We start from the raw sequence: 82519 nt of genomic DNA on the forward strand, positions 1-82519 counted from the left end.
CGCTCATCAGTAGTCATTGAACGAAAAGCCCGGTAGCGCTGCCGGGCTTTTTTTCGTCGGCGGTTCGCAACATTTCACCTACCATGGCCATCTTCCGATGACAAAAAAGGATCAGGCGTCATGTCCAACACAGCCGAGCGGGTCAACATCGTCGATACCCAGGTGTTGTCCCACGACTGGTATCTGCTGAAGAAAATCACCTTCGACTATCACCGCAACAACGGGGACTGGCAGCGCCAGACGCGCGAGGTCTACGACCGTGGCAATGGCGCGGCGATCCTGCTGTTCAACCGCGAGCAGCGCACCGTGGTGCTGACCCGGCAGTTCCGCCTGCCGGTGTTCGTCAACGGTCATGACGGTTTGCTGATTGAAGTGGCGGCCGGACTGCTTGAAGGCGCGGCGCCGGAGCAGCGCATCCGCGACGAGGCCGAGGAAGAAACCGGTTACCGCGTGCATGACGTGAAGAAGGTGTTCGAGGCCTACATGAGCCCCGGCTCGGTGACCGAGAAATTGCACTTTTTCATCGCCGAGTACGATGCCTCGTCAAAGGTCAGTGAAGGGGGCGGTCTGGAAGAGGAAACGGAAGAACTTGAAGTGCTGGAGTGGCGTTTCGACGACGCGCTGGCGGCATTCCAGCGAGGTGAGATCTGCGATGCCAAGACCATCATGCTGCTGCAATACGCGGCGATGAATAACCTGTTTGGCAGTTAAAACAAGTCACCGGTTTTACCAATGTTCGACCACTGGCCACCCTCCAGGGTCAGCAGACGCTCCTTGGCTTCCAGGCCTCCGGCAAAACCGGTCAGTTTTCCTGAGGCACCGATGACTCGATGGCACGGCGCAATGATCGAAATCGGATTGCGCCCGTTCGCCGCGCCGACGGCACGCACCGCACTCGGGTGGCCGATCTGTTCGGCAATCTGGCTGTAGGTGCGGGTTTCGCCAAACGGAATGGTCAGCAACGCGGCCCAGACCTTTTTCTGGAATTCGGTGCCGGCAAAGTCCAGCTCCAGATCGAACGCGTTTCGCGTTCCTGCAAAATATTCTTCCAGCTGTCGCGCGGTTTTCATCAACAGCGGATTGTCCGGTGCCTCGCTCATCGGCCCCAGGCGCACCCGGTTCGGTTTGTCGTTTTCCCAGAGGATGGCGGCCAGACGTGATCCGTTCGCGACCAGCTTCAACTCGCCGACAGGCGAGGGCAGGGTGATGAACGTGTAGGCCATGGGCAAAACTCCGGGACGGGGCGGAAACTGCGCCCAGCATACTGCCGGATCGGGGAGGCGCAAACCGCAATCGCGACCATACTGGCTGATGCTCTTGAAGCGCTTTCCTACCTTATAAAAAGAAGAGACCGACTCATGAAGTACGAACGTTTTGCCAAATCACTGATTGCGACCTCATTGGCGCTCAGCTGCCTCATGGCCCATGCGGCTTCGGTTGCCCCGGTGGCCGCCGAAAACGGCATGGTGGTCACCGCCCAGCACCTGGCCACTCACGTGGGTGTCGACGTGCTGAAAAGTGGTGGCAACGCGGTGGATGCGGCGGTCGCCGTGGGTTATGCACTGGCAGTGGTTTACCCGGCGGCGGGCAACCTCGGTGGCGGTGGTTTCATGACCATTCAACTGGCGGACGGACGCAAGACCTTCCTCGACTTCCGGGAAAAAGCCCCGCTGGCCGCGACGGCCAACATGTACCTCGACAAGGACGGCAACGTCATCCCTGATCTGAGCACCCGTGGCCACCTCGCGGTCGGCGTTCCGGGCACCGTGTCCGGCATGGAGCTGGCGCTGAGCAAGTACGGCACCAAACCGCGCAAGGAAATGATCGCTCCCGCCATCAAACTGGCCGAAGACGGGTTTGAACTGGAACAGGGCGACGTCGAGCTTTTGGAGTACGCCACGGACGTGTTCAAGAAAGACATCAAGGATTCCGGCGCGATCTTTCTGAGCAACGGCGAGCCGATGCAGGTCGGGCAGAAACTGGTGCAGAAGGACCTGGGCAAAACCCTGCGCACCATTTCCGAAAAAGGCGCCGACGGCTTCTACAAAGGCTGGGTGGCTGACGCCATCGTCACCTCCAGTCAGGCCAACAAGGGCATCATCACCCAGGCCGACCTCGACAAATACAAGACCCGTGAACTGGCCCCGGTGGAGTGCGACTATCGCGGTTATCACGTTGTCTCGGCTCCGCCGCCAAGCTCCGGTGGCGTCGTGATCTGCCAGATCATGAACATCCTCGAAGGCTATCCGATGAAGGATCTGGGCTTTCATTCGGCCCAGGGCATGCACTATCAGATCGAGGCGATGCGCCACGCATACGTGGATCGCAACAGTTATCTGGGCGACCCGGATTTCGTGAAGAACCCGATAGAGCACCTGCTGGACAAGAACTACGCGACCAAACTGCGCAACGCGATCCAGCCGCAGAAGGCCGGTGTTTCGGCGGAACTCAAACCCGGTGTCGCGCCCCATGAAGGCAGCAACACCACGCACTATTCGATCGTCGACAAATGGGGCAACGCGGTCTCGGTCACCTACACCCTCAACGACTGGTTCGGCGCAGGCGTGATGGCGAGCAAGACCGGGGTGATCCTCAACGATGAAATGGACGACTTCACTTCCAAGGTCGGCGTACCGAACATGTACGGCCTGGTGCAGGGTGAGGCCAACGCCATTGCTCCGGGCAAGGCGCCGCTGTCCTCGATGAGCCCGACTATCGTCACCAAGGACGGCAAAGTGGTGATGGTGGTCGGTACGCCGGGCGGCAGTCGCATCATTACCGCGACGTTGCTGACCATGCTCAACGTCATCGACTACGGCATGGGCCTGCAGGAAGCGGTCGATGCGCCACGTTTCCACCAGCAGTGGATGCCGGAGGAAACCAACCTCGAAGACTTCGCCGCCAGCCCCGACACGAAGAAGATTCTCGAGAGCTGGGGCCACAAGTTCGCGGGTCCGCAGGACGCCAACCACATCGCTGCGATTCTGGTCGGCGCACCGTCGCTGGGTGGCAAACCGGTCGGCAAGAACCGCTTCTACGGCGCCAACGATCCACGGCGCAACACCGGGTTGTCATTGGGTTACTGAGCGGAGTAAAAAGGGGGCGGGCACAGGTCCGCCCCTATCCAAGGACCGATCAAGGAAGGCTCACCATGACCACCGCATTGCTGATCATCGATGTCCAGCGCGCCCTGTGCGCGGGCGAATACGAGTGCCACGACGCCAAACGGGTAATCGACACCATCAACGACCTCTCCGCCCGCGCGCGCCAGTCGGGTGTGCCGGTGGTGCTGATCCAGCACAACGAAAAGGACAGCCCGTTCGCCCACGGTGCCGAAGGCTGGCAATTGGCTGAAGGCCTGAGCACTGCACCTGGCGATCTGCGCGTCGACAAGACTGCCAACGACTCGTTCTACCAGACCAATCTGCAGAAACTGATCCCCCGGGAAGACTTCGACCGCCTGGTGATCTGCGGCATGCAAACCGATTACTGCGTCAACGCCACCGTGCGTCAGGCCCACCAGTTGGGCTACGACGTGGAGCTGGCGGCCGACGCCCATACGACGGTCGACAACGGCAACATGAGCGCCGAAGACGTCATCGCCGAACACAACAAGGACTGGGCGCACCTGACCGGTTCAGTGGCGCGGATCGATGTGAAGCCGGCGGCCGGGATCACATTCTGATGCTTGCTTGCACAAGAGCGCGGTTGCTCGCGAGCAACCAGTGAAAAAACCAGAGCATCGATAGCCCGGGCCCGGCATACTGCCGCCGCCTCAGGAATGGAATCTGTCGATGCTCGCTTTCAATCTCCGTCACGCCTTGCTGCTGACGTGTCTCGTATTTGCTACCACGTCCCACGCTGCCAGTTTTGACTGCGCCGGCGCTTCCAGCCCCGTTGAAAAAGCCGTTTGTGCGGATCCGTATACCTCGAGTCTCGATGAGAAACTCGGGGCGCTCTGGCGGACAACGTTGGCGCAGGTGGCTGACCCGCAAGCGCTCAAGGCTGATCAGCGTTCATGGTTGAAACAGCGCAATCAATGCGCTGCCAATAGCTCCTGCCTGCGCCGTGAATATTTGATGCGTCTGAAAGCGCTTGAATACGTGGCCAAGCCTTTCAGCTGGGATGCCACCTGGCAGATGATTCCGTGGGGCGTTTCATCGGCGGCAGAAGTCATAACCAAGCGTGTGGACGCCACGCATATTGCCTTTGATGTTTCTGCGTCAAATGGTGGCAACTCTGGTGACATGGACGGTGTGGCCACAATTGACGGTGCCGTAGCGCATTTCGCTGAAGGCAACTGCACCCTGAAATTCAGCGCCCTCAACGGTTTGCTGGATGTTGATTCCGATGGCGGTGAGGGGGCTTGTGGTGGCGGGATGGGCGTTTACTACGATGGAAGGTATGTGGCATCTGACCAACCGATCGCGATTGAATACGACTTGCTGAGCCTTGGCGTCGTGCGTACGCAGCAAGAAGATCAGGCATTACGCACGTTGCTCAAAAATGACTATCAGACGCTGCTGCAAAATAGCGGCTCAATGGCAGCCGGCGAGACCTCTGGTGATGTGCCGGAGGGTGAGGTCAATGAGTTCTGGCTGCGAGGTCTGGCTTCCAGCAACGCGGCGATTCTGATGAGCGCGCCGGGCGGCCGAGTTTGGCTGGTGTTATTGGTTTTCGATGAGCAACGCAAAGTCAGGGCGCGGTATTACACCAACGTTCCCAAATGGAAAAAGCGGGTGCCTGATGTGCTGTTGGCATGGCGTGAACGCTTGTCGGGGGATGCGACACTGCCTCTGGACCTGATGCCCTGAATCTCCCGTTCAGGTCGCAAACATCAACCTGCGAACATCACTCACCGGCTCGGACACCGCACCGCTCAACACCAGCCGCGTAATCGTCTGCGCCGCCACCGCATAATCCTCATCCTGCGGCACCTCCCGCCCTGTGATGCGCCCCATCTGCCAGCCAATGTTGGTGTAGGTGCGCGTCGCCGACCAGATGAACAACATCAAATGCTCGGGATCGACCGGCGCCAGCAGACCGCGGTCGATCCAGCTGCGCAGACACTCGACATTGCGCCGGGCTTCGCCGCGCAACAGGTCGCGGCATTCATCGGGCAACTGGCGGCCGCCAAGCAGCAACTCACCGCTGAACACTTTGGCGATCGCCGGGTGCTCGCGGGCGATGCGGATGCGGGCGGCGACGTAGGCGCGCAGGCCGATCAGCGGATCGTCGCTTTCGCGCAGCACCGCCGAAGCTTCCAGCAACGGTTCGACGAAGCCGAGCAGCACTTTGCCGTAGAGGTTTTCTTTGCTCTGGAAGTAGTAATAGAGATTGGCCTTGGGCACACCGGCGCGGGCGGCGATGTCGCGGGTCTGGGTCGCGTCGAAGCCGTTTGCGGCGAATTCTTCACTGGCGGCGGCCAGGATCAGTTGCTGGTTGCGTGCGCGGATGCTGCTCATGGACGGCATGGAGGGTCTGGCCATTTCGGGTTCGCAATATACAAAACTATATAGCGATTAAGCCAGCGAACTCGCTCCTCAGCGCTATGCTGGTTTCAATTTCAGTGACATCAGGAAAATCACAATGACCCTTCAGGCACTGCGCGCCACGACGATTCACCTTGACGCAGTGGCGAAGCTGTTTGACGCCTATCGCGGCTTTTACGGCCAGCCATCGAATCTCGAGCAATCACGGACCTTCATCGCCGAGCGTATGGTCGGCAATGAATCGGCGATTTTTCTGGTTGAGGATGAAGACGGTGAGGCGCTGGGATTTGTGCAGCTGTACCCGACGTTTTCCTCGATTGATGCCCATCGCACCTGGCTGCTCAGCGACCTGTTCACCACGCCGGCCGCCCGTGGCTGTGGAGTGGGGCGGCTATTAATGAACACCGCCCGCGACTTCGCCGTCGAAACCGGTGCCAAGGGACTGGTGCTGGAAACCGCCACCGATAATTTCAGCGCCCAGGGTTTGTACGAATCACTCGGTTGGGTGCGCGATATGAGCTATTACACGTACACCCTCGATTTGCGCCAAAGCTGAGCCGGCGCACTCTTTTTCAGGGTTTTCCCGAATCAGGTCTTTCCCCGAACGTAGACGATCACTAGAATCCGCCCCCGGCGCTCCGCAATGGAGGCTCTTTGATATCACTTTTAGGGAAGACATCATGCAATTCGGGAAAATCCTGGCGCTGGGTCTGGTGCTCGCGCTGGGCGGCTGTGCCAGTTTCACCCAGGACGAAGTGGCTCCGGTCACGCTGCCATCGATGGCCAGCTATGCCAACAAGCCAAACGTCTATGTCGATTTCGACTTTTACCAGGGCGAGCCGAAAAGCGCTTCCGCCGTGGAAATGCCACAAGCTCGGGACATGCTCAAACCGCAATTGCAAACCGTCCTGAAGGATTCCGGTTTGTTCGGTCGTGTGACCTTCGACCAGTTCGAGAAGCAGCCAGGTGACTACAGCCTGCGCCTGAAAATGTACAACCATCCGCCGAATGGCGGTCAGCTGGTGCTGGCGTTCATCAGTGGTCTGAGCATGACGATCATTCCAGCCTATGCCACCGACCAGTACACCATGAGCCTGGAAACCCTCGATCAGCAAGGCCAGCCGTTGTCTACCGCCAGCAACCATGACGCGGTCGGCACCTGGATGGGCATCTGGTTCCTCCCGCTGGCGTTCAATACGCCGAAAGCGGCGGTGACCGATACATTCACTCGGCAGGTCAATGCGCTGCTCAAGGAATGGGCCGACAGCAACCGTCCGAAGTATTCGGGCATCTGACTCACTCCAGCGAGTGGGCAAAAAAAGAGCCGCAATCGCGGCTCTTTTTTTTGCCCTTACTTCAGGGCCTGAATGAACTGTGGATCGCTGTACAGATTTTTCAGCAAGTCCTGCAGCATCGGGTTGTAGGCGTTAGTCGCGTTGGGAATCGCGATAAAGCCGAAAAAGCTGCTGCTCCATTGATGACTGACGTCTTTGGTGGCGTCGTACACCACATCGTTGCCGTTGCGCAGAGTGAAGCGCGCGGCGATGGTGCCATCACCGGTACCCATGCCGGCGTTCAATTGGTTCTTTACAACCAGCACTTGCAGATGACGGGGCGACTGCGGATCGAGCAGACCGGCCTTGCGCAGTTCTTCGGTGATCGCGTCCTGGATATGCGCCGGGATGCTGCCGGTCGGCGACTTGATCGGGTTGGCGCGGACCATCAACGAGCCTTCGCCCGATTCAGCGGTGACCTGTGGATTGCTGATCGCGTGCAGCGGCGGGGTCTGCTTGAGCTTCTGAACATTGTCGAAGCTTGGCTCGTAACGGGCCATGGTCATGCCACAGCCTTGCAGGAGCAGAGCAAACAACGGGATCAACAACAGCGATTTTTTCACGGCAGTTCCTTGCGCGTAGAAGAGGGGGGCGAATTATGGGCAGAGTGCCATCATTGAGCAACTCTGAATGCCATCCCTCATTCACGTTGCCGCAACAAGCCCTCGATCTGCGCCAGTTCCCAGGTACTCAACAGACTGACCGGATCGGTGCCAAAGCGCTGCCGGGTGTCGAGCGTCCATTCGCGACCGTTCGGGCACAGACAATCAGCGCAGTGATGCAGACGCTGGCCGTCGAAGTCCAGCTGCAAGCGCCAGCCTTCAATGTCGACCGCAACCCGATCCGATCGCGCGTCCATCACTCGCAAACCACACACGCCCAGCGCGGCATCGCGCAAGCGCTGGCACACTTCGCGGCTGGTCAATTCGCTCGGCATTCGGGGCTCCACTGGCAAAAACTGCGCGCCAGCATAGAGCGCGCGCCGGCGGTTGTCAGCGATAACTGGCCCACGCCGGTGCATTTGCGTAACATCCGCAACCCTCTTTTTCCTCGGCGCTCTTTTGCGCCAATGCATGCGGCCGCGCCCGTCGGCCACTCTGTCAGGTAAGCCATGAAACCGATTCGTCTGCGCGCCGATGTCCTGGCCGGACTCACCACCTCGTTTGCCCTGTTGCCCGAATGCATTGCATTTGCGCTGGTGGCTCACCTCAATCCGCTGATGGGCCTGTACGGCGCCTTCATCATTTGCACGCTGACCGCGCTGTTCGGTGGCCGGCCGGGCATGGTCTCCGGGGCGGCGGGTTCGATGGCGGTGGTGATCGTCGCGTTGGTGGTGCAGCACGGCGTGCAGTACCTGTTGGCGACGGTGTTGCTCGGCGGCTTGATCATGATGGCGTTCGGGCTGTTGCGGCTGGGCAAACTGGTGCGCATGGTGCCGCACCCGGTGATGCTGGGGTTCGTCAACGGCCTGGCGATCATCATCGCGCTGGCGCAACTGGAGCATTTCAAGAGCGGTGAACAGTGGCTCAGCGGCACGCCGTTGTACCTGATGACCGGGCTGGTGCTGCTGACCATGGCCATCGTCTACATCCTGCCGCGCCTGACCCGCGCGGTGCCGCCGGCGCTGGTGGCGATCCTCGGCGTAGGCTTGCTGGTTTATCTGCTTGGCCTGCCGACCCGCACCCTCGGCGACATGGCGCACATCGCCGGCGGCCTGCCGAAATTTGCGCTGCCGGACATCCCGTGGAATCTCGACACACTGCGCATCATCGCGCCCTACGCGATTCTGATGGCGCTGGTCGGTTTGCTGGAAACCCTGCTGACCCTCAACCTCACCGACGAAATCACCGAAACCCGTGGCTACCCGGATCGCGAATGCGTGGCGCTGGGGGCGGCAAACGTGGTCTCCGGTGCATTCGGCGGTATGGGCGGTTGCGCGATGATCGGCCAGACCGTGATCAACCTCAGTTCCGGCGGGCGCGGGCGTTTGTCCGGCGTGGTGGCGGGTGTGTTGATTCTGCTGTTCATTCTGTTTCTGTCGCCGCTGATCGAGCGGATTCCGCTGGCGGCGCTGGTGGGCGTGATGTTCGTGGTGTCGCAGCAGACGTTTGCCTGGGCTTCGTTGCGGGTGCTGAACAAAGTGCCGCTCAACGATGTACTGGTGATCATCGCGGTAACCACCATCACCGTGTTCACCGATCTGGCCACGGCGGTGCTGTGCGGGATTATCATCGCCGCGCTGAATTTTGCCTGGCAACAAGCGCGCGAGCTGTACGCCGATGAGCATCTGGAAGCTGACGGCAGCAAACTCTATCGCCTGCACGGCACGCTGTTTTTTGCCTCGACCACGCCGTTCCTCAATCAATTCGACCCGGCCAGCGATCCGCAACGGGTGACGCTGGATTGCCGGCACCTGAGCTTTGTCGATTACTCGGCCATCGCTGCGCTGAAAACCCTGCGCGAACGCTACGCCAAGGCGGGCAAGCAGTTGCAGGTGTTTCACCTGTCCGAGCGCTGCAAGAAATTGCTGAAACGCGCCGGGGTCGATCACGACTGAACAATTGTGGGAGCCAGCAGGCTGGCTCCCACAGGTTTTGTGTTTGATCAGGCATCGATAGCAGGGAAGTCGATGTCGGTCAGCGCCGCGTTGTTCAGGTAGTTAGTGAGGGTTTGCACAGCGACGAGGGCGATCACTTCGATGATCTTCTTGTCGTCGATGCCGGCAGCGCGGGCGGCGGCGATCTGCTCATCGCTCAATTGGCCACGGGTTTCGGTCAGTTGTTGGGCGAGGGTGGCGAAGGCATTGAGCCGGCCATGACGCGCTTCGATGATTTCTTCTGCTGCCAGCCCGGCCTTGCTGGCGAAAAGGGTGTGCGCTGCCAGGCAATAGTCGCAACCGTTGACCTGCGAGGTGGCCAGGTACACCGCCTCTTTTTCCTTGGCACTCAGGGATGTCTTGCCCAGGGTTGCCGAGATTTGCACGTAGGCATCCAGCGCGACAGGTGCGACGGCCAGGGTCTTGAACAGGTTGGGCAGGAAGCCGATTTTTTTCTGCACGCCTTCAAGCACTGGGCGAGTGGCGTCGGTGGCGGTTTCGAGGCTGAGAGGGGCGATGCGGCTCATGGTGATTCTCCGAAAGTCCGGTGCGAAGTGCGCCGGGGATGGATGTCATGTTATTGAGCGCGGCTGGTGCTTTGGGTGCAAATCGTCGAGGATATGCGACAGATCGTCCAAACCTGTCTTTGCGAGAATCAGTCATGGATCGCCTTTCTACGTTGCTCAGCCATTTCGGCGTCAATGCCGGTACGTTTCACAGCGGCACGTTCTGCGGGGTGAGCGCCTACGGCGGCGATCAGGTGTGCGGGCATGTGCACCTGTTGCAGGCGGGGGAGTTGTTGCTCAAGCCGGGCAATGATCCTGAAGTCTCGCTCAATGAACCGACCCTGATCTTTTTCCCTCGCCCCATGGCCCATCGCTTGTTCGCCAACGAAGCCATGGGCACGCAACTGGTGTGTGCTTCGCTGACCTTCGACGGCGGCGCTGGCAATGCTTTGGCAGCAGCGCTGCCGGATTATCTGGTGCTGAAACTCGCCGACCTTCCGGAAATGGCCAACACCCTGGAGTGGCTGTTCAAGGAAGCTTTCGACGGCCACTGCGGGCGCGAAGCGGTGATGGATCGGTTGTTCGAGTTGCTGGTAATCCTGTTGCTGCGCCACCTCATCAGCAGTCGCAACCAGCAGCCCGGCATGATGGCGGGGCTGGCCGATCCGAAGATTTCCCGAGCCTTGAACCTGATGCACGACCAGCCGGCCAAGGCCTGGAGCGTCGCCGAACTGGCGAGCGCCGCTAACCTGTCCCGCGCCGGTTTCGCCGACCACTTCCGGCGGGTGGTGGGGCACACGCCGGTGGATTATCTGGTGAACTGGCGGGTCAGCCTCGCGCAGAAACGCCTGCGCGAGGGACGACCGATCGCCCTGATTGCCGAAGAAGTCGGTTATGAAAGTCCTTCGGCGCTAGCCCGGGCGTTTCGACGCAAGACCGGGCTCAGCCCGCGGGAATGGAAGGCTGGCGCGAGTTGAAGACTATCTGGCGAATTTCTTCGCCCCGGCCACGCACAGGATCACCCCCAGCGTAACCTCCAGCATGCCCACGCTGACATGCTCATGGAGCAAGGTCGCGGCCAGTGCCAGGCCAAAAAACGGTTGTAGCAATTGCAGCTGTCCGACCGCCGCAATCCCGCCCTGAGCCAGCCCGCGATACCAGAACACGAAACCGATCAGCATGCTGAACAGCGAAACGTAAGCCAGACACACCCACGCCGACACGCTGATACCGCTGAACGAGGCGGGCGCAAGCCATACGCTCAGCACGGCCATCACCGGCAACGACAACACCAGCGCCCAGCAAATCACCTGCCAGCCGCCGAGGGTGCGCGACAGTTTTGCGCCTTCGGCATAACCGAGGCCGCAGGCGAGAATCGCCGCCAGCATCAGCAGATCCCCGGTGGGCGAAGCGGTCAGGCCTTGCGAAATCGCAAAGCCGACCACCAGCGAACTGCCCAGCACCGAAAAAATCCAGAACACCGGACGCGGCCGTTCGCCACCGCGCAACACACCAAAAATCGCCGTCGCCAGCGGCAGCAATCCTACAAACACAATCGAATGCGCCGACGTCACGTATTGCAGCGCCAGGGCCGTCAACAGCGGGAAACCCACGACCACGCCCAGCGCCACGATCAACAACGACAACCACTGATCCCGCGCCGGACGTCGTTCGCGAAACAGCCACAACAGGCACAACGCCAGGGCGCCGGCGATGGTCGCGCGGATGACGGTGAGAAACACCGGGTCGAACTCCAGCACCGCCAACCGCGTGGCGGGCAGCGAGCCGCTGAAAATCACGACGCCGATGAGGCCATTGATCCAGCCGCTGGTTTTTTCCAGGGCCGGGGTGCCGAGGTGGGTGGTTCGTTCCATGGGTGTGGCGCTCGGAGGTGGGTTGCGTTGGATCGATCCTAGGGCTGAGAATCAGCACAATCAAAAAATTGTCATGGATACAAGCCGACATGCCGCGCTCCCGCTACAAGACCCTCGTCGACACCTATGCCGCCGACATCCGCGCTGGCCGCCTGTTGCCCGGCACGCGTTTGCCGACTCACCGGCAATTGGCAGCCAGCGAAGGGCTGGCGCTGGTCACGGCCTCGCGCGTATACGCCGAGCTCGAGGCCATGGGCCTGGTCAGCGGCGAAGCCGGGCGCGGCACGTTCGTGCGGGAAACGTCGTTGTTGCCGGGGCAGGGCATCGACCAGAAAGACGTCGCGGTGGGCATGATCGATCTGAACTTCAACTACCCGTCATTGCCGGGGCAGGCCGAGTTGCTGCGCACCGCGTTGCGGCAGCTGGCGTTGTCCGGCGACCTTGAAGCGCTGCTGCGCTATCAGCCCCACGCCGGTCGCCAGCATGAACGGGCCTCGGTGGCGCGGCATCTGCAAACACGCGGTTTGAGTGTCGAGGCCGAGCAGGTGCTGATCGTCAACGGCGCGCAGCAAGGGCTGGCGGTGACGCTGATGGCGCTACTCAAACCCGGCGATGTGGTTGCCGCCGACGCCTTGACCTATTCGGGATTCAAAGTGCTGGCCGAAGCGCTGCACCTTGAAGTGGTGGCGATCCCCGTCAATGAGCAGGGCCCCGATCTGGCGGCCCTCGACAAACTCTGCCGCCAACGACCGGTGCGTGCGGTGTACAGCATGCCGACCCTGCACAATCCACTGGGCTGGGTGATGCCTTTGGAGCAACGTGAGGATTTGATCGCGATTGCCCGCCGACATGATCTGACGATCATCGAAGATGCGGCCTACGCCTTTCTGGTCGATAACCCGCCACCTCCGTTGGCGGTTCTGGCACCGGAACGCACGGTCTACGTGTCGGGCCTGTCGAAAAACATCGCCACTGGCCTGCGTGTCGGCTTCATCGCCGCGCCGGTCGAGCGGGTGGCGGCGCTGGAGCGGATCATCCGCGCGACCACCTGGAACACCCCCGGCGTGATGACCGCCATCGCCTGCGGCTGGCTCGACGACGGCACCGTCACCTTGCTCGAAGCGCAAAAGCGCAGCGACGCCCAGGCCCGGCAAGTTCTGGCTGCGCAGATCCTCGAAGGCCTGCCGACTGTCGGCCATCCCTCTTCGTATTTCCTCTGGCTGCCGCTACCGGAAGATGTTCGGGCCGACCACATCGTGGTCGAGTTGATGCACGAACAGGTTTCCGTCACCACCGCAGAACCCTTCACCGTGTCCGCCCATGTGCCTCACGCGATTCGTCTGGCGTTGGGATCGGTGGACATGCTTGCCCTGCGTCAAGCCTTGCTCAAAGTCCGTCAGGTCGTGGGCGCCTATCTGTAGCGCAAGTGACCGCGCAGGATTACCCTTGGCGCCGCCGAAGACCTGGAAATCCCTGATGAAAAACGCTGCACTGACTTTCGCCCTGATCCTCAACGCTGGCCTGCTCAGCACACCCGTTCTGGCCGCTGGTGACGCCGAGGCCGGCGCCAAAATCTTCCCGCGCCTGTGCGGCGGCTGCCACCAGGTCGGCGAATCTGCCCGGCCGGGATTCGGTCCGGAACTCAACGGCATCATCGGCCGCCCGGCGGGGACGTCGGCGAATTACGTGTATTCGGACGCAATGAAAAACTCCGGCCTGACCTGGAATCGTGAAACGCTGACGGCGTATCTGAAGGATCCGAAGGGCGTGGTGCCGGGGACGCGGATGATCTTTTGGGGGCTGAGTGACGAGGAGAAGATTGATAATTTGTTGGCGTATCTGCAGACCTTTTCTCAGCAATGAAGAATCTGTGCAGGGGCTGCGCGATGCAGTTCCCGTTCACTGTGATGAACTGCCGGCAGTGATTGCCCGGTTGATGACACGGTTCTGGACCCGGTTGAAGACCAACACCTGATTCAATTGCAGGTCAGCCGAGTCCGGCCACTTCGGTGAGTGACGTCTGGCAGGCTACGCGATTACGACCCGCGGCTTTCGCCTGATACAACTGTTGATCAGCACGTTTGAGCAGTGCTGTCGGAGCATTGTCGGCCGGGTCGGCAAGGCCGACACCGATGCTGACCGTCACCGGGCCGACCGTTGGAAAGCTCGCTGCGGCAATCGCTGATCGAATCTTTTCGGCGACGATATCGGGCGTATCGGGCTTGGCGATTTCCGGCAGCAGCACCGCAAATTCTTCGCCTCCGTAACGGGCGACGAAATCCGTGCTCCGGATGCTGATCTGGATCAGCTGCGCCAATTGCTGCAGTACGTCGTCGCCGGCCGCATGGCCGTGAGTGTCGTTGATGTGCTTGAAGTGATCGGCATCAATCAGAAGCAATGCAAACGGCCGCCCGGTACGACGGAACAGCAGGCTGTATTCGGTGAGTTTTTCGTCGAAGCGGCGGCGGTTATAGACACCGGTCAAGCCATCGTGGGTGGCCAGGTTCAGCAGCTCGGCGTTGGCCAGGGTCAGGGCCGCCGTGCGTTGGGCGACGGTGGCTTCGAGCGAAGCGTTGGTCTCTTGCAGCTCACGCTCCTTGGCAAGCAGCGACTGGGTCATGGCATCGATGGACTGGCCGAGCTGGGCAATTTCCCGCACGGGATGCTGGAGAGGGAAGTGGGCCCCCGGTTGGTTGTTCTGCACTTTTTGGGCTGAGCGCGCGAGGTGCTCGATGGGCCGACTCAGGTACAGCGCCAGGTAATACGCCACGAATCCGAATGCCACGGCAGCGAAAACACCCAGCAACAGCAATTTATAAAACAGCAGTCGCGCCGGTTGCAGTGCAGTGTCCAGTGGTTGACGCACCGCAATCGACCACGACAGCGCAGTGCCCGTAGGCGTCGGCACAGTCACCTCGCTGGTCAGGTACCCGTTGCCGACGACCCAGCCTGGGGACTTCGGATCCTTGGCCGGCATTTGTTGGCCAACCAGCGCTTCCGGGTACAGCACCTTGCCGTCGTGATCGATTATCAGCGCTTCGATATCCGGCTCCGCCCCCTTGTGCGACATCGCTGCCGATTCGACGATGTGCGTGACCCAGCTCCAGTGCGCATGGGCGCCGAGCACACCGATCACCTGGCCATCGGCGTTGCGGATGGGCGCGGCGAAGTCGATGAAGCGCAGTGGCTCGCCGTTGGGCAGACCTGGCAACAGTTTCGCCAACAAAATGGCTTCGTGCGGATCGCCGGTGTATTCCCCGCGCAGACCGGCCTGAAACCATGGGCGCTGTTGCACGACCTGACCGACCAGCAAACCGTTGACTGCCTGATGCACAAGCCCCTGAGCATCGGTCACCCCCATCCACGCATACTCGGAGCGGGCTTCGGTGCGCAGCTGCATCGATTTGAGAATTGCCGGATTGTCCAGATCGCCGCGTTCCAGATGTGGCGCCCGGCTGAGCAGATAGACCTCCAGTTGCCGCTCGCGCAACTGCTCGCCCAGCAGCGTCGCCGCCGACCGCGCGGTACTCAGCAGCGCATTGCCGCTGGCGCGTTTCATTTGTTCAGTGGCGATATCACCGACGTAAAAGCCCACGCTCAATAGCGTCAGCAGAGACAAACCGGCAAACCAAAGGGTCAGGTGGCTGCGCAGACTGGCTTTGAGCATGGAGAAATGTCTGTCTTTATTGGAGTGGCGCCATGGTATGCGACATCGTGGACGGGCTGCCAGCAAGGCGTTTAATGAAAATCTGCCGAGGCTGATATCAATGAGCCACTGCGTTCGGTAGAGTGTGCGCCGCCCGAGAGACGGATCCCAGGCGTTTACCCATGGAGTCTTGCAGTGAAATACCTCAGCAAAGTAGTCGCCGCCGCACTGTTCGGTGTGGTTCTGGCAGGTTGCACCGGCACCCCGATGAACACCAGACATTACGACAGCAGCCAATACACCGTGATTGGCCACAGCGAAGCCACTGCCACCGGCCTGATGCTGTTCGGCGTGATCCCGATCCGGCAGAACAGCCGTTTCGTCCGTGCGCAAGAGGCCGCCATCCAGGCCAAGGGCGGCGATGCCATGATCAACACTCAGATTCAGGAAAACTGGTTCTGGGCATGGGTCCTGAGCGGCTACACCACCAAGGTCTCCGGTGACGTGGTCAAACTGAAAACCGTGCAATAAGCACCGGTTGGACGTGAAAAAGCCCGGCTGATCAGGCCGGGCTTTTTGTTTGTACAGCGCTAGAGCGTTTGATTCAGGCGACGCGGCGTTCTTGCAGCCGATCAGCGCCACCTTCGGCAACGCGGCGTTCTTGCAGACGATCAGCACCACCTTCGGCAACGCGGCGTTCTTGCAGACGATCAGCTCCACCTTCGGCAACGCGACGTTCTTGCAGACGATCCGAGCCACCTTCAGCAACGCGGCGTTCAATCAGACGATCAGCGCCACCTTCAGCCACACGACGTTCGATCAAACGATCCGAACCACCCTCGGCCAAGCGACTTTCAATCAACCGATCCGAACCGCCTTCGGCGATCATGGTGTGGACGGGTTTGGCTGCAAAAGCGTTGACTGCAAGAACCGAGAAAGCGATGCCGAGAAGGATTTGGCGTTTCATGATCGTGTGCTCCAGGGGTGTTGTTTGTTGGGTATGGAGCCGATGTTACGCCGCGAATTTTTTATGAGAACTTCATTGAGCTGATGGTGACTATCGACGCCAGCAATGAATGCCGTTATCGCTGCATGTGCCTGATTTCATTGGCCAGCTCGTAGGCTTGCTCACGGAGTTCGGCAAATTTTGCATTCAGTTCGCCATAGCCGCGCTTCCAGGCAAATGCACCGTTGATGCTGGTTTGTCCGAGCACGACATCATTGAAGGACCCCATCCCGCCATAGGCCGAGAGCAGCCACGTGATTCCGGAATAATCGGAGTCCAGCAATCGTGCGCGAGCTTTTCGCATCCACGCGCTCCAGTGCGCTTCTCCGTCGCTTTCCAGAACACTGATTAGCTCATTCAGTACCTTGATCAGCGTTTCGGTTTTCGGGCCCATGTTCAATGAGTGCTCCTTTTGATGAGGCGTAGATACTCAACCAGTGACGACTTCAAGACGCCGAAGAGTGAGCGTTGCGCAAAGAGCGATCAAACAAGCTGACGCTTCACGTCCAGCGCGATCGAGGCAAAGCCTTTACCTGTGCCCGGATTAGATGTCGAAGTATTTTGCATCGACGAGACGTCCTCCCAGCGATCCACGGATTCAATGTGTTCATGGGAGGCGTCCGTATCGATTTCAAATGCGATGAAACATTCGTTTTGATCCAGCAAAAGTCCGAACAGGCGAGGCATGCCGGGAAAGTCGATTTCCAGTTCCAGCACGATGGACGACGACCAGTCGATGCCTTGGTACTCTGCGTATCGGGCCAGGGCGACAGGTACACCCTGTTTGCGCCATTCACTGGCGCAAAGCATCAAACGATGCGCAACGACTGCGTTTTGCTCCTGCACGTTGAGCTGTTTTTTCTTCAGTAGTCGTTCAATGTCCATGGGAAACCTGAATTCGCAGCGTCGGGCTAAGAGCTTACCCAGCAAACGCAAAAAGCGCGCGCAAAGAAAAGCCCGGCTGATCAGGCCGGGCTTATCTTTATGCGCTGCTTACTTATGCAACGCGGCGTTCGATCAGGCGATCAGCGCCACCTTCAGCAACGCGGCGTTCGATCAGACGATCAGCGCCACCTTCAGCTACGCGACGTTCGATCACACGATCAGCGCCACCTTCAGCAACACGACGTTCGATCAGACGATCCGAACCACCTTCAGCAACGCGGCGTTCAATCAGACGATCAGCGCCACCTTCGGCAACACGACGTTCGATCAAACGATCCGAACCACCCTCAGCTAAACGACTTTCAATCAACCGATCCGAACCGCCTTCGGCGATCATGGTGTGGGCGGGTTTGGCTGCAAAAGCGTTGACTGCAAGAACCGAGAAAGCGATGCCGAGAAGGATTTGGCATTTCATGATCGTGTGCTCCAGGGGTGTTGTTTGTTTGGTATGGAGCCGATGTTACGCCGCGGATTTTTTATGAGAACTTCATTGAACTGATGGTGACTATCGACGCCAGCAATGGACGCCGGAACCCTTGTTCTAGGGCACCAGCGGCCGAATGCACAGCTCTCCGGTGGCGCGGGTCAGGGCCAGATCATGCAGCGCATCGCGGGTCAGACCGGTGCGCGCCTTGGCCAGCCACGCCGGGCAGTTCGGGTCGTGACGGTAGGGTGTGAAGTCGGCGTATTGCTGCAGCAGACGGGTTTGCAACTCATCCAGACGCGGGCGAATCTGCTTGCCCAGATCCGGGCGCGGCGTGTCCGGCGCGGCACCGGCTGCCTGCCACTGTGCGAGCAAACCGTATTGCACCAGTTTGTTGGCCTCCATCTGTGCGGTGATCAACTGCGCGACGTCTTCCGGGTCGAGCTTGCGTTCGGTGGCCAGTTTGCGCGCGTTGTCGATCACCTGCGCCTCACGGGGGCTGTCCTGAATCGGCTTGCCACTGTCCCATTTGGTCAGCGCGACGAGGTCGCCGATGTTCAGGCGTTCGTTCAACGTGTTCACCAATCCTTGCACCACCTCGGGCGAGGGGGCGGGAGCGGCGTGGGCAGTCGTCGTCAAAACAGTCAATAAGGTGCAACTCAGCAGAAATGGGGAACGGCGCATGGGGGGGATTCACTTCCTGTCGTGATGGGGAGGCTATGCACATTGGTCGAGGTGCAGATTACGAAGTTTTAATGCAAACCGGTACGACCTGAACGGCATCGCATACCTTAGACTCTGTCATCAGCTCCCACCCGAGACGGACCTCAATGCAAACCCCCGCTCAATCCCCCCTCTGGAAAACCTACCTGCTGTTCCTGGCCCCGATGGTGCTGTCGAACTTCCTGCAATCGATGTCGGGCACGGTCAACAGCATCTACATCGGCCAGATGCTCGGTACGCAGGCGCTGGCGGCGGTGTCGGGGATGTTTCCGATCATTTTTTTCTTTATCGCGCTGGTCATCGGCCTGGGCGCCGGGGCAGGGGTGTTGATCGGTCAGGCGTGGGGCGCGCGTGAGTCGCATATGGTCAAGGCGATTGCCGGGGCGACGCTGTTGCTTGGGGTATTGATCGGGCTGGTGGCGGCGGTGCTGGGCAGTGTGTTTGCGCGTCAGGCCTTGCAGGGTTTGGGCACGCCGGCGGATGTGCTGGACGATGCGGTGGCCTATGCCCGGGTGATGATGTGGACCTTGCCGTTTGTGCTGGTGTACGTGCTGTTCACCCAGTTGTTACGCGGGGTGAGCGACACACTGTCGCCGATGTTGGCGCTGCTGCTGTCGACCGTTGTCGGGCTGGCGCTGACTCCGGCGTTCATTCGCGGCTGGATCGGCTTGCCGCAACTGGGCATCCAGAGCGCGGCGGTTGCAGGTCTGGCCGGCACGCTGACGTCGATGGCGTGGCTGTCATGGAGCCTGATCCGCAAGGGTCATCCACTGGCGCCGGATCGTGAGTTCTTCGCGGCGCTGCGACTGGACGGCGCAATTCTCGGCAAGGTGTTGCGTATCGGCCTGCCGACCGGGGTGCAGATGATTGTGCTGTCGCTGTCGGAGCTGGTGATTCTGGCGCTGGTCAACCAGCACGGCTCGCAGGCGACGGCGGCCTATGGTGCGGTGACGCAGATCGTCAACTACGTGCAGTTCCCGGCGCTGTCGATTGCGATCACCGCGTCGATCCTCGGCGCCCAGGCGATCGGTGCCGGGCGGTTGGAGCGAATGGGCCCGATCCTGCGCACCGGGCTGTGGATCAACGTGTGCCTGACCGGTGGCTTGATCCTGTCGGGTTACCTGTTGTCGCACTGGTTGTTGGGGTTGTTCCTGACCGAAGACTCGACCCGGGCGATGGCCGAGCACCTGTTGCACATCATGTTGTGGAGCCTGTTGATCTTCGGTTTCCAGGCGATCATCGGCGGCATCATGCGCGCCAGCGGCACGGTGCTGGTGCCGGTGGGCGTGGCGATCATCTGTGTGCTCGGTGTGCAGTTGCCGGCGGCCTACTGGCTGGACGGGCAGTTCGGTCTGCAGGGTGTGTGGATGGCGTTTCCGATTGCGTATCTGGGGATGCTGGTGCTGCAGACGCTGTATTACAAACGAGTCTGGAAGCATCAGAAGATCGAGCGATTGGTGTGACGGGCCGGGTGGGCCTTGGCGGGGCTGGCGCAAGTGCCGGAAGTTTGCTTAAGTCATTCGAGACCCATCGGGCGCCGGAGCTCTCCATGTCGATTCAATTGTTATTGGCTGCCGCGTGTTGCCTGATTGTCGTCCCTGCTGTGCAAGCGGTGGAGTACACCCGCGTCAATACCACCGCCAGTCAGATCAGTTTCACCTACAACCAGATGGGCTCGCGGATGTACGGCACGTTCGGCAAGTTCGATGCGACGCTGGATTTCGACAGCGACAATCTCGCCAATGCCCGCACCACGCTGCACATCGACCTGACCAGCATCGACGCCGGCAGTGAAGACGCCAACACCGAGCTGGTGAAACCGGCATGGTTCGACACCGAGAAATTCCCGGTGGCGGTGTTCGAGTCGACCCGCTTCAGCCCGGCCGGCGACAACCGTTATCTGGTTAACGGCCATCTCACGCTCAAAGGCATCACCCGTGAGGTGCAGGTGCCGGTGCAACTCAAACCCGACAGCAGCATCGGCATTTTCGACGGCGAACTGGTGCTCAAGCGCGACCAGTTCGGGCTCGGTGCAGGGGAGTGGGCGGACACCGTGGTTTCCAAGGACATCGACATCAAGTTCAAGGTCGTTGCCCCCGCGCAGTGACCGGCCTCAGTACGCTCGCCAATGCCCTGGCATCCAGCGCCATTGGTTGCCGGCCCAGCGGTAATGCCCGGCAACCCAGTGATAACCCGGCGCAGGCATGACCGGAACCACCTCAACGATCGGTGGTGGCCGATGCGGGCGAACCGGTTCGACGACACAGCCCGAGAGGGTGATCGCTACCAGCGCGGCAGCGAGCAAGGATTTGATGGTTTTCGCGGAACGCAGAACGTTCATGGCAACTCCTCAAGGCCTGCGTCGGGAAATGAACGCAGTTGAAAAATTGGACGCCAAATCGGCGAAAGATCCGTTCTCGGGCAGATGAAATTTTTGTCAGGCGTGCACAAGGTATGATGTCGCGGTTCGCCGGTCGCTCAACTCGCCCGGCAACCTGTGTTTTACCGTTGGAGTCCGCCCGCCATGCCCCGCATCACCCACTACAAATCCCCATGCCCCGAAGGCGTCAACAGCCAGATCCTGCAGATGGTGGTCGACTATCTGACCGACATCAGCGCTGTAGGGCTGGGCCCGAGCAATCTGCTGTACAACGTCTATCAGTACGCGATCGGCTACGAGGTTCATCTGTACCTGGAGGCGTTGAACGGCGAGAAGGGCACCGAAGTGGAGCTGCTGGTGGCCACCGACGACGATGATCCGGAGCAGGTGATCGGCTTCCTGTTGTACCTGCCGGTGCAGGGCGATTGGGAGGCGTGCAACGTGGCCTATCTGGCGGTGCGCGAGGGGCATCGGCGTCAGGGTGTGGCCCGTTCGTTGATCGCGGACATGGTGGCGCGTTACCCCCATGCCGAACTGACCTGCAGCGTCGGCAAGGTGCCGTATTTCGAAGCGCTGGGTTTCGAGGTGCTGGGCCAGCTCGAAACGCAGGTGCTGATGAGCACTCGGCATTACCGCAGCAACGGGTTGCGCGGTTTTATCGACACGACACCGATCTACCGTTCGCTGGAAGTGCAGCAAATCCACACCTACCTTCTGCAAAAGCACGGCAAGCGCGCGATGCTCGATGCCGAGAAACAGCGCGACCGGCATCTGGATCAGGTCACCCGCCGCACCGAAGAATTTGTTCGTCAGCGCCTGACCGTTCACTGATCCCTTCTCTTTGAAACGACGAAAGCCCTTGTTGCGATATGCGCAGCAAGGGCTTTTTTGTGCCGGTGATTTCAGGACAGTTTCACGTTCATGGTGATCCGCGCCGTGAACACTTTCTTGCCTTCGGCGTCGTGAACATCCACTGGGACGATCTTGTCGCCTTCGGTCTGCCAGTCCAGCCCTTCGCCATTGGCCACGGCGGTCACGTCGGTCTTGGCCTTGGCCAGGTATTCGACGGTCATGCCTTTGGGAATCCAGCGTGCGCCGGCGGGAATCGACACGTCGGTCATCATCCCGGCCGCCAGTTCAGCGGCGTTGCACAGCGCGATGGCGTGCACGGTGCCGAGGTGGTTGGTGATCTCGCGGCGAAACGGCACCTGCACCTGCGCCGAACCTGCCCGCAATTCGGTCACCAGCGGGTTGATGGTGCTGAAGTACGGCGCGACCTGGCAGGCCATCTGGCTGAACGCCTGGGAACCGACACTGTTGAACATGCTGAGAAACTGACTCATGGGGGGGGAGCCTCGCGGTTAGGGGTTTTACAGAATCATGTTCCGTAACAGAATATTGTTCTGTAACGGAACGGTATTCTGTCTGCGGGAAATCTGTCAACCTGTGCGCGTTTCGATCACCGGCACGGACGTGCCCTTTACCCGGATTTTCAAGGCCCATGGACACCGCAGATCTACTCGAACGCAGCTACCCCGGCCGCCGCGCCGAACTCAAGCGCGACATCTTTCGCAAGGCCCTGCGCCTGTTCAACGAGCAGGGCATCGAGGCCACCACCATCGAAATGATCCGTGCCGAGTGTGACACCAGTGTCGGGGCGATCTACCACCACTTCGGCAACAAGGAAGGGCTGGTGGCCGCGCTGTTCTTCACTGCGCTGGAGGACCAGGCGCGCCTGCGCGACGCCTATCTGGCCGACGCGACGACCACCGAAGAGGGCGTGCAGGCGCTGGTCTACAGCTACGTGGATTGGGTCGAGAACCAGCCGGAGTGGGCGCGGTTCCAGTATCACGCGCGTTATGCCGTGACCCGGGGCCCGCACAAGGACGAACTGGCCGAGCGCAACAAGACCCGCAACCTCGGCTTGCGTACCTGGCTGGCCGAGTCCGGGCGCGCGGCTGAACTCAATGAGTGCCCAGCCGAACTGTTGCCGTCGCTGATCGTCGGGCAGGCCGACAGCTATTGCCGTGCGTGGTTGTCCGGGCGAGTGCAGGGCAGTCCGAAGGCCTATCGCCAATTGCTGGCTCAGGCCGCGTGGCGTTCGATCCGACGCGACCCCGAACACTGATTTTCCGAGACAAAAAAAGAGCCTCAAGACTCTTTGATGGGGAGGAAGTAGAGCCCGCGAGGCTCAAGATGCGCATGAAGCCAGGTGCAGGCTTGATTGGGGTTCAGAGCACCCGCACCTACGCAACGGCTTGGCGGACCAAGCGACTGCGTAGTTCCATCGTAGGAAGGAGGGGGGATGCGCTCAAGTACCGTCAGTCACCTGCTTGGGTGGTGCGGGTGGCGGCTCTTTCGACCATCGCAATGATGGTTGCCAATAGCTCGTCACGGGCCTGTTCGGCGCTGATTTCGTCGGTGGCGGCTGCTTGCGACAAGGCTTCGGCGGCGCCGAGCATGGCGCGTAATCCTGGCTGTCCGATCTCTGCGCCGTCAGCGAAAGGCGATAGCACATTGCGGCATTTCTCCAGAAAGATCGCATCGTATTCGCGCTTGATCTTCTCCAGTTCCGGCGTGCTCGCCAGGGCGGCAATCACCCCCGGAATCTCGTTGCCCTGGGTCAGCACGCAATCGACATACGCCGTGGCAATCACCGTCGCGATGCCGTTCAAGGTCGCTTCGGCATTGGCCAGCGCCGCGTCCATCAGCGCCGTCTGGCGCCGGTCGAAATCCTGGTACAGCGCCGCGAGCAAGCCGGCGCGGGTGGTGAAATGGTCGTAGACCACCGGTTTGGTCACGCCGGCTTTTTCCGCCAGGTAGCCGAGAGTCAGGGCATCGGTGCCTTCCTCGCGAATCAGCTGCCAGGCCATGTCGAGCAACTGGCGCTGGCGATCTTCCCGGGACAGGCGGCGACGGGGTTGTGCGGGATCTGGGGTTTCAGTGGTTGACATTGCTTATATACCAAACGTAACTTACTGATGGTAACTTACTAATCGTAACTTATCGAAAGGATAAGCCCTTGGTCAGCAATCACCAACCGGAGATTTCCCCATGCACGCATTGATTGTTGTAGACCACGATGATCCACGTTCGCTGACCCGCGCGTTGGCGCAACAGATTGCCAAAGGCCTGTCGGAAAGCGATCCATCCAACACCTTCGAAATCGCCGACCTGCACGCCGAGGAGTTCGACCCGCGCTTCGGCGTGGCTGACTGGGCGGTGCATCACCGCGAATCCGCGCCACCGGCGGACGTGCTGGCCGAGCAGGCCCGCATTGAACGCGCCGACGCGCTGGTGCTGGTCTATCCGGTGTTCTGGTGGTCGATGCCGGCGTTGCTCAAGGGCTGGATCGACCGGGTATTCAGCAACGGTTGGGCGTACGATTTTGACGGCGATAAGACCCTGAAGAAGCTCGGGCGATTGCGCGTGCATCTGGTCGGCCTCGGCGGGGCGGATGCGCGTACCTACGAACGCCACGGCTACGGCGCGGCGATGAAAGCGCAAATCGATCACGGGATTTTCGATTACTGCGGGGCGACGGTGGCGGGCTCGGCATTGTTGCTGGAGTCCGAGTCGAGCGATCCGGCGATGCAGTTGCAGGCGGCGCGCGAACTCGGACTTGGGTTGTTCCGCTGAGTGTCAGCGAGCGCCCGGCCACCCGGCTTTATCCAGGGCCGCGAGCAGGGTGGCGGCATCCAGCCCCGGCACCGAATGCCCGTTGCCTTCGGTGCTGTCGCTGGCCAGCAAGGCGTTGATGATCGCTTCTTCCACAGCCTCGGTCGCCGCCAGGAACAACTCGCTGATGTGATCGTTGTTGACCATCCGCAAGCCGTCGCAGGTCGACTCGCCTTTACCTTCATAGGCGGCGGCGGGAATATGACCGTTGCCGGTGGCGAAGGCGATGAAGATGTCACCGCTGTGATCCTCATTGCCGCCGCCGGTGCGCGCCAGACCGAGGCTCGCCCGTTGCGCCAGTCGCGTGCATTGATGCGGCAACAGCGGTGCATCGGTGGCGAGGGCCACTACGATCGAGCCCATGCCAGGATGCGGCAACGAAGCGCGCAGGAACGGCGAATCCACTTGTTCCATGTAGCGCCCGACCGGGTAGCCGTCGACTCGCAGTTCGCTGCGAATCCCGTGGTTGGCCTGCACGATTGCGCCTACTGTCCAGCCGCCCTGAGCCTTGCTCAAGCGGCGCGACGCGGTGCCGATCCCGCCCTTGAATTCATGGCAGATCATGCCGCTGCCACCGCCCACCGCGCCTTCCTGCACCGGGCCATCAACCGCATTGCTCATCGCTTCGGCCACATGTTTGGGTTTCACATGAAAGCCGTTGATGTCGTTGAGCAACCCATCGAAGGTTTCAAGCACCACCGGCATGTTCCAGTAGAGCCGACCGTCGTCCGGTTGCTGCGCGCGATCCAGTTCGATCAAGGCATCGCGCACCACGCCGAGGCTGTGGGTGTTGGTGAAGGCGATCGGACTGGTCAGCAGGCCGGCTTCCCGAATCCATTCAAGTCCCGTGGCATCGCCATTGCCGTTAAGCACATGGACCCCGGCGAAACACGGCTGGGCATTGGTCGAACCGGCGCGTGGTTCGATCAGGGTGACGCCGCTGCAAATGTCACGACCGCTGGCAGTGCGGCCGCGTAGGTTGCTATGGCCGATTCGTACGCCGGGTACGTCGGTGATGGCGTTGAGCGGGCCAGGCTGCAATTGACCGATGCGGATATGGAGATCGCGGGCACGTGGTTTCATTGATGTTCTCTCTGTTGAAGGCAGTGATTCGAGGGCTTTTATTGACCGTTCTTGACCTTGCTCCACACCCGCGTACGCACCCGTTCGGTGGCTTTGGGCAAGGGCTCGAGGGTGTACAACGTGGCCATCGCCGTGGCTGACGGGTACACCGCCGGGTTGTCGCGGGTGATCTGGGCAACCAGCGCCGTGGCGGCGCGATTGCCGTTGGGGTAGGACAGGTGATCGCTGACCGGCGCAATCACATCGGGCCGCAGCAAATAGTCGATGAACGCCAGGCCTTGGGCCGGATGCGGCGCGTCCTTGAGCAAGACCAGCGTGTCGAACCACACCGGCGCGCCTTCCTTCGGCAGGCTGTACTGAATCTTCACGCCGTTGCCGGCCTGCTCGGCGGTGGTCTTGGCTTCGAGCATCGCGCCGGACCAACCGACCGCCACGCAGATGTTGCCGTTGGACAGATCACTGATGAATTTAGAGGAATTGAAGTAGGCAATGTGCGGGCGCAGTTTCAGCAGCAGCGCTTCGGCTTTCTGATAGTCCTCGGCCTTGGTGCTGTTCGGCGGCAGGCCGAGGAAGTGCAGCGCGACCGGGAGCATTTCCGACGGCGAATCGAGCATCGCCACGCCGCATTCGCCGAGTTTGGCCAGGTTCTCTTCCTTGAACACCAGATCCCAGGAATCCAGCGGGGCCTTATCGCCCAGCACGGCGCGCACCTTGTCGACGTTGTAGCCGATGCCGTTGGTGCCCCACAGGTAAGGCACGGCGTACTGGTTGCCGGGGTCGTTGTTGGCCAGTTTGCTCAGCAGATCGTTGTCGAGGTTCTTCCAGCCCGGCAGTTGATCGCGGGGCAGCGGGGCGAGGGCGCCGGCCTTGATCAGGGTCGGCAGGCTGAAGTTGCTCGCCACCACCACGTCGTAGCCGCTGCGACTGGTCATCAGTTTGCCTTCCAGTACTTCGGCACTGTCGAAGGTGTCGTAGACCGGTTCGATACCGCTGTCACGCTTGAAATCATGCAGGGTGTTCGGGCCGATGTAGTCGTACCAGTTATAGACATGCACGCTCGGCGCATCGGCCGCCTGCGCACTCAGCGCCGCGGACAAAATGCCCATCAGACCCAGGTTGATATACCCACGATGACCACGCATGATGCGGCACTCCTGGCCTGTTGGCAGGCCGGTGATGAACAGGAGTGGTCAGCCTATCGGGCGGGCCGCGCCGCACCCATTCCCATCATGGGTTACTCAAAAGGGGTAGAGCGTGGACGCGTTGCTGCAGGAATTGCCGGTGCATCAGAGCCTGTCGCGAGTGTTCGCTACGGTCGGTCAGGACGGTTTCTGGCGGGCGCTGGTCGATACGCTGCGGTTGCTGGTGCCGCTGGACAATGCGCTGGTGGCGGTGATGCAAACGGGGCGCCCGCCGCAATTGCTGATCGACTTCGACAGCCAGGGCCGCGCCGACGAGCAGGAAGAACTGGCTGGTTACTGTGCCGGCATGTACCTGCTTGATCCGTTCTATCAGGCCGCCTGCGCCGGGATCTCCGACGGTTTGCACAGCCTTGCATCCGTGGCGCCGGACCAGTTTCTGCACAGCGAGTACTACCAGAGTTACTTCCGCTCGGTGGTCGGCGCGGATGAGCTGCAATTTCTGGTCAACCTCGACGACGGCGTGCTCGGCTTGTCGATGGGCCGCTCGACGGCGTTCAGTTTGCAGGAGCAGGGGCGCCTGCTCTGCGTGCGGGATTGGGTGCTGTCAGCGATGCGTCGGCATGTGCAGTTGATGCCGCCGCAAGGCGCGGCGGTCGAAGCGCCGGTCGGCGATATTGCGGCGCTGCTCGACCGCTTCGACGCCCGCCTGACCGCGCGCGAGATCGACACGGCTCGTCTGATTCTCCAGGGCTTTTCCAGCAAGGCCATCGCCCAGCACATGAACATTTCGCCGGAGACCGTGAAGGTGCACCGGCGCAATCTCTATCACAAGCTCAACGTCACCGGGCATGGCGAGTTGTTTGCGCTGGTGTTGCGGCCGCGCTGACCGGGTCAGCCGATCTGCTTGAACAGCAGCGCTTTCAGACCGCTTTCCGGGTCGATATCCGGAAACTCCGGCGGATTTTCCAGCCGCTGCTCGAAGCGCAGGCTCGGCGCTTCCCGGGTCACGCCGTCGATCAGGAAGTCCGAACCGAACGAAGGATCGTTCATGCACGCCAGCACGCTGCCTTGGGCAGTCAGCAATTCCGGCAGACGACGCAGCACGCGCTGGTAATCCTTGGTCAGCAGAAAACTGCCTTTCTGGAACGACGGCGGGTCGATAATCACCAGATCGTACGGGCCGCTGTTGATCACCTTGCCCCAGGACTTGAACAGGTCGTGGCCGAGGAAGCTCACCTTGCTCAGGTCGTGCCCGTTCAACCGGTGATTGTCGCGGCCCCGGCTCAGGGCCGCGCGGGACATGTCGAGGTTGACCACATGGCTGGCGCCACCTTCGATGGCCGCCACCGAGAAGCCGCAGGTGTAGGCGAAGAGGTTCAGCACCCGTTTGCCCGCCGCCTGTTCACGTACCCAGTTGCGCCCGTAACGCATGTCGAGGAACAGCCCGGCGTTCTGCTTGCGGCCCAGATCCACGCGGTATTTGAGCCCGCCTTCGACGATGGTCATTTCGTCGATTTCTTCACCGAGCAGCCATTCGGCGGTGCTTTGCGGCAAGTAACGGTGCTGGATCAGCAGGGTGTGGGCGCCGGACTGCTGCCATGGCTCCGAACCGGTGATTTCCAGCAGCAGGCGCTTGAGGTCGTCCAGCTGCGAAGCCTCGGGCTCCTTGAACAATGACACCAGCACCACGCCCTGCAGCCAATCCACAGTGACTTGCTCCAGCCCCGGCCAGCAACGCCCGCGCCCATGGAACAGACGCCGGGTTTCGGCCGGGGCCGAAGTCAGCGCAGTGAGCAGGTGGGCATGGAGAACGGCTAGGGCTTGAGGGTTCATCAATCAGGATCGGCCAGCAAAAGGGCGCGCATTTTAAACGCAATTATGCGCCGGCGACTGCCCGTCGAACGGCTGTTATCGAAAAGACCTGTATCAAAAATGAATTTCTGTAGAAGGCGCTGCTCATACCAGATAAGCAGCGGGATCAAGCCGCTAAATCGTTCATGCAATTCAGGGAGTGCCAGTTCATGTGTCCAATTTCGACGTCGAGCGCGCACCTTCCTGGCGGATTGATTCTGGTAGTCGAGGACGATCCGTTGATTCTGGAGTTTCTTTGCGAAATTCTTCAGGAGGAAGGTTTCAAGGTCGAGCCGCAGACCAGTGCCGATGCGGCCTCGCAATACCTGGAAGAGCACGCGCCGGAAGTGGCGCTGCTGCTCACCGACATCACCATGCCCGGCACCCTTAACGGCGCGGACCTGGCCAATCTGGTCGGCGATCGCTGGCCGGACAAACCGGTGATGGTCATGTCCGGTTATGAAACGCCGGAAACCTCAGGGGTGAAACATCCGGTGGCGTTCATCAAGAAGCCTTGGGCAATCGGCCAGTTGCTCGATTGCGTGGACAGTGCGTTCAAATCCAGGGCGCCGCGTCTGCACTGAAGCGTCCTGCAAGTGCTACATTGCCGGGCATCGTTGCCCGGCCCCTTGCGAGGAAGTGATCTTTTGTCAGCTCACGAGACTATTTTCAACCGCGCGTTCGGCGCGTTCCTGTTCGACATGGACGGCACCGTCCTCAACTCCATCGCCGCCGCCGAGCGGATCTGGTCCGCCTGGGCCGTGCGCCACGGGGTGAACGTCGAAACGTTCCTGCCGACCATCCATGGCGTGCGCGCCATCGACACCATCACGCGTTTGAACCTGCCGGGCGTGGACGCCGAGGCGCAAGCGGCGTTCATCACCACGGCGGAAATCGAAGACGTCGAAGGCATTGTCGAGATTCCCGGTGCTGCGGCGTTTCTCAAGTCGTTGCCGGCGGATCGCTGGGCCATGGTGACCTCGGCGCCACGGGATCTGGCATTGCGGCGGATGGCGGCGGCGGGGATTCCTGAACCGGCGGTGATGATCACCGCTGAAGACGTGAGCGCCGGCAAACCGGATCCGGCCGGTTATCGACTGGCGGCCAAACGCCTGGGCCTTGAGCCGGCGGACTGCCTGATTTTCGAAGACGCCACCGTCGGCATCCAGGCCGCTGAAGCCGCCGGTGCGCCGTTGATGATCATCACCACGACTCACCAGCATCCGCTTGAAACTGCACACGCGACCATCGCCAGTTACCGCGACATTGCGCTGAGCATCGACAGCGACGGCCAGCTGCGCCTGCAACCTCAATAAACCCAGGGCACCAGTCGCCAGCTGCGCGCGCAATAAGCGTCGTATTCGGCGCCGAACTGCGCACGCAGCAGGGCCTCTTCGGCGTGGATGCGGGCGATCAGCGGGATCAGCGTCAGCGCCGCCAGCAACAGGCCGACCACCGAACGAAACGCCAGTGCCCAGCCGATCGCATTGATCACCAGCCCCAGATAACTGGGGTTGCGCAGATGCCGGTAGATGCCTTCGGTGACCAACCTGTGCCCCGGCTGAATCGCCACCAACCCGCTGAACCGATGGCCCAGCACAAACACCGGCCATAAACGCAATCCGCCGCCGACGATAAACAACAGCGCTCCCAGCCAACGGGTGCCTTCGCGGCCGATGGTCCAAAAGCCGATGCGGTCGCAATAAGCCGGCAGAAAGGCACTGACCAATCCGATTACGGCGAACGCCGGAATCACCCAGCGATTGGCCCGGTCCTCGCGCTCGCCGGTGCTCAGATTCACTTCCGTGAACAGCGACGCCACCACCATGGCCAGCGTGGCCAAGGCCACCACGACCAATGCGCCGTGAGAAAAAAACACCGCCACGCCACCGATGCCCCACATCGCCAGGCCCAGATAGGCGAGGGTGGCGAGCACTGCGACCACGGTCATTTGCGCAGACATTTTCATAGGCACCTCACGGGCTGTTCCGTTCAGTGTAGATCCCGGCACGATCCCCGGCGTTTAGCCGCTGGCAACGGCGTATGGAGGATCAACGGCGTGCGCGGTTTCGCTGGCGGTGGCGTACCTTGATCATTCGGCGCTGGCGGGAGCGCATGATGTGGTGGTCATTGTTTGTGGCGGGGTGAGTATCAGTGCGCAGCTGTTGGCGGGGTGGGCGCGGTAGGGGGCTTGAATGCTCAGGAGTTCCGCGTAGACCGCTTGCCCTCACCCCAGCCCTCCCGAAACGTCGGACCGCCCGGAGGGAGAGGGGGCCGACCGAGGTGTTTTGAGGGATGCATCGACCTGAGATACCGAGTCGACTATGGATTCCGGGCGTCTATCTGGGACTTCGAGTCGACTATGGATTCCGGGCGTCTACCTGGGACTTCGAGTCGATTATGGATTCAAAACATTTCGCTCACGTCGGCGGATCTCTTCAATATCCCCCGATCGGTGCCCTCTCCCTCCGGGAGAGGGCTAGGGTGAGGGGGCTTCTGGATCAGAGTCGCAATCGACGCTCCTGCGCAATCCGCTCAATCTGCTCCAACACCTCACCCATCTGCTGAATCACCTCCAGGTTACTGAACCGCACCACCTCAATCCCCAGCCGCTGAAGATAAACCGTACGCCGCCGGTCATGAATTTCTCCCACCTCCTCAAAGTGCTGCCCCCATCCAGCTCTACCGCCAGCTTCAATTCCACACAGTAGAAATCCAGCACAAATGGCGGAACCGGCACCTGCCGCCGAAATTTCAGCCCCGCCACCTGCCGCGCCCGCAGCTTCTGCCAGAGCAGTTGCTCACAATCGGTCTGGCTGGCGCGTAAGCGGCGGGCGAATCGGCGCTGGTCGAGGGTCGGGCGATTTTGCATGCTTCACGTCCTTGTGAAGTGGAATGGAAAATTCACTGTAGACCAGACCAACTCTCAGTGCCGGATCAACCTGGTTATGGATTCACACCAGATTTTTCAGGTCGTTGTATCACGTCAATATCCCTCGATAGGACCCCTCTCCCTACGGGCGGTCCGACGCTTCGAGAGGGCCAGGGTGAGGACCTGCGGATTTTCAGGCGCCGGAGATATCGGACCCGGTCAACACTTTACGAAACGTCTCCACCAACGGCCGTAAATTGACTCGGTGCCAAGCCGCCCACAACGGCGTGGTAAACGCCAGCCACGGCACTTCCCGCAGCACCACGCCCGGCGGTGCGTTGTGGCTCAGGCCTTTCTGGATCATCGCGATCCCCAGGCCCGAGGCGACCAGCCCCAGCGCGGTAAACGGCTCGGTGGCCTGCATCCGCACATCCGGGGTGAAGCCTGCACGGATGCAGGCGCTGACGAACTCATCGTCGGCCCCTTGGCGTGGCTGCACGCCGATCCATTCCTGATCGGCCAGATCCGCCGGGGTCAGCGACGCCAGTTGGTTCAGCGGGTGTCCTTCGGGCAGCGCCAGCAGCATCGGGTCGTCCAGCACCTGAAAGCCCAGCAGGTCGGGATCGTCGATCGTCGGCGGTTCACTGACCAGCGCGATATCGAGGCTACGCTGACGCAGGCCTTCCAGTTGTTCGGCAGAACTCAGGTTGTACAGCGCGACATGCACGTTAGGCCGGTCGACCCGCAGTACGCGCAAGGCATTGGGCAAAACCCCGGCGTGCATCGCGTTCTCGATGTAGCCGATGCACAGGCCGCCTTCTTCGCCACGGCCCAGGCGTTTGCCGAGGGATTCCAGGCGGTTGGCGTGGGTCAGCAGGGCGCGGGTTTCGGCGAGAAAGGTCTGGCCGTCGCGGGTCAGGCGAATGCGCTGCTGGCTGCGTTCGAACAGGGTCAGGCCCAGGCGTTCTTCGAGCTGGGCGATCTGTCGGCTCAGGGGCGACTGGGAAATGTGCAGGCGCTCGGCGGCGCGGCCGACGTGTTCTTCCTCGGCGACGGCGACGAAGTAGCGCAATTGGCGGATGTTGATCATGTCAGACCTTCAGGGACTCAAGTGCTGCGGATTATGTCTTGGACGGTCTGAGTGGCGCAATCTAGGATTTGCTCAACGGTCAACACCGACCACGAACTACGAGGACAGCATCATGAGCTTGAAAGACAAACTCCCCGGCCAACTCGGCTTCGGCACCGCGCCACTGGGCAACATGTTTCGCGCCATTCCTGAAGAAGAAGCGCAAGCCACCGTGCACGCAGCGTGGGATGCCGGCGTGCGGTACTTCGACACCGCACCGTTCTACGGCTCGGGCCTCTCGGAAATCCGCCTCGGCGAAGCACTGTCCCGCTACAAGCGCGACGACTATGTGCTCAGCACCAAGGTCGGCCGGGTGATTCTCGATGAAGTCGAAGACGCCGCCGCCCGGGATCTGGGCGAGAAAAGTGGGGTGTTCGAACACGGTCGCCCGAACAAGATCGTCAACGACTACAGCGCCGACGCCACGCTGCGCTCGATCGAAGACAGCCTCAAGCGTCTGAAAACCGATCGCCTCGACATCGTCTGGGTCCACGACATCGCTCAGGATTTCTACGGCGATCAATGGCTCGAGTACTTCAATCAGGCCCGCACCGGCGCCTTCAAAGTCCTGACCCGCCTGCGCGAAGAAGGCGTGATCAAGGGCTGGGGCCTGGGCGTGAACAAGGTCGAGCCGTGCGAGTTGACGCTGGACCTGACCGAGGCGCAGCCTGACGGCTTCCTGCTGGCCGGCCGCTATACCTTGCTCGACCACGACCGCGCCTTGCAGCGTTTGATGGATTCGGCGCGGGCGCAGAATGTTGAAATCGTGGTCGGCGGCCCCTACAGCTCGGGGATCCTGGCCGGCGGCGCGCACTTCGAATACCAGAAGGCCAGCCCTGAGATCGTGGCGAAGGTCGAGCAGATCAAACGCATTGCTGCGGCCCATGGCGTGGATGTCAAAGCGGCTGCACTACAATTCTCGCTGGCCAATCCGGCCGTGGCAGCCGTGATTCCCGGCGCGAGCAAACCGGGGCGCATCGCTGAAGATGTGGCGGCGCTGTCGGCGGTCATTCCGGCCGGTTTCTGGCAGGCCATGCGTGAAGCGAAACTGGTGTCCGAACGTGCACCATTACCCATCGACGAGGTGAAAGCATGAAGATCGATCTGAGCGGAAAACTGGCGATTGTCAGCGGCAGCACGGCGGGCATCGGTTTGGGCATCAGCCAGTCGCTGGCCGAGGCGGGCGCCACGGTGGTGGTGATCGGTCGCGACGCGGCCAAGGTCGAGCAGGCGCTGGCAAGCATTCGAGGCAAAGTGCCGGGGGCGCAACTGCGCGGTCTGACGGCGGATCTGGGCACGGCCGAAGGCGCGCAGAAACTGTTCGCCGCTGAACCGAAAGCCGACATCCTGGTGAACAACCTCGGCATCTACAACGCCGTGGATTTCTTCGATGCGCCGGACGATGAGTGGACGCGCTTCTATGAAATCAACGTGATCTCCGGCGTGCGCCTGTCGCGGCATTACGTGCCGGCGATGGTCGAACAGGGCTGGGGCCGGGTGATCTTCCTGTCTTCGGAATCCGGCGTGGCCACTCCGGCTGACATGATCAATTACGGCGTGACCAAAAGCGCCAACCTTGCGGTGTCCCACGGCCTGGCCAAACGCCTGGCGGGCACCGGGGTTACGGTTAATGCGATTTTGCCCGGGCCGACCTTCACCGACGGTGTCGAGGAAATGCTCAAGGATGCCGCCGCCGAATCTGGCCGCAGCCTGCGGGACGAGGCTGACGCCTTTGTGCGCCGCGCCCGCCCGAGCTCGATCATCCAGCGCGTGGCGGATGTCGAAGAGGTCGCGCACCTGGTCACCTACATCGCTTCACCGCTGTCTTCAGCCACCACCGGCGCCGCGTTGCGGGTCGACGGCGGCGTGGTCGACAGCCTGACTATCTGAATTTATCGAGAGACTTTTTATTTATGGCAACAGCATCAGCAACGATCGACATCCCGGCTTCGGCCGATCAGGTCTGGCAATTGATTGGCGGCTTCAACACCCTGCCGGACTGGCTGCCGTTCATTCCCAACAGCGAACTGAGTGAAGGCGGGCGTGTGCGCACCCTGCAAACCGCTGACGGCGGGGTGGTGGTCGAGCGTCTGGAGACGTTCGATAACGCGGGCAAAACCTACAGCTATTCGATTCTGCAGGCACCGTTTCCGGCCACCGATTATCTGGCGACGATTCGTGTTGAAGCCCAGGGGCAGGGCGCGAAGGTGACGTGGTCGGGACGCTTCACGGCCAAGGGCGTGAGCGATGAGGAAGTGGTGGCGTTGTTCAGCGGCATCTATCAGGGTGGCCTCGAAGCGCTGCGCGCGAACTATCCCGCCTGAGCTCTACTTGATCGCTCCCACGCTCTGCGTGGGAACGCCTCAAGGGACGCTCCGCGTTCCAGCTCTGGAAGGGACGCGGAGCGTCCCGGGCTGCATTCCCACGCAGAGCGTGGGAACGATCTATCAAACCGTCAAGACTGTGAAATCAGACTCTGCCGACAATCGAGCACCAGCTTCGCCCCGCCCAGATCACTGCGTCCCACCTCAAGACTGAACCCGTGCAGGTTGACGATCGCCGCGACGATCGACAGCCCCAGGCCAAAGCCATTCTGCGGTTGCCCGCCCTCGGCGCGATAAAAGCGCTGGAACACCGCCTCCCGTTCTGACTCGGGAATACCAGGCCCGGAGTCATGCACTTCGATCCGCGTATGCCCTGCATCATTGACCCCGCGCAACACCACCGTGCCACCGGCCGGGGTGAACTTGATCGAATTGCTCAACAGGTTCGCCAGCGCTTCAAACAGCAACGCTCGATCACCGTTCAGCATCGGCAGGGTTTCCGGCATGTTCAGCTCGAAGCGCAACTCGTCGTCTTCGGCCAGCGGCAAATAGAACTCGTGCAGTTCCTGCAGCAACAACACCGGATCGAGCTCAACAAACCCCGAGCGCCGCTGACGATCCTCCAGTTCGGAAATCCTCAATAAACCGCGAAACCGCGCCATCAGCGTATCGGCCTCGGCCAGCACCAGATCCAGTTGCGCCGCTTCCGGCGAACCTTCGCCGGCCTGCTGCTGCATGCGATACAACTGCGCGCGCAAACGGGTCAGCGGGGTGCGCAGGTCATGGGCGATGTTATCGCACACGCCTTTGACTTCGTTCATCAAGCGCTCGATGCGATCAAGCATGGCGTTGACGATGGCGGCGAGCATGTCCAGTTCATCGCGGCGATTGGACAGCGGCAAGCGATGAGTCAGGTCGCCGGCGACGATCGACTGGGCACTGTCCTGGATCGCCCGGATCCGCCGCATCGGCCGCCGACGCAGCAGATGCCAGCCGATGATCCCCGGCACAATCGTCAGCGACACGCCCCAGAGCAACGCATGCAGAATGATCCTGGTCACCGCGAACAGCGAACCGTTGTCGCGCAACAACACCAGCCAGCGGCCGTCGCGGGTCGGGGTGGCGACTGCGTCGCAGCTGTCGGCGGGCAGGGTCGGGTCGTCGGAGTCGGCGCATTCGCTGAGCATGTGGATCTTGCCGTCCAGCGGCAGGCCCTCGGGGATCCTCTGCAACGCGCCGCCGAGGTAGCGATGCTGGGCGTCGAACAGACCGTAGGCGTCGATGCCGCGAATGTCGAAGGTCATGCTGGCGGCGAGCGCGTCTTCCAGCTGATCGCCGCGAAAGTGCGAAAACAGATGCTGACGTTGCATCAGCGAATGCTTGGCCAGGTTGTCGAGGTAACCGGAGACCTCGAAGTACATGACCCCCATCAGGATCGCGCTCCAGGCCACGAACAACGAACTGTACAGCGCCAGCAAGCGACTGCTGGAAGAACGCCAACCGTCAGACGGGTTCGGCAATGACATAACCCGAGCCTCGCACCGTACGGATCAGCGGGACATTGCCCGGCGGGTCGATCTTCTTGCGCAGGCGGCCGATGTGCACGTCGATCAGGTTGGTGCCAGGGTCGAAGTGATAGCCCCAGACCTCCTCGAAAATCATCATCCGCGACAGGATCTGGCCGCTGTTGCGCATCAGGAATTCCAGCAGCTTGTACTCGGTCGGCAACAGCGTCAGCACCTGCTCGGCGCGGCGGGCTTCGTGGCTGATCAGGTCGAGTTGCAGATCCGCCACCTGCAACGTGGTCGGTTGTGCGCCGTTGCTGTTCTGGCGACGCAGCAATACTTCGACCCGGGCGGCCATTTCATCGGTGGCGAACGGTTTGGTCAGGTAGTCATCGCCGCCGGCGCGCAAGCCACGCACGCGCTCGTCGACGTCGGAGAGGGCGCTGATCATCAGGATCGGCGTCGCCACGCCCATGGTCCGCAGCGTGGTGACGATGGCCAGGCCATCAAGCTCCGGCAGCATGCGGTCAAGGGTGATCAGGTCGTAGTTGCCGCTGACGGCGCGGTCCAGGCCTTCACGGCCATTGTCGACCCAGTCCACGTCGAGGCCGTGGCTGCTCAGTTCGGCGACAATTTCCCGGGCGGTCACGGCGTCGTCTTCGATGGTGAGGATGCGAGTCATGGTGGGCCTGCTGGTCTGTTCAAACGCAATGGCAGCATTTTGCCAAGATTTTGCGCGGGCGCTTTAAATTAACTTTCATGTTTTAGCGGATACAAACGCTACGACCGGGCTTTTGTGCCAATGCATAAAACCCGCTGTTATCGAGCCGTTGTTGCAAATTGCATGGTCCTAAGAAGTTCAGAGTTTTTAACTGATTGAATTAAAACGATTTATTTAATGTTGCCGACTGGCACGGTCACTGCAATTCATCTGATGACGAGTTGTAACACCATTTTTCATGCCTGGAGCACTACAACAATGAATAGATCCTCTGATGGGTTTTATCCTGCCTACGAAGGAGAGTCGAGCAACGTCTCGGGCGTGTCCTGGGGCGCGATCTTCGCAGGGGCTGCCGCTGCAGCGGCACTGTCGCTGATTCTGGTGCTGTTGGGATTCGGTCTGGGCTTTTCCGCCGTTTCTCCGTGGGCCGGGGAGGGCGTCAGCGCCAAGGGCCTGGGCATTTCCACCATCATCTGGCTGGCCGCCACGCAAATCATTGCCTCGGGGCTCGGTGGCTATATCGCCGGTCGCCTGCGGGTGAAGTGGGCCAACATGCACGGTGACGAGGTGTATTTCCGCGACACCGCTCATGGCTTCCTCGCCTGGTGCGTGGCCACGCTGGTCACCGCTACGCTGGTGGTCGGTTCGGTCAGCAGCATTGTCAGCGGTGGCGTGCAGGCCGGTGCGAGTGTTGCCGGCGGCGCAGCAGGCGCCATGACCCAGGCCGCTGGCACCGCAGCGGGCAACACTGACGGCGATCAGTACGGCTACTTCGTCGACAGCCTGTTCCGCGACGATCGTCCCGCCGCCGTCAGCGATGACGCCGCCCGTGGCACCGTGACCCGGATCTTCGCCCAGAGCCTGGCAAACGGTCAGCTCAGCGCCGAAGATCGTACCTACCTCGCTCAACTGGTCGCTCAGCGTACCAACCTGACCCAGGCTGACGCCGAACGTCGGGTTGATGAAATCTACGCCCGCACCCAGAAAGCAATCGCCGACGCCAAGGTGAAAGCGCAACAAGCCGCCGACACCGCCGCCAAAGTCGCCGCCTGGACTTCGCTGTGGATGTTCATTGCGCTGCTGGCCGGTGCGTTCTTCGCCAGCCTCTCGGCCACCTTCGGCGGTCGCCGCCGGGATGCGGTCGAGTACGTCGAAGTCGAAACCTACACCACGACCACGCAGCCGCCGGTCCGTTAATCAAGGAGACTCACCATGCGCTCACTACTGCTGTTTTTCCTCGGCGTACCGATCCCGATCATCATCCTGATCGCTCTGTTCGTGCACTGATTCCTTGAGGCATATGCCTTGGCCGCTTCCACCTTCGGGTTGAAGCGGCTTTTTCGTCGAGCAGGGGCGGACGATCTAACCAACGTTAGCGTAGTGCTTTGAGAGGGCATACCGCGGAGAGTTGAGTGCCCAGTCGTAATGTCCTCTCAACTCTGAACGCATGGCATTAAGAAAATGAAGACATTGCAGGCTTGCATGTTGGCTGCAAGTTTGTTCCAGGTGTAAAAATTCCGCCATCAGTTTGTTATGGCTATCAGCTGCGAAGTTTATGGCGTCCTGTGCATCAAGTCCTTTGTGGAAAATTAGAGTGGCAGGGTAGTTGAGAGATAACGTATGAGGCTCGTCCCGCTCCTTTGGAAAAGAAAAAATGTCATTGCAATACGCAGTCAAACTGGTAGTTATTGCAATCAGTTTGCGAATTTCTTTGCTTTGGTATTCTTCAGAAGGTACTTCGCGTTGCATTGCTACGTCTTGAAGTGCAAGTCCAAGGGGTGTGGCTGTCGTAAATTTTCTTCCACTAAGATATTCGTTCGGTGTCGGGAGTTTATTTGCCTGGTGCCACCCAGCCTCCCATATAAGACCGAGAAAATAGTAGCTGGCTGCTTCAGCGCAGCGCATATATTGAGTGGCCGAGCAAAAAATTTCTAAACGTTCCCATAGATCAGCAGTTGCTTCTCCCAAATTACTCAAAATCGCTATTTGATCCGATGGGTAGTTCGAAAAGTCGAAAGTTTTCCTGTCGAATGTTCTTGGTGCGTCCATTATTTCACGCAGCCAAAGCTGAACGCGGCAAAGCTCTGCAGGTTGTTTTCCGAGAAAGCCACAGTCAGCAATAATGTCGTCGATAACGAAAAGCCATCCGAATACATAGGTTATGAGTTGCAATCCATCAGCTGTGGCGTTGGGATATTCTCTCGCGGCAAATTCACCGAAGCGACCATGGTGAACGGCAAATGCAAGTTTTTCATTTTCTAGTAATTTGTGCAGGGACAACCACTCGATCATTTGTGTATCGACTAATTCTGCTGACGGATGTTTTTCAGATGGGAAAGGATAATTCAAGAAAGGGAAATCAAGATGGTTTTTTGTCGAAAACATAGCGCGCGGCCCCTTGAAGTTATCATTATCGATGGATCATTTTTATAGTTAGTAACCGATACGACGCTGCCGTGTTGCGAAACTTTGCAGCGCTAGATCAAAATCCTCACGGCTGAAGTCTGGCCAACAAACATCGCAAAAATAAAATTCGCTGTAAGCGCATTGCCAAAGCATAAAGTCGGAAAGGCGTTGCTCTCCGGACGTTCTGATTACTAGATCAGGGTCTGGTGTTCCTGCGCTGTATAAGTTGTTTGTTATTTCATCGATAGATATTTTGCGGTTTGGCGCATTGGGTGGGTTTTTAGATATATGCGTAGCCAGTATTTCTTGAAGTGCGTGAATGATTTCCAGTTTTCCACTGTATGCCACGCCGATGTTGACGCGGGTTCCACTGATTGTTCGGGTGCTTGATTCCGCGTTGGAGATGATCTTGATCAGGTTTTCTGGAAGAACACTTTTCTCGCCAAAAAAAGTCAGGCGCCATTTGCCACTGTCGACGAGTTGCTCAATTACTTCGGCGATGGTTATTAGTAAATCTTCCACCTCGGAAGGTTCACGTTTCAAGTTGTCTTTAGAGAGAGGCCATAATGTAACCAGGGGAATGGAGTTTTCTTCACACCATGAAAGCAGCCTGTGTACTGCCTCACCTCCTTTGCGATAACCCTCTCGCGTCGACACTCCATTCGCTCGTGCCCAGCGTCTGTTTCCGTCGAGAATGACTGCCAGATGCTGAAGCCGCTGATTGGTTGAGTTGAGAGAAAGATTCAAAATTTCTGAAGGCTTTTGGCTCGCAGTATTCATCATCGATCGTCCTTGATTTCTGTCTTGTCCAGGTGGGAAGAGGAGGTTAGGCGCCACTCAGGATGCGGGCTTTTCAAAAAGTGCATAACTGTAAGAAATACCAATCTTTTATATCGTTATTGACTAAAGAAGACGTGATTTGAACCTTTTTGATGGATGTCGTGATGTCTCGGTCAGCTGTTACGAATCGCGGGGATAACAAATTATCCCGCGTGCATCTGAGGTTTTTGCTTTCTGGTAGGTAAGCGGCGATTATCTCGCGGCAGAAGTGGGATGGCCGTTTCTGTCTTTTATTTAAGGATGAATACGTTGGACAAGAAGGAAATCAAACGGCAGCTGGATGAGATGCTCGATGCAGGACGCTCGAAAAATGAAACCTTCAAGGCGTTTTCCGGTGGAGCTGTCAAGGATCGGGTTCTGGCTTACTGGATAGGTTCGCGGATTGACCCCCAGTTGCGCCGGCAGCATGCGCGCAAGGTCACGATTCTGATCGTTCTGACCTGTATTCAGGCACTGCTCGGCGCGCTCGCCGGTTTTTTCATGGGGCTGGACATCGGTGTCGGATTTGCCCTGGTATTCACGCTGATCGCCGCCGGTATTCCGCTGCTGTTTGCCTGGGGCTTCTATAAATATTCCGCTCAGGCTTACACCATTTACGTGATCCTCACGCTCAGTCAGATTTCTCGCCTGTTCAAAGGCTATTCCGAGGATCCGGTATCCACCCTGATCGGTGCAGGCCTGACCTTGGCCATGGTGTTTTTTGTGGCGTGGCTGAAAACCAAACTGTTCCCCGACCTTGGTTTCATCGGGTCGAAAAAGATCAAGGGCCAGTTCGTCTTCTCCAACTGATCGGCGGCAGAACCGTACAGTCATTTCCATGGCCTGGATCAATATTCGTCGGCGCAATATCCCCTACCGTGAAATTTCCAGGCCCTTGCCGCTGGATCGACTACATTGCTTGCGCGCACTTTGCTGCGCGAGCAAAACCCGCCTGCCGGCCCGATAGAGAGCGATAACCCCCACGAGCCGGCGAGGTGTAGTGCAGCAAGGAGCTGTTTCAACCTCACCTGAACTTTTCACGGATGATCATTGCAATGCACTGCCTAGAAAGAACCTTCGATATCCAGCCTTTGACGCAGGCGGATATGACTGTCCACGTCAACGGCCAGCCGGTCAGCGCCGCTATCGGCGAAACCGTGCTCAGCGTCATTCAGTCCCTCGGCGTGCGCCAGGTCGCGCGCAACGATCACAACCAGATCAGCGGTGCCTATTGCGGCATGGGCGTGTGCCAGTGCTGCCTGGTGAAAATCAACGGTCGGCACAAGCGCCGCGCCTGCCAGACTGTGGTGCGCGACGGCATGCTGATCGAGACCCAGGTCAACCGCATTCACGGGCAGGAGGTGGTATGAGCCTGAATCCGGTAATCGTCGGCGGTGGTCCGGCGGGCATGGCGGCGGCCATCGAACTGGCCCTGCACGGGGTGCGCTGCACCTTGCTTGAAGAGGCTTCGCGCCTGGGTGGCGTGGTCTATCGCGGGCCGCTGCGTGATGGTGTGCAGCTGGATTACCTGGGGCCGCGCTATGCCGAGGTGCTGGGCAAACTGCACGGCGATTTCCAGGAGCAATCCGGGCTGATCGACGTGCGCCTCAACCACCGCGTGGTTGGCGCCGAAGGCACGCGCTCGCTGGTGGTGCTGGACGGCGACGAGCGTCTGCACGAAATCGAATACCCGCAACTGCTGCTGGCCGCCGGTTGCCATGAGCGCAGCGTGCCGTTTCCCGGCTGGACCTTGCCCGGTGTGATCATGCTTGGCGGCCTGCAATTGCAGATCAAAAGCGGCGTGGTCAAACCGCAGGGGCCGGTGGTGATCGCCGGCACCGGGCCGCTGTTGCCGCTGGTGGCGACTCAGTTGCATGCGTCTGGCGTGAGCGTCGCGGGTGTCTACGAGGCCTGCGCGTTCGGCAAGATCGCCAAGGAAAGTCTGGCGCTGCTGAACAAGCCGCAGCTGTTCCTCGATGGCTTGAGCATGCTCGCCTATCTGAAACTGCACGGCATCCCGATGCACTACGGCTGGGGCGTGGTCGAGGCGCACGGCGAAGGCGAACTGAAAAGCGTCAGCGTGGCGCCGTACTCGGCGACGTGGGAGCCGGACATGAGCCGCGTTGAGCGCTTCGAAGCGAAGACGCTGGCGGTCGGTTACGGCTTCATTCCGCGTACGCAACTGAGTCAGCAAATGGGCCTGGATCACGGCTTCAGCGACGACGGCTACCTGCGCGCCAACGCCAATATCTGGCAGCAAAGCAGCGAGCCCCACGTGCACCTGGCCGGTGACATGGGCGGGATTCGTGGTGGTGAAGCGGCGATGCTCGCCGGCAAGATCGCTGCCACTTCGATCCTGCTGCAACGCGGCGTGCTGGAAGAAGAGCTGGCGCGCGTCCGTCGCGACCGCTACTTGGGCAAACTCAAAGCCATCGTGCGTTTCCGCGCGGCGGTGGATCGCTACACCGAACGCGGTGTCGGGCAGACCGCCTTGCCGGCGGCCGACACGGTGATCTGCCGTTGCGAACACGCGACCCGCGCCGACATCGACCGCGCGCTGGAGCAGGGCGTGCAAGACATCGCCAGCCTGAAAATGCGCACTCGCGTGAGCATGGGCGACTGTCAGGGGCGGATGTGCGTCGGCTATTGCAGCGACCGTTTGCGGCAGGCCACCGGGCGCCAGGATGTCGGCTGGCTGCGGCCGCGTTTCCCGATCGATCCGATTCCTTTTTCCGCGTTCCAGTCCCTCGGCACGGAGGCCGTTTCCCATGAGTAAGTTCTATGACGTGGTCATTGCCGGCGGCGGTGTGATCGGCGCGTCCATCGCCTACCAATTGTCCAAGCGCAAGGGCCTCAAGGTCGCGCTGATCGACGCCAAGCGTCCGGGCAACGCGACCCGTGCCTCCGCCGGCGGCTTGTGGGCCATCGGCGAGTCGGTGGGGCTGGGCTGCGGGGTGATTTTCTTCCGCATGATGTCGGCCAACCGCAAGCGCGAAACCCAGGGCGCGGCGGTGGCAGTGGACGCCAGCACGCCGCACATTCTGCCGCCGTCATTTTTCGATTTCGCCTTGCAGTCCAATGCGTTGTACCCGGCGTTGCACCGTGAGCTGAAAGACAACCACGGGATGGATTTCAAGTTCGAAAGGACCGGGCTCAAGTTCGTGATCTATGACGATGAAGACCGGTTGTACGCCGAGCATATCGTCGGCTGCATTCCGCATCTGGCCGATCAGGTGCGCTGGCTGGATCAGGCGGCATTGCGCGAGTCCGAGCCGAGCGTCAGCCATGAAGCGCGCGGGGCGCTGGAGTTTCTCTGCGACCATCAGGTCAGCCCGTTCCGCCTGGCCGACGCCTACACCGAAGGCGCCCGGCAGAATGGTGTGGACATGTTCGTCAACACCAACATCACCGGCGTGTTGCATCACGGCACGCGGGTGACCGGGGTGCAGACGGCTGAAGCCGGGGTGTTCCACTGCAAAACCCTGATCAACGCCGCCGGCGCCTGGGCAGCGGACTTGAGCGAGTGGGCCACAGGCATCCGGATTCCGGTGAAACCGGTGAAAGGCCAGATCCTGCTGACCGAACGCCTGCCGAAAATCCTCAACGGTTGCCTGACCACCAGCGATTGCTACATGGCGCAGAAGGACAACGGCGAAATCCTGATCGGCAGCACCACCGAGGACAAGGGCTTCGACGTCACCACCACCTGGCCGGAAATCGCCGGGCTGGTGCAGGGCGCCGTGCGTTGTTTGCCGGAATTGGCGGACATCAACCTCAAGCGTACCTGGGCCGGATTGCGGCCGGGTTCGCCGGACGAATTGCCGATTCTCGGGCCGATGGCCGGGGTCGACGGTTACCTCAACGCCTGCGGGCATTTCCGCACCGGGGTACTGACGTCGGCGATCACCGGGGTGTTGCTGGACAAACTGGTCAACGATGAACCGCTGCCGCTGGACATCACACCGTTTCTGGCGGACCGGTTTGAAGTGGCGCCGGCCAAAGAAGAGAGGGAGCTGGAGATAGCCTGAACTTGTGGGAGCCAGCCTGCTGGCGATGAGGCCGGTTCAGCCACCCTTGATGGTGGCCGAGCTGTCGCAATCGCCAGCAGGCTGGCTCCCACATTTGGAACTCTGCAACCTTCAGGACTGGCCCGATTGTTCTTCCAGTTGATCCGACTCGAACAACCGGGCCAGTTCCGCCCGCGCTTCCTGGGCGGTCTGCAGGACTTTGGCCGCGTCGTCGTACACCGCGTGTTGCGCCTCGAGCACCTGTTCGTCATGGTGCTTGAAGCGCTTGATCCGCGCATCGGCCTGGGCCTGGGTCAAGCCGAGGCCTACCAGGGTGCGACGGCTCATTTCCAGGCTTGAGTAGTAGGTCTCCCGGATCGGATCGGCCCCCACATCCACCAACCGATGCACATGCTGCCGGTTACGCGCCCGGGCGATGATCTTCATGTCTGGGTAGAGCTTGCGCACGATCTCGGCGGTCTTGATGTTGGTTTCCGGATCATCTGTGGCAATCACGAAGTACTCCGCTTCACCGACCTTGGCCGCACTGAGGATTTCCGGACGCATCGGGTCACCGTAGAACACCGGCACACCCCCAAAACTGCGCGACAGTTCGATAGTCTCCACCGAGGTGTCCAGCGCCACGAACTTGATGTTCTGCGCCCGCAGGATCCGCGCCACGATCTGGCCCATCCGACCCATGCCGGCGATTACCACCCGTGGGGTTTCGGTCTCGATCTGGCGGAATTTCTCCGGCACTTCCACCGGCTGCACCTTCGGGCTGACCAGTCGTGCGCAGACCAACAGCAACAGCGGCGTGACCGCCATCGACAGGGTGATGGTCAGCACCAGCAGATCGTACAGACGCGGTTCGAACAGCCCCTGATCGCGACCGATCTTGAACACCACAAACGCAAATTCACCGCCCGCCGCCAGCACGATGCCAAGGCGAATCGCGCTGACCTTGTTCAACCCGCCGGCCAGACGCCCGACCACAAACAACAGCGGCAACTTCAGGGCGATCAGCAGCAGCGTCAGCCCCAGCACCGTGATCGGCGCGCTGAGCAGCAGACTGAGGTTGGTGCCCATGCCGACACTGATGAAAAACAGTCCCAGCAGCAGGCCCTTGAACGGCTCGATCTGCGCTTCCAGCTCATGGCGATATTCCGAATCCGCCAGCAGCAGGCCCGCAAGAAACGCGCCCAACGCCATTGACACACCGACCATGTCCATCAGCCACGCGGTGCCGATCACCACCAGCAACGCGGTGGCGGTGGAGACTTCCGGCAGACCGGTTTTCGCCACGATGCGAAACACTGGACGCAGCAGATAACGTCCGCCGATCACCACCACCGCGATGCCGCCGAGCACCTGCAAACTGTGGCGCACGTCGTCGGCGGTGCTGGTGTGGTGATCGACCCCCGCGAGCATCGGCACCAGCGCGATCAGCGGGATCGCGGCGATGTCCTGGAACAGCAGAATCGCAAACGCGAGACGACCGTGGGGGCTGGTCAGTTCCTTTCGCTCGGCGAGGCTTTGCAACCCGAACGCGGTGGACGACAGCGCCAGACCCAGGCCCAAGACAATCGCGCTGTTCAACGGCTGACCGAACACCGACAACGCCAGTACCCCGATCACCGAACCGGTCAGCAGCACCTGCGCCAGACCCACGCCGAACACCGATTTGCGCATCACCCACAAACGTCGCGGCGACAGCTCCAGACCGATGATGAACAACAGCAGCACCACGCCCAGTTCCGAGATATGGCTGACGCTTTGCGGATTGCCGATCAGGCCCAGCACTGACGGGCCGATGATCACCCCGGCAAACAGATAACCGAGCACCGCGCCCAGTTGCAGGCGCTTGGCCAGGGGAACGGTGAGCACGGCGGCGAAGAGAAAGACGACGGCGGCTTGTAACAGATTGCCTTCATGGGGCATGAGCGGAACTCCAGTAACGCGGTACGGCGGGGGGCGACAAGGATAAAGGTTGCAACGATTCAAGATCCACCGCAGATCCTGATGTGGGAGCGGGCTTGCTCGCGAAGGCCGTGTGTCATTCCGCAGACTAGTTGCCTGACACGACCTCTTCGCGAGCAAGCCCACTCCCACAAGGGAGACTGAGATGATCCCAGGCTATGTGAACACTCCAGGGCAGCACATGCTTGAGCAGATGTGCTTCTGTAATAATTTGCATCAATTGGTTACATTTATAGCCTCAGCGAATCAATTCCTTTCGAGTCTTCCATGGCCATCAACTTCGACCTCAACGACCTGCAAGCCTTTCGCGCCGTGGTCGAGCAGGGCAGTTTCCGCAAGGCCGCCGACACCGTGCGCCTGTCGCAACCGGCACTGAGCCGGCGCATCGAAAAGCTCGAAGACGCCCTCGGCGTAAAGCTGTTCGAACGCACCACGCGCAAGGTCAGCCTGACCCAGGCCGGACGCGGTTTCATGCCCAGCGTCGAACGTTTGCTCGACGATCTGGACGTCGCGTTGTTGGGCATCAGCGAAGTCGCCTCGAATCGGCAGGGCCACGTAACCGTTGCCTGCGTGCCGTCGGCGGCGTACTACTTCATGCCGAGCGTGGTCGCCCTTTATCACCGGCAGTTTCCGCGCATCAAAGTCAAAGTCCTCGATTCCAGCGCCCACGACGTGCTGAGCGCAGTGGTCAACGGCGAGGCGGATTTCGGTCTGAGTTTCATGGGCACCCAGGAGGCGGGCGTGGATTTTGAGCCTCTGGTACAGGAAAGCTACGTCGTTGCCTGCCGCCGCGATCATCCGTTGGCCGGGCGTAGCAGCGTGACCTGGGACGAGTTCTACCGGCAGGATTACATCTCGCTCGACAAAACCTCGGGCAACCGTTTTCTGCTGGATCAGGCCCTGGCCAAAGTGGTGCCGCAGCGCCCGAGCATCTGCGAGACGCGGCATGTGACGACCATGATCGGTCTGGTGGAAGCGGGGTTGGGTGTGGCGGCGGTGCCGCTGATGGCGATGCCGGCGGCGGATCATCCGATCCTGACGCGGGTGCCGCTGACCGAGCCGCAAGTGATGCGCAGCGTCGGCATCATCAAACGCCGGGGTCGTACGCTGACCCCGGCGGCACTGGAACTGGAGCGGCTGGTGGTGGAAATGAAAGTCCAGCCGCCGACGGTCAGCGCTTGACCGAATCCAGACCGGTGGCCTGCACGTCAACCTGGGCGGCAGGTGCGGCCAGATAAGCGAGCAACGCCTTGGCTTCCTGTGGATGCTGCGCACCCACCGGAATCCCCGCTGCAAATCGGGTTACCGACTGCACCGATTCAGGAATCTTCGCCACAAAACTCACCCCCGGCACCGGCAGCAATTCGCTGACCTGCTGGAAGCCCAGTTGATAGTCGCCGGTGGCGACCACCGAGCCCACCGGGATTTTCGGGATCATCTTCGCCTTGGGTTTCAGCTGATCTTCGATGCCGAGTTTCTTGAACAACTGCTGCTCGATGTACACGCCGCTGGCGCTGTCGGAGTAGGCCACCGATTGGGCGCCGAGCAAGGTTTTCTTCAGGGCATCGACGTTGCTGATGTCCGGCTTCGGCGCGCCTTCGCGCACTACCAGGCCGATTCGCGAATCCGCCAGTTCCACACGCGAAGCCGGGTCGACCTTGCCTTGCTTGATCAAATCGTCGAGGGCGTAACCGACCATGATCACCACGTCGGCCTTTTCACCACGGGCGAGGCGGTTGGGGATCGCTTCGGGGGCCTTGCCCATTGACGGACCGAGTTGGGTGTCCAGCGTGTTGCCGGTGGCGGCGGCGAATTTCGGCCCGAGGATCTTGTAGGCGGCGGTGAAACCGCCGGAGGTCATGACCCGCAGTTCTTCGGCCTGGGCCGCAACGTTGAACGCAAGACCGGCGAGCAGGGCTGAAACGGTAAACAGTTTTTTCATGGTGATGTTCTCAGGCAGTAACAGGTTGCAGACGACCGCCGGCCCGGCGATACAGATAAAGCGTGGCGCACAATGCACACAGTGCGCCGATGCTCATCCAGTAACCCGGTGCGGCTTTGTCGCCGGTGTACTCAATCAGGAAGGTCGACATCGCTGGAGTGAACCCGCCGAACACGGCAGTGGCGAGGCTATAGGCCAGGGAGAAACCGGCCACCCGCACTTCCACCGGCATGATCTCGGTCAGGGCCGGAATCATTGCGCCGTTGTACAGGCCGTAGATAAACGACAGCCACAACAGCGACAGCAGCATGTGGCTGAAGCTAGGCGCCTGCACCAGATACGACAGCGCCGGATACGTGGTAGCCAGCGCCAGCAGCGCCATGGCGATCAGCACCGGACGGCGGCCGACGCGATCGGACAATGCACCGCCAATCGGCAGCCAGAAGAAGTTGGAAACACCCACCAGCAGCGTCACCAGCAACGCATCGGAAGTGCTCAGGTGCAGCACGGTTTTGCCGAAGGTCGGTGCGTACACGGTAATCAAGTAAAACGCGGTGGTGGTCAGGGCAACCATCAGCATCCCGCCCAGTACCACGCCCCAGTTCTGACCGAGGGTGCGGAACACTTCCTTCATGTTCGGACGATGTTTACGAGCGGCGAACTCTTCGGTTTCCGCCAGATTGCGCCGCAGAAAGAAGATGAACGGCACGATCATGCAGCCGACGAAAAACGGAATCCGCCAGCCCCAATCGGCGACGGCTTGCGGCGCCATCCACTGGTTCAAGCCATAACCCAGCGCAGCGGCGACGACGATGGCCACTTGCTGACTGGCCGACTGCCAGGCGGTGAAAAAGCCTTTGCGACCGGGTGTGGCGATCTCCGAGAGATACACCGAAACCCCGCCCAGTTCGGCACCGGCGGAGAAGCCTTGCAGCAGCCGCCCGATCAACACCAGCGCCGGGGCAAACAGGCCGATGGTTTCATATCCGGGCACCAGCACAATCAGGATCGTGCCGCTGGCCATGATCGACAGGGTGACGATCAAACCTTTGCGACGACCGACGTCATCGATGTACGCGCCGAGCACGATAGCCCCCAGCGGACGCATCAAAAAGCCTGCGCCGAACACTGCGAAAGTCATCATCAGGGACGCGAACTCACTGCTCGCCGGAAAGAACACCGCCGCGATCTGCGTGGCGTAGAAGCCGAACAGAAAGAAGTCGAACTGTTCGAGGAAGTTACCCGAGGTCACCCGGAAAATGGCGCCGGCCCGCGAGCCGCCGTGTGGGATTGAGGCTGTCATAGAAAAGTACTCCACCGCTTTTATGACGTGCGCGACGGGGAGGCGGCGCACGGTTCTTATTGGGGCGGATAGTGGCGCGCAGGGATCGATTTGTTAATTGCATTGTTGGCATGAATTGATGTGCAATGCGGATCAATCGAGATCGTTGTGGGAGCTGGCTTGCCAGCGATAGCGTCATGACTGGCGACTACAATCTCCGGCTCAGCGCCATCAAAAAACAAGGAATGATTCCAGAACCCCGCAGTCGGAGTTCAGGTATCACACATCTGAAGGAGGTTCACCGATGAACAGCAAGACCCTAATCGCCAGCCTGGCCCTCGTCGCCGGCATCGCCGGGATCAGCCCCCTCGTTCAAGCGGCGCAAACCTCGAACGACACTGTTGAGCAATCACCGACCGGAAACCGCGAACTGAACGTCAACGACCGCGCCCCGGATATCTACCAGCGCAGCGAAAAAGCCATCAAAAACTGGAAACAGAAAGGCCTCAAACAACCAGAGCCACAGGCGCAGTGGGTGCAGATCAATGACAAGTACGTGATGGTGATGATCACCAACGGGACGATTGTGGCGATTCAGCCGGTGGAGCGCTGACCTCAAGCAACAATTGGCCATGGACGGTTGATTGCATTCGAGCGCCGTTCCGGTAAAACGCGAGGGGCGTTTCGAGTGACTGGATGTCAGGAGCAAATCGTTGGACAAGAAACCCCTTTATCGCAAAGAAAACACCACCGCCCACAACGTTTGGCGCAACAACCCGGGCGGGCATTACCGACATCAACGAAACACCAAGTCTGAAATCCACAGCGAGGCTACACGCGGTTCGATGCATGGCATCAAGCACCATGGCTACGATTACACGCCGTTGTTTCGCTTTTTGCTGTCGCGTGTTGGCGGTGATTGGGACGAGATTTTCAGTGAAGCCGTGTCGCGGCTGGATCGGCAGGAACCGGTGTTCTGGATGGTCGCTCTGCATGAACATGAGCGAAGGGATGTGGTGGGGGTGGGTGAGTCCAGCATCTACAGCGGGTTATACGTCGATGAGAACAAGCGCCTGCAAATCGTCAATCCCGCCCTGAAAGCCGAAGACATGACGCCTACGTGCCAGTGCTGCACGCATACCTTTAATGGCGTTGTATTCGGCACGCCCGAGCGCTGAAAATTCAATCAGCCCGGTCATGACTCAGCGCCTGTCCGCCACACAATCCTCATTCGCGGTCAACACCGGAAACAGCGGCAACCTTGGGTCAAACGGTTGCCAATGGCCGGCATTTCTGGGAAAACGGCGGCCAGCGGAACAATAGAGCGAATGTTATGAATGATGAACTGCAGATAGTCGATCTTCAGCCCGGTGACGGAAAAGCCGCCGTCAAAGGCGCGTTGATCACCACCCAATACACCGGTTGGCTGGAAGACGGCACCGAATTCGATTCGTCCTGGAGCCGGGGCAAGCCGTTTCAGTGTGTGATCGGCACCGGTCGGGTGATCAAGGGTTGGGATCAGGGGATTATGGGGATGCAGGTGGGCGGCAAGCGCAAACTGCTGGTGCCGGCGCATCTGGGTTATGGCGAGCGGACGATGGGCAAGATTCCGCCGAATTCGAATCTGGTGTTTGAGATTGAGTTGCTTGAGGTTTTGACGCGGGAGGATTGATGACCGGAGGTCATCTTGTTCGAACGGCTCAAGGATCAGGTCGATGGAAGTTGAACAGATCATTTACAAAACTGTTGCGTGGTTGACTATCGAACACCCGGGGCGACGGAGCCCGATTTACAACATCCAGTTGGTATTCTTCGCGGCCATGATGATTTTTTTGTGGTTCGCCGGAAAGGATGTCCTCGCACGGCGAGAAGCCTTTCTGGCCCGCAAGGCTCAGGTCTTGGCGTCAAAGCCACTGTCTGCGATTTCCTTCGCCGAGGAAGACGGGCAGAAGGTCAGACTCACCGGCGTTTTGCAGGAGACGGAAGGCGCTTACACCGTGACAGTGACTCGTGACGATGACAAAGAAGCCACTGTTTCGTCCCGCGTAGGGTTGCTTTCGCTGGAAGAGGTCGAGGCTTACTTGAGGGCGCATACGCCTTTCGTTCTGGCTGACTTTCGGCGTTAACCACATCTGCACACAAAACCCGCAGCCTCCCTCAACGGAGGCAGCGGGTTTTTTCTTGCCTTGCGCCCCGGGTATTACGCAGCCATTGCCATCTCATCCAGCGTCGCGGCAACCGTGCCGGTCAGGCTTGGGAACCTGCGTTTTACGCTGGTGAGTGCCGGCAGCAGGCGGTTGCGGTCCAGTTCGCCATGGTCGCGGGCAATCTGGACGAGGGCGGTGAGGGCGGCGCTGACGATGGATTTCCGTTCGCTCTCGAGCAGTAGCAGACAGGCTTTCTGGGCCCATTGGCTGTCTTTCTCGTTGAGGCCGATGGAGATCAGGGCGGCGACGATGTGTGCATCGGATTTGCTTTCCATGGGTGTTCCTCAGGTCGTGGCATCGAGAGTGTCCAGCGTCCGGTTCACCGCGAGTTCGCCACACATCACCACTTGGGCGATGCCCAGCACGGTGCTGCGGTAGGGCGGGTCCAGCAGTGCGGCGAAGTCGCTGAGCATCACGCTGGCCGAAGTCATCGATTCGCAGGCGTGGGCCAGCAGGGCATGTTGATCCAGGTCTGGGGCGACGAGGAACATGCGGCCGGGGCAGTGTTGTTTCGGGGCGGTGGGTTTCAGGTAATGGTCGAGGGCGCGTTCGGCGGCTTCGTGGAGTTTTTTTGAGTCGGTGGAGGAGTAGGGCGAAGTCGGGTCGGACTCGTTGGGTATGTCTGTTTCGGGTGGATCGGGAACGTATTTGAACATTCGGGAAAGCCTCAAAGTGATGCCGACACCACCTCGCGACTAAACGAATAGGTGGCAGCTGTACGCAGGTTAGTCGACCGGCGACTTCCCAAAACCGGCGCACCCGAGGGTGCCCTGCACACAGCCGCCATAGAGTGCAGATGAAGGTCACCTGACTGTCTGGAGCACATGTAAAGTTTTGAGAAATCATCGAGCGACTAAACCCGATCACTGACCATTCAGTGACGCGGACCAAGTTACCGACGCCCTCAAAACCGCACAAGCCGGCGGATTCTGGCGTAGTTGTAGGCAAAGGCGCAAGGCGATGTAGCCTCGCGGATGAGGGCAAAATGATGCTTCATTTGTCAGGCTTTATGGCTCACATAAGAGGTCGCCGCCGGCCTGTGAAGCGTGCTTGCTTGTGAACATCCTCTTTGTGATACCGAATATTTAATAAGCCACTTCGAGCTTGATTTATATCGGTTTCGATATAGCCTGCGTGGCACATTCAAATGCCAGGAACAGGTTAATCCATGAAGGATCATCAAAATCCCCCTCAGCGTTTCTCAAGCATCTGGGATGCGCTGGAAGACACGCCGCAGGAAGCGGCCAACATGCGTCTGCGGGCCAAGCTGATGCGCACGCTTTGCGAAACGATTCGTGCGTGGGAGCTTCCCCAAAAGGAGGCGGCCAAGCGTCTTGGCGTCACTCAGCCGCGTCTCAACGACGTACTCAACGGCAAAATCGACAAGTTCTCGCTGGATGCGCTGGTCAACCTGTCGGCCGCCGCAAAACTGGAAGTAGACCTCTGTTTCCAGTTGTCTCCATCCATGCAATGGGCCACCTGATGATTGATTGCAGCGGTACTTAAACATGCATCTCGCTGAACATCGGAATTCGTCCATTCAACGAAGGCCGGTAGTGCCACGCGAGTCTTCCCGGATCAATGTCGCGGGCGAGGATTTCGGTGAGCGTGGCGCTGGCGATCGTCATGGCCAGCGTCTGTTCGGGACATTGATGCCGACCGCTGCCGAACGTGAAACTGCGGCGGTTCGGGCGATCCACCATAAAGCGATCCGGGTTTTCATTCAGTGCGGGGTCGTGATTGGCCGAGGCCAGCAGCACCAGAATCACGTCGCCGGCTTCCAGCCGCACGCCGTCGATTTCGCAGCTGTTCGCCACAAAACGGCGAGTGTTCTGTACCGAGGGATCGAAACGCTGGACTTCGGCGAGCAGCGAATCTAAGGACGCATTGCGTAATTCAGGCTGACGCTGCAACGCCACCAGCGCATTGCCAATCAACCCGGCGGTGGCCTCGAATGTCTGCGAACAGAGGCCGATCAGGTTGGCGAGCAGCACGTCCTCATCGCCGACAAAACGCTGTCGGATGTCCGCGAGAAACGGGTTCGGATCCGCCAGCAATTCAATGAAGTACCCGCGCAATTGCTCCGCCGCCCGATGCGCTGCCGCCAGTTGCAGGTCATTGCTCAGCGGCGACAGACACGCCGCGAAATCTGCCGTCAGTTCACTGATGACCCGCGCCTGCGCCGGGGTGAATCCGAGCAACGATGCAACCACGCACACCGGGCCGCGAAACATGGCTTTATAGAGGCCGTCGGAATCATTGGTGATCAACCGCGCGGACACCAGAGCGCTGACTTCTTCCCGATCAAACAGCCCCAACGGTGGCTCGATGGCCGAACGCGGGCAGCGCTGAGCTTCGCCGTCATTCATGCGCATCAACTGGCCGAACACCTTGCCCGCCATGCCATCGACGATGGCTTTGGGCACCGGCTCCTGAACCGGACGCACTCGGCAATCCGGATGCGCCAACACCGCGCAGACCGCCCGGGCGCTGCTGGCCACCCACAGTTTCAGTCCATGATGAAAAGTCAGCCCGCCCTCCGCGCGCAGTTCGGCGTAGTAGGGGTAGGGATCGGCGTGAGTCGCAGCGATGATCGGGTCCATGGATCGCAACCTTGTCGGTGGGGAAAGTGTTGCTACTATCTCCAGTCCTTGAGGGCGATGATTCGTCCGGGAGCGAAATATGCACGCAGAACATCAAGACCTCGGCGTCTCGCAAGTGGCCGCCGCCATCGCAGAACCGGCGCGGACCAAAATGCTGTGCTCGCTGATGGACGGCCACGCCCGCACCGCCACGGAGCTGGCGATCCTCGCCGACGTCAGCGCCTCGACCGCCAGCGCACACCTGGCCAAGCTCAAGGATCTGGTCTTGGTGCGCCTGCACGTGCAGGGCCGCCACCGTTATTACAGCCTCGCCGACAAGCGCGTGGCCCAGGCGCTGGAAGCGCTGATGGTGATCGGTCAGAACCCCGCGCCGCCCTTCAAGTCGCACACGCCGGATCGCCTGCAATTCGCCCGCACCTGCTACGACCATATGGCCGGGACGCTCGCGGTGTTGTTGCATGACCGCCTGCTTGAGGCGGGATGGCTGGTGGAAACCGATGAGCAGGTTTATCGCCTCAGTGAAAGCGGGGAGGCGTTTTTTGAAGAGCTGGGCATTGAGGTCAAGGATCTATCGACGCTGCGCCGCCGCTTCGCCTGCCCGTGTCTGGACTGGAGCATGCGTCGGCCACATCTGGGCGGCTCGCTCGGGGCCGCGTTATTGCAGACGGCGTTGAAGCGTAGATGGGTGACGCAGGATCTGGACAGTCGCGCACTGACGTTGACGGTGCAGGGGCGCCGAGAATTGTTATCGCGCTGGGGTCTGGTTTTGCTCGAGTCCGGGCGGGATTCGTCAGGTCGCCAGTTGACGGAATCCACGCCCGGATCGGTGCATGTGCGTTAGCTCAGGGTGTATCCACTATCGACCACCCAGTCCTGACCGATGACGCCGCGTGCGCCATTGCCCAACTGAAAAAGAATGACGTCGGCCACTGCCGCAGGTTCCAGGAATTGTCCGCCCAATAGCCGTTTATTGACGCCTTGAGCCACGTCGCCGAGCGCTTCGTCGCTCAAGCCCAGTGTCGACCAGATCGGCGTTGCGGTCGGGCCGGGGGAGACGCAATTGATGCGCACACCGTGGGGTGCCAGCTCGACCGCGAGGGTTCGGGCGTGGGCGATCAATGCCGCTTTTGACGCGATGTAGGCAGCCAGTCCTGCGAAACTGATTTGGGCCAGAAAAGTACCGATGAACACCACCGAAGCGCTGTCTGCGAGGTGCGGGCGCAGGATGGCCAACGTGTTCAGGGCGCCGACGCCGTTCACCGCCCATTGGCGATCGAACGCCGAACTGTCGAGCCCGTCGGCGAGTTCGGCGATACCGGCGTTGGGCACCACGAAACTCACCGGGCCCAGACTCGCAGCCTGCTCGGCCAAGGAGGCAAGGTCAGAGGCTTGAGTGACATCGCCGGGATGCCAGACCAGTTGGTGGGGATACCGCTCAAGCAGTTCGGCCAGTGGGCCGAGCTTTCGCGACATGGCCAACACGCGTGCGCCTTGATCCAGCAGGCGTTCGGTAGCGGCCAGGCCTATGCCCGAACTGGCACCGGTGAGGACGGCAAGCTTGCCCTGAAAAACTTGATCCATGTTCAACTCCCGTTTTTGGTCTTCAGCCAAATGGCTACGGGGGACCAGTCAATTTTCGGGCCATGCCGGACAGCCTTTGATATCAAGGGCTGCGCAAGATTGGTAGTCATTATGACTCTTGGGAGATCGAGTCAATCTGACTGCTATTGAGTCAAATTGACCTGACTGCCGCAACTCGACATTCCGACGAAGAGCGGCATTGCGTCTTGTATGAGCCAATCGCTCTCTATACTGTATATGCGAACAGTATTGAGTCCGTGCCATGCAAATCATCGACAAGCTCAGCATCCTCGCCGACGCCGCCAAGTACGACGCCTCCTGCGCCAGCAGTGGCGCGCCCAAGCGCAGTTCCGAGGGCAAGAGCGGGCTGGGCTCGACCGATGGCATGGGCATCTGCCACAGCTACACGCCGGACGGGCGTTGCGTGTCGCTGCTCAAGGTTCTGCTGACCAATTTCTGTCTCTACGATTGCCAATACTGTGTCAACCGCCGCTCCAGCGATGTGCCGCGTGCGCGTTTCACGCCAGAGGAAGTGGTCACGCTGACCCTGGATTTCTACCGGCGCAATTGCGTCAGCGGGTTGTTCCTCAGTTCGGGGATTATCCGTTCGGCGGACTACACCATGGAGCAACTGGTGCGTGTCGCGAAGCTGCTGCGCGAAGAGCATGAGTTCCGTGGCTACATTCATCTCAAGACCATTCCCGATGCGGATCCTGCGCTGATCGAAGAAGCCGGGCGTTATGCCGATCGCTTGAGCGTCAACATCGAATTGCCCACGGATGCCAGCCTGCAAACCCTGGCGCCGGAGAAGCACATCGGTTCGATCAAGCAGGCGATGAATACCATCTACACCGGCGTGCAGACCGTGCTCAACGAACCCCGCGCTCCGAAGTTCGCCCCGGCCGGGCAGAGCACGCAGATGATCGTCGGTGCCGATGACACCGACGACAGCACCATCCTGCACAGCGCTCAAGCTTTGTATGGCAACTTCCGTCTGCGCCGGGTCTATTACTCGGCGTTCAGCCCGATTCCCGACAGCCCGAAAAGCGTGCCGTTGGCCGCACCGCCGCTGATGCGCGAGCACCGCTTGTATCAGGCGGATTTCCTGTTGCGCGGTTATGGCTATACCGCCGATGAGTTGCTCACGGGGCCGGGCAATCTGGCGTTGGACATCGACCCGAAACTGGCCTGGGCGCTGCAGAATCGCGAGGTGTTCCCGCTGGACCTCAATCGCGCTGAACCGGCGCTGATCTCGCGCATTCCCGGCATCGGCCTGCGCACCACCGAACGTCTGGTGGAGCTGCGCCGGCAGCGGCGCATTCGCTACGAAGACGTGGCGCGCATGCGCTGTGTGCTGGCCAAAGCCAAACCGTTCATCATTACCAGTGATTACCACCCGCAGCAGGCGGAGGTCACTAGCCAGATGCTTTATCAGCAGTTGCGCGACCGACCGATGCCGCAGCAGATGGGGCTATGGGGATGATCAACCTCGATTGCGACGACCTGTTCGACACCTGGCGCCAGCAGGCGCGCTGGCTGCTCAGCCATGAAATCGACCCGAGTCTGGTGAGCTGGGCGTCGGAAGGGGTGAGTGATCTGTTTGCCAGTGACGTGGCGGTGCCCGAAGGGCAGGGGCCGTTTCAGGCACGTATTCCGCGTGCGTTGCTCGACACCCTCGAACAAGCTTCGCGCTACCGTGGCGATCAACGCTGGAGTTTGCTGTATGAAGTGCTGTGGCGAGTCAGCCACGGCGACCGCACGGCAATGATGGCCGGCGACAAGCTGGGCAGCGAGTTGCAGCGGCGGATCAAGCAGGTGCAGCGCGAAGCCCATCATCTGCATGCGTTCGTGCGTTTCATCGAGCGCCCGGCAGAGCTGCCGGGCCCGCAATATGTCGCGTGGCACGAGCCGGCCCACGACATCCTGCACAGCGCCAGTGAACACTTTATCGGGCGCATGTGCCGGCATCGCTGGCTGATCGCCACGCCCCGCGACGGGGTGTATTACGATGGTGAACAACTGATCCATGAACGTCAGTGTCCGCTGGAGTGGCAGCAACTGGCGCAGAACGTCGACGATCCCCACGGTGACTTGTGGCTGACGTACTACAGCCACATCTTCAACCCGGCGCGGCTGAACGAAAAGGTGATGCAGGGGCATTTGCCGACGCGGTTCTGGAAGAACCTGCCGGAGGGGGAGCTGATTCCCGGATTGATTACCCAGGCCCGAATGGGCAAGCAGCAGAACGGACAGGCGAGCGGGATTGCCGGCCGGGCGGGCAAGCGGATTGCCATGAAGGCCGGCGAGCGAGGCGAATGAAAAAGCCCCCATCGATTACTCGATGGGGGCTTTTGTGTTTCTGGCCGTTAGGTCAAACCTTGACGATCCAGCCTGCTGGCGCTTCGACGTCGCCAGTCTGTACGCCGGTCAGCTCTTTGTAGAGCTTCTGGGTGACCGGGCCGACTTCGGTTTCGCTGTGGAACACGTGCAGGTGGTCGTTGTAGCTGATGCCGCCGATCGGGGTGATCACCGCAGCAGTACCGCAAGCACCGGCCTCTTTGAAGTCCGACAGCTTGTCGATGAACACATCACCTTCGACCACTTCCAGGCCCAGGCGGGACTTGGCCAGTTCGATCAGCGACAGACGGGTGATACCCGGCAGTACTGACGGCGAGTTTGGGGTCACGAACTTGTTGTCGTGAGTGATCCCGAAGAAGTTGGCCGAACCGACTTCCTCGATCTTTTTGTGGGTCAGCGGATCCAGGTAGATGGCGTCAGCGAAGTGCGCTTTCTTGGCCTGGGAGCCCGGCATCAGGCTGGCAGCGTAGTTGCCACCGACCTTGGCGGCACCGGTGCCTTGTGGCGCGGCGCGGTCGAAGGTGGAGATCTGGAAGTTGTGCGGGGTCAGGCCGCCCTTGAAGTAGGCGCCGACCGGGATCGCGAATACCGAAAAGATGAACTCAGGTGCAGTACGCACGCCAATGTTGTCACCCACGCCGATCACGAACGGACGCAGGTACAGCGCGCCGCCGGTGCCGTAAGGCGGGATGAAGCGCTCGTTGGCGCGTACCACTTGCTTGCATGCTTCAATGAACTGCTCGGTGGAGACATGCGGCATCAGCAGGCGGGCGCAGCTGCGTTGCATGCGCGCGGCGTTCTGGTCCGGACGGAACAGGTTGATCGAGCCGTCCTTGCAACGATAGGCCTTCAGGCCTTCGAAGCATTGCTGGCCATAGTGAAGGGCAGTGGAGCCTTCGCTGATGTGCAGCACGTTGTCTTCGGTCAGGGTGCCTTTGTCCCACTCGCCGTTGCGAAAGTACGACAGATAGCGTTTGTCGGTCTTGATGTAGTCAAAACCCAGCTTGTCCCAGTTGATGCTTTCGTTACCCATGACACCCTCTATCACTGAACAACCGCCGAAGCGGTTCAAGGCTTCTGACGTTTTTTTGGATGGGCACAACAATACTTCATTCTTGAGCGGTTTCGCAGCCCGGGCGATGGGGGGAGCAGCAGATTTATTAGCCTGCTTATGAAAAAACTCCCCCGTGTCGGGTTTTTACAGGTGCAACGCGTGCCCAAGCGCACGCAACGCCGCTTCCTGCACCGCTTCACCCAGGGTCGGGTGTGCATGGATGGTGCCGCCGATGTCTTCCAGTCGCGCACCCATTTCCAGGCTTTGCGCGAACGCGGTCGACAGCTCCGACACACCAACACCGACCGCCTGCCAGCCGACAATCACATGATTGTCCCGACGAGCGACCACCCGCACGAAGCCGGTTTTCGATTCCAGTGTCATCGCCCGGCCATTGGCCGCGAACGGGAAGTTCGACACGATGCAGTCAAGTCCCGCCGCCTTGGCCTCGTCCGGGGTCTTGCCGACGACCACCAGCTCCGGGTCGGTGAAGCACACGGCAGCGATGGCGGTCGGGTTGAACTCGCGGGTCTTACCGCTAATCAGCTCGGCGACCATCTCGCCCTGAGCCATGGCGCGGTGGGCCAGCATCGGTTCGCCGCTCAGGTCGCCGATGGCGTAGACGTTGCGCATGCTGGTCTGGCAGCGGCTGTCGATCTTGATCGCCGAACCGTTCATGTCCAGGTTCAGCGCTTCAAGGTTCCAGCCTTGGGTGTTGGGTTTGCGACCGACGGCCACCAGCACCTGATCGGTTTCCAGGTTCAAGGTGTCGCCGTTCGGATCGCGCACCTGCAATGTCCCGTCGAAGCCCAGCACGCTGTGCTTGAGGTACAGCTTCACGCCCAGTTGCTTCAGCGCGTCGTGCACCGGTTGGGTCAGTTCGGCGTCGTAGGCCGGCAGGATGCGATCCTGCGCCTCGACCACACTGACCTCGGCGCCGAGCTTGCGATAGGCAATTCCCAGCTCCAGACCGATGTAACCACCGCCGACCACGATCAAGCGTTTCGGAACCGACTTCGGTGCCAACGCTTCGGTCGACGAAATGATCGGCCCGCCAATCGGCAGGATCGGCAGGTTGACGCTTTTCGATCCGGTGGCCAGCACCAGATGCTCGCACTGGATGCGGGTATCGCCGACTTCCACGGTCTTGCCGTCGATGACCTTGGCCCAGCCATTGATGACCTGAACCTTGTGCTTCTTCAGCAACGCGGCGACGCCGGTGGTCAGGCGATCGACGATGCCGTCCTTCCACTCGACGCTCTTGGTGATGTCGAGGGTCGGCGCCGAAACGCTGATGCCCAGTGCCGAATGCTGATTGTGATGTTGCGTCTGGTGAAACTGTTCGGCCACATGGATCAGCGCTTTCGACGGAATGCAGCCGATGTTCAGGCAGGTGCCGCCCAGCGATTCGCCCTCGACCAGAATGGTCGAAATGCCCAGTTGCCCGGCGCGAATGGCCGTTACATAACCGCCGGGGCCGCCACCAATGATCAGCAGCGTGGTGTTCAGAGTTTGCATGCCATCACTCCACAAACAGGGTCGCGGGTTGTTCGAGCAGACCACGAATGGCCTGGATGAAGAGCGCCGCGTCCATGCCGTCGACCACGCGGTGATCGAAGGAGCTGGAGAGGTTCATCATCTTGCGGATCACCACCTGGCCTTTGACAACCATTGGGCGTTCGACGATTTTGTTGACGCCGACGATCGCGACTTCCGGCAGGTTCAGCACCGGGGTGCTGACGATGCCGCCAAGGGCGCCGAGGCTGGTCAGGGTGATGGTCGAGCCGGACAGCTCATCGCGGCTGGCCTTGCCATTGCGCGCAGCGGTGGCCAGGCGGGAGATTTCCGCCGCGCTGTCCCACAGGCTGCGAGCCTCGGCGTGACGCACCACCGGCACCATCAGGCCGACATCGCTTTGCGTAGCGACGCCGACATGCACCGCGCCGAGGCGGGTGATGACCTGGGCTTCATCGTCGTAGCGGGCGTTCATCTGCGGGAAGTCGCGCAGGGCGACGACCAAGGCACGCACCAGGAACGGCAGCAAGGTCAGCTTGCCACGGCTGGCGCCGTGTTTTTCGTTCAGGTGGGCACGAAGTTCTTCAATCGCGGTGACGTCGATTTCCTCGACATAACTGAAGTGCGCGGCACGCTGAGTCGCGTCCTGCATGCGCTGGGCAATCTTGCGGCGCATGCCGATCACTTGAATCTGTTCTTCATCGTGACGCTGGGTGTACGCAGCGGCGACCGGCGCCGAAGCATTCGACTGACCCTGCGCCAGATAGGCCTCGAGGTCTTCGTGCAACACGCGACCGGCTGGGCCGGAGCCGCGCACCAGACGCAATTGAATGCCCAGATCCAGCGCATGTTTGCGCACGGCCGGCGAGGCCAGCGGGCGCTCATCGGCTTGGCGAGCGACCACCGGGCCCTGGCAAACCGGAGCCGTACGCGGCGCGGCGGGTTTGCTTTCAACGACAGCTTCAACTTTAGGTGCGACAGGTGTTTCTTTCGCCGCAACAGGCGCCGGTTTGTCCGACTCCTTCAGATTGCCAGCACCTTCAACCTCGATGCTGATCAGCACACTGCCGACCGCCATCACTTCACCCGGCTGACCACCCAGCGCAATCACCTTGCCGTAGACCGGCGAGGGAATATCGACCATCGCCTTGTCGGTCATCACATCCGCCAGCACCTGATCTTCAACGACCAGATCACCAACCTTGACGTGCCACTGCGACAGTTCTACTTCTGCGATGCCTTCGCCGATGTCCGGCATCTTGATAACGTGCGTGCCCATTCAGACCTCCATGACCCGTTTCAGCGCCGCGCCCACTCGGGACGGCCCAGGGAAATACGCCCACTCCTGCGCGTGCGGGTAGGGGGTGTCCCAACCGGTGACGCGTTCGATCGGCGCCTCCAGGTGGTGGAAGCAATGCTCTTGCACCAGCGACACCAGTTCGGCGCCGAAACCGCAGGTGCGGGTGGCTTCGTGAACCACGACGCAACGGCCGGTTTTCTTCACGGATTTGACGATGGTTTCCAGATCCAGCGGCCACAGGCTGCGCAGGTCGATGACTTCGGCATCCACGCCGGATTCTTCGGCGGCGACTTGCGACACGTACACGGTGGTGCCGTAGGTCAGCACGGTCACGTCCTTGCCCGGACGAGTGATGGCGGCAACGTCCAATGGCACGGTGTAGTAACCATCTGGCACCTGGGCTTGCGGGTGTTTCGACCACGGGGTTACCGGGCGGTCGTGATGGCCATCGAACGGGCCGTTGTACAGGCGTTTCGGCTCGAGGAAGATCACCGGGTCATCGTTTTCGATGGAGGCGATCAGCAGGCCTTTGGCGTCATACGGGTTGGACGGCATGACGGTGCGCAGGCCGCAGACCTGAGTGAACATCGCCTCGATGCTCTGGCTGTGGGTCTGGCCGCCGTAGATGCCGCCGCCGCACGGCATGCGCAGGGTCATCGGGGCGGTGAACTCGCCCGCCGAGCGATAACGCAAGCGGGCGGCTTCGGAAATGATCTGGTCGGACGCCGGGTACACGTAGTCGGCGAACTGGATCTCGGCCACCGGACGCAAGCCATAAGCGCCCATGCCCACCGCGACGCCGACGATGCCGCTCTCGGAGATCGGCGCGTCGAACACCCGCGAGGTGCCGTACTTGGTCTGCAAGCCTTCGGTGCAACGGAACACGCCGCCGAAGTAACCGACGTCCTGGCCGAACACCACCACGTTGTCGTCACGCTCAAGCATCACATCCATGGCCGAGCGCAGGGCCTGGATCATGGTCATGGTGGTCGTGGTCATGGCGGTTTCCAACTGAATATTGTTGTTGTGATCGTTCATGTCAGATCCCCAACTGCTGACGCTGGCGCTTCAAGTGCTCCGGCATCTCTTTGTAGACGTCTTCGAACATGGTCGCGGCGCTTGGAATCTGGCCGCCGGCGAGGGTGCCGTACTGTTCGGCCTGTTTCTGTGCGGCAATCACTTCGGCCTCGAGCTCGGCGCTGACGGCGGCGTGCTCTTCTTCCGACCAGTGGCCGACCTTGATCAGGTGCTGTTTCAGGCGGGCAATCGGGTCGCCCAGCGGGAAGTGGCTCCAATCGTCGGCGGGACGGTATTTGGACGGATCGTCGGAGGTCGAGTGCGGGCCGGCGCGGTAGGTGACCCATTCGATCATGGTCGGGCCGAGGCCGCGGCGCGCGCGTTCGGCAGCCCAGGCGGAGGCGGCGTAGACCGCGTAGAAGTCGTTGCCGTCAACTCGCAGCGAAGCGATGCCGCAACCGACGCCGCGTCCGGCGAAGGTGGTGGCTTCACCACCGGCGATGGCCTGGAAGGTCGAGATCGCCCACTGGTTGTTGACCACGTTGAGGATCACTGGCGCCCGGTAGACGTGAGCGAAGGTGAGGGCGGTGTGGAAGTCCGATTCGGCGGTGGCGCCGTCACCGATCCAGGCCGAGGCGATTTTGGTGTCGCCCTTGATCGCAGAGGCCATGCCCCAGCCCACGCCCTGAATGAATTGGGTGGCGAGGTTGCCGGAAATGGTGAAGAAACCCGCATCCTTGACCGAGTACATGATCGGCAGCTGACGGCCCTTGAGCGGATCGCGCTCGTTGGACAGCAGTTGGCAGATCAGGTCGACCAATGGCACGTCGCGGGCCATCAGAATGCTTTGCTGGCGGTAGGTCGGGAAGCACATGTCGTCGATGTTCAAGGCCAGGGCCTGGGCGCTGCCGATGGCTTCTTCGCCGAGGCTCTGCATGTAGAACGACATTTTTTTCTGACGCTGGGCGACCACCATACGGTTGTCGTAGATCCGGGTCTTGAGCATGGCGCGCATGCCTTTGCGCAGGATCTCGACCGGCACGTTTTCGGCCCATGGGCCGAGGGCGTTGCCCTGGTCGTCGAGCACGCGGATCAGGCCACGGGCCAGGTCGGCGGTGTCGGCCGGTTCAACGTCGATGGAAGGTTTGCGCACCGTGCCGGCATCGGTCAGATGCAGGTAGGAGAAATCGGTTTTGCAGCCTGGGCGGCCCGAGGGTTCAGGGACGTGCAGACGCAGCGGTTCATACGCTTGGGTCATGGCTTCTACGCTCGATCTTGTGAATTTCTTGTAGTGAGCTGGCAGTCATTCTTCGATAAAAGAAATCTTGTCCTACAACAATCATAGGCCCGGGCAAGAAGAATATTTCTCTCTGTTTCGTTGCGCTGAAGATCATTTGCAGATAGAAATTCTGCATAAACATAAAAAACAGGTGGTTTTGTCTCATGCGCAAACTGGACCGTACCGATATCGGCATTCTCAACAGCCTTCAAGAGAACGCGCGCATCACCAACGCCGACCTGGCCCGATCGGTCAATCTTTCACCGACGCCGTGCTTCAACCGGGTCAAGGCGATGGAAGAACTGGGGCTGATCCGCGAGCAGGTGACCCTGCTGGATGCCGACCTGCTGGGGCTGCACGTCAACGTGTTCATCCACGTCAGTCTCGAGAAACAGGTAGAGGAAGCGCTGCAGCATTTCGAAGAGGCGATTTCCGATCGCCCTGAGGTCATGGAGTGCTACCTGATGGCCGGCGACCCGGACTATCTGATCCGGGTGCTGGTGCCGACCATCCAGTCGCTCGAACGCTTCATGATGGACTTTCTGACCAAGGTGCCGGGCGTGGCCAACATCCGGTCAAGTTTTGCGCTCAAGCAGGTGCGCTACAAGACGGCGTTGCCGTTGCCGGCGAATGGCTTGACGCTGGGTAACTGAGCGCGATGCAGTTCACAGGTATTCATAGCGATATTCCAGGTCTTCGGTAACAAGTGTCTGCTGAACGGTAAAGCTCTCAGGCCAGGGAGCGGGTTCGTTTTCCGGGTGAAAGACCAGTGTCGAGTGATTCAGGTCGTCCTGCGTGAAGGAGGGGACGTTCGGATGCAGCTTCTTCCACCGCTCCCAGAGCAGATCCAGATAGCAATGATGCAGGAAGAATATCGGGTCGTTGGGGGACGATGCTTCCATCATGTTGCCCCCGATCCAGGCATGTACCTGATTGTGCAGTTCGCGCTCGGAGACGTTTTCCCAACCGCCCGGCTCCATCCAGTACGACGTTCTGTTCAGCGCCGAAATGACGGTTTCTGGTGACGGCAAGGCACCCGCAGCGCCGAGATTGCGGCGCACCCCGGCGTTACCGAACCCCTCGTCCCATACGGAGACAATGAATGACGACTGTGTACTGGAAAAGGGCCCGGTTGTTACCAGCATGTTTTGGGTAGTGTCACCGTTGCCGCCCATGAAGTCCGAAGTGAACGGATTGTCGGCGCCGCCGAGTTGCCAGTTCCAGTAGGGCAGGGTGATGCGAGGGTCATCAGCAGCGGCCTGCAGTGCCAACTCGAACTGGCGGATCAGCACACGGTGCCACGGATAGAACAGGGGGCTGCGATGCGGATTGGGAACAAGAGGATTACCTCGTCCCATTGAATTCTTGTGGATCTGTACAAAATCGTCGTAACGGCTTTGCTGGCCGGGACGCAGTACGCTGTTCACGTTGTTTTTCAGCCTCAGGACCGCGTTGATGAAGGCGGCCTTTTCCTCTCGGGACAGATCCCGGTGGTTGCGGCGAATATCCATATTGCCAAATCTCCATGGGTTGATTACTCCATGAAGTCTGCCTGTCGGCCGAGATTACGCCCAGTTCACGGGATCCGACGTGACAGGTACGAATCCCCTTGATTCGAATTGCTTCACTGATCTTTTCTTACACGGAGTTGATCGGAATCTTCAGGTAGACAACGCCATTGCCTTCCGCCGGCGGCAAATTTCCTGCGCGCACATTCACCTGAATCGCCGGCAGCAACAGCGTCGGCATGCTCAACCCTGCATCGCGCTTGGTGCGCATCTCGACAAACGCGGCTTCGTCGACGCCGTCATGCACGTGGATATTGCTTTTGCGCTGTTCACCCACGGTGGTCTGGCACTGCGAGGCGCGACCTTGCGGCGGGTAGTCGTGGCAGACGTAAAGCTTCACGCTGGCGGGGAAGGCCAGCAGCTTGTGAATCGAATTGAACAATTGATGGGCGTTGCCGCCGGGAAAGTCGCAACGGGCGGTGCCGACGTCGGGCATGAACAGCGTGTCGCCGACCAGAATCTGCTCGCCATCGATCAAATAGGCCATGTCCGCCGGGGTATGCCCGGGGACGTGCAGGGCGGTGGCCTTGAGATTGCCGATCCGGAACGACTCGTTCGGTGCGAACAGATGATCGAACTGCGAGCCGTCAACGCGAAACTCCGGTTCCAGGTTGAACAGCGCCTTGAACACGTTCTGCACTTTACTGATCGATTCGCCAATCGCGATCTTCCCGCCCAGTTCCCGGCGCAGATAGGGCGCGGCGGACAGGTGATCGGCGTGGGCGTGGGTTTCCAGCAGCCACTGCACTTGCAGGTTATGGGTGCGAACAAAGGCGATGATCCTGTCCGCCTGAGCCGTGCAGGTGCGGCCGGCGGCGCCATCGTAATCAAGCACCGGGTCGACGATCGCGCACTGCCCGCCGTCGGCCTCGTAGACCACGTAGCTGTAGGTCGAGGAGGCGGGGTCGAGGAAAGCTTCAATCAGCGCGGGCATGAACACGGTCCTGTGCAGAAGGTGGGAAGTCAGGGTTGCAACACTTTATGTAAACACATAATGTCCGCAGCTTAAGTGACGTTGAAGGCATCCTGCAAATGCAATCCAGTCTGACCGAATGTGAAGTGGCGCAACTGCGCGCCTCGGCTTCCAAGGCCTGTTCTTTGCTCAAGGCCTTGGCCAATGAGGATCGGCTGCTGATCCTGTGCCAGTTGACCCAGGGCGAGCGCAACGTCGGCGAGCTGGAAAAAATGACCGGCGTGCGTCAGCCGACCCTGTCCCAGCAACTGGGCATCCTGCGCGATGAAGGGCTGGTCGCGACTCGTCGTGAAGGCAAGTACATTTTTTACGGTCTCGCCAGTCACGAAGTGATCCAGGTGATGAAAACCCTTTCCGGACTCTACTGCGGAGCCGTGCTCAAAAGCTGGGCGCAATAGTCCCGGCTATCCTTGCGTGCAGCCATAAGGAACAAACAATGAACGATCAACACTGGGGCCCATCCATCAGTGCGGACATCGTGGTCATCGGCGGCGGCACTGCCGGTATCGGTTTTGTCGCGAGCCTGCTCAAGCGCGATCCCGGCCTGAAAATCACGGTGATCGAGCCGAGCACCCTGCATTACTACCAACCGGCGTGGACGCTGGTCGGCGGTGGCGCCTATGACGCCAAAGACACCGCCCGACCGATGAACAAAGTGATGCCGCGCCAGGCCACCTGGATTCAGGCGGCAGTGACCGGCATCGACCCCGACCAGCGCCGTCTCACCCTCAACGATCAACGCACCATCACCTATCAGAACCTGATCGTCTGCCCCGGCCTGCGCCTGGCGTGGGAGAAGATCGAAGGCCTGCAGGACAGCCTCGGCCAGCACGGCGTCACTTCCAACTACAGCTATCAGTACGCGCAATACACCTGGGATCAGGTGCAGAAACTGCGCGGCGGCAAAGCCCTGTTCACCCAGCCGCCAATCCCGATCAAGTGCGCCGGCGCGCCGCAGAAGGCGCTGTACCTGTCCTGCGATCACTGGCTCAAGCGCAACGTGCTGAGCAAGGTCGAGGTCGAGTTCAATCTGGCCGGCGCCGCATTGTTCGGCGTCCCGACCTTCGTGCCGCCGCTGATGAAGTACATCGAAAAATACAACGCGCGGCTGGCGTTCAATTCCAATCTGGTGAAGGTCGACGGCCCGGCGAAAACTGCCTGGTTCGACGTCAAGGATGCGGACGGCAACGTCACCCGTCAGGCCAAGACTTTCGATCTGCTGCACGTCGTCCCGCCGCAGGTTTCGCCGGATTTCATCGCGCAGAGTCGGTTGGCCGACGCCAGCGGCTGGTGCGAGGTCAACCCGCACACGCTGCAACATCCGCGTTATCCCGACGTGTTTGCCCTGGGCGATATCTGCGGCACCACCCATGCGAAAACCGCCGCAGCAGTGCGCAAGCAAGTCGTGGTGGTGGCGGAAAACCTGCTGGCCCTGCGCAAGGATCTGGCACTGCCGCTGAAGTATGACGGCTATGGTTCCTGCCCGCTGACGGTAGAGAAGGGCAAGGTGATCCTCGCCGAGTTCGGCTACGGCGGAAAACTGCTGCCGACCTTTCCCCTCGACCCGACCGTGCCGCGCCGCTCCGCGTGGTGGCTGAAGGCGACGCTGCTGCCGTGGTTCTACTGGAACGGCATGCTCAAGGGCCGCGAATGGCTGACGCGTCTGTCCAGGGTCGACTGAGAACACTCTATGTTGCTGGCAAGTCTGTTTGGCGTGGTGATGGGATTGGTCCTTGGTCTGACCGGGGCCGGCGGCGGGATTCTCGCCGTGCCGGCGCTGGTGCTGGGGCTGGGCTGGACGATGACGCAAGCGGCGCCGGTGGCGTTGTTTGCAGTGGGCAGCGCGGCGGCAGTCGGCGCGATTGATGGTTTGCGCCATGGTCTGGTGCGTTATCGCGCGGCGCTGCTGATTGCAGCGCTCGGCGCGGTGTTTTCGCCAGTGGGCATCTACTTCGCCCATCAGTTGCCGGAAAAGGTTTTGATGATTCTGTTCAGCCTGCTGATGGTGATGGTGGCGTGGCGCATGCTGCGTCGCGAACGCCAGCAGGAGGGCCCGAGCGACCATGGCCACGCCAGTTGGGGCCAGAAGAACTGCATGCTCAATGAACAGACCGGGCGTTTCGACTGGACCGCCAAATGCACCGCGACCCTTGCGGCACTGGGCGCTGTCACGGGTGTGGTGTCCGGGTTGCTGGGGGTGGGCGGCGGGTTTCTGATCGTGCCGGCGTTCAAGCAACTGACCGATGTACAGATGCGCGGGATCGTCGCCACTTCACTGATGGTCATCAGCCTGATTTCCGCCATCGGCGTGATCGGCGCGTTTCACGCGGGTGTGCGGATAGATCGACTGGGTGCTGCGTTCATTGTGGCGAGCATCATCGGCATGATCATCGGTCGCCAACTTTGCGCGCGAGTACCGGCCAGGACGTTGCAGGTAGGGTTTGCCAGTGTGTGCCTGGTGGTTGCGGCTTATATGTTGCTGCGGGCGTGAGACAACACCTGTGGCGAGGGAGCAAGCGCCCTCGCCACAGTGATCGCGTTACAACACCAGGTGCGGTAACCACAGCGACAGTGCCGGAACATAGGTCACCAGCATCAGCACCAGGAACAGCACCGCATAGAACGGCAGCAGCGCCTTCACGGTGCTTTCGATGCTGACCTTGCCCACCGCCGAACCCACGAACAGCACGGCGCCCACCGGCGGCGTTATCAGGCCGATACCGAGGTTGACCAGCATGATCATGCCGAACTGCACCGGGTCGACGCCGATACCGAGGATCACCGGCATCAGGATCGGCGTAAGGATCAGGATCAGCGGTGCCATGTCCATCACGGTGCCGAGCAACAGCAGCATGACGTTGATGCACATCAGGATCACGTAGCGGTTGTCGGACAGGGTCAGGAACAGCGTGGTGATTTTCGCCGGGATCTGCATCAGGGTCATGATGTAGCCGAAGCTGGCGGCGAAGCCGATCAGGATCATCACGATGGAAATGGTGCGCACCGTGCGATGCATCAGTTTCGGCAGCTCACTCCATTTGTAGTCGCGGTAAATGAACATGGTGACGAAAAACGACCACAGCACGGCGATGGCCGCCGACTCGGTGGCCGTGAAGATCCCCGAGAGAATCCCGCCGAGAATGATCACCATCGCCATCAGCCCCCACAGCGCTTCGCCGCAGATCTTCAAGGCTTCGCGCATCGGGATCACTTCGCCTTTGGGATAGTCGCGTTTGCGCGCGAAAATCAGGCACAGCACCATCAGGCATGCGCTCATCAACAGGCCCGGCACGACACCCGCCATGAACAGCGAAGCGATGGACACGGTGCCGCCGGCGGCCAGCGAGTAGAGCACCGAATTGTGACTCGGCGGAGTCAGCAAGGCCTGCACCGAACCACTGACGGTCACTGCCGTGGAGAAGTCCCGGGGATAACCCTTGCGCTCCATTTCCGGGATCAGTACCGAACCCACCGACGCGGTATCGGCCACCGACGAGCCGGAAATCGCACCGAAAAAGGTCGAGGCCATGATGTTGACCAGCGACAGCCCGCCACGCACGAAGCCCACCAGGACCCCGGCGAACGCAACCAGTCGCCGCGACATGCCGCCCTCGGCCATGATCGCGCCGGCGAGCACGAAGAATGGAATCGCCAGCAGCGAGAATTTGTTCACCCCGCCCGCCACCTGAATCATCAGGGCCTGGAACGGGATGTCGATCCACCACGCGCCAATCAGCGCCGACAGCCCGAGCGCATAGGCAACCGGCATGCCGATCAGGATCAGTGCGATAAAACTGCCCAGCAGAATCAATGCGTCCATCAGGCAGCCCCTTCGTTTTCTTCAACCAGGTCGAACCGCACCACGCGGCGATTGCTTTGATCGCCGAGCAAGAGTTTTTCCAGCACGAAAATCAGCGTCAGCGCGCCGCCAATCGGGATCGGCATGTAGGTGATGCCGACGCGCAATGTCGGCAGGGCGCTCATGAACTGGTTCCACGTTGACAGGCAGAGCTTGGTGCCCCAGATGGTCATGAACAGGCAGATGGTGCCCATGAGCACTTGGGAAACGATGCTCATGGTTCGACGCATGTTCGGTTGCAGGCGGTCGGTGACCATCGCCACCGCCATGTGCGCGCCGGCGCGATAGCTGGCGGCGGCGCCGATGAAGGTGAAGACCATCATCAGCAGGATGGCGGTGGGCTCCGGCCAGCTTGAGCCGGTGCCGAGAACGTAACGGGCGAACACGCCCCAGGGAATGATCAGGGAAATGGTCAGCACCGACAGACCGGCGACCCAGATGCAGGCCATGTAGATCCGGTCATTGATGCGCAGCAGCAAATTCTTCATCGGGTTCCACCGTAACCGGGCAGGCGTGAGCGCCGAGCGACGCCAGCGCTGCCGGGCCTTGTATTGAGGGCAGGGAGGTTACTGAACGGCTTCGATGCGTTTGATCAGGTCGACGTAGGGCGCGCCGTATTTTTCGCGGATCGAAGCGGTGGCCTCGTAGAAGGGTTTCTTGTCGACGGTGATGAACTCGACGCCGGCGGCCTTGAGTTTCTCTTCACTGCTGGCCGACTTGGCGTCCCACAGCGTGCGCTCCTGGGCCTGCGCAGCCTTGGCGGCTTTTTTCACCAGGGTCTGCTGATCGGGGCTGAGTTTTTCCCAGGTGATTTTCGACATCACGATGGGCTCGGGCAGGATCAGGTGCCCGGTCAGGCTGTAGAACTTGGCGTTCTGGTAGTGGTTGTGTTCAAGCAGGGTCGGCGGATTGTTTTCCGCGCCATCGATGACGCCGGTCTGCAGGGCACTGAAGATTTCGCCGGTGTCCATGGCAATACCGTTGCCGCCCATGGCGTTGATGGTTTCGATGAACATCGGGTTGCCCTGCACGCGGATTTTCATGCCCTTGAGGTCCGCCAGGCTGCGCACCGGTTTCTTGGTGTAGATGTTGCGCGTGCCGCCATCCATCCACGCCAGCGCCACGAGGTTGAATTCGGAGTTGGTGATCTTGTCGAGGATCTCGTCACCGATTTCACCGTCGATGATTTTGCGCATGTGCGCCTGGTCACGGAACACGAACGGCATGTTGAACACGTTCACGTCCGGCACCACAGGGCCGACGATCCCGAGGCTGACGCGGGCCATCTGGATGGCGCCGACCTGGGCCTGTTCGACCACTTCCTTTTCCGAGCCGAGTACACCGCCGGGGAACATCTTGAAGGTCAGCTTGCCGTCACTTTCGGCAACCAGGGTCTTGCCCAACTGTTCTTCGGCGACCACGGTCGGATACCCGGCGGGGTGGATGTCGGCGAATTTGATTTCCAGCGCCTGGGCCGCGCTGCCGAAGGTGAGCGCGAGAGGGAGGGCGACGGCGAGCAACGTGCGTTTGAAGTCCATGAGGGGTTCTCCAGTCTTGTTATTTTTGTGTTCAAGGCACAGCAATGCAGCAAGGGCGGGTTACAGCAGATCGTCGAACATTGGCTCCGGCAGGCCTTTGACGCCGGGGTTGAGGGCGAACACGCCGCCGGCCAGGGACTGCGGATCCTGGTCGTCGCCGGGGCGAATCGAAGTCACGAACAAGGTGTCCATCCGGCTGCCGCCGAAGGCGCACATGGTGGGTTTTTTCACCGGTACCTGCAGCGAGCGGTCAAGGCGACCGTCGGGGGTAAAACGATGGATCAGGCCGACGTCGTTGGCGCAGATCCAGTAGCAACCATCGGCATCCACGGCTGCGCCGTCGGGGCGGCCGTAAAAATGGTTCATGTCCACGAACACCCGCCGGTTGGAGGGTGTGCCTGTCTCGGTGTCGTAGTCGAAAGTCCAGATCAGTTGGACGTTCGGGTGCGAGTCCGACAGGTACATGGTTTTGCCGTCCGGGCTGAAGCCCAGGCCGTTGGGCACGATGAAGCCATCAAGCTGTGCCTCGATCACGCCTGTTTGCCCGGCACCGTAACGATAGAGCCGGCCCTCCGGCAGATTCAGACCCATGTTCAGCACCATGCTGCCGGCCCAGAACCGACCCTGGCGGTCGCAGCGACCGTCGTTCAGGCGCATGTCTTGGCGGTTGTGTTCCACCGGGCCGAGCAGGTCGCTGTCGAGGCTGCCATCGGCATGCGGTTGCAGGTGAAAGAATCCGCTCTCCATGCCGGCCACCCAGCCGCCGCGACTGTGTCGGGCGAGGCAGGCGAGCATCTCGGGCGCCTTCCAGGCGTGAACATGGCCAGTGTCGGCGTTCCAGCGCTGCAGGCCACCGTTGGGGATATCGACCCAGTACAAGGCGTTTTCCTGTGGCACCCAGACCGGGCTTTCACCCACCGCGTTGCGGGCGTCGACGATCAATTCGGCTTGCATACTCATTCCCTTGGTTTTATTGGAGACGTGAATCGCGCCGGTCAATCGCCGAACGGGCCGGCCGCAACGAAGGCGCCGCCCTGATAGATCCGCGCCGGGTCATCGCTGGCGGGCATCGGCTGCGCCTCGACCTTTTCGCGAAACACTTCGGAGGTGTCTTTGGCCTCGAAACCGAGGTGACTGGCGAAGCGGTTGTCCCACCACACATCCTTGTTGGCGGACATGCCATAAACCACGGTGTGGCCGACGTTGGGGGTGTACAGCGAACGTTCGAGCAGTTGGGTGAGATCGTCGAAGCTCAGCCAGGTGTGCATCATTCGGCGGTTCTGTGGTTCGGGAAACGACGAGCCGATGCGGATGCTGACAGTTTCGATGCCATAGCGATCGAAGTAGAAACTGGCCATGTCTTCGCCGTAGGACTTGGACAGACCGTAGTAGCCGTCGGGGCGGCGAGCAGAGCTGGCGTCGAGGTGTTCGTTCTGTTTGTAGAAGCCGATGACATGGTTGGAGCTGGCGAAAATCACCCGTTTCACACCGTGTCGGCGTGCCGCTTCATAGATATGGAATACGCCGCAGATGTTGGCGCCGAGGATTTCTTCGAAGGGGCGCTCCACCGAGACGCCACCGAAGTGCAGGATCGCATCCACGCCTTCGACCAGCTGATGCACGGCAGCTTTGTCGGCGAGGTCGCAGAGCACGATTTCTTCGCGGTCATCGATGGCCGGGGCGAGGGCGGCGATGTCCGACAGGCGCAGCACGTTGGCATACGGGCGCAGACGTTCACGCAGGACTTTGCCCAGGCCACCGGCGGCGCCGGTCAGCAGCAGGCGATTGAACGGAGTTGGGGCGGTGGAGGTGGACGTCATGGCAATCCCTTACACGTTGTTATTAGGTTTGTTGTAGGTTGTCGTATGACTGCGCTGAAGTATCGGTAGGGTTTCCGGAACTTGTCAACGCGACTTTCGGTGTAAGTGACGGAAGGCCGATTCACCCTCCGTTCACCCCATGCCAGGGTTTACAACAACGAAATCGGGTAACTGATGAAGATCCGGTTCTCGTCGAATTCATTGGTGCTGAAGTCCCGGCGAATCGTCGCGTTGCGCCATTTGACGTTGAGGTTTTTCAGCGGACCGCTCTGCACTGTGTAGGCCAGCTCCGACTCGCGCCCCCATTCCTTGCCGTCGGTGATGGTGCCGGTGTGCACGTTGTCACCGCTGATGTAGCGGTTCATCAGCGTCAGCCCGGGGACGCCGAGGACCACGAAGTTGTAGTCGTGGCGGATCTGCCAGGAACGCTCCTGCGCGTTGTCGTAGCTGGCGTTGTAGCTGTCGTTGGCCAGGGTGCCGCCGCTGGTGCCGTTGACGCGCATCCAGGCATCGTCGCCACTGAGTTTTTGCAGGCCGATGTAGAACGTGTTTCCGCCGTACCGGGCCGAGAGCATGGCGAAAGCGGTTTTGTTGTCGAGGTCGCCGGCCTGGGCGCTGCCATCTTCCTTGCCGGTGAAGAAACCGAGATTGGCGCCCAGCGTCCAGTCGCCCAGCGGCTGGCTGTGGCTGAGGTTGAAGTACTGTTGTTGGTAGATGTCGCTGAGTTCGGCGTACCACAGACCGACAAGCGTGCGTTTGTCGTTGAAGGTGTATTCGCCGCCGCCAAAGTTAAAGCGGTCGGAGGTGAAGGCGCCGCGGCCGTTCATCGACATGTCTTCCATGCTGGCATCGTTGCGTGGGCTGTTGCCACGGAACTGCCCGCCGTAAAGGGTCAGGCCATTGATTTCGGTAGAGGTGATCTGGCCGCCACGAAAGGTCTGGGGCAGGGAGCGACCATCGTCCGAGCGCAGGATGGGCAACACCGGCATCCATTCACCCACCTTCAGTTCGGTCTTCGACACCTTGGCCTTGAGCGCAACACCCAGTCGCCCGAAATTGTCCGCCGGGCGTCCGTCATCGTGAATCGGCAGCAGCTGCGTACCGCCCGTGCCTTTGCCGCCATCAAGCTTCTGCGAATACATACCCAGCACGTCCAGGCCAAAGCCGACGGTGCCCTGGGTAAAACCGGATTTGGCGTCGAGGATGAAGTTCTGCGTCCACTCTTCAGCCTTGCCCTGCGGATAGTTCGGGTTGACGAAGTTGCGGTTGAAGTAGGCGTTGCGCAGGTTCAGCGTGGCTTTGCTGTCTTCGAGGAAGCCCTCGGCATCGGCGCTCATCGGCAAGGCGAGGGCGAGACTGCCGCAGCCGATCAGGCTCAGGGTGGAACGCGGGCGGGGGATAGAAAAACGGGACGTGCGGACGGAATTGCAGACGAGTGTGCTCACTGTGACGCTCCCTGTTTCATTTGTTGTTTTTATTATTTGTTATACGTCGTCGTACAACATGGTTGCGGATATTTGCGAGGTTTTCCGGAAAAGTCAACAGGGCGTCGTACGATGACTTTGGGTGAGCGGGCAGCCCTCAAAGCGCTGTGAAGAGGGCTGCTTTCGGCACGTTTACTGGTTGTAGAGCGCTTCAGTGTTATCGATCAGGGGATTTTTTTCGGTCAGCACGATCTGCGCGATCTGATCCTTGCGCATGAAACTCACCTTCGAATGCGACTGGGCGTACCGGATGAAGCGCTCCATAGCCTCGACCATCGCCGGGGTGCCACCGATGCGGTCGTGCAGACTCACCGACATCATCCGCCGCTTGCTCGCGCCTTCGGCGTAGAGGCGATCGAATTCCAGCACCAGTTGCTGATAGAACTGTTCGGCAGAGAAATGCCGGCCCTCGACCAGAACGATGTCGTTGTTGCGCAGGGTGTACGGCACCACGGCGAATTTGCGTCCACGAACCATGGTCACGAACGGCTCGTCGCGGCTGACATCGTCGATGTGATAGGTGAAATTCAGATCCTGCAGCACCTTCAACGTATTGGGGCTGCGGCGCAGCCAGTTGGCGTTGTAGCCGACCGAGCGCTGACCGGTGATTTTTTCCACCGCCGCGACGCCATCACCGATGAACTGTTTTTCCTGGGCGTAATTCATGTTGTACGAGTCGGCCCAGCGCATGCCGTGGGCCGCCAGTTCATGGCCGCGCTCGGCAATCGCCTTGGCCAGGTCCGGGTGCTTGAGCGCCGCTTCGCCGACCACGTGGGAGGTGACTTTGATGCCGGTGCGATCCCACAGATCGAGCATGCGCCACAGGCCTTCCTTGTAGCCGTAATCGAACCAGGTCTGCGCCGGCAGGTCCGGGTAGCCTTTTGGCAGCGGTGTACCGGAAAACGGACTTTCAGCGCCTTCGGGCTGACCGCCGGTTTCGAATTGCATCGACACCGAAATCACCAGTTGCGAGCCATCCGGCCACGGGCGTTCCTGAGCGAAGGTGAGGGCTGGCAGCAACAGCGCGGCGGCCAGCAGGTTTTTCAGCAGACGCGGGGAGCGTTGCCAACGGGGAGTGGTCATATCGGGCACCTTTCAGGTTGAGAAGTGCTGCAAGGTTGGCATCCGCTACGCTTTGGAAAAATCCGCTGCGGGCGAGATGTCTTTTAAACAGAATTTACGAATCCACCCAAAATCCCTTGTGGGAGCAGGCTCGCTCCCACACTGGATAGGTGTTTGGTCAGGATTTGCGGCACACTTAAGCGACTACAAGACAAGGCCTTTCAATGGATCAATACGCCCCGCGCAACTGGCAGCCGCACGAGAAGCCCAGTCTGCCCGGCTCCCCCTCGACGCCGCTGCACTCCAACCCCAAGCGTCTGGCTTATGCGCTGGTGGGCTTGCTGGTGGCGGTAACCGGTGGGCTGGGTAATGCGCTGGTGGTCGCCAACCTGCCTTATCTGCAAGGCGCGCTCGGGGCGACGACGGCGGAGATGGCCTGGCTGCCGGCGGCGTATGTGATGACCAACGTGTCGATGAACCTGCTGCTGGTGAAGTTTCGCCAGCAGTTCGGCCTGCGGGCGTTCACCGAGGTGTTTCTGGTGCTGTATGCGCTGGTGACCTTCGGCCATCTGTTCGTCAATGACCTGAATTCGGCGATCGCCGTGCGTGCGGCCCACGGCATGGTTGGCGCGGCGCTCAGTTCACTGGGCCTGTATTACATGGTGCAGGCGTTCCCGGCCAAATGGCGGATGAAGGCGCTGGTGCTGGGCCTCGGCACCTCACAGCTGGCCTTGCCACTGGCGCGACTGTTTTCCGAAGACCTGCTGCAGATCGCCGAATGGCGCGGCCTGTACCTGTTTGAACTGGGTATGGCGCTGCTGTCGTTGGGCTGCGTCCTGATGCTCAAACTGCCGCCGGGTGACCGGTTCAAGACCTTCGAACCGCTCGACTTCCTGACCTTCGCGATCCTCGCCAGCGGCGTCGCGCTGTTGTGCGCGGTGTTGTCCCTGGGGCGGATCGACTGGTGGCTGGAGGCCGACTGGATCGGTATCGCCCTGGCCGCGTCGATTGCGCTGATTCTCGCGGGGCTGGCCATCGAACATAACCGCAGCAACCCGATGCTGATGACCCGCTGGCTCGGCAGCGGGGTGATGATCCGCCTGGCGCTGGCGGTGATCCTGATTCGCATGGTGACCTCGGAGCAATCCACCGGCGCCGTCGGCTTCATGCAAAACCTGAACATGAGCAGCCAGCAGCTTCATAGCCTGTATGTGGTGATGCTGATCGGCAGCGTCGCCGGGCTGCTGACCAGCGCGCTGACCATCGACCCGAAACACCTGCTGATGCCGCTGATCATTTCGCTGGCGTTGATGGCCACCGGCTCGATCATGGACAGCTCATCGAACAACCTGACCCGCCCCGGCAACCTGTATTTCAGCCAGTTCCTGCTGGCGTTCGGCAGTACGTTCTTCCTCGGCCCGACCATGGTGCTGGGCACGCGCAACGTGCTGACCAACCCGCGCAACCTCGTGAGTTTTTCGGTGTTGTTCGGGATCTGCAACAACCTCGGCGGCCTGATCGGCGCGGCGTTGCTGGGGACTTTCCAGATCGTGCGCGAGAAATTTCATTCCAGCCACATCGTCGAGCAACTGGTGATGTCCGACCCGCGTGTCGCCGCCCGGGTACAGAGCGGCGGATCGGCGGTCGGCTCCGTGATTGCCGACCCGAGTCTGCGTAATCTGCAGGGCATTCGCAGCTTGGCCAACGCTGCCACCCGCGAAGCCAACGTACTGGCCTATAACGATGTGTTCATGCTGATTGCGGTGATCGCGATCCTGACCATGATCTGGATTTCCATCCGTGCGCTGTGGCTGATCAGTACCACCAAAGCCGTCGCCCCGACACCTTCCGTACCTTCCAGCGGTGCCACTTCTTCATGACCGAACCGACCACTACGACCACCAATGCCATCGCCGCCACCCCTGAAGGTGTGGCGCCGCCGTCATCACCGAACACCGAGCCGCGTTCGTTGCGGGTGCGGATCATCTCGTCGCTGGGCTTTGCCGCGATTGCCATCGTCGGTGTGCTGATCGTGCTTTACGCCTGGCAACTGCCGCCGTTCAGCAGCGCAGTTGAGACCACCGAAAACGCCTTGGTGCGCGGGCAGGTGACGATCATCGGCCCGCAGCTCAGTGGGTATGTGTTTGAAGTGCCGGTGCAGGATTTCCAGTTCGTGAAGGAAGGTGATTTGCTGGTACGTCTCGATGACCGCATCTATCAGCAACGCCTCGATCAGTCGCTGGCGCAACTGGCGGTGCAGAAGGCCTCGCTGGCCAACGTGGTGCAGCAGCGCAACAGCGCCGAAGCCACGATCAAGCTGCGGCAGGCGGTGGTGGCCGACAGCGAGGCGCAGTTGCGCAAAAGCGAGGCCGACTTGCGACGCAACAAGGCGCTGGTCAATGACGGTTCCGTGTCCAAGCGTGAGATGGACGTGGCGCTGGCCGCCAATGCGCAAAGCATTGCGGCGGTGGCGCAGGCCAAGGCCAATCTGGAGATCGCCCGACAGGATCTGCAAACGGTGATCGTCAATCGCGGTTCACTGGAGGCGGCGGTGGCCAGTGCCGAGGCGGCGGTGCAGTTGGCGCGGATCGATTTGTCCAACACCCGGATCATTGCTCCGCGTGACGGTCAGCTCGGGCAGATTGGCGTGCGCCTCGGCGCTTACGTCAACTCCGGGGCGCAGTTGATGGCGCTGGTGCCGAACCAGAAATGGGTGATCGCCAACCTCAAGGAAACCCAGATGGACAATGTGCGCGTGGGGCAGCCGGCGAGTTTCACCGTCGATGCCTTGAACCACCGCAAATTCACCGGCCATGTGCAGCACATCTCACCGGGCACCGGTTCCGAATTCGCGTTGTTGCAGGCCGACAACGCCACCGGCAACTTCGTGAAAATCGCCCAGCGGGTGCCGGTGCGCATCACCATCGATCCGGATCAGCAGGAGAGCGAGCGCCTGCGGCCGGGGATGTCGGTGGTGGTCAGCATTGATACGGCGGCGGGTGACACCCAGAAACACTGACCTCAGGCGGCGGTCATCGGCGGCAAGGTGCCAAGCACGGAAACCGCCGCCACCGCGCCGATCCCCAGCAACCATTCGAGCATGACGCTGCGTTTGAGGGTGTCGATCCGCTGTTCGCAATCGTTGATCCGCAGGCGATTGAACAGCGCCAGGGCGAGCATGCCAAACACCAGCAGCGCCTTGATCAACAGGATCAGGGCGAAGCCCGAGAACAGCGGCGTCGGCCACCATTGGCCGGTGAGTACGCGCACATTGATCAGCCCAGTGATCAGCAGGCCGGCGACCAGTGCGTAACCGAGCCCGCTGAAACGCTGCAAGACTTCGCGCATGTCTTTGTCAGGTTGGCGCAGGATCATCACCAGCATCAGCAGCCCGCCGAGCCAGGCGCCGACGCAGGTCAAATGAATGACCTGATTGAGGATCAGCATCTGGCCGCTGAATCCGTCGAGCATCGCGCCGTGTCCGACTGGTGCCAGCGTCATTAGCAGCAGCGCGCTCAGGCCCAGTCGCAATGACCGGTTCGAACGCCACGGCGTAAACAGCAACGCCAGCAACAGCGCATTGATCAGCAGATGCCAGCGCCAGACCTGACCGAAAAACGTATGACCGAGAACCAGCTCGACGGTGGCCGGATCAAACGCGGCAGCCGCCGAACCGGCCATGCTTGCGGTAATCAACAACGCCCAGATGACGCCGCTGACCAGGGCAATCGCCGCCAACCAGCGGGACAGTCGCGCCAGCTGCCGATCCAGCGCCGGCGCTTCACCTTTGAGCAGCAGCGGCCGGAACAGCCAGGCCCCGAACAGCATCAACACCACGATGAAATGCAGGAACCGGCACAGCACCAGCGCTTCACTCATGAATTACTGGCCAACCTTGAACTGATAGGCGCCTTCGCTTGTGTGTGTGTCGACCGACACCGCATGCCATTCGACCTTGTACTCGCCAGCGGTCAGCGGTGTTTCGGGGGTGACGATCAGGGTTTTCTTGTCACCTTCGGTGGTCAGCGGTTTGACCGTCACCGGCTTGCCATCGTGGGTCACGGTGACTTTGGTGAAGCTGGCTTCGACGCCTTCGGAAAACACCAGGCGCAGATCTGCCGGTGCCGCGACGGTGCTGTCGGCAGCCGGAGTTTGGCTTTTCAGATGGGCGTGGGCGAACGCCTGGGAAGTGACGATCAGCGAAGCCAGCAGTGCGCCAGCGGTGAACAGTTTTTTCATCGGCATGGAAAGATTCCTTTCAGTGAAATGGCGGGCTGAGTATAGAACGTGGATCACAGGGCTTTCAGGCGCATGTGAATGACCGGAAAGGGCCGGCCTTCGCCGTCGAGTGCCGAGCGGCCGATGTCTTCGAATCCGTAGTGACGGTAGAAGCCGTGGGCTTGCGGGTTCTGTTCATTGACGTCGACCTTCAGCAGTGGGCGGCGGACATGGTCGAGCAAGCGCCGGCCGATACCCTGGCCACGCTGAGCCGGGTCAATGAACAGCATTTGTACGGTGTCCTCGTCGGTGGCGATAAAGCCTGCCGGGGAGTGGTCAGGGTTCTCGAAAACCTGCACATCCAGCGCGGGCAGGTAGGTGTCACGCACCAGCGGGAACAGCCGATGGATATCGTCTTCCGGGAGGAAATCGTGGGTGGCGCGGACCGAGCGCTCCCACAGTGCGGCGAGCTGCGGATCATCCGCAGCGATGCGCTTTCGAATGGTCATGGGCAGGATCCTTCAGTGTCTGACGGGGAGAAGGAGGGCGATCCTAAACCAGAAAAAAGCACAAGTGTGTGAAGAATCGTTCTCGGCTGTCGCCCCGTGCCCAGAGCGGATGCTAGTCTTCAACAACGTTGCCTTCAGGGAGCCCTCATGGGCAATCACAAGATCGAAATCCGCCGCACTAACGTCGACAAGATCCTGCTGGCGGCGGAGAAAGTCTTCGCCGAGAAAGGTTTCGGCGGCACCGCCATGGCGGACATCGCCGCGGAAGTGCAGCTGCCGCGCTCCAATCTGCATTACTACTTTTCGACCAAGAGCGAGCTGTACAGCGCGGTGCTGTTCGACCTGCTGGAAGTGTGGAAGCAGGACGCGCTGTGCTTCGAGATGTTCGACGATCCGCGCGTGGTGCTCAGCAGCTACATCCGCGCCAAGATGAACCACTCGCGCAGCCGGCCGTACGGTTCGAAAGTCTGGGCCAACGAAATCATCCACGGCGCCCCGACCCTCGGCGAGGCGCTGGATGTGAGCCTGTACGACTGGGCGAAGATGAAGGAGGCGAAGATCCGGCAGTGGGTGGAGGACAAGCGGATTCTGCCGGTGGAGCCGTCGAGCCTGCTGTACATGATCTGGGCCTCGACGCAGCACTATGCGGACTTCGATCATCAGGTGAATATTCTGAATGAGCACCAGCCGCTGTCGGACATGCAGTTCGAGCGGGCGGTGCAGACGGTGACGAGTGTGATTTTGCGGGGGATCGGGTTGGAGCCCTGAGTCTTGTGGTGGCCGTGCTGGCCTCTTCGCGAGCAGGCTCGCTCCCACAGGAAAGTGCATTCCAAATGTGGGAGATTCTATGTTGCAGGGGAACCCTGCAACCTTAAATTGGGTTGGTATTCGCTCTGATTTTTCATGA

Annotated in this window: 91 protein-coding genes and 2 pseudogenes; 44 read left to right on the top strand and 49 right to left on the bottom strand. The window is 60.6% G+C overall.

What is annotated here, in order from left to right:
• Window positions 1–120 precede the first annotated feature (120 nt).
• Entirely contained in the window at window positions 121–711 is a 591-nt protein-coding gene (locus tag ACKUG4_RS15615; RefSeq protein WP_074688922.1) for an NUDIX domain-containing protein, read from the top strand.
• Here the strand turns inward: ACKUG4_RS15615 and ACKUG4_RS15620 are convergent.
• Window positions 708–1223, bottom strand: coding sequence for a methylated-DNA--[protein]-cysteine S-methyltransferase (locus ACKUG4_RS15620; RefSeq protein WP_085648287.1), 516 nt, complete (start codon window positions 1221–1223; stop codon window positions 708–710). The two genes, ACKUG4_RS15615 and ACKUG4_RS15620, sit on opposite strands and share 4 nt — an antisense overlap.
• A gap of 135 nt (window positions 1224–1358) precedes the next feature.
• Between ACKUG4_RS15620 and ggt the strand changes: the two genes are divergently transcribed.
• The 3 genes from ggt to ACKUG4_RS15635 all read left to right on the top strand — a co-directional run bounded on the left by ggt (window position 1359) and on the right by ACKUG4_RS15635 (window position 4814).
• The gene (gene ggt, locus ACKUG4_RS15625) at window positions 1359–3086 is read left to right on the top strand and encodes a gamma-glutamyltransferase (protein WP_445434346.1); all 1728 of its coding nucleotides are present in this window, start codon (window positions 1359–1361) and stop codon (window positions 3084–3086) included.
• A gap of 65 nt (window positions 3087–3151) precedes the next feature.
• Window positions 3152–3685, top strand: coding sequence for a cysteine hydrolase family protein (locus ACKUG4_RS15630; RefSeq protein ID WP_445434347.1), 534 nt, complete (start codon window positions 3152–3154; stop codon window positions 3683–3685).
• Window positions 3686–3794: 109 nt separating this feature from the next.
• Entirely contained in the window at window positions 3795–4814 is a 1020-nt protein-coding gene (locus tag ACKUG4_RS15635; RefSeq protein WP_445434348.1) for a lysozyme inhibitor LprI family protein, read from the top strand.
• Between the two features lie 9 nt (window positions 4815–4823).
• Here the strand turns inward: ACKUG4_RS15635 and ACKUG4_RS15640 are convergent, their stop codons facing one another.
• Entirely contained in the window at window positions 4824–5465 is a 642-nt protein-coding gene (locus ACKUG4_RS15640) for a TetR/AcrR family transcriptional regulator (RefSeq protein WP_445434400.1), read from the bottom strand.
• A gap of 124 nt (window positions 5466–5589) precedes the next feature.
• Here ACKUG4_RS15640 and ACKUG4_RS15645 point away from each other — a divergent pair, with 124 nt between their 5' ends.
• The gene (locus ACKUG4_RS15645; RefSeq protein ID WP_445434349.1) at window positions 5590–6048 is read left to right on the top strand and encodes a GNAT family N-acetyltransferase; all 459 of its coding nucleotides are present in this window, start codon (window positions 5590–5592) and stop codon (window positions 6046–6048) included.
• 124 nt (window positions 6049–6172) lie between these two features.
• Window positions 6173–6787, top strand: coding sequence for a hypothetical protein (locus ACKUG4_RS15650; protein WP_236177582.1), 615 nt, complete (start codon window positions 6173–6175; stop codon window positions 6785–6787).
• Window positions 6788–6843: 56 nt separating this feature from the next.
• Here the strand turns inward: ACKUG4_RS15650 and ACKUG4_RS15655 are convergent, their stop codons facing one another.
• Window positions 6844–7389: a hypothetical protein gene (locus ACKUG4_RS15655; protein WP_445434350.1), complete on the bottom strand. Its 546-nt coding sequence runs from the start codon at window positions 7387–7389 to the stop codon at window positions 6844–6846.
• Window positions 7390–7466: 77 nt separating this feature from the next.
• Complete coding sequence (locus ACKUG4_RS15660) at window positions 7467–7763, bottom strand: DUF7693 family protein (RefSeq protein ID WP_445434351.1); 297 nt, start codon at window positions 7761–7763, stop codon at window positions 7467–7469.
• 174 nt (window positions 7764–7937) lie between these two features.
• On the opposite strand from ACKUG4_RS15660, the gene ACKUG4_RS15665 reads away from it, so the two are divergent.
• Window positions 7938–9383: a SulP family inorganic anion transporter gene (locus ACKUG4_RS15665; RefSeq protein ID WP_039767363.1), complete on the top strand. Its 1446-nt coding sequence runs from the start codon at window positions 7938–7940 to the stop codon at window positions 9381–9383.
• Window positions 9384–9430: 47 nt separating this feature from the next.
• Here ACKUG4_RS15665 and ACKUG4_RS15670 read toward each other — a convergent pair whose 3' ends face one another.
• Window positions 9431–9949, bottom strand: coding sequence for a carboxymuconolactone decarboxylase family protein (locus ACKUG4_RS15670; protein ID WP_445434352.1), 519 nt, complete (start codon window positions 9947–9949; stop codon window positions 9431–9433).
• Between the two features lie 134 nt (window positions 9950–10083).
• Between ACKUG4_RS15670 and ACKUG4_RS15675 the strand changes: the two genes are divergently transcribed.
• The gene (locus ACKUG4_RS15675) at window positions 10084–10905 is read left to right on the top strand and encodes a cupin domain-containing protein (protein WP_445434353.1); all 822 of its coding nucleotides are present in this window, start codon (window positions 10084–10086) and stop codon (window positions 10903–10905) included.
• 3 nt (window positions 10906–10908) lie between these two features.
• On the opposite strand, the gene ACKUG4_RS15680 is transcribed toward ACKUG4_RS15675, so the two are convergent.
• Complete coding sequence (locus tag ACKUG4_RS15680; RefSeq protein ID WP_445434354.1) at window positions 10909–11802, bottom strand: DMT family transporter; 894 nt, start codon at window positions 11800–11802, stop codon at window positions 10909–10911.
• An 89-nt stretch (window positions 11803–11891) separates the two neighbouring features.
• Between ACKUG4_RS15680 and ACKUG4_RS15685 the strand changes: the two genes are divergently transcribed.
• Together ACKUG4_RS15685 and ACKUG4_RS15690 are read left to right on the top strand one after the other, a co-directional pair.
• Entirely contained in the window at window positions 11892–13223 is a 1332-nt protein-coding gene (locus tag ACKUG4_RS15685) for an aminotransferase-like domain-containing protein (protein ID WP_445434355.1), read from the top strand.
• Between the two features lie 55 nt (window positions 13224–13278).
• A complete protein-coding gene (locus ACKUG4_RS15690; protein WP_445434356.1) occupies window positions 13279–13665 on the top strand; it encodes a c-type cytochrome in 387 nt (128 codons plus the stop codon).
• Between the two features lie 124 nt (window positions 13666–13789).
• Here ACKUG4_RS15690 and ACKUG4_RS15695 read toward each other — a convergent pair whose 3' ends face one another.
• On the bottom strand, window positions 13790–15469 hold the full coding sequence (locus ACKUG4_RS15695; protein WP_085613242.1) for a sensor domain-containing diguanylate cyclase: 1680 nt from the start codon (window positions 15467–15469) through the stop codon (window positions 13790–13792).
• A gap of 174 nt (window positions 15470–15643) precedes the next feature.
• Here ACKUG4_RS15695 and ACKUG4_RS15700 point away from each other — a divergent pair, with 174 nt between their 5' ends.
• Complete coding sequence (locus ACKUG4_RS15700) at window positions 15644–15979, top strand: hypothetical protein (protein ID WP_039767351.1); 336 nt, start codon at window positions 15644–15646, stop codon at window positions 15977–15979.
• Window positions 15980–16052: 73 nt separating this feature from the next.
• Here the strand turns inward: ACKUG4_RS15700 and ACKUG4_RS15705 are convergent, their stop codons facing one another.
• The 5 genes from ACKUG4_RS15705 to ACKUG4_RS15725 all read right to left on the bottom strand — a co-directional run bounded on the left by ACKUG4_RS15705 (window position 16053) and on the right by ACKUG4_RS15725 (window position 18507).
• Window positions 16053–16415 carry a hypothetical protein gene (locus tag ACKUG4_RS15705; protein WP_445434357.1) on the bottom strand — a complete coding sequence of 121 codons (363 nt, stop codon included), beginning with the start codon at window positions 16413–16415 and terminating at the stop codon, window positions 16053–16055.
• Window positions 16416–16530: 115 nt separating this feature from the next.
• Window positions 16531–16848 (bottom strand): DUF6966 domain-containing protein, encoded by a 318-nt coding sequence (locus tag ACKUG4_RS15710; RefSeq protein WP_011334909.1) that lies wholly within the window; start codon window positions 16846–16848, stop codon window positions 16531–16533.
• An 89-nt stretch (window positions 16849–16937) separates the two neighbouring features.
• Window positions 16938–17339: a hypothetical protein gene (locus ACKUG4_RS15715; protein ID WP_039767347.1), complete on the bottom strand. Its 402-nt coding sequence runs from the start codon at window positions 17337–17339 to the stop codon at window positions 16938–16940.
• Between the two features lie 112 nt (window positions 17340–17451).
• Window positions 17452–17814: a hypothetical protein gene (locus ACKUG4_RS15720; RefSeq protein WP_445434358.1), complete on the bottom strand. Its 363-nt coding sequence runs from the start codon at window positions 17812–17814 to the stop codon at window positions 17452–17454.
• Between the two features lie 126 nt (window positions 17815–17940).
• Window positions 17941–18507, bottom strand: coding sequence for a chorismate mutase (locus tag ACKUG4_RS15725; RefSeq protein ID WP_445434359.1), 567 nt, complete (start codon window positions 18505–18507; stop codon window positions 17941–17943).
• Between the two features lie 146 nt (window positions 18508–18653).
• Here ACKUG4_RS15725 and ACKUG4_RS15730 point away from each other — a divergent pair, with 146 nt between their 5' ends.
• Together ACKUG4_RS15730 and ACKUG4_RS15735 are read left to right on the top strand one after the other, a co-directional pair.
• On the top strand, window positions 18654–20009 hold the full coding sequence (locus ACKUG4_RS15730; RefSeq protein ID WP_236189154.1) for an MATE family efflux transporter: 1356 nt from the start codon (window positions 18654–18656) through the stop codon (window positions 20007–20009).
• A gap of 86 nt (window positions 20010–20095) precedes the next feature.
• The gene (locus ACKUG4_RS15735; RefSeq protein WP_236189153.1) at window positions 20096–20653 is read left to right on the top strand and encodes a YceI family protein; all 558 of its coding nucleotides are present in this window, start codon (window positions 20096–20098) and stop codon (window positions 20651–20653) included.
• Window positions 20654–20659: 6 nt separating this feature from the next.
• Here the strand turns inward: ACKUG4_RS15735 and ACKUG4_RS15740 are convergent, their stop codons facing one another.
• Window positions 20660–20887 (bottom strand): YXWGXW repeat-containing protein, encoded by a 228-nt coding sequence (locus ACKUG4_RS15740; RefSeq protein WP_039767335.1) that lies wholly within the window; start codon window positions 20885–20887, stop codon window positions 20660–20662.
• A 183-nt stretch (window positions 20888–21070) separates the two neighbouring features.
• Between ACKUG4_RS15740 and ACKUG4_RS15745 the strand changes: the two genes are divergently transcribed.
• A complete protein-coding gene (locus ACKUG4_RS15745) occupies window positions 21071–21757 on the top strand; it encodes a GNAT family N-acetyltransferase (protein ID WP_445434360.1) in 687 nt (228 codons plus the stop codon).
• A 71-nt stretch (window positions 21758–21828) separates the two neighbouring features.
• On the opposite strand, the gene ACKUG4_RS15750 is transcribed toward ACKUG4_RS15745, so the two are convergent.
• Entirely contained in the window at window positions 21829–22269 is a 441-nt protein-coding gene (locus ACKUG4_RS15750; RefSeq protein WP_011334899.1) for a hotdog fold domain-containing protein, read from the bottom strand.
• Between the two features lie 158 nt (window positions 22270–22427).
• On the opposite strand from ACKUG4_RS15750, the gene ACKUG4_RS15755 reads away from it, so the two are divergent.
• Window positions 22428–23054, top strand: a complete 627-nt coding sequence (locus ACKUG4_RS15755) for a TetR/AcrR family transcriptional regulator (RefSeq protein WP_445434361.1) — start codon at window positions 22428–22430, stop codon at window positions 23052–23054.
• Between the two features lie 193 nt (window positions 23055–23247).
• On the opposite strand, the gene ACKUG4_RS15760 is transcribed toward ACKUG4_RS15755, so the two are convergent.
• Window positions 23248–23880, bottom strand: a complete 633-nt coding sequence (locus tag ACKUG4_RS15760) for a TetR/AcrR family transcriptional regulator (RefSeq protein ID WP_445434362.1) — start codon at window positions 23878–23880, stop codon at window positions 23248–23250.
• Between the two features lie 100 nt (window positions 23881–23980).
• Between ACKUG4_RS15760 and ACKUG4_RS15765 the strand changes: the two genes are divergently transcribed.
• Window positions 23981–24565 carry an NAD(P)H-dependent oxidoreductase gene (locus ACKUG4_RS15765; RefSeq protein WP_445434363.1) on the top strand — a complete coding sequence of 195 codons (585 nt, stop codon included), beginning with the start codon at window positions 23981–23983 and terminating at the stop codon, window positions 24563–24565.
• Window positions 24566–24568: 3 nt separating this feature from the next.
• Here ACKUG4_RS15765 and ACKUG4_RS15770 read toward each other — a convergent pair whose 3' ends face one another.
• Both ACKUG4_RS15770 and ACKUG4_RS15775 read right to left on the bottom strand, forming a co-directional pair.
• Window positions 24569–25687, bottom strand: coding sequence for a DmpA family aminopeptidase (locus tag ACKUG4_RS15770; protein ID WP_445434364.1), 1119 nt, complete (start codon window positions 25685–25687; stop codon window positions 24569–24571).
• 38 nt (window positions 25688–25725) lie between these two features.
• A complete protein-coding gene (locus ACKUG4_RS15775) occupies window positions 25726–26829 on the bottom strand; it encodes a polyamine ABC transporter substrate-binding protein (RefSeq protein ID WP_445434365.1) in 1104 nt (367 codons plus the stop codon).
• A gap of 112 nt (window positions 26830–26941) precedes the next feature.
• Here ACKUG4_RS15775 and ACKUG4_RS15780 point away from each other — a divergent pair, with 112 nt between their 5' ends.
• Window positions 26942–27715, top strand: coding sequence for a helix-turn-helix transcriptional regulator (locus tag ACKUG4_RS15780; protein ID WP_445434366.1), 774 nt, complete (start codon window positions 26942–26944; stop codon window positions 27713–27715).
• Window positions 27716–27720: 5 nt separating this feature from the next.
• On the opposite strand, the gene ACKUG4_RS15785 is transcribed toward ACKUG4_RS15780, so the two are convergent.
• Window positions 27721–28662, bottom strand: coding sequence for a class I SAM-dependent methyltransferase (locus ACKUG4_RS15785; RefSeq protein WP_445434367.1), 942 nt, complete (start codon window positions 28660–28662; stop codon window positions 27721–27723).
• Between the two features lie 188 nt (window positions 28663–28850).
• On the opposite strand from ACKUG4_RS15785, the gene ACKUG4_RS15790 reads away from it, so the two are divergent.
• Together ACKUG4_RS15790 and ACKUG4_RS15795 are read left to right on the top strand one after the other, a co-directional pair.
• A complete protein-coding gene (locus tag ACKUG4_RS15790) occupies window positions 28851–29264 on the top strand; it encodes a response regulator (protein WP_039767308.1) in 414 nt (137 codons plus the stop codon).
• A gap of 63 nt (window positions 29265–29327) precedes the next feature.
• Window positions 29328–29996, top strand: a complete 669-nt coding sequence (locus tag ACKUG4_RS15795) for an HAD family hydrolase (protein WP_236189147.1) — start codon at window positions 29328–29330, stop codon at window positions 29994–29996.
• On the opposite strand, the gene ACKUG4_RS15800 is transcribed toward ACKUG4_RS15795, so the two are convergent.
• On the bottom strand, window positions 29990–30649 hold the full coding sequence (locus tag ACKUG4_RS15800; RefSeq protein ID WP_064597628.1) for a methyltransferase family protein: 660 nt from the start codon (window positions 30647–30649) through the stop codon (window positions 29990–29992). The two genes, ACKUG4_RS15795 and ACKUG4_RS15800, sit on opposite strands and share 7 nt — an antisense overlap.
• Before the next feature lie 88 nt (window positions 30650–30737).
• Here ACKUG4_RS15800 and ACKUG4_RS15805 point away from each other — a divergent pair.
• Window positions 30738–30866 (top strand): annotated as a pseudogene (locus ACKUG4_RS15805) (pyridoxal-phosphate dependent enzyme); the annotation flags it as partial.
• Between the two features lie 315 nt (window positions 30867–31181).
• Here ACKUG4_RS15805 and ACKUG4_RS15810 read toward each other — a convergent pair.
• Window positions 31182–31552 (bottom strand): annotated as a pseudogene (locus ACKUG4_RS15810) (endonuclease domain-containing protein).
• A 193-nt stretch (window positions 31553–31745) separates the two neighbouring features.
• Complete coding sequence (locus ACKUG4_RS15815) at window positions 31746–32642, bottom strand: LysR substrate-binding domain-containing protein (protein WP_445434368.1); 897 nt, start codon at window positions 32640–32642, stop codon at window positions 31746–31748.
• Between the two features lie 112 nt (window positions 32643–32754).
• On the opposite strand from ACKUG4_RS15815, the gene ACKUG4_RS15820 reads away from it, so the two are divergent.
• The 3 genes from ACKUG4_RS15820 to ACKUG4_RS15830 are packed head-to-tail and all read left to right on the top strand — an operon-like array spanning window position 32755 to window position 35005.
• Entirely contained in the window at window positions 32755–33777 is a 1023-nt protein-coding gene (locus tag ACKUG4_RS15820) for an aldo/keto reductase (RefSeq protein ID WP_236189145.1), read from the top strand.
• Window positions 33774–34571, top strand: a complete 798-nt coding sequence (locus tag ACKUG4_RS15825) for an SDR family NAD(P)-dependent oxidoreductase (RefSeq protein ID WP_064597620.1) — start codon at window positions 33774–33776, stop codon at window positions 34569–34571. Before ACKUG4_RS15820 ends, ACKUG4_RS15825 begins: the two co-directional genes overlap by 4 nt.
• A gap of 23 nt (window positions 34572–34594) precedes the next feature.
• Window positions 34595–35005 carry an SRPBCC family protein gene (locus ACKUG4_RS15830; protein WP_064597619.1) on the top strand — a complete coding sequence of 137 codons (411 nt, stop codon included), beginning with the start codon at window positions 34595–34597 and terminating at the stop codon, window positions 35003–35005.
• A gap of 131 nt (window positions 35006–35136) precedes the next feature.
• On the opposite strand, the gene ACKUG4_RS15835 is transcribed toward ACKUG4_RS15830, so the two are convergent.
• A complete protein-coding gene (locus tag ACKUG4_RS15835; protein WP_445434369.1) occupies window positions 35137–36531 on the bottom strand; it encodes a sensor histidine kinase in 1395 nt (464 codons plus the stop codon).
• Complete coding sequence (locus ACKUG4_RS15840) at window positions 36509–37192, bottom strand: response regulator transcription factor (RefSeq protein WP_007952956.1); 684 nt, start codon at window positions 37190–37192, stop codon at window positions 36509–36511. The genes ACKUG4_RS15835 and ACKUG4_RS15840 overlap by 23 nt, the downstream gene beginning before the upstream one ends.
• Window positions 37193–37489: 297 nt before the next feature.
• Between ACKUG4_RS15840 and ACKUG4_RS15845 the strand changes: the two genes are divergently transcribed.
• Window positions 37490–38428: a hypothetical protein gene (locus tag ACKUG4_RS15845; protein ID WP_445434370.1), complete on the top strand. Its 939-nt coding sequence runs from the start codon at window positions 37490–37492 to the stop codon at window positions 38426–38428.
• 165 nt (window positions 38429–38593) lie between these two features.
• On the opposite strand, the gene ACKUG4_RS15850 is transcribed toward ACKUG4_RS15845, so the two are convergent.
• Window positions 38594–39616, bottom strand: coding sequence for a terpene synthase family protein (locus ACKUG4_RS15850; RefSeq protein WP_445434371.1), 1023 nt, complete (start codon window positions 39614–39616; stop codon window positions 38594–38596).
• Between the two features lie 48 nt (window positions 39617–39664).
• On the bottom strand, window positions 39665–40417 hold the full coding sequence (uppS, locus tag ACKUG4_RS15855; RefSeq protein ID WP_445434372.1) for a polyprenyl diphosphate synthase: 753 nt from the start codon (window positions 40415–40417) through the stop codon (window positions 39665–39667).
• A gap of 309 nt (window positions 40418–40726) precedes the next feature.
• Between uppS and ACKUG4_RS15860 the strand changes: the two genes are divergently transcribed.
• The 4 genes from ACKUG4_RS15860 to hcnC all read left to right on the top strand — a co-directional run bounded on the left by ACKUG4_RS15860 (window position 40727) and on the right by hcnC (window position 44484).
• Window positions 40727–41266, top strand: a complete 540-nt coding sequence (locus ACKUG4_RS15860; protein ID WP_085602650.1) for a hypothetical protein — start codon at window positions 40727–40729, stop codon at window positions 41264–41266.
• A gap of 245 nt (window positions 41267–41511) precedes the next feature.
• On the top strand, window positions 41512–41826 hold the full coding sequence (hcnA, locus tag ACKUG4_RS15865; RefSeq protein ID WP_085613265.1) for a cyanide-forming glycine dehydrogenase subunit HcnA: 315 nt from the start codon (window positions 41512–41514) through the stop codon (window positions 41824–41826).
• Window positions 41823–43232 (top strand): cyanide-forming glycine dehydrogenase subunit HcnB, encoded by a 1410-nt coding sequence (gene hcnB, locus ACKUG4_RS15870; RefSeq protein WP_445434373.1) that lies wholly within the window; start codon window positions 41823–41825, stop codon window positions 43230–43232. The genes hcnA and hcnB overlap by 4 nt, the downstream gene beginning before the upstream one ends.
• The gene (gene hcnC / locus ACKUG4_RS15875; protein ID WP_445434374.1) at window positions 43225–44484 is read left to right on the top strand and encodes a cyanide-forming glycine dehydrogenase subunit HcnC; all 1260 of its coding nucleotides are present in this window, start codon (window positions 43225–43227) and stop codon (window positions 44482–44484) included. Before hcnB ends, hcnC begins: the two co-directional genes overlap by 8 nt.
• Window positions 44485–44595: 111 nt before the next feature.
• Here hcnC and ACKUG4_RS15880 read toward each other — a convergent pair whose 3' ends face one another.
• Window positions 44596–46404: a monovalent cation:proton antiporter-2 (CPA2) family protein gene (locus tag ACKUG4_RS15880; protein ID WP_445434375.1), complete on the bottom strand. Its 1809-nt coding sequence runs from the start codon at window positions 46402–46404 to the stop codon at window positions 44596–44598.
• A gap of 306 nt (window positions 46405–46710) precedes the next feature.
• Here ACKUG4_RS15880 and ACKUG4_RS15885 point away from each other — a divergent pair, with 306 nt between their 5' ends.
• A complete protein-coding gene (locus ACKUG4_RS15885) occupies window positions 46711–47625 on the top strand; it encodes a LysR family transcriptional regulator (RefSeq protein WP_445434376.1) in 915 nt (304 codons plus the stop codon).
• Here ACKUG4_RS15885 and ACKUG4_RS15890 read toward each other — a convergent pair.
• The gene (locus ACKUG4_RS15890; protein ID WP_445434377.1) at window positions 47615–48385 is read right to left on the bottom strand and encodes a substrate-binding domain-containing protein; all 771 of its coding nucleotides are present in this window, start codon (window positions 48383–48385) and stop codon (window positions 47615–47617) included. The two genes, ACKUG4_RS15885 and ACKUG4_RS15890, sit on opposite strands and share 11 nt — an antisense overlap.
• A gap of 10 nt (window positions 48386–48395) precedes the next feature.
• Window positions 48396–49688: an MFS transporter gene (locus ACKUG4_RS15895; protein ID WP_440811905.1), complete on the bottom strand. Its 1293-nt coding sequence runs from the start codon at window positions 49686–49688 to the stop codon at window positions 48396–48398.
• A gap of 283 nt (window positions 49689–49971) precedes the next feature.
• Here ACKUG4_RS15895 and ACKUG4_RS15900 point away from each other — a divergent pair, with 283 nt between their 5' ends.
• The 4 genes from ACKUG4_RS15900 to ACKUG4_RS15915 all read left to right on the top strand — a co-directional run bounded on the left by ACKUG4_RS15900 (window position 49972) and on the right by ACKUG4_RS15915 (window position 51793).
• The gene (locus ACKUG4_RS15900; RefSeq protein WP_445434378.1) at window positions 49972–50280 is read left to right on the top strand and encodes an RcnB family protein; all 309 of its coding nucleotides are present in this window, start codon (window positions 49972–49974) and stop codon (window positions 50278–50280) included.
• Between the two features lie 100 nt (window positions 50281–50380).
• Window positions 50381–50845: a hypothetical protein gene (locus ACKUG4_RS15905; protein WP_085648320.1), complete on the top strand. Its 465-nt coding sequence runs from the start codon at window positions 50381–50383 to the stop codon at window positions 50843–50845.
• 155 nt (window positions 50846–51000) lie between these two features.
• Entirely contained in the window at window positions 51001–51339 is a 339-nt protein-coding gene (locus ACKUG4_RS15910; RefSeq protein ID WP_445434379.1) for an FKBP-type peptidyl-prolyl cis-trans isomerase, read from the top strand.
• 43 nt (window positions 51340–51382) lie between these two features.
• On the top strand, window positions 51383–51793 hold the full coding sequence (locus tag ACKUG4_RS15915; protein ID WP_445434380.1) for a hypothetical protein: 411 nt from the start codon (window positions 51383–51385) through the stop codon (window positions 51791–51793).
• 74 nt (window positions 51794–51867) lie between these two features.
• On the opposite strand, the gene ACKUG4_RS15920 is transcribed toward ACKUG4_RS15915, so the two are convergent.
• Window positions 51868–52149, bottom strand: coding sequence for a hypothetical protein (locus ACKUG4_RS15920; protein WP_445434381.1), 282 nt, complete (start codon window positions 52147–52149; stop codon window positions 51868–51870).
• A gap of 9 nt (window positions 52150–52158) precedes the next feature.
• A complete protein-coding gene (locus ACKUG4_RS15925; protein WP_445434382.1) occupies window positions 52159–52530 on the bottom strand; it encodes a DUF6124 family protein in 372 nt (123 codons plus the stop codon).
• A 512-nt stretch (window positions 52531–53042) separates the two neighbouring features.
• Between ACKUG4_RS15925 and ACKUG4_RS15930 the strand changes: the two genes are divergently transcribed.
• Window positions 53043–53357 carry a helix-turn-helix domain-containing protein gene (locus tag ACKUG4_RS15930; RefSeq protein ID WP_445434383.1) on the top strand — a complete coding sequence of 105 codons (315 nt, stop codon included), beginning with the start codon at window positions 53043–53045 and terminating at the stop codon, window positions 53355–53357.
• A 19-nt stretch (window positions 53358–53376) separates the two neighbouring features.
• Here ACKUG4_RS15930 and ACKUG4_RS15935 read toward each other — a convergent pair whose 3' ends face one another.
• Window positions 53377–54477, bottom strand: a complete 1101-nt coding sequence (locus tag ACKUG4_RS15935; RefSeq protein WP_445434384.1) for a cytochrome P450 — start codon at window positions 54475–54477, stop codon at window positions 53377–53379.
• Window positions 54478–54556: 79 nt separating this feature from the next.
• On the opposite strand from ACKUG4_RS15935, the gene ACKUG4_RS15940 reads away from it, so the two are divergent.
• Window positions 54557–55318 carry an ArsR/SmtB family transcription factor gene (locus ACKUG4_RS15940; protein WP_445434385.1) on the top strand — a complete coding sequence of 254 codons (762 nt, stop codon included), beginning with the start codon at window positions 54557–54559 and terminating at the stop codon, window positions 55316–55318.
• Here the strand turns inward: ACKUG4_RS15940 and ACKUG4_RS15945 are convergent.
• A complete protein-coding gene (locus ACKUG4_RS15945) occupies window positions 55315–56058 on the bottom strand; it encodes an SDR family NAD(P)-dependent oxidoreductase (RefSeq protein WP_445434386.1) in 744 nt (247 codons plus the stop codon). The genes ACKUG4_RS15940 and ACKUG4_RS15945 overlap by 4 nt on opposite strands.
• 262 nt (window positions 56059–56320) lie before the next feature.
• Here ACKUG4_RS15945 and ACKUG4_RS15950 point away from each other — a divergent pair, with 262 nt between their 5' ends.
• A complete protein-coding gene (locus tag ACKUG4_RS15950; protein WP_445434387.1) occupies window positions 56321–57541 on the top strand; it encodes a putative DNA modification/repair radical SAM protein in 1221 nt (406 codons plus the stop codon).
• On the top strand, window positions 57538–58377 hold the full coding sequence (locus ACKUG4_RS15955; RefSeq protein WP_445434388.1) for a TIGR03915 family putative DNA repair protein: 840 nt from the start codon (window positions 57538–57540) through the stop codon (window positions 58375–58377). Before ACKUG4_RS15950 ends, ACKUG4_RS15955 begins: the two co-directional genes overlap by 4 nt.
• Before the next feature lie 52 nt (window positions 58378–58429).
• On the opposite strand, the gene ACKUG4_RS15960 is transcribed toward ACKUG4_RS15955, so the two are convergent.
• The 5 genes from ACKUG4_RS15960 to ACKUG4_RS15980 form a co-directional block, all read right to left on the bottom strand.
• Window positions 58430–59449, bottom strand: coding sequence for a branched-chain amino acid aminotransferase (locus tag ACKUG4_RS15960; RefSeq protein WP_064597568.1), 1020 nt, complete (start codon window positions 59447–59449; stop codon window positions 58430–58432).
• Window positions 59450–59614: 165 nt separating this feature from the next.
• Window positions 59615–60988 (bottom strand): dihydrolipoyl dehydrogenase, encoded by a 1374-nt coding sequence (gene lpdA, locus ACKUG4_RS15965; RefSeq protein ID WP_115078389.1) that lies wholly within the window; start codon window positions 60986–60988, stop codon window positions 59615–59617.
• 4 nt (window positions 60989–60992) lie between these two features.
• Window positions 60993–62264, bottom strand: a complete 1272-nt coding sequence (locus tag ACKUG4_RS15970) for a dihydrolipoamide acetyltransferase family protein (protein ID WP_445434389.1) — start codon at window positions 62262–62264, stop codon at window positions 60993–60995.
• Window positions 62265–63323 carry an alpha-ketoacid dehydrogenase subunit beta gene (locus ACKUG4_RS15975; protein ID WP_003224000.1) on the bottom strand — a complete coding sequence of 353 codons (1059 nt, stop codon included), beginning with the start codon at window positions 63321–63323 and terminating at the stop codon, window positions 62265–62267. It lies immediately after the preceding gene.
• 1 nt (window position 63324) lies between these two features.
• A complete protein-coding gene (locus ACKUG4_RS15980) occupies window positions 63325–64560 on the bottom strand; it encodes a 3-methyl-2-oxobutanoate dehydrogenase (2-methylpropanoyl-transferring) subunit alpha (RefSeq protein ID WP_007965287.1) in 1236 nt (411 codons plus the stop codon).
• Between the two features lie 185 nt (window positions 64561–64745).
• Here ACKUG4_RS15980 and bkdR point away from each other — a divergent pair, with 185 nt between their 5' ends.
• The gene (bkdR, locus tag ACKUG4_RS15985; RefSeq protein WP_007915088.1) at window positions 64746–65234 is read left to right on the top strand and encodes a Bkd operon transcriptional regulator BkdR; all 489 of its coding nucleotides are present in this window, start codon (window positions 64746–64748) and stop codon (window positions 65232–65234) included.
• Window positions 65235–65246: 12 nt separating this feature from the next.
• Here bkdR and ACKUG4_RS15990 read toward each other — a convergent pair whose 3' ends face one another.
• Both ACKUG4_RS15990 and ACKUG4_RS15995 read right to left on the bottom strand, forming a co-directional pair.
• Window positions 65247–66092 (bottom strand): tyrosinase family protein, encoded by an 846-nt coding sequence (locus ACKUG4_RS15990; protein ID WP_445434390.1) that lies wholly within the window; start codon window positions 66090–66092, stop codon window positions 65247–65249.
• A 127-nt stretch (window positions 66093–66219) separates the two neighbouring features.
• Window positions 66220–67083 carry an MBL fold metallo-hydrolase gene (locus ACKUG4_RS15995; RefSeq protein WP_445434391.1) on the bottom strand — a complete coding sequence of 288 codons (864 nt, stop codon included), beginning with the start codon at window positions 67081–67083 and terminating at the stop codon, window positions 66220–66222.
• Between the two features lie 98 nt (window positions 67084–67181).
• Here ACKUG4_RS15995 and ACKUG4_RS16000 point away from each other — a divergent pair, with 98 nt between their 5' ends.
• The 3 genes from ACKUG4_RS16000 to ACKUG4_RS16010 are packed head-to-tail and all read left to right on the top strand — an operon-like array spanning window position 67182 to window position 69613.
• Complete coding sequence (locus tag ACKUG4_RS16000; protein ID WP_007952897.1) at window positions 67182–67520, top strand: ArsR/SmtB family transcription factor; 339 nt, start codon at window positions 67182–67184, stop codon at window positions 67518–67520.
• Window positions 67521–67558: 38 nt separating this feature from the next.
• Window positions 67559–68803: an NAD(P)/FAD-dependent oxidoreductase gene (locus ACKUG4_RS16005; RefSeq protein ID WP_445434392.1), complete on the top strand. Its 1245-nt coding sequence runs from the start codon at window positions 67559–67561 to the stop codon at window positions 68801–68803.
• A 9-nt stretch (window positions 68804–68812) separates the two neighbouring features.
• On the top strand, window positions 68813–69613 hold the full coding sequence (locus tag ACKUG4_RS16010) for a sulfite exporter TauE/SafE family protein (RefSeq protein WP_085613200.1): 801 nt from the start codon (window positions 68813–68815) through the stop codon (window positions 69611–69613).
• 48 nt (window positions 69614–69661) lie between these two features.
• Here ACKUG4_RS16010 and ACKUG4_RS16015 read toward each other — a convergent pair whose 3' ends face one another.
• From ACKUG4_RS16015 to ACKUG4_RS16045, 7 genes are all read right to left on the bottom strand, one after another.
• Entirely contained in the window at window positions 69662–70942 is a 1281-nt protein-coding gene (locus ACKUG4_RS16015) for a TRAP transporter large permease (RefSeq protein ID WP_039767236.1), read from the bottom strand.
• Complete coding sequence (locus tag ACKUG4_RS16020) at window positions 70942–71469, bottom strand: TRAP transporter small permease (RefSeq protein ID WP_039767235.1); 528 nt, start codon at window positions 71467–71469, stop codon at window positions 70942–70944. The genes ACKUG4_RS16015 and ACKUG4_RS16020 overlap by 1 nt, the downstream gene beginning before the upstream one ends.
• Window positions 71470–71547: 78 nt before the next feature.
• Window positions 71548–72519, bottom strand: a complete 972-nt coding sequence (locus tag ACKUG4_RS16025) for a TRAP transporter substrate-binding protein (protein ID WP_064597546.1) — start codon at window positions 72517–72519, stop codon at window positions 71548–71550.
• 60 nt (window positions 72520–72579) lie between these two features.
• On the bottom strand, window positions 72580–73473 hold the full coding sequence (locus tag ACKUG4_RS16030) for an SMP-30/gluconolactonase/LRE family protein (RefSeq protein WP_445434393.1): 894 nt from the start codon (window positions 73471–73473) through the stop codon (window positions 72580–72582).
• Between the two features lie 41 nt (window positions 73474–73514).
• Window positions 73515–74339, bottom strand: coding sequence for an NAD-dependent epimerase/dehydratase family protein (locus ACKUG4_RS16035; RefSeq protein ID WP_445434394.1), 825 nt, complete (start codon window positions 74337–74339; stop codon window positions 73515–73517).
• A 149-nt stretch (window positions 74340–74488) separates the two neighbouring features.
• Window positions 74489–75784 carry an OprD family porin gene (locus ACKUG4_RS16040; protein WP_064597539.1) on the bottom strand — a complete coding sequence of 432 codons (1296 nt, stop codon included), beginning with the start codon at window positions 75782–75784 and terminating at the stop codon, window positions 74489–74491.
• 171 nt (window positions 75785–75955) lie between these two features.
• Window positions 75956–76906 carry a polysaccharide deacetylase family protein gene (locus tag ACKUG4_RS16045; protein WP_085648334.1) on the bottom strand — a complete coding sequence of 317 codons (951 nt, stop codon included), beginning with the start codon at window positions 76904–76906 and terminating at the stop codon, window positions 75956–75958.
• Window positions 76907–77109: 203 nt separating this feature from the next.
• On the opposite strand from ACKUG4_RS16045, the gene ACKUG4_RS16050 reads away from it, so the two are divergent.
• Window positions 77110–78765 carry an MFS transporter gene (locus ACKUG4_RS16050; protein WP_085613195.1) on the top strand — a complete coding sequence of 552 codons (1656 nt, stop codon included), beginning with the start codon at window positions 77110–77112 and terminating at the stop codon, window positions 78763–78765.
• Complete coding sequence (locus tag ACKUG4_RS16055; RefSeq protein ID WP_039767224.1) at window positions 78762–79904, top strand: HlyD family secretion protein; 1143 nt, start codon at window positions 78762–78764, stop codon at window positions 79902–79904. Before ACKUG4_RS16050 ends, ACKUG4_RS16055 begins: the two co-directional genes overlap by 4 nt.
• 2 nt (window positions 79905–79906) lie before the next feature.
• Here the strand turns inward: ACKUG4_RS16055 and copD are convergent, their stop codons facing one another.
• From copD to ACKUG4_RS16070, 3 genes are read right to left on the bottom strand one after another with little or no spacing between them, the layout of a single operon-like run.
• Entirely contained in the window at window positions 79907–80764 is an 858-nt protein-coding gene (gene copD, locus ACKUG4_RS16060; RefSeq protein WP_445434395.1) for a copper homeostasis membrane protein CopD, read from the bottom strand.
• Between the two features lie 3 nt (window positions 80765–80767).
• Window positions 80768–81130 carry a copper homeostasis periplasmic binding protein CopC gene (gene copC, locus ACKUG4_RS16065; protein ID WP_085648337.1) on the bottom strand — a complete coding sequence of 121 codons (363 nt, stop codon included), beginning with the start codon at window positions 81128–81130 and terminating at the stop codon, window positions 80768–80770.
• A 47-nt stretch (window positions 81131–81177) separates the two neighbouring features.
• Window positions 81178–81612: a GNAT family N-acetyltransferase gene (locus ACKUG4_RS16070; protein WP_221397619.1), complete on the bottom strand. Its 435-nt coding sequence runs from the start codon at window positions 81610–81612 to the stop codon at window positions 81178–81180.
• A 147-nt stretch (window positions 81613–81759) separates the two neighbouring features.
• On the opposite strand from ACKUG4_RS16070, the gene ACKUG4_RS16075 reads away from it, so the two are divergent.
• Window positions 81760–82380: a TetR/AcrR family transcriptional regulator gene (locus ACKUG4_RS16075; protein ID WP_007952885.1), complete on the top strand. Its 621-nt coding sequence runs from the start codon at window positions 81760–81762 to the stop codon at window positions 82378–82380.
• Window positions 82381–82519: the final 139 nt, after the last annotated feature.

The sequence above is a fragment of the Candidatus Pseudomonas auctus genome (assembly GCF_048654275.1).
Lineage (GTDB): Bacteria > Pseudomonadota > Gammaproteobacteria > Pseudomonadales > Pseudomonadaceae > Aquipseudomonas > Aquipseudomonas pharyngis.

Coding starts and splice junctions, on each gene's coding strand:
- ACKUG4_RS16045 (WP_085648334.1), bottom strand. CDS start 76,906: ATGACCACTCCCCGTTGGCAACGCTCCCCGCGTCTGCTGAAAAACCTG.
- ACKUG4_RS15825 (WP_064597620.1), top strand. CDS start 33,774: ATGAAGATCGATCTGAGCGGAAAACTGGCGATTGTCAGCGGCAGCACG.
- ACKUG4_RS15925 (WP_445434382.1), bottom strand. CDS start 52,530: ATGTTCAAATACGTTCCCGATCCACCCGAAACAGACATACCCAACGAG.
- bkdR (WP_007915088.1), top strand. CDS start 64,746: ATGCGCAAACTGGACCGTACCGATATCGGCATTCTCAACAGCCTTCAA.
- ACKUG4_RS16015 (WP_039767236.1), bottom strand. CDS start 70,942: ATGGACGCATTGATTCTGCTGGGCAGTTTTATCGCACTGATCCTGATC.
- ACKUG4_RS15775 (WP_445434365.1), bottom strand. CDS start 26,829: ATGCGTGGTCATCGTGGGTATATCAACCTGGGTCTGATGGGCATTTTG.
- ACKUG4_RS15790 (WP_039767308.1), top strand. CDS start 28,851: ATGTGTCCAATTTCGACGTCGAGCGCGCACCTTCCTGGCGGATTGATT.
- ACKUG4_RS15910 (WP_445434379.1), top strand. CDS start 51,001: ATGAATGATGAACTGCAGATAGTCGATCTTCAGCCCGGTGACGGAAAA.
- copD (WP_445434395.1), bottom strand. CDS start 80,764: ATGAGTGAAGCGCTGGTGCTGTGCCGGTTCCTGCATTTCATCGTGGTG.
- ACKUG4_RS16010 (WP_085613200.1), top strand. CDS start 68,813: ATGTTGCTGGCAAGTCTGTTTGGCGTGGTGATGGGATTGGTCCTTGGT.
- ACKUG4_RS15640 (WP_445434400.1), bottom strand. CDS start 5,465: ATGAGCAGCATCCGCGCACGCAACCAGCAACTGATCCTGGCCGCCGCC.
- ACKUG4_RS15765 (WP_445434363.1), top strand. CDS start 23,981: ATGCACGCATTGATTGTTGTAGACCACGATGATCCACGTTCGCTGACC.
- ACKUG4_RS15665 (WP_039767363.1), top strand. CDS start 7,938: ATGAAACCGATTCGTCTGCGCGCCGATGTCCTGGCCGGACTCACCACC.
- ACKUG4_RS15890 (WP_445434377.1), bottom strand. CDS start 48,385: ATGAAAAAACTGTTTACCGTTTCAGCCCTGCTCGCCGGTCTTGCGTTC.
- ACKUG4_RS15690 (WP_445434356.1), top strand. CDS start 13,279: ATGAAAAACGCTGCACTGACTTTCGCCCTGATCCTCAACGCTGGCCTG.
- ACKUG4_RS15705 (WP_445434357.1), bottom strand. CDS start 16,415: ATGAAACGCCAAATCCTTCTCGGCATCGCTTTCTCGGTTCTTGCAGTC.
- ACKUG4_RS15995 (WP_445434391.1), bottom strand. CDS start 67,083: ATGCCCGCGCTGATTGAAGCTTTCCTCGACCCCGCCTCCTCGACCTAC.
- ACKUG4_RS15675 (WP_445434353.1), top strand. CDS start 10,084: ATGGATCGCCTTTCTACGTTGCTCAGCCATTTCGGCGTCAATGCCGGT.
- ACKUG4_RS15735 (WP_236189153.1), top strand. CDS start 20,096: ATGTCGATTCAATTGTTATTGGCTGCCGCGTGTTGCCTGATTGTCGTC.
- ACKUG4_RS15680 (WP_445434354.1), bottom strand. CDS start 11,802: ATGGAACGAACCACCCACCTCGGCACCCCGGCCCTGGAAAAAACCAGC.
- ACKUG4_RS16030 (WP_445434393.1), bottom strand. CDS start 73,473: ATGCAAGCCGAATTGATCGTCGACGCCCGCAACGCGGTGGGTGAAAGC.
- ACKUG4_RS15750 (WP_011334899.1), bottom strand. CDS start 22,269: ATGAGTCAGTTTCTCAGCATGTTCAACAGTGTCGGTTCCCAGGCGTTC.
- ACKUG4_RS16050 (WP_085613195.1), top strand. CDS start 77,110: ATGGATCAATACGCCCCGCGCAACTGGCAGCCGCACGAGAAGCCCAGT.
- ACKUG4_RS15945 (WP_445434386.1), bottom strand. CDS start 56,058: ATGGATCAAGTTTTTCAGGGCAAGCTTGCCGTCCTCACCGGTGCCAGT.
- ACKUG4_RS15815 (WP_445434368.1), bottom strand. CDS start 32,642: ATGATCAACATCCGCCAATTGCGCTACTTCGTCGCCGTCGCCGAGGAA.
- ACKUG4_RS15830 (WP_064597619.1), top strand. CDS start 34,595: ATGGCAACAGCATCAGCAACGATCGACATCCCGGCTTCGGCCGATCAG.
- ACKUG4_RS16005 (WP_445434392.1), top strand. CDS start 67,559: ATGAACGATCAACACTGGGGCCCATCCATCAGTGCGGACATCGTGGTC.
- ACKUG4_RS15990 (WP_445434390.1), bottom strand. CDS start 66,092: ATGGATATTCGCCGCAACCACCGGGATCTGTCCCGAGAGGAAAAGGCC.
- ACKUG4_RS15645 (WP_445434349.1), top strand. CDS start 5,590: ATGACCCTTCAGGCACTGCGCGCCACGACGATTCACCTTGACGCAGTG.
- ACKUG4_RS15940 (WP_445434385.1), top strand. CDS start 54,557: ATGCACGCAGAACATCAAGACCTCGGCGTCTCGCAAGTGGCCGCCGCC.
- ACKUG4_RS15695 (WP_085613242.1), bottom strand. CDS start 15,469: ATGCTCAAAGCCAGTCTGCGCAGCCACCTGACCCTTTGGTTTGCCGGT.
- ACKUG4_RS15740 (WP_039767335.1), bottom strand. CDS start 20,887: ATGAACGTTCTGCGTTCCGCGAAAACCATCAAATCCTTGCTCGCTGCC.
- ggt (WP_445434346.1), top strand. CDS start 1,359: ATGAAGTACGAACGTTTTGCCAAATCACTGATTGCGACCTCATTGGCG.
- ACKUG4_RS15715 (WP_039767347.1), bottom strand. CDS start 17,339: ATGGACATTGAACGACTACTGAAGAAAAAACAGCTCAACGTGCAGGAG.
- ACKUG4_RS15970 (WP_445434389.1), bottom strand. CDS start 62,264: ATGGGCACGCACGTTATCAAGATGCCGGACATCGGCGAAGGCATCGCA.
- ACKUG4_RS15730 (WP_236189154.1), top strand. CDS start 18,654: ATGCAAACCCCCGCTCAATCCCCCCTCTGGAAAACCTACCTGCTGTTC.
- ACKUG4_RS16070 (WP_221397619.1), bottom strand. CDS start 81,612: ATGACCATTCGAAAGCGCATCGCTGCGGATGATCCGCAGCTCGCCGCA.
- ACKUG4_RS15885 (WP_445434376.1), top strand. CDS start 46,711: ATGGCCATCAACTTCGACCTCAACGACCTGCAAGCCTTTCGCGCCGTG.
- ACKUG4_RS15820 (WP_236189145.1), top strand. CDS start 32,755: ATGAGCTTGAAAGACAAACTCCCCGGCCAACTCGGCTTCGGCACCGCG.
- ACKUG4_RS15800 (WP_064597628.1), bottom strand. CDS start 30,649: ATGAAAATGTCTGCGCAAATGACCGTGGTCGCAGTGCTCGCCACCCTC.
- ACKUG4_RS15955 (WP_445434388.1), top strand. CDS start 57,538: ATGATCAACCTCGATTGCGACGACCTGTTCGACACCTGGCGCCAGCAG.
- ACKUG4_RS15950 (WP_445434387.1), top strand. CDS start 56,321: ATGCAAATCATCGACAAGCTCAGCATCCTCGCCGACGCCGCCAAGTAC.
- ACKUG4_RS15895 (WP_440811905.1), bottom strand. CDS start 49,688: ATGACAGCCTCAATCCCACACGGCGGCTCGCGGGCCGGCGCCATTTTC.
- ACKUG4_RS15845 (WP_445434370.1), top strand. CDS start 37,490: ATGAATAGATCCTCTGATGGGTTTTATCCTGCCTACGAAGGAGAGTCG.
- ACKUG4_RS15685 (WP_445434355.1), top strand. CDS start 11,892: ATGCCGCGCTCCCGCTACAAGACCCTCGTCGACACCTATGCCGCCGAC.
- ACKUG4_RS16000 (WP_007952897.1), top strand. CDS start 67,182: ATGCAATCCAGTCTGACCGAATGTGAAGTGGCGCAACTGCGCGCCTCG.
- ACKUG4_RS16025 (WP_064597546.1), bottom strand. CDS start 72,519: ATGGACTTCAAACGCACGTTGCTCGCCGTCGCCCTCCCTCTCGCGCTC.
- hcnB (WP_445434373.1), top strand. CDS start 41,823: ATGAGCCTGAATCCGGTAATCGTCGGCGGTGGTCCGGCGGGCATGGCG.
- ACKUG4_RS15670 (WP_445434352.1), bottom strand. CDS start 9,949: ATGAGCCGCATCGCCCCTCTCAGCCTCGAAACCGCCACCGACGCCACT.
- ACKUG4_RS15840 (WP_007952956.1), bottom strand. CDS start 37,192: ATGACTCGCATCCTCACCATCGAAGACGACGCCGTGACCGCCCGGGAA.
- lpdA (WP_115078389.1), bottom strand. CDS start 60,988: ATGCAAACTCTGAACACCACGCTGCTGATCATTGGTGGCGGCCCCGGC.
- ACKUG4_RS15745 (WP_445434360.1), top strand. CDS start 21,071: ATGCCCCGCATCACCCACTACAAATCCCCATGCCCCGAAGGCGTCAAC.
- ACKUG4_RS15785 (WP_445434367.1), bottom strand. CDS start 28,662: ATGAACCCTCAAGCCCTAGCCGTTCTCCATGCCCACCTGCTCACTGCG.
- ACKUG4_RS15650 (WP_236177582.1), top strand. CDS start 6,173: ATGCAATTCGGGAAAATCCTGGCGCTGGGTCTGGTGCTCGCGCTGGGC.
- ACKUG4_RS15850 (WP_445434371.1), bottom strand. CDS start 39,616: ATGTTTTCGACAAAAAACCATCTTGATTTCCCTTTCTTGAATTATCCT.
- ACKUG4_RS15725 (WP_445434359.1), bottom strand. CDS start 18,507: ATGCGCCGTTCCCCATTTCTGCTGAGTTGCACCTTATTGACTGTTTTG.
- ACKUG4_RS15720 (WP_445434358.1), bottom strand. CDS start 17,814: ATGAAATGCCAAATCCTTCTCGGCATCGCTTTCTCGGTTCTTGCAGTC.
- ACKUG4_RS15770 (WP_445434364.1), bottom strand. CDS start 25,687: ATGAAACCACGTGCCCGCGATCTCCATATCCGCATCGGTCAATTGCAG.
- ACKUG4_RS16055 (WP_039767224.1), top strand. CDS start 78,762: ATGACCGAACCGACCACTACGACCACCAATGCCATCGCCGCCACCCCT.
- ACKUG4_RS15880 (WP_445434375.1), bottom strand. CDS start 46,404: ATGCCCCATGAAGGCAATCTGTTACAAGCCGCCGTCGTCTTTCTCTTC.
- ACKUG4_RS15915 (WP_445434380.1), top strand. CDS start 51,383: ATGGAAGTTGAACAGATCATTTACAAAACTGTTGCGTGGTTGACTATC.
- ACKUG4_RS15835 (WP_445434369.1), bottom strand. CDS start 36,531: ATGTCATTGCCGAACCCGTCTGACGGTTGGCGTTCTTCCAGCAGTCGC.
- ACKUG4_RS15760 (WP_445434362.1), bottom strand. CDS start 23,880: ATGTCAACCACTGAAACCCCAGATCCCGCACAACCCCGTCGCCGCCTG.
- hcnA (WP_085613265.1), top strand. CDS start 41,512: ATGCACTGCCTAGAAAGAACCTTCGATATCCAGCCTTTGACGCAGGCG.
- ACKUG4_RS15930 (WP_445434383.1), top strand. CDS start 53,043: ATGAAGGATCATCAAAATCCCCCTCAGCGTTTCTCAAGCATCTGGGAT.
- uppS (WP_445434372.1), bottom strand. CDS start 40,417: ATGAATACTGCGAGCCAAAAGCCTTCAGAAATTTTGAATCTTTCTCTC.
- ACKUG4_RS16035 (WP_445434394.1), bottom strand. CDS start 74,339: ATGACGTCCACCTCCACCGCCCCAACTCCGTTCAATCGCCTGCTGCTG.
- ACKUG4_RS15960 (WP_064597568.1), bottom strand. CDS start 59,449: ATGGGTAACGAAAGCATCAACTGGGACAAGCTGGGTTTTGACTACATC.
- ACKUG4_RS15975 (WP_003224000.1), bottom strand. CDS start 63,323: ATGAACGATCACAACAACAATATTCAGTTGGAAACCGCCATGACCACG.
- hcnC (WP_445434374.1), top strand. CDS start 43,225: ATGAGTAAGTTCTATGACGTGGTCATTGCCGGCGGCGGTGTGATCGGC.
- ACKUG4_RS15935 (WP_445434384.1), bottom strand. CDS start 54,477: ATGGACCCGATCATCGCTGCGACTCACGCCGATCCCTACCCCTACTAC.
- ACKUG4_RS15755 (WP_445434361.1), top strand. CDS start 22,428: ATGGACACCGCAGATCTACTCGAACGCAGCTACCCCGGCCGCCGCGCC.
- ACKUG4_RS15980 (WP_007965287.1), bottom strand. CDS start 64,560: ATGACCCAAGCGTATGAACCGCTGCGTCTGCACGTCCCTGAACCCTCG.
- ACKUG4_RS15620 (WP_085648287.1), bottom strand. CDS start 1,223: ATGGCCTACACGTTCATCACCCTGCCCTCGCCTGTCGGCGAGTTGAAG.
- copC (WP_085648337.1), bottom strand. CDS start 81,130: ATGCCGATGAAAAAACTGTTCACCGCTGGCGCACTGCTGGCTTCGCTG.
- ACKUG4_RS15630 (WP_445434347.1), top strand. CDS start 3,152: ATGACCACCGCATTGCTGATCATCGATGTCCAGCGCGCCCTGTGCGCG.
- ACKUG4_RS15920 (WP_445434381.1), bottom strand. CDS start 52,149: ATGGAAAGCAAATCCGATGCACACATCGTCGCCGCCCTGATCTCCATC.
- ACKUG4_RS15900 (WP_445434378.1), top strand. CDS start 49,972: ATGAACAGCAAGACCCTAATCGCCAGCCTGGCCCTCGTCGCCGGCATC.
- ACKUG4_RS16020 (WP_039767235.1), bottom strand. CDS start 71,469: ATGAAGAATTTGCTGCTGCGCATCAATGACCGGATCTACATGGCCTGC.
- ACKUG4_RS15710 (WP_011334909.1), bottom strand. CDS start 16,848: ATGGGCCCGAAAACCGAAACGCTGATCAAGGTACTGAATGAGCTAATC.
- ACKUG4_RS15615 (WP_074688922.1), top strand. CDS start 121: ATGTCCAACACAGCCGAGCGGGTCAACATCGTCGATACCCAGGTGTTG.
- ACKUG4_RS15660 (WP_445434351.1), bottom strand. CDS start 7,763: ATGCCGAGCGAATTGACCAGCCGCGAAGTGTGCCAGCGCTTGCGCGAT.
- ACKUG4_RS16075 (WP_007952885.1), top strand. CDS start 81,760: ATGGGCAATCACAAGATCGAAATCCGCCGCACTAACGTCGACAAGATC.
- ACKUG4_RS15635 (WP_445434348.1), top strand. CDS start 3,795: ATGCTCGCTTTCAATCTCCGTCACGCCTTGCTGCTGACGTGTCTCGTA.